Origin of the sequence: Novosphingobium sp. CF614, assembly GCF_900113255.1 — a bacterium.
Taxonomy (GTDB): domain Bacteria; phylum Pseudomonadota; class Alphaproteobacteria; order Sphingomonadales; family Sphingomonadaceae; genus Novosphingobium.
In genome coordinates this window covers 1-111,081 of record NZ_FOOR01000005.1, presented here as the reverse complement: position 1 = coordinate 111,081, position 111,081 = coordinate 1, and the positions used below count along the sequence as shown (strand labels likewise).

Sequence of the window (111,081 nt, the reverse complement as noted above, 5' to 3'; positions counted from 1 at the left end):
CCTACTCCGCTTCCAAGTGGGGCCTGCGCGGCATCACCAAGTCGGCCGCGATCGAAGCCGGGCCGCATAACGTCAACGTCAACATCGTTGCCCCCGGCATGGTGGACGGGCCCCGCTTCCGCACCAAAGTGATGCCCGGCATGGCGGAAGCCCGCGGGCTGACCGAAGAACAGGTGATCGCCGAGCACGCCGCCGAATACGCGCTGCGCCGCATCAGCACCGCCGCGGACGTGGCCAACGCCTGCCTGTTCCTGGCTTCCGACGTTTCGCGCCAGATAACCGGGATCGACCTGCCGGTCGACGGTGGCTGGGCCGCGCTCTGACAACCGCATCTCCACGGGACCGACCATGAAAGCCGACATCGTCATCAACGGCGCCACCCTCGTCACCGACAGCACCATGTTCCAGGCGTCGATCGCCATCAAGGACGGGGTCATTCTCGCGATCGGCGCGGCGGAGGCCATGCCGGAGGGCGCGGAAGTGCTCGACGCCGCCGGCAAGTACATCCTGCCCGGCGCCATCGACGCCCACGTCCACTTCCGCGATCCGGGCTATACCCACAAGGAAACCTGGGAAACCGGCACCGCCAGCGCGGCGATGGGCGGCGTCACCACCGTGTTCGAGATGCCCAACACCAACCCGCCCACCGGCACGGTCGAAGCGCTCGGCATCAAGCTGGAATCGGCCCGCAGCGCCTATGTCGATTTCGGCATCTACGGCCTGCTGGGGGAGGACAACCTCGACCAGCTCGAAGCCCTGATCGAAGGCGGCGTCGCCGGATTTAAGTGCTTCATGGGCAATACCTTCGGCAACCTGCCCTCGCCTCCGAGCGGCGCGATCCTGGAAGGGTTCGAGATCGTCGCCAGGCACGGCTACCGCATCGCCCTCCATGCCGAGAACGCCTCGATCATGGCCCGCCGGTCGAAGAAGCTGCGCGAGAACGACTGCTGCGATCCCCTCGCCCACCTGGACGCCCGGCCGCCGGTCGTCGCGGTGGAAGCGGTGGCGCGCGCCGCGATCCTGGCCGAATGGACCGGTGCGCGCATCCACGTCCTGCACGTCTCCTCGGGCGACGAACTGCGCCCCCTGCGCGAGGCGAAGGCGCGCGGCGTAGACATCACCGCTGAGACCTGCCCGCACTACCTGCTGCTGGACGAGCACGCCTATACCGAAAAGAAATCGCTCATCCGCGTCAATCCACCGGTGCGCGAGAAGGTCCACCAGGACCAGCTCTGGCAGGGCGTCGCCGACGGCACGATCGACATGATCGCCACCGACCATGCGCCCCACAGCCATGCGGAAAAGCACACCGACGACATCTGGAAGGCCGATTGCGGCTTCACCGGGGTGCAAACGCAGATGCCGCTGATGCTGACGCAAGTCGCCAACGGGCGCATGTCGCTGACGCAATACGTGCGGATGACCTCGCTGGCGCCGGCCAAGGCCTTTGGCCTCTATCCGCGCAAAGGGGCCCTGCTGCCCGGTTCGGACGCCGACATCGTGGTGGTGGACATGGACAAGGCGGTCACCGTCGATTCCGCCTTGCTCAAGTCCAAAGGCTCCTCGACCCCGTTCCAGGGCTACGAAACCACGGGCGCGCCGATCCACACGCTGGTGCGCGGCCGGTTCGTGATGCGCGACGGCGAACTGGTGAAGGACGCGAAGGGCCACGGCCGCAACGTTCGGCGCATCCAGCGGATGCCCGACCCCGCGCCGAGGAACACCCATACCACGACGCGGGCGATTCTGGAGCGGCGCGGCAAAGCCTACTGATACCAGGCTTCCCAGGGCGATCATCTATTCCCGTCGTCGCCGCGAGCCGGCCAGGCCGACGACGACGGAAAAGGAACAGGCGTTGCGTTCAATGAGCCCCGGCATCAATCGCCGAAGCGATACCTGATCCGGACGCCGTACATGCGCGGCTCGCCGAAGTACTTCGATACGAAGCCGCCGCTGCCCAGCAGGTCGTTCACCGCGGTATAGTACTTCTCTCCCGTCAGGTTCGTGCCGAACACGCTGAGGTCGATCGGCGTGCCGCCCACTTCGTTCCAGTTGAGGTTCGCGCTCAGCAGCCCGATTCCCTCGACCACGCCGAACGGCCCGGTCGAGTAAATGAAGCTCGACGCCTTCGAATAAGTCGCCGACACCGAAACCCGGCCGGCGTCGTCGGGCACGGGCAGCTGGTAAGTGCCGGTGAGGTTCCATTTCCACTTGGGCACCAGCGGCAGCCGGCTGCCGACTGTCGCGGTGGGCACGAACACGTCGTAGATGCCGCCCGGGACGTTCTCGACATCCAGCGATTTCACGACGGTGTGCAGGTATTCGAGATTGCCGTCGATGGTGAAGCCCTTGAACGGACGCAGCGAGCCGTCGATCTCGATGCCGGAAATCTCCGACTTGCCGGCGTTCAGAATCGCGCTGGTCGCCGTCGTCGCGTTGGTCGAGCTGGAAAGGCTGACGTTGATCTGCTGATCGCTGAGACTGTTGTAGAAACCAGCGATGTTGAACGTGCCCGAGACCACCCCCGAGAAGCTGGTCTTCGCGCCGATCTCGAACGTGTCGACCTTCTCGGGGCCGACGGTCTGGTATGGCGGCGGCACGTTGTAGCTGACGATGCCCTGACGATAGCCGCGCGAATATTTGCCGTAGAGCAGGACCTTGTCCACGGGATTGAAGTCGATCCCCAGCAGCCAGGTCGGCGCCTTCGATCGCTGCGTCGCGTCGGTGCGGCAATTGGCGTCGGCGAATGCCCCCAGGGTGCAGCTCACCACCGGCACCGTCAGGGGGACGCCGGTGGGCGAGATGAAGCGATAGGCGCGCAGTTCGCCTTTGCCGCGGGTCTTGTCCCAGGTGTAGCGCAAGCCGCCGGTCAGCTTCAGGTTGTCGAGCACGGCATAAGTCGCCTGCCCGTAGACCGCCCGGTTGAGGAACGAGACTTCGCCCTTCTGGTTGCCGAGGAAGCCGATCGAACGCGGGCGAAACGCCGGCGGTATGTTGCCGAATAGCAGCCCGATCGTGTCGCTGCACACGAAGTGGTCCGAATCGCTGCAATCGATCAGGTTCGGGGCCTGCGTGCCCGTCGGCCGTCGCGGCGTGCTGTGTTCGAAATAGACGCCGCCCTGCCAGTTGAGCCGCCCGTCGCCGGACTTGCCCTGCAGCCGGAATTCCTCGACGAAGTTCTGCTGATCGGCGCTGTTGAAACCCGGCGCGCGGGTCGCCTCCGCGAAGCCGAGCGCCCGCCCGGCCAGCGCCCCGGTGTTGATGGTCAGCGTGGGGCTGACCGTCATCGTGGCGGGGATGACGTAGTTGGCGCCAAGCACGTCGGTGACGTTGTTCAGCCGGATTTGCGAGTAGCTGACGATGTTCTTGAGCGTCAGGTTATCGTTCACCGTCCATGTGGTGTGGTTGATCACCTGCCACTGGGTAAGCCGGCTGTGCGGATCGGGGAGCGAACCTTCGACGGTGTAGAAGCCCGCGCCCGCCCCGCGTTCGATCTGCTGGCAGGCGAGTTGCCCGAACGGAAAGGTTCCGTTCGGGAGAGTCGCGCTGGTGGCGCAGTTGGTCACTTTCGACACGGTCCCGTTGTCGTGGGTATGGGCATAGCTCGCGACGGTGTAGTTCTCCACGTCCGGCGTCAGGTCGATAAGCAGGCTCGCCCGGGCGGCGACATAGGCCTGCTGGCCGTATTTGTCGGGCCCGATGCCGGAGATGTTGGTGATGAAACCGTCGCGGTCCTGATAATCGACGCCGGCGCGAAACCGGATGGTCCCGCTGATCGGGATGTTGACCACGCCTTGCAGGCGCTTGTTGTCGTAATTGCCGTAAGTGCCTTCGACATAGCCCTCGAACCGGTCGGTCGGGCGCTTGGGCACGAGGATGACGGCGCCGCCGGTGGTGTTGCGGCCGAACAGCGTGCCTTGCGGGCCGTTGAGCACCTGCACGTTCTCCAGGTCGAAGAAGGAGCCGGGCCCGGCGCCGTCGCCCGCCGGGTTGGTGCCGTTGCCGCCGCGCGGCGCGACCACGTCCGCGAAGTAGACGCCGACCGAGGAAGCGGTGCGCGACGCCTGCGAGAAGCCGCGCATCGAGAAGGTCGCGGCCTTCGCGCCGAAGCGGGCATTCACCGTGAGCGACGGCGCGAAAGTCGAAAGGTCGGAAATCGACTGGATGTTCTTGTCGTTGAGCCGCTGCTGGTTGAACACGACGATCGATGCCGGCACGTCCTGCAGCCGTTCCTCGACACGGCGCACGGTGACGATGATTTCGGTCGGATCGGCTTCCTTGTCCTGCGCCAGCGCCGGCGTGGACGCGATACCCGCAAGGGCCGACGTGAAGCACAATGCCATCTTGAGCGTGGTCATGGTCATTCCCCCTCCCATTTTTCTTCGTATTGCTTTTGACGCCGCGACTTCCAGAGCGGGGGGATACTCATCCCCGCGAAACACCGGAATCCTGCCAAGACGGTCCGAGCGCAGGATACCCTAGCCCGGGTTCCACGCCATGCCCCATGGTCATATTATATGGCTGGCTGCGAAGAACACCTTTCATTCGCCGGCCAGGTGACTTCAAGCTGTTCAGCTGGCCCTGGCCGGGCCAGCATCCCCCGCCCAGGGGAGCGCTATTTTCGCCACCGCGCCACGAAGAACCCGTCGAGCCCGCCGGCGTCGGCCAGCTGGCCCGGATCGGTGCGCAGGTGGCCCGCCGGCGTGGGAGCGATCCCTTGCGGCAACTCCCCCGCCGCGATCGGATCGGGCGTGAGCGTCAGCTTCTCCGCCTGCGCCTCGCCTTCCTCCGGTTCGAGCGAGCAGACGGCGTAGACCTGCCGTCCGCCGGGGGCCAGCCATCCGGCCGCGCGTTCCAGCAGCCGCGCCTGCAAGGTGGCCATTTCCGCGATCTGGCGCGCGCCGACGCGATGGAGCACGTCCGGGTTGCGTCGGCAGGTGCCGGTCGCGGTGCACGGCGCGTCGATCAGGATCGCATCGAACGGCGCCTCCGGCTCCCACGCGAGCGCGTCGGCCTGCACCGCCTGCGCTTCCAGCCCGGTGCGATCGAGGTTCGCGCGCAGGCGCTCCAGCCGGCGCTTCGAAAGGTCGAGCGCGGTCACCCGCCAGCCGGCCGCCGCGAGTTGCAGCGTCTTGCCGCCCGGGGCGGCGCACAAGTCCAGCACGCGGCGCCCCTCGCCGGCGCCGAGCAGGCGCGCGGGCAGGCTCGCGGCCAGGTCCTGCACCCACCAGGCGCCCTCGCGAAAACCCTCCAGGGTTTCCACCGCCGCGCCGCGCGGCAGGCGGAGGTGGCCGGGCATCAGCGAAACGCCGCCCAGCCGCTCGGCCCAGGCCCCGGTCGCCGCCGGATCGCGCAGCACCAGGTCCAGCGGCGGCGGCACGGCCAGGCCCGCCGCGATCGCTTCCGCCCGGGCGCCCCAGCGCAAGGCGGAGGCATCCGGCAATGTCGGCGCCTTTGGCAGCGCCGCGCCGCGCTTCAGGAGCGCCGAGAACACGCCGTGCGCCAGCCGCCGGGGACCACCCGTCAGCAGCGGCAGCCCGGTCGCGATCACCGCGTGCGCCGGGGTTTCCAGCCGGAGCACTTGCGCCAGCATCAGTTCCAGCACCGCGCGCGGCTTGGCATCGCCGGGCAGGACATCGCGCGTGGCGCTGTCGATCAATACGTCGAGGTCCTGCTTCCAGCGCAGCACCTCGCCGGCGATGGCCCGGGCGAGCGCCCGGTCGGCATCGCCATGCACGCGGGCCAGCGCGCCGCCGCCCGCCTGCTCCAGCGTTTCGCCCCGCCGCAGGACGGCATCGATAAGGTTGAGCGCGGCACGGCGCGCCGGAAGGCCGGGAATATCCATCGCCGCGCCCTATACCCGATTGCCTTTTCCCGCCACCCGCACCAAATGCAGTGCATGATCGAGCGCGCCACCACACGTCCGCAGGACTTCACCAAGCCCGCGCACTGGACCAATGACCCCGCGCCCCAGCCGCAACCGGCGAAGAACGGGCAGGCCGCTTCCGATCCGGACGGCGAGCTTTCGCCCACCCGCTACGGCGACTGGGTACGCAAGGGAATCGCCGTCGATTTCTGAGGCCCATCCTCCCCGGCACGGGGAGGGGGACCGCGACGCGCAGCGGCGTGGTGGAGGGGGTTTGCCTTCAAGCGCCGCGTTTGCCGAGAGTCCCCTCCACCATGCTTCGCATGGTCCCCCTCCCCGTGCCGGGGAGGAGCTGGAAAACCATTTTCCTACATCGGCGACTCGCGTCATAATCGCGGCCGGCCTCACCCGCCCGCTCTTTCGCATCGTTAAATTTCACGTGCGCCGAAGCGATGCGCCCTATGCGACGATCTCGATCGGCGTCCCGTCGGGCACGGCTTCCCACAGCATCTCGATCTCGGCATTGGAAACGGCGATGCAGCCGTCGGTCCAGTCGCCGGGGATGCGGCCGGCGGGCAGCCAGCCGGGCTGGCCGTGGATCATTATCATCCCGCCCGGCGAGCGCCCCGCCCCGGCCGCGTAGGCGCGGTCCCGGCCGTTGGGGTAGGAGATGTGGAGCGAGAGGTGATAGGCGCTGTCGGGATTGCTCCAGTCGATCGCGTAGAGCCCCTCGGGCGTGCGCTGGTCCCCCTCGAAGCGCTTGGGCCCCACCGGCGCGCCGCCGAGCTGGATGTGGTCTATCCGGCGGACCAGCCGCCCGCCGGCATAGAGGTCCATCCGGCGCTCGGACTTGTCGACGCGGATCAGGTCGATGTCGGACTCGATTTCGGACGGAGGCTCGGACGAGGGCTCGGACGAGGGCTCGGACGAGGGCTCGGACGAGGGCTCGGACGAGGGCTCGGACAGGGGCTCGCCCGCCGCCGCGCGGCCGGTCGCCAGCAGGAGCAGCAGCGGGGCGAACTGGCGCCGGCCCCGCATGGCTTCAATCGGCGAAGGGATCGCGCACGAGGATGGTATCCTCGCGCTCGGGGCTGGTGGAGACCAGCGCGACCGGGGTTTCGATCAGTTCCTGGACCCGCTGGATGTACTTGATCGCCTGCGCCGGCAGGTCGGCCCAGGACCGGGCGCCGGCGGTGGTGCCCTGCCAGCCGTCCATTTCCTCGTAGATCGGCTCGACGCCCGCCTGGTCGGCGGCGTGGCTGGGGAAATAGTCCAGCACTTTGCCCCCCAGCCGATAACCGGTGCAGATCCGCACCTTCTCGAAGCCGTCGAGCACGTCGAGCTTGGTGAGCGCGATGCCGGTCACGCCCGAGATCGCGCAGGATTGGCGCACCAGCACCGCGTCGAACCAGCCGCAGCGGCGCTTGCGGCCGGTGACGGTGCCGAATTCGTAGCCGCGCTCGCCCAGGCGCTGGCCGGTCTCGTCCTCCAGCTCGGTCGGGAACGGGCCCGAACCGACGCGGGTGGTATAGGCCTTGACGATGCCGAGCACGAAGCCGGTGGCCGAAGGACCCAGGCCCGAGCCGCTGGCGGCGGTGCCGGAGACGGTGTTGGAACTGGTGACGAACGGATAAGTGCCGTGATCGACGTCTAGCAGCACGCCCTGCGCGCCTTCGAACAGGATGCGCGCGCCGGCCTTCTTGACCTTGCCCAGCCGCTTCCACACCGGCTGCGCGAACTGCAGCACGAAAGGAGCGATCTCGGCCAGCTCCGCCAGCAGCGCCGCGCGGTCGACCGGCGGCCGGCCGAAGCCGGCGCGCAGCGCGTCGTGGTGGGCGCAAAGCCGGTCGAGCTGCGGGTCCAGCGAATCGAGATGCGCCAGGTCGCACACGCGGATCGCGCGGCGGCCGACCTTGTCCTCGTAGGCCGGGCCGATGCCGCGCCCGGTGGTGCCGATCTTGCCCGCGCCCGCCGCCGCCTCGCGCAGGCCGTCAAGCTCGCGGTGGACCGGCAGGATCAGCGGGCAGTTGTCGGCGATCGCGAAGTTCTCGTCGTTGATTTCGACGCCCTGCCCGGTCAGCTTCTCCACTTCGGCCTTGAGCGCCCAGGGATCGAGCACCACGCCGTTGCCGATGATCGAAAGCGTGCCGGTGACGATGCCGGAGGGCAGCAGCGAGAGCTTGTAGACCTGCTCGCCGACCACGAGCGTATGGCCCGCGTTGTGGCCGCCCTGGAAACGCACGACGGCGTCGGCCCGGCTTGCCAGCCAGTCCACGATCTTGCCCTTGCCCTCATCGCCCCACTGGGCGCCGATCACGGTTACGTTGGCCAACGTTGCGCTTTCACTGCTGTATTGAAGTCCGCCGCGCGCCCTAGGGGAGTCGCGCCGCAAGGGCAAGGCGCGCATGACGATATGTGGCAGGGGAATTGCACTGAAACGGTTTGTCACAGCTTCCGCATTGCCCGCGGCGCGCGCCGGGCCGATCCTGTGGCAGCCCCGGCCGAAGCAGCCGCCCGAAACTCCTGCGACATGGATCGAGGACAACCGACGTGAAGAGATTGCCGACGTGAAGAGATTGCCGACATGAAGAGATTGCTCGCGGCCGCCCTGGCGACCTCGCTGACGATGATCGGCGCCACGCTGTCTCCCCTGGCCGCCGCGCCGGGGGCGGAGACCCTGGCCTATGGCACCGATCGCCTCCAGAACCTGGACTTCACCCCCGCGAGCAGGGTCGCCGGGCCGGCGCCGCTGATCCTCTTCGTCCACGGCGGCGGCTGGAAGCGCGGCGACAAGGACAATGCGACGGGGCGCTGGAAAGCGCCGCACTTCGTGGGCGAGGGGTACGCCTTCGCCTCGATCAACTACCGCCTGGTGCCCCAGGCGACGGTCGAGCAGCAGGCGCAGGACGTCGCCGACGCGCTGGCGGCGCTGCTGGCCCGCTCCCGGCAGCTCGGCATCGCGCGCGGCAAGGTGGTGCTGATGGGTCATAGCGCCGGCGCCCAGCTGGTCGCCCTGGTCGGCACCGATCCGCGATACTTGCGCAAGGCCGGCCTCTCGTTCGCGGACATCGCCGGCGTGGTCCCGATCGACGGCGCCGCCTACGACGTGCCGGCGCAGATGGCCGACGGCCCGCGCATCATGCAGGCCACCTACCGCGAAGCCTTCGGCGACGATCCCGCCCGGCAGCACGCGCTCTCGCCCACGGCGCAGGCGCAGGCGCCCAACGCGCCCGCGTTCCTGCTGCTCCACGTGCAGCGTCCGGACGGCGTGCGCCAGGCGCAGGCGCTGGAGGCGGCCCTGCACAAGGCCGGCACGCCCGTCGAGCGCGGCGCCTTCGAAGGCCAGGGCCTGCGCGGCCACATGGAGATCAACCGCGACCTCGGCGATCCGGACTATCCGGCGACGGCGGTGGTGGATCGATGGCTGAAGCAGGTGCTCGGGTAGCGGGCCGATCGCTCTTATGGCGAATCTCATCGATCGGAACTCTTGCTCCGCTTTGCTTGCGAAGCGCCGCAAGGGAGAAGATGAAGTCTCGCTTCGAGAGACTTGATATTACAGCGAAATGGCCTCGCCGTTCTCCAGCCGGTGCGAGCAGCCGAGCGCGATCGGATCATCCGCCTCCGACAGTGCCGCCACCGTGGTCCAGCCGATCGCGCGCAGCCGAGCGGCAACCTTGCGGTCATGGCCCAACGGCAGGAACAGCACCTTGCGCCCGGGCATTTCGGCGGCCAGCGCCTCGATCAGCGGATCGGGATAGAGCGAGAAACCGGCGGCCGGCTCCCCCTGCTCGTCCCCGGCGCCGCCGAGGATCCGATAGGTGCCGCCCCGTCCCAGGCTCCCCGCCACACCCTCGGCGTAGATGGTGAAGCCGAACCAGGACTGATACTCGAAGCCGTGCCGCTCCGAAGGATCGAGCGTCAGCCGCGCGGCGCCGTTCACGCGCGCGGCAATCTCGCGCAGGCCGGCGATGCGGCCGGCAAGGACGCCGCCGGTGTCGAACGCGGCAAGGCGCTCGATCGCGGTCTCGAAGGGTCCCACCGCGTAGAGCAGGGGCAGATAGGCCGCCCCGCCGGCGTCGACCAGCCCGCCCGCGTCCTTGGCGTCGAGCATCTGGCGCACCGCAGCGATCTGCGTCTCGGCCAGCGGCAGCGCTTCGGCCGCGAGCGTGTCGACGAGGTCGGGCAGCGTGAAGTCGACGGAGATGCCATTGGCCCCGGCGACGCGCAGCGCCTCGATCGCGATCTCCACCAGTTCGGCGGCGGCGGCCACCGAATCGGTGCCGATCAGCTCCGCGCCCAGTTGCAGGCGCTCGCGCACCGGATCGAGCCCGTCGCCCTTGATGGTGACGACCTGGCCGGAATAGCACAGCCGCAGCGGCCGCGGCGCACCGGCAAGACCGGTCGCCGCGATCCGCGCGACCTGGGCGGTAATGTCCGAACGCAGCGCCAGCAGCCGCAGCGAGGTCGGATCGACGAAGCGGAACATGCGCCGCACCTGGACACCGGCCATGCGGCTGGCGAGCGACTTCTCGAACTCGAGCGTGGGCGTCTCGACGCGCTCGTAGCCATGGCTCGCCATGGCATCGAGCGCGGCGCGGCGCACGCGCTGCGAAGCCGCCGCCTGCTGCGGCAGCCGGTCGCCCAGCCCCTCGGGCAAGAGATCGCGGTCGGTATCCTGCATCATCCGCGCGCCCTTAGCGGCATGGGCGGGGAATGTCGAACGCGGTTTGACGGGACCTGGTCCGACGTGACGGGGCCGGATGGACGGCTCCGGTTTCGCGCGCGGCTCATGCCCCGTCTCTTGGGGCGAAACTCAATTTCTCTCTTCGTCGCCCGCGAGGTGGCGAAGCCGCAGAAGCGATCCAGGGCGACATCGAACCGCCCCTGGATTGCCGCGCCGCCTTCGGCGGCTCGCAAGAACGAAGGGGGGGAGACGAGTCCCGCTCAAAGAGACTGGGTATCAGGTCTCCTCGCCGGCCTCGGCGCTGGCGCGGGCTTCGAGAAATTCGAAGAGGTGGTCGAAACGCTTGTGCAACCGGATGATTTCCAGCTGCGTGCGCAAGTTGACCTCATAGTCGTGGCGGGCCGCGACGCGGTCGCGAGCGGCCTGCCGGTTCTGGCTCATCATGATGACCGGCGCCTGGATCGCCGCCAGCATCGAAAGGATCAGGTTCAGAAAGATGAACGGATAGGCGTCGAACGGATGCAGGCCGAAGCTGTCGAGAATGCGGCTGTTTACCAGCATCCAGGACAGCAGCACCACGCCGAACGCGATGATGAAGCCCCAGGAACCGCCGACCATCGCCACGCGATCGGCCAGCTTGTCCCCCACGCTGGCGTGAAGCGCCGCCTCCTCCTGCGCATCGAGCCCTTCGACGCTGCCCGCGGCGATGCGCTCGAGCACGCGCTGCTCTTCCGCGTCGACATCTTCGAACTTGCGGCCCAGCAATTCCTCGCAAAGCTGCTGCGCCGTCAGGGGTGTCTTGTACATCGCGCTATCCCCTCAGGTTATACCAAGTATCATTGCTCGGAACTCCCGTTCCCCTTCCCTTCGCCGTCTCGCAATTGTCTGTTCGAAATCGGGTATTGAGGGTCATTCCGAGTCGGAATGCGCAGGGCCGGGCGGCCGGGCATGATTTCGTGTGCTTCGCCCTTATGCCGCCTGCGCGAGGGCCTGCGCGATCAACTTGCGGGTTTCGGGAATGCCGTAAAGGGCAATGAAGCTGCCCATCCGCGGCCCCTGCGACGAACCGAGCAAGGTCTCGTAGAGCGCCTTGAACCAGTCGCGCAGATTCTCGAAGCCGTAGGCCTCGTCCTTGCCGATCTCGTAGACGGCGTGCTGCAGTTCCTCGGCGCTGGTCTTGGGCTCGGCGTTGGCGAGTTCGGCATCCAGCGCCTTGAGCGCCGCCGCCTCGTTGGCGGTGGGCGCCCGGCGCAGCAGCGTGGGCGCGATGAAATCGCGGTTGGTGGCGAGCGCGGCGCGCACCAGTTCGCCCAGATCGGGATGCGCCTCCGGCTTGGCATCGGCCACGTAGTTGCCCAGGTAGGACCAGACCTGCTCCGCCGTCGCCTCCGCGCCGAGCACGCCGACGAGATTGAGCAGCAGCGAGAACGTCACCGGCAGGGTATCGCCCGCACCCTTGGCAGCCTTGTCGGCGCCCGGGGCGTTCACGCGCAGCAGGTGCCAGACCGGATTGCCCAGCTGCTTGTCGAGCGGCTGGCCGGCCAGGTTTCCCCGGAACTGCCAGTATTCGTCGACCGCCTTGGGAATCACGCCGACGTGCAACTGCTTGGCGCTCTTCGGCTCGCGGAACAGGTAGAAGCCAAGCGATTCCTCGGTGCCGTAAGTCAACCACTGCTCGATGGTGAGGCCGTTGCCCTTGGACTTGGAGATCTTCTCGCCGTTCTCGTCAAGGAACAGCTCGTAGATCAGCCCCTCGGGCCGCCGGCCGCCCAGGATCTGCGCGATCTTGCCCGACTGCGTGACCGAATCGGTCAGATCCTTGCCGCACATTTCATAATCGACGCCCAGGTCCACCCAGCGCATCGCCCAGTCGACCTTCCACTGCAGCTTGGCCTGGCCGCCGAACACCGATTGTTCGACCACCGTGCCATCCTCGTCGGCAAAGCGGATCACGCCGGCGACGGGATCGAGCACTTCGATGGGAACCTGAAGGACCACGCCGGACGTCGGTGAGACCGGCAGCACCGGCGAATAAGTCTTGCGGCGCTCCTCGCGCAGCGTCGGCAGCATCACGCCCATGATCGCGTCATAGTGCGACAGGACATTGCCGAGCGCCTTGTCGAACGCGCCGGCATTGTACCGGTCGCTCGCCGAAACGAATTCGTAGTCGAAGCCGAAGCGGTCCAGGAATTCGCGCAGCATCGCGTTGTTGTGATGCGCGAAGCTTTCGAACTTGCCGAAGGGATCGGGAATGCGGCTCAGCGGCTTGCCCAGGTTGGCCGCGAGAAGGCCGGGATTGGGCACGTTGTCCGGCACCTTGCGCAGCCCGTCCATGTCGTCCGAAAAGGCGACGAGGCGCGTCGGCGCTCCGCCGGTGATCGTTTCGTAGGCGCGGCGCACCAGGGTCGTGCGCAGGACTTCCTGGAAAGTGCCGATATGGGGCAGGCCCGAAGGGCCGTAGCCGGTCTCGAACAGCACCGGCGCCGCGCCCGGCTTGCCGTCCGGATAGCGCTTCAGCAGCTTCAGCGCCTCCTGGAACGGCCAGGCCTTGGACACGCGGGCGGCTTCGATCAGGGCGCTATCGGTCGATACGTCGGTCATGGCCGCGCTCATTGGCGAATTGCGCGGGTTTCGCAAGGGCGAAGCGGGACGATGCCATCGATCCCGCCCGGAAAGCGCCGCCACCGGCCAGCCGCATCCGTCCCCGAACAAAGTGCCCGTGCCGGCTGGACCATGCAGCGCTTTACGCGGCGGCTCGGGATCCTCCCGCCGCCGCGTCGACATTCACCCCTCGATCCTTTCGATCCTGCGGGTGGCCTCGTCTATCGCATCGGCGATTTGCAGCACCAGTTCGCGATCCACGCCCTCGCGCGCGAGACGGTCGAAGACCGCGGTCTTGAGCGCGTGCATGGCCCGCCGCACCGGGGCCGGATCGACTCGGTCGCGCGCTTCCGCCAGCACCGTCAGCCGCGCCTTGAGCGAGGCCGCCTTCTCGGCATCGGCCTGGGCCTGCTTGTGGCCTTCCGGCGTGGCTTGGTAGGATTTGCGGGCCCCCTCTTCCGCGACGATCGCGATCAGCCCCGATTCCTCCATATATGTCAGCGCCGGGTAGACCACCCCGGGACTGGGCGCATAGTCACCGCCCGAAATCGCCTCGATCTCGCGGATCAGGTCATAGCCGTGGCGCGGCGCCTCCACGATCAGCGCAAGCAGCAGCGCCTGCAATTCCGCCTGATCGAACAGGCGTTTGCGGCGGGCACCGCGCATGAACCTGCCGCGGCCGCCGCCGAAGGGGCCGCCCGGCGCGCCGGGGCCCATGCCCCAGTCGCCCGCGAACTCACCCCCGAAGCCGCCCCGGCCGGGCCCCGAAGGGCCGCGCGCCATGCCGCGCCAAGGGCGGCCGCCGTGCATCGCGCGAAATTCGTCGGCCTGGAAATCCTCCGCTTCGGCAGAGCGGCAGCGGCGGCCTCGGCCGCGAATATGGTTGAACATGTCTTCCATCATTTTCGTTCTCGTCTGTTTCATGATGCGTCTAAGATATATCTAGAACAGTCCAATGCAAGAGCCAAATTTGTATCATCCCGGGTTTTTCCCGTGAGCGCATGTCCTGCCGCCGTTTCCAAATTCCGCCCCGCTCCCTAAGACGGTCCCATGGCCGCCCTGCCCCTCCCCGCCCTCCATGCCAGCCACAGCGGTTGCTGGCTGCGCGATGCGGAGGCGACGCGCACCGTTTCCAAGGGCGAAGCGGTGATGGCGGCGGCGGACACACCGCTGCTGATCCTCAACGCCCCGATGCTGGCGACGCGGCTGGGTTATCCCGACCTCTCGGGCCTGGACCTGCTGGAGCTGTTCGCCTTCGTGCATCCGGCCCGCTTCGTGGTGCCCACGCCAAAGGGGCTCGCGCATGCGCTCGGCCTCGCCGAGCCCGAGGGTGACGCGCAAGTGCCGCGCCTGCTCCAGGCGGCCGCCGGCGCCCTGCTGGAGACATGCGAAAGCGCCGACTGGGCGGAGCGCGAGGGTGCGTGGACGGCGCTGCAATCGCTCGTCCGGATGCGCTGGCCCTGGGCGACGGTGCTGTCCGCGCGCATCGCCAGGCCGCAGCGCGCCGAACGCTGGCTGTTCTCGCGCCTGCCCGAATGGGAGGAAAGCGCCGACCTGCCGCAGCCGCGCCAGGTCGTGCTGGAAGAAGCGGACGTGCTGGGCCGGCTGGAGGCCCTGACCGGTCTCGGCGCCGAACAGCGTCCCGGCCAGCGCGCCTATGCGGCCGAGGCGGCCTTCGCGTTCGAACCGCGCGAGAAATCCGGCCAGCCCCGCGTCCTGCTGGCACAGGCCGGCACCGGCATCGGCAAGACCCTGGGCTATCTCGCCCCCGCCTCGCTGTGGAGCGGCCTGGCCGGCGGCACCGTCTGGGTCTCGACATATACCAAGGCGCTGCAACGGCAATTGCGGCAGGAGAGCCGCCGCGCCTGGCCCGAACGGCGCGTGGACGGAAGCCGGCCGGTGGTGGTGCGCAAGGGGCGCGAGAACTACTTGTGCCTGCTCAACCTGGAGGACGCGCTGCAAGGCGGTTTCGCCGGCCGCGCGGCGATCCTGGCGCAGCTCGTCGCTCGCTGGGCCGCCTATTCGCGCGACGGCGACATGATCGGCGGCGACCTGCCCGGCTGGCTGGGCACGCTGTTCCGGCAGCGCGGCATCACCGCGCTGACCGACCGGCGCGGCGAATGCGTCTATGCCGGCTGCCCGCACTACCGCAAGTGCTTCATCGAACGCGCCGCCCGTGCCAGCGTCGGGGCCGATCTCGTCATCGCCAACCATGCCCTCGTCATGGTCAATGCCGCGCGTGGACGGGATGTGGCCGCGCGTCCCACCCGGATCGTGTTCGATGAGGGCCACCACGTATTCGACGCCGCCGATTCGACGTTCGCCGCCGCGCTCACCGGCGCGGAAACCATCGAGCTGCGCCGCTGGGTGATCGGCCCCGAGAAGGCGGCGCGCGGGCGCCGCCGGGGCCTTGCCGCCCGCCTGGCCGACATCGCCAGCTACGACGAGGCCGGCGGCAAGGCGATCGCCGCCGCCTGCGCCGCGGCGCAGGCCCTGCCCGGCGACGGCTGGATGCAGCGCCTGGCCGAAGGCGCGCCCTGGGGCCCGCTCGAAGAGCTGCTCGCCGCCGTGCGCGCCGCCGTCTACGCGCGCGACGAAAGCGGCGGACAGGAAGCGGGCTATGGCCTGGAGACCGAGGCGGCCGGACTCGACGGTGCCTTCGTGGAAGTCGCCCAGGCCGCGCGTGAGGCGTTGTCGGACTTGCGCCGGCCGCTGATCCGCCTCGGCATGCGGCTGGAAGCATCGCTGGAAGACCCGCCCGACTGGCTCGACGGCCCGGGCCGCGCCCGTATCGAGGGCGCGCGTCATTCGCTCGCATGGCGCATCGACCTGCTCGCCGCCTGGGAAGCCCTGCTTGAACGGCTCGGCGGCCCCGCCGATCCCGAATTCGTCGACTGGCTGGCGGTGGAGCGTTCCGAGGCGCGCGAGTTCGATATCGGCATCCATCGCCGCTGGCTCGACCCGATGAAGCCATTCGCCAAGGTCGTGCTCGAACCGGCGCACGGAGTGGTCATAACCTCGGCAACGCTGCGCGACGGTGCGGACTGGGGCCAGGCCCTGGCCCACTCCGGCGTCGAGCACATCGGCGTCACGCCGCGCTTCTCGGCCCACGAGAGCCCGTTCGACTACGCCGCCCAAGCCGAAGTGCTGATCGTCACCGATGTTCCGCGCGGAGACATCCCCGCCCTTGCGGCCGCCTACGCCCGGCTGATCGAGGCATCGGGCGGCGGCGTGCTGGGCCTGTTCACCGCGATCCGCCGCCTGCGCGCGGTCCATGGCCGGATCGCCGATCGTCTCGCGCGCGCGGGCCTGCCGCTCTATGCCCAGCACATCGATCCGATCGACACCGGCACCCTGGTGGATATCTTCCGCGACGATCCCGCCGCCTCGCTGCTGGGCACCGACGCGCTGCGCGACGGGGTGGACGTGCCCGGCCACTCGCTGCGGCTGGTGGTGATGGAGCAGGTCCCCTGGCCGCGCCCCTCGATCCTGCACCGGGCGCGGCGGCTCGCGAACGGCGGCGCGGCCTACGACGATTCGCTCATCCGCGCCCGCTTGGCGCAGGCCTTCGGGCGGCTGATCCGCAGCCGCGACGACCGGGGCTGCTTCGTGGTCCTGTCCCCGGCCTTTCCCTCCCGCCTGCTCCGCGCCTTTCCGGAAGGAACGCCGGTCCGGCGCATTTCGCTGGAGCAGGCTTTACAGCATATCGCCGGCCATGCTTCAGGGAAGGCGGTGGAAGCGGACCGAAACGCGCGTTCGCCATCCTGAGTTCGCGTCAAGAACCCTTCGCCGAAAGTCGCCTGCCCGCATGAAGACCCTGGGAATCTTCCGCCACGCCAAATCGGACTGGAACGATGCGCGCCTGCGCGATTTCGATCGTCCGCTGAACAAGCGTGGCCGCAAGGGCGCGGCGGTCATGGGCAAACATATCCGCGATCACGCGGTCGGCTGGAAGCGCGTGCTGGCCTCCCCGGCGGTAAGGGTGACGCAGACCATCGAACTGGCCGGAGAGGCCGCCGGAGAAACTCCGCCGATCACCTGGGACAGGCGCATCTATCTCGCCAATTCGGCAACCCTGATGGATGTCCTGCGCGAGCAGGAGGGCGATCCCCCCTCGATCATCCTGGTCGGGCACAATCCCGGACTGGAGGACCTCATCTTCGACCTGGTGCCGGACGACGGCTCCAGCCCCTTGCGCGACATCGTGGAAGACAAGTTCCCCACTGCCGCCTACGCGGTGCTAGAGCTGGATATCGAACGATGGGCGGACCTGGAGGAAGGCTGCGGGCACCTGCTACACCTAACCCGCCCGCGCGACCTCGACCCGGCCCTGGGGCCCGGCGCAGCGGATTAGGGGCATCGTGTTCAAAATCTACTCCATCCCCGCTCGCCCTGAGCCTGTCGAAGGGTATCAAGTTCAGCACCGCGCCAGCGTCCTGCGACAGGCTCAGGCGGACGGGTCGAACGATCGGCCGGGGAGATTGCCTCCGCCTGCCCTTCCCGGCTAAACCCCGTCCATGCCCCTTGCCCCCATTCTCGTCGTCACCACCGGCGGCACCATCGACAAGCAGTATTTCGACGCGCTCAGCGAATATCAGATCGCCGAAAGCGTGATCGAGAAGCTGCTCAGGGTCTCGCGCGTCGCCCATCCGTTCCGCGTCGTCGAACTGATGCGCAAGGACAGCCTCGAACTCACCGGCGAGGACCGCGCCCTCATCAAGGCGGCGATCGCCGCCGCGCCGGAAACGCGCGTGGTCGTCACCCACGGCACCGACACCATGACCGAGACCGCCAAAGTGCTCGCGGCGATACCTGGCAAGACCATCGTCCTGGTCGGCGCGCTCGCCCCGGCGCGATTCGCCGAGAGCGATGCGCCGTTCAACCTGGGCATGGCCTTCGCCTGCTGCCAGGCCGCGTCGCCCGGCGTGTGGATCACCATGAACGGATCGGTTTTCGACGGCCTGAAGGTCAGGAAAGACCGTGAAGCGGGCAAGTTTGCAGAAATTTAACCCTGCAATCGTTGCGAAGAGGTCGCAGCTAGGTAAACTTTCGGAAACCTTTCTTCGTTAAGAGCAAACACCGCTGCTGTATCTCTCGCAGTGACAGGTAGCGGCGCGTTGCCCCCCGTTCCCCCCGTAGCGTCGCTACCTGTCTGCCGCCAGGCGTTGGCCCTTCCAGGGCCCCGCCGCCGCGAAGGGAGATCCGGTGACACTCGCGACCCAACCCGCAGTCGATATCCACGCCGCGCTCGAACGCGCGCCGATCGGGGCGATGATCGTCGACCCGGCCGGCGTGGTATCCTGGGCCAATGGCGCGGCGGCCGACATCCTGGGCGAATCCGATCCGGCCGCGCTGCGCCACTCGCTGCTCTACATCTGGCTGAACGAGGACGATGCCGAAATCCTGCGCCAGTTGCTCGACGTGCATTTCACCACGCCGGCCGATGCGCGCGCGGGCTGGACGCGGCAGTTCGGGTTGATCGCGGCCGATGGTTCGTACCAGACGGCCGAACTGACCTTCACGCCGATCGCGGGCGAGTTCGAGCGTCGCGCGATTCTCTACATCCAGAGCCTCACCCGCCAGGTCACCGCCGAAAGGCGCTTCACCCAGATTTTCGACAACCTGCCGCTCGGCCTGATCGTCGTCGACGGCCGGCAGCGCATCGTCCAGGTCAACGCCTCGCTCACCGCCATCTTCGGCTACGCGATCGACGAGCTTATCGGCCAACCGCTGGAGATGCTGCTGCCGGATCGTTACCGCGAGGCGCATGGCCGCCACTTCACCGGCTATTCCGCCGCTCCCAGTTCGCGCATGATGGGATCGGGGCGCGACCTGACCGGGTTGCACCGGTCGGGCCAGGAAATTCCGGTCGAAATCGCGCTCACCGGGCTCGAGAATATCAGCCAGCCGCTGTTCCTGGCCATCGTCACCGACATATCCGGCCGCAAGCGCTCCGAAAACGCGCTGCAGCAGACCAATGCGCAGCTCGAGGAATTCTCCTACGTCGCCAGTCACGACCTGCGCAGCCCGCTGCGCGGGATCGGCGACCTCGTCAGCTGGATTCGTGAGGATCTTGGCGAGGACAACCTGAAAGAGGATGTTCGCCACAATTTCGATCGCATCGCCCTGCGCATCAGCCGCTGCGAGCAGATGATCGACGATCTCCTGCGCTATGCCCGCGCCGGCGTGCGCGATCCGCACATGGAACGCATCGACCCGCGCGACCTGGTCGACGAGGCGATGTCCATGGCGATGATCCCGGAAAGCTTCACGGTGGAGATCGACATCGCCGGTGACACGCTCACCGCGCCGCGCGCGCCGCTCTCCACCTCGCTGCGCAACCTGGTCGCCAATGCCGTAAAGCACCACGGCGGGCGCGGTGGACACATCCGCATCTCGATGCGCGAGGAGGGGCGCTTCTCGGTCTTCATCGTCGAGGACGACGGCAAGGGCATTGCGGCGGGTAACGAGGAGCGCGTCTTCAAGCTGTTCCACCGTGCTTCCCCCGGAACCGAGGGTGACGGCGTGGGCCTGGCCTTCTCCCGGCGCATGATAAACGCGCACGGCGGCATGATAACCGTGCAGGGAAAAGGGCCGCTCGGCGGCGCCCGCTTCGAGATCCACTGGCCGCGCATCCTGCTGCGGGAGTTCGACGATGAATGAGGCGGCCGGCAACCAGCTCGACTGCACGGTGCTGCTGGTCGACGACGACGATGTCGCGGTCGAGGGCGTGCTGCGCAGCTTTCGCAAGCACGAAGTGCCTTGCCGCACGCTGACCGCCGGCGACGGTGCCGAGGCGCTGGCGATCCTGCGCGGCCAGCATCCGGAAAAGCGCCTCGACACCCCGGTGATCGTCCTGCTCGATATCAACATGCCGGGGATGGACGGTTTCCAGTTCCTCGAAGTGGCGCGCGGGGACGATCGGCTCAAGCGCACCGTCGTCTTCATCCTCAGCACTTCGGCGCGCGATCAGGATCGCACCCGCGCCTATGACGAGCATGTCGCCGGCTACATGGTCAAGTCGGCGGTCGGCCCGCAGTTCTCGCTGCTGGCGGACTTCATCCGCAAATACGCCCATACCCAGAAACTGCCTTAGGAAGCCCCCATGGAATACCGGCGGAACGGCAATACCGAAATCCTGGCCCTGATCGTCGACGACGACGATGTCGATCGCGAACGCCTGGCCCGCATGCTGGAGCGCTGTTCGCGCCCCATCCAGGTGGTCGAGGCTTCCTCCCAGGCCGAAGCCCTGGAGATCATTCGCCGGCCCGCGTCGCATTTCGACATCGTTTTCCTGGATTTCGGGTTGGAAGACGGCGACGGGCGCGATCTGGTGCCCACCATCCACGGCGAAGTCGATCCCGACTGCCCGATCGTCGCGGTCACCGGCTTCACGGACGAACTGGTCGCGGCGGCATCGATCAAGTCGGGCATGACCGAGTTCCTCACCAAGCGCTCGCTTTCCCCGGAACGCGTCGCCGCCTCGGTGGAAGAAGGGATCGCCTGGCGCAGATACCGGGAGGAACTGCGCCGCGCCGAGGAGGAATTGACTCACCGCAGCCTGCACGACCCGCTCACCGACTTGCCCAACCGCACCTTGTTCCTGGACCGGCTTGGCCAGGCCTGCGCCCGGGCCAGGCGCAGCGGCGATCCCTTCGCGGTGGTGATGATCGATCTGGACCGCTTCAAGGAGATCAACGACAGCTTCGGCCATGCCGCCGGCGACGCCGTGCTCACCACCATCGCGCGGCGGCTGCGCGCGCAGCTGCGTGAAGTCGATACCGTCGCCCGCCTGGGCGGGGATGAATTCGCGGTGCTGCTGCAGAACATTTCCGGCAGCGAGGCGGCGATGACGATGGCATCGAAACTGGTCGGGCTGGTCGAACAGCCGATCGCGCATGACGGCCGGGTGCTCCACGTCGGCGCGTCGCTGGGCGTGGCGCAATGCCCCCTGCTCGGCTTTTCCCCGGCCGGCCTGCTCTCGGCCGCGGACGACGCCATGTACGAAGCCAAGCGCGGCATCGGCAAGGCGGTGGTCGCGCGCAGCAGCGGGCAGCGGCATTCGACACCGTTCGATCGCACCGGCATGCTGGTGGAACTTGAGGAAGCGCTGGAAGATCGGACCTTGCGATGGCACTGGCAGCCCAAGGTCGACATGCGCGACGGCCGGGTGCTCGGTTTCGAGGCCCTGGTGCGCTGGTGCGATCCGCGCGGCAACGCCATCCCCGCCGACCATCTCATCAAGGCCGTCGAGCAATCGCCGCTGCTGGAAGCGTTCACCTATCACAGCATCGATACCGTGCTCGGCCAATTCTCGCGCATCCAGGACGAGCTTGGCAACGCCGCGGTCTGCATCAACATTTCGGCCCGCATGCTCGAACGCTCGGGATTCGTCGACAAGGTCGTCGCGCTGGTCGAGCGCCACGGAGTCGATCCCGCGCGCGTCACGCTGGAATTGACCGAGACCGCGCTCATCGCCAATCCTGGCCAGGCCCGGCGCGTGATCGAGCAGCTCCATGACCGGCGCGTGGGCCTCTCGATCGACGATTTCGGCGCCGGCTTCACCTCGTTCGGCTACTTGCGTGAATTCGCGGTGAGCGAGATCAAGATCGACCGCTCCTATATCCGCCGCTTCGCCGAAAACCGGTTCGACCAGTCGCTGGTCAATTCGCTGGTGGTGCTCTGCGAAAGCCTGGGCATTCCGCTGGTGGCCGAAGGCGTGGAGGATGCCAGGACGCGGGAAATGCTGGTCTCGCTGGGCTGCCACGCGGGCCAGGGCTACGGCATCTGCCGGCCGATGCCCTATGAGGACGTGCGCCCCTGGGTGGAAGGCTGGAATCGCGACCACATCCGCAGCGCCGCCTGAACGCGGCGCGACGGCGGGGGAGCGGCCTTCACCACGCAGCCAGCGCTCCCCCGCCGGACACCGTTTCCACCCGCCCCGCGATCCAGACGTCGCCGTCCGCCTCCCGCGTGCAGTACACCAGCCCGTCGGCGCCGACCTTGCGCCCTTGCCCGGCGACATAGGCGTCTTGCGCCAGCCCGGCGCCGAACAGGTACTGCGCCACCGCCGCGTTGAGGCTGCCGGTGACCGGATCCTCGACGAGCTTGCCGGCCGGATCGGCGAAGAAGGCGCGCACTTCCCACTGGGCGCTCCCCTGAGGGACCAACGGCTGAGGCCCCCATGGACCCAGCAGCGCGACATCCGTCCCCACCGGTGCGCGCGCCACCGGCTCGGCGGCCAGGACCTGCTCGGCGTCGGACAAGTGCAACAGCTTCCAGCCCGGCCCGTTGCTGGCATGGACGGCGGCCAGGACCTGTTCGCCGCGCACCCCGGTGAGCCGCATGACTTCCGCGCGCTCCGCCTCGTCAAGCGGCCCGGACTTGCGCAGCGGCGGCGCGCGAAAGGCCAGCCGCTCGCCGTCCCGCCGCACTTCGACCAGGCCGATGCCGCATTCCTGCACGATCCGCCCCGGCGTCTTGGGCACCCCGCCCGCCGCCAGCCAGGCATGCGCGCTGCCCAGCGTCGGATGCCCGGCGAAAGGCAGCTCGCCCGCCGGGAAGAATATCCGCACCCGGTAGTCCGCCGAAGGATCGGTCGGCGGCAGCAGGAATGTGGTCTCGGAAAAGCCAAGCCACTGCGTCAGGCGCAGCATGGCGGCATCGTCCAAGTCCTCGCCGCCGCGCACCACCGCCAGCGGATTGCCGCTGAGCGGCCCCGAACCGAACACATCCACCAGATCGAGCAACATGCGTGCATCCTTCCTGCTTCGTCGTGCGTTTCATCGCAGGATCGTCTCGGCCTGTCTCCCCTGGATTGCCGCGGGAACCCATTCGTCGGCGATTGCGAGAACGGGCAGCACGATCGCGCGACAAGTTCACCACATGCTTTCCGCAGGAGGACAAGACGATGAAAAAGACAATGCTGGCCCTGGCGCTCGCCGTCGCCGGCCTATCGGCCGCGCCGGTTGCCGCCGATCCCCCGCCATGGGCGCCCGCGCATGGCGCGCGCGGTCATGATCGGCACCACCCATCACGCATCTACGATTCGCGCGGACGCTATGTCGAGCCGCGCCGAATCACGCGCAATTCCCATGTCTGGCGCGGACGCGACGGGCGCTATTACTGCCGCCGCGACAACGGCACCACCGGCCTTATCATCGGCGCCGGCGTGGGCGCGCTGGCCGGGCACCAGCTGGCGGGCGACGGCGACAGGACCCTCGGCGCGATCCTGGGCGGCGTGCTCGGCGGAGCGCTCGGCCGCGAGATCGACAAGGGTGACCTGCAATGCCGCTAGCATGGCCGAAACGAAGCCGCGGCTTGCGCCAGGACCTTTGCCGCACGCGGCGATCGCCCCGATAGCGGGCAACGGTGTGTCGCGCCAAGGCTTGACTTGCACCTTGCCGCGATGAAACGGCGGTCATCTCGGCCTTGCATTTCCCGCGCGATCCGCTATGCGCGCCCCTTCCCCGCCGCCCCGAACGGCTTCGGGGAAGCGAAAGAAAGCCGGAGGGGCCCCGCAATCCCGCGGATCAGCCAGCGATCGGTTAGACAGATGAAGGAAGCCGCCGTGCCGCTTTACGAGCACGTTTTCCTGGCGCGCCAGGATCTCAGCCAGGCGCAGGTCGATGCCCTGGCCGCCACCGCCACCGAGATTGTCGAGGGCCACGCGGGCAAGGTCACCAAGACCGAGACCTGGGGTCTCAAGAACCTCGCCTACAAGATCAAGCGCAACCGCAAGGCGCACTTCGTGATGCTGAACATCGAGGCTTCGGGCGACACCGTCGCCGAGCTCGAGCGTCAGACCTCGATCAACGAAGACGTGATCCGCTACATGACCATCCGCGTCGATGAACTCGAAGGCGGCCCCTCGGTCATGATGCGCAAGAGCGACCGCGAGCGCACGCGCCGCCGCGAACGTGAAGGAGCCTGATCCATGGCACGTGCATTCTTCCGCCGCCGCAAGTCCTGCCCCTTCTCGGGCAAGAACGCGCCGAAGATCGATTACAAGGACGTCCGTCTGCTGCAGGGCTTCATGTCCGAGCGCGGCAAGATCGTCCCCAGCCGCATCACCGCGGTTTCCGCCAAGAAGCAGCGCGAGCTGAGCCAGGCCATCAAGCGCGCCCGGCACATCGGCCTGCTGCCCTACATCGTCAAGTAAGGAGGACTTTTCCCATGGACATCATCCTCCTGGAACGCGTCGAAAAGCTCGGCGGCATCGGTGACGTGGTCTCGGTCAAGGACGGCTACGCCCGTAACTACCTGCTGCCGAACCGCAAGGCACTGCGCGCCAACGAAGCCAACAAGAAGGTCTTCGACGCCAACCGCGCCAAGATCGAGGCGGAGAACGCATCGCGCCGTTTGGACGCCGAGAAGCATTCCTCGAACGTCGAAGGCAAGCAGGTGGTGCTGATCCGCGCCTCCTCGAACTCGGGCCAGCTCTACGGCTCGGTCTCGGTGCGCGACATCGTCGATGCCCTCAACGCGGACGGCGCCGGCATCGCCAAGCAGATGATCGTGCTCGAACGCCCGATCAAGACCATCGGCGTGTTCGACGTGCGCGTGAACTTGCACCCCGAAGTCTCGGTCACCGTCAAGGTCAACGTCGCCCGCTCGCCCGACGAGGCGGACCTGCAATCGCAGGGTGTCGACGTCATGGCCGCGATGTTCGAACAGGATGTCTCGGGCTTCACCGAAGCCTACGATCCCAATGCCGAACCCGGCGAGATCGTGGTCGAGGAAGATGCCGAAACGGGCGAAAAGGAAGCCTGAGCTTCCTTCTTCCCGAAACGGAATTCGAAGGCTCCCGCGCTTCATGGTGCGGGGGCCTTTTTCCTGCGAAGATGAAAACAACGCCGTGACGATAGAGCCCGTCACCCTTGCCGACTACCGCTCCGACGCGCGGCTGCGCGAAAGCCTGCTGGCGCTCAACAATGCGCACGCCGTCGAACTGTCGTTCGCCGACGAAGCCCACATGGCGATGCTGGTGGAGCGGGCATTCCTCGCCGTGCGTGTCGGCCATGTCGATGCCCTGCTCCTTGCCTTCGACCAGGATGCCGCATACGACAGCCCCAACTTCCGGTGGTTCCGCGAGCGCTACGCCCGCTTCATCTATGTCGACCGTGTGGTGACGGCGCCCGCCGCCCGCGGCCGGGGTCTCGCCCGCGGGCTCTATGCCCAGCTGTTCGAGGCGATGCGCGCCGCCGGACACTCGCGCGTGGTCTGCGAGGTCAATCGCGATCCTCCCAACCCCGCTTCCGAAGCGTTCCACCATGCACTGGGCTTCGCGCCGGTGGGCCAGGCCCTGCTTGGCAACGGCAAGACAGTGACCTACCTGCAATGCATTGCTGCGCCCTCGACGTGATCCGCGCGCCGGTGCGCCCTATTGCACTGCAACATCAATTGCGTAATAGGTGACCATGCAAATGATGAAAAAAACCCTCGCGGAACTGGTCCGCGTCTATGATGCCGCCGTCGCCTGCCTGAAGAGTGACATTGCCGCTTTCGTCGCGCACGGCACCCTTCCCCCCCACGATCGGCGGGCCAACAGGCTCTGGACTTATCCCGAGCTGCGCATCACCTACCGCGGAAGGGAACGCGCCGCGATCGCCACGCGTGCTTTCGGCAGGCTGGAAAGCGCGGGAACCTATGTCACCACGGTGACCCGGCCGACGCTGTTCTCGGACTACCTCGCGGAGCAGTTGACCCTGCTCGAGGCGGAGTACGAAGTCGAATTCGAAGTCGCGCCTTCGGCCCAGGAAATTCCCTTCCCCTACGTGCTGGAAGGCGTCTCGGTCGGCGCCGTGACGCCGCAGGAACTGGCGGCGCATTTCCCGAGCACCGACCTTGCCATGATCGGCGACGAGATCGCGGACGGCGTGCATATGTTCGCCGAGGACGATCCATTGCCGCTCGCCCTGTTCGACGCCTTGCGCACCGATTTCAGCCTGGCGCGCCTGGCCCACTACACCGGCGCCAGCCCGGAGCACTGCCAGCGCTTCGTCCTGTTCACCAACTATCACCGCTATGTCGATGAATTCGTGGACTGGGCTGGCCGGCAGATCGGTTCGGACGGCTATGTCGCGCTGTCGGGCGCGGGCGGTCTCTACCTTGACGCACCGATCGACAACGCCCGCGCGCGGCTGTCGGACACGGCATGGCGGCGGCACCAGATGCCCGCCTACCACCTGATACGGGAAGACCGCTCGGGCGTTACCCTGGTCAACATCGGTGTCGGCCCGTCAAACGCCAAGACGATCACCGATCACTTGGCGGTGCTGCGCCCGGAGGCCTGGCTGATGATCGGCCATTGCGGCGGCCTGCGCGAAAGCCAGCGGATCGGCGACTATGTGCTCGCCCATGCCTATTTGCGCGACGATCACGTGCTCGATCCCGTCCTGCCGCCGGAGATTCCGCTACCCGCCATCGCCGAAGTGCAACAGGCGCTGGCGCAGGCGGCGGAGATGGTGAGCGGGGGCGGCGGCGCCAACCTCAAGAAGCGGATGCGCACCGGCACGATCGTCACCACCGACGACCGCAACTGGGAACTGCGCTACACCGCCTCGGCGAAGCGCTTCAGCCTCAGCCGCGCGATCGGCATCGACATGGAAAGCGCGACGATCAGCGCGCAAGGCTATCGCTTCCGCGTGCCCTACGGAACGCTGCTGTGCGTTTCCGACAAGCCCCTGCACGGGGAACTGAAGCTTCCCGGCCAGGCCAATCGCTTCTACGAGGAAGCCATCGCCAGCCATCTCAAGATCGGCCTGATAACCTGCGATCTCCTGCGGGCCGCAGGCGACCGGCTGCACAGCCGCAAGCTGCGCGCGTTCAACGAGCCGCCATTCAGGTGATAAATTCGTCTCCCTTGGTCATTGCGAAGCGCCGAAGGCGGTAGGCCGCAAGAGTTCCGATCAACGGACTTGGGCTCGGGCCTTTACTCCGACGCGTGCGGAAGAACGAACGAGAGCGAAGAGCGGTACTCCACCCGGTCGTACTTCGCCGGCCGGTCGGAGGGGCTGACATAGATGCCCATCAGGACATTGAGCCCCTGGTTGCGCAGAGTGATCGTGGCCGTGCCGTCGGCACCCGTCCTGACCGGGATTTCGTCCGGATCATTGATGTAGTCGGTCATGACCTGCACGCCCTCCATGGACTTGCCGTTGAACGAGGCCCGCACGGTGAGCGGCTTTCCCTTTTCCAGCGGTATCGGACCGACCGGAACGAGCTGAAGCACCAGCCCTTCGAGCAGTGGAACCTCCTTGGCCGGCAGCTTCTCGAAATGAAGGGCGTACTTCCAGGTATGCTCCGACACGGCGGCATTGGCGACTTCATCCTTGCCCTTGTTATGCCACCTGCCGCTCTTGTCCTTGGTCCAGTCGCCATAGTCCATGACCGCGGTGATCGCCGCTACCGGCTTGTCGCTGTCGACCACCGGGATCGCGCCCGCCGCACGCAGGGAGGTCTTGACCGGCCGCCAATCCTGATCGTAGCCCTTCACCAGGGTGACGAATTTCAGCCGGCTCACCGCATCGAGATCATCGGCGCCGACACCGAAGATCAGGGCCAGTTGCCTGGCGCGCTGGGCGAACCAGATCGCGTGCGCGCTGGCGGGAGCAATGGCTGTGAGGCCGACCATCAGAGCGGCGGCGGCAGCGGAGGCGAGCAGGAACGGCGAACGACGCGGCATATGTCTTCTCCTGGCGTTTTACCTGGTCGCAGCATGGGGCAAGGTTGCGCTAGATTTGCCCTTTCGAACATGTCTCGCCGGAAGAATGTCGCGAATAGCCGTCCGGGACGGCAGCAATGCGGCGCTGCGGCTGTCATCGACCAATCGCAAACCGATCGCCACCAAAGCAAAAGGCGGCGCTCGATGAGCGCCGCCTTCGCCTGGTCGATGGTCAGGGCAGGATCAGACCGTGGCGACCGCCTCGACCTTCTGAGTCGAACCCCGGTAGATCTCGTCGCTCGCTTCGCCGAGCGCCGCGTTGAATTCATCCTCGCTCATCTGCGCGCGCAGGTCTTCGAGGAGCGCACGGCTGAAACTGGCGATGATACCCTTGTTCTTGGCCAGTTCCACGCAGGCTTCGGGGCGCTTGTAGCCGCCCGACAGCGCCACCACGCGCAGCACCTTGGGGTGCGAGACAAGCGGGTCGAACGTGCCCGGCACGACCGGCAGCGAGAGCTTGAGCATGACCTGCTTGCCCTCGGGCAATTCATCGAGGTTCTTGAGGATCTCGGCCAGCAGGATCTTGTCGCACGCGGCGCGGGTCTCGCTCTTGATGTTCACTTCGGGCTCGATGATCGGCATCATGCCGTGGCCGAGCACTTGCAGGCCGACTTCGAACTGCTGCTTGACGACGGCGGCGATTCCCTCGGCATTGGCCGAGTTGATTACCGAACGTTCCTTGGTGCCGAACACGCCCAGCGCCTTCGAACGCTCCAGCAGGGCATCGAGGGTCGGCATCGGCTTCATCAGCTGCACGCCGTTGACCTCGTCCTCAAGGCCCTTGTCGATCTTGATGAAGGGAACCACGCCCTTGGCGATCAGCGCGGCGGGAGTCGGCACGCCGTCCACCTCGCCGTCCATCGTGCGCTCAAACAGGATCGCGCCAATGATCTTGTCACCGGTGAACGCAGGCGAAGAAATAATGCGGGCACGCATCTCGTGGATCAGGCCGAACATCTCCTCCTCGGTCGACCACGCCCCTTCCTCGATGCCGTAACCCTTGAGCGCCTTGGGGGTCGATCCTCCGCTCTGGTCCAGCGCGGCGATGAAGCCGTTACCTTCGGCCATCTTTGCCGTCATGTCCGAATACTGCATGGTTCTCCTCCTCGTTCGTTCGAAAACTTGATTCCGATGTTATCCACCGATTGCCGATTTCGCAACCGCAGCATGGCTCAATTCGCCAGGCTCCGATCGCGCGGCGCGAGGGCGCCGTTCGTTCTTGCCTGAAAGCCAGGCCCGCACGGGAACGTCGATCCAGCGCATGCAAAGCCACGCCAGCGCGATACAGCAGCCGAGATAGGCAAAAGCCATGAGCACGGGGTTGAACCCCAGATCATCCTTGAAATAGCGAAGCGGCTCCATCAGCGCCCAATGAACCGCATAGAGCGCATAGGACACCTCGCCGAGAAACCATGCGACCGGTGCCAGGAACCGAGGCGGCTCGCAGCGCGCACCGATCCATACCAGCAGCGGCGCAAGCACCATGGCGCAGACGAGATCGTAGTGCGCGGGCGGGATGGCGGGCAGGTCGAGCAGCAGCATCGCCGCGATCGCGGCCAGGCATGCGACGCCCAGCCAACCCGCCGGCCGCGAAGCCGGTTGCGGCAGGCGCGCGATGAGAACACCAGCGGTGAAGGAGAACGTCGTGCGCACCATCGAGGTATCCAGCTGGTGCCACACGGCGCCGAGATTGCCGCCCTCGTTCTCAAGCACGACCGGCGCGTACCACCAGCCCGCCGCCAGGCAAAGGGCCAGCAGGGCCAGCCTCGGCAGTCGGAACAGTACCAGGACCAGCCCCAGGTTCGCGATCAGTTCGAAGAACAGCGACCAGGCCGGGACATTGAACGGAAACAGCGTGTTCGTCACCGGCGAGGGCAGCATCAGCAGGTTGAACGGCAGGCTCGTGGCAATCTTTTCATAGCTGTAGATGTCGCCCTTGCCGGTATAGCGGTTGGAAACGGCCGAGAGCGTCGTGACCAGCAGGCCGACCAGGAACAGCGGGTAAAGGCGGATCACCCGCTGCTTCAGGAAGGCCCAGGTGCCCATTCCGTCTTGCCAGCGCGGCAGGTAGGCCCGGCAAAGCACGAAGCCGGAAAGCGCGAAGAAGAAGTCCACCGCGACATAGCCGTGCGGCGCCTGCGAGATGTTGTAATGAAACAGCGCGACGGCAAGCGCCGCGATCCCACGCATGCCGTCGAGCGTCACATAACGCCTTTGCCATGGTGGAATCGAGGCTTGACCTGGCACGCTGTATGTCCTCCCACCGCCGGCTGGGTTCGAGCGCCCGTCGCGGCTCAGGCGGAAAGCGCCGCTACGCCGGGCAGTTCCTTGCCTTCCATCCATTCAAGGAAGGCCCCGCCCGCAGTGGAGATATAAGAGAAATCTCCCGCGACTCCAGCATGGTTCAGCGCGGCGACGGTATCGCCCCCGCCCGCGACCGAAATCAAGGAACCTTCCACGGTGAGCGCGGCGGCGGTCTTGGCCAGCGCCACGGTCGCCGCATCGAACGGCACCGTCTCGAACGCTCCCAGCGGTCCGTTCCAGACGAGCGTGCGGCAGGTCTTGAGCACATCCGCGAGCGCCTCCACCGCCGAGGGGCCGACATCGAGGATCATCTCGTCAGCAGCGACTTCGTGGACGTTGCAGGTGCGCAAGCTGGGCGGATTGGCCGCGAATTCCTTGGAAACGACGACCTCGTAGGGCAAATGCACGGTGCAGCCCGACTTCTCGGCGGTCTCCAGGATTTCCGTCGCGGTGCCGGCCAGGTCATGCTCGCACAGCGACTTGCCGACATCGACTCCCTTGGCGGCAAGGAACGTGTTGGCCATGCCGCCGCCGATGATGAGATGATCGACCTGGGTTACGAGGTGCTTGAGTACGTCGAGCTTCGAAGAGACCTTGGCGCCGCCGACGATCGCCGCGACCGGCTTCTCGGGCTTGCCCAGCGCCTTGTCGAGCGCTTCGAGTTCGGCCTGCATCGAGCGCCCGGCATAGGCGGGCAGCACGTGCGCGAGGCCCTCGGTAGTGGCATGGGCCCGATGCGCGGCCGAGAATGCGTCGTTGACATAGAAATCGCCGTTGGCGGCGATCGCCTTCACCAGTTCGGGATCGTTCTTTTCCTCGCCCTTCCAGAAGCGCGTGTTCTCCAGGATGGCGATATCGCCCGCGCGCAGGATGCCGACCGCCTGGGCGACGATGTCCCCGGCGATCTCCGGCACGAACATCACTTCCTTCCCCAGCACCTTCTCGACCGCTCCGACCACCATCGACAGCGACTGGGTGGACCAACGTTCACCCTTGGGCCGGCCGAAGTGCGCGAGGAGCAGGACCTTTGCGCCTTTTTCGGCGAGTTCGAGAATGGTCGGCGCGGCGGCGCGGATGCGAGTCTCGTCGGTGACCGCGCCGTCCTGCATCGGCAGGTTCAGGTCCACGCGCACCAGCGCGACTTTGCCGGTCACGTCGCCAAGGTCATCCAGGGTCTTGAAAGCGCTCATCTCTCGATCCTTAATTCGTCGTCGTCGGCAATCCTGCCGTGGTTCGGAAGCTCAACCGGGCCTTGCTCGGACCTGCCTGCTGTTCGCGTCGAGCGAAGTCGAGGCACCCGCGCGCCGCGCCGACGTGTTTCGACTGCACTCGACACGAACGGGGAAAGGAATGCTTCAACCGCATCGCAACGACTTGGCGAGCGACCCCGTGGCCCTGACATACGACGCCGTGAAAGTCGCCTTCGACTTTCGCGGCGTCAATGACGGCGACGGGCTGCAAGTCCTTCATGACCGTGCCCGTCGCCGCGTTCACCTTCAGAGGAACTTCGCCATCACGCCCGCGGTATCGAGCATGCGGTTCGAGAAACCCCACTCGTTGTCGTACCAGGAAACGACGCGCACGAACTTGCCTTCCATAACCGTGGTTTCAAGGCTGTCGACGGTCGAGCTGGCCGGATAGTGATTGAAGTCCGAGGAGACCAGCGGCTGGTCGGTGTAAGCGAGAATGCCCTTGAGCGCGCCTTCCGAAGCCGCCTTGAGCGCGGCGTTGATCTCTTCCCTGGTGGTGTCGCGACCCGGCACGAAGCAGAGGTCGACCAGGCTGACATTCGGGGTCGGCACGCGGACCGACGAACCGTCCAGCTTGCCCTTCAGTTCCGGCAGCACCAGGCCGACCGCGCGCGCGGCGCCGGTGGTGGTGGGGATCATGTTGACGGCACCGGCGCGGGCGCGGCGCAAATCCGAGTGGATCTGGTCGAGCATGCGCTGGTCGTTGGTGTAGCTGTGGATCGTGGTCATGAAGCCGCGCTCGATGCCGACGGTGTCGTGGCAGACCTTGGCGAGCGGCGCGAGGCAGTTGGTGGTGCACGACGCGTTCGAGACGACGATGTGGTCGGCCGTGAGCGTCTCGTGATTGACGCCGTAGACGATCGTGTTGTCGACACCGTTGGCGGGGGCCGAGATCAGCACGCGCTTGGCGCCAGCGGTGAGGTGCGGTGCCGAGGCTTCCTTCGACTGGAAGAAGCCAGTGCATTCCAGCACGATGTCGATGCCCAGATCCTTGTGCGGCAGCTTGCCCGGATCCCGCTCGGCAGTGACGATGATGTCCTGGCCGTTGACGGTGATCTTGCCCTCACCCGCCTCGACGGTGCCGGGGAAACGGCCATGGGTGCTGTCATAGGCAAAGAGGAGCGCGTTCGACTTGGTATCGGCAAGGTCGTTGATCGAAACCAGTTCGAGGCCGCAATCGGGCCGCTCGAGAATGGCGCGGGCGACAAGCCGCCCGATACGTCCGAAACCGTTGATCGCAACCTTGGTCGCCATGTGAAATTCTCCTCCTTAGGCGCTGAGTTTATCCAGAATCCTGGGAACGATGGAATCGGCGGTGAAGCCGAAACGCGCGAACAGATCCTTGGCCGGGGCCGACGCGCCGAAGCGGTCCAGGCCGATATTGAGGCCACCGTCGCGGCTGACAGCGGTGTAGCGTTCCCAGCCCATGGTCGATCCCGCCTCGATCGAAACGCGCAGGATCGCGGGATCGTGCGGCAGGACTTCGTGCTTGTAGGCCTGGTCCTGGGCTTCGAACAGCTCCATGCACGGCATCGAGACGACATCGGCGCCGATGCCCTGGGTTTCCAGCGCATCGCGCACCTTGCAGGCGAGTTCCACCTCGGAACCGGTGGCGATGAGGATGACCTTGCGGTCCGCCTCGGCGCGGCGCAGCACATAGGCCCCGCGCGCCGAAAGCATCTCGCCCGACTTGCGCAGCTGCGGCAGGTTCTGGCGGGTCAGCGCCAGGACCGAAGGGGTATCCCGCGATTGCAGCGCCAGGTTCCAGCACTCGGCAGTCTCGATCACGTCGCATGGACGGAAGACGTTGAGGTTCGGGATCAGGCGCAGGCTCATGACCTGTTCGATTGGCTGATGCGTCGGGCCGTCTTCGCCAAGACCGATGGAATCGTGCGTGAAAACGTAGATCGCACGGGTTTGCTGCAAGGCAGAAAGGCGCACGGCGTTGCGGCAGTAGTCCGAGAAGATCAGGAAAGTGCCGCCATAGGGAATGACACCGCCGTGCAGCGCCATGCCGTTCATTGCCGCGGCCATGCCGAATTCGCGAATGCCGTAATAGACGTAGCGGCCCGAATAGTCGGCAGCCGTGAACGGCGCCTGGCACTTGGCCTTGGTGTTGTTGGAGCCGGTGAGGTCGGCCGAGCCGCCCACCATCTCCGGCACCAGCGGCGCCAGCACGTTGAGCACGTTTTCCGAGGCCTTGCGGGTGGCGACGGTGGAGTCCCCCTCAAGCCAGCCCTGGAAGGTCTTGCCGGCTTCCTCGCCGTCCGGCAGGTCGCCAGCCATGCGGCGGCTGAATTCGGCGCCTTGCCCGTTCGCGGCATGACGCGCTTCCCACGCGGCGCGGGCGCTGGCGCCCACTTCGCCCAGCGAGCGCCAGTCGGCGAGAATCTCCGCCGGAATCTCGAAGGGAGCCGAGCTCCAGCCCAGGTATTCGCGTGCGGCGGCGATCTCGTCGGCCCCCAGCGGCGAGCCATGGACGTCGTGGCTGCCCTGCTTGCCGGGCGCCCCTTTGCCGATCACCGTTCGGCAGGCGACCAGGCTCGGCTTGTCGGAGGCGGCGGCTTCGCCCAGCGCGCGCTCGATATCGGCGAAGTCATGCCCGTCGCACGAGAACACGTCCCATCCCACCGCGCGGTAACGCGCGGGGATATCCTCGCTGGTCGAAAGCGAGGTATCCCCGTCGATGGTGATCTTGTTGTCGTCCCACAGGACCTTGAGGCGGCCCAGCTTGAGGTTGCCGGCAAGGCCGATCGCCTCATGATTGATGCCTTCCATCAGACATCCGTCACCGGCGATCACCCAGGTCCGGTGATCGACGAGTCCATCACCGAAGGCGGCATTGAGATGACGCTCCGCCATCGCCATGCCGACCGCCATCGCCAGGCCCTGTCCCAGCGGGCCGGTGGTGCATTCGACGCCGGGAATCAGGAAATTCTCCGGATGCCCCGCGCAGACCGAGCCGAGCTGGCGGAAATTGCGGATGTCATCCAGCGTCGGGCTTTCATACCCGGTCAGATACAGCAGCGAATAGATCAGCATCGAACCGTGGCCGGCGGACAGCACGAAGCGGTCGCGATCGGGCCACTGCGGCGCGGCGGGATCGAACTTGAGGAACTTGGAGAAGAGAACCGTGGCGACATCGGCCATGCCCATCGGCATGCCGGGATGGCCGCTATTGGCTGCCTGAACCGCGTCCATCGACAGCGCCCGGATGGCATTGGCCATCGGCGCGAGACGGTCGGGGGCAAGGATCATCGGGTGGCTCCGGATACGGAAATTTTCGGGAACGATTCGGAATTTGCGACCCCCTTTAGGGAGAGGCGGCCTCCCGTCAAGTTCAGCGCCGGATTTCACGCTTGCCACCAGGTTCATCGCCGCGCCGGCCACAATGCGGCGCGCTGCCGGGCCATCAGCCGGGCCGCAAGTTCGCAGGACTGTGAACAACCCGTGTCAAATACTTGCATCGGGAGGATAATACGATAGCCATGACGGGATGGAAGAGGCATCGATCGTGCACGCGGTTGAAAGGATCGAAGCCGCCCTTGCGCGGATCGAGACGCATGCCGCGATCACCTCCCGGAAATCGGCGGACCTGCAAGGCCGGCACGAACAGCTCAAGGCCTGCGTCGCCCGATCCCTGGAAGAACTGGACGGCCTGATCGCCGGCCCGCCCGCATGAGCAACGTCACGCTTTCGATCGGTGGCCGCAGCTTCACCGTCGCCTGCGCGGATGGAGAGGAAGCGCATGTCAGCAAGCTGGGCCGGTTGATCGACGAAAAGGTCGTGGCGGCGGGCAACGCCGGCCAGACCGAAACGCGCATGCTTCTGTTCGCCTCGCTGCTGCTTGCCGACCAAATCCACGACCTGCAGGGCGATGCCGCCTCTACCGCGCTGCCCGCCGGGATCGCCGAACGCCTGGGGCAGATTGCCGGACGGATCGAAAATCTTGCGGCACGGCTTGAGAGCGGCACTGCGAGCGCCTAGATAGGAAATGACGGGTTCTGCCCGGCACGAGCCGTTCGAACATCCCTGAGGCTATAAGCAATCCAAGGGGGCTGTCCCTGGTTGGACCCTGGTCCGGCACATATGGTCCCCACCTGACGTTGAGGCGTCAGAGGATTTCTAGGAAAACGACCCACGGTGGACCCGTCACCCCCCCTTTCCGCCGTCGATGAGAAAGCCGTGCTGCGCCCGGCCTATCGCAAGGCCCGCGCGGCTCACGTCGCCGGCCTGCCCGAAGGGCTGCGCGCGCTGGTGCTCAACCGCCCGCCGGCGCCGATCGCCGCGATGATACCCGAAGGCGCGACGATCGGCCTGTATCACCCGACCGGGACGGAAGCCCCCGCCACAGGCTGGGCGCGCTGGTTCGCCGAACATGGCCGCGGGATCGCCCTGCCCTGGTTCGCGGCGCGCGATGCCGCCATGGAATTCCGGACCTGGGACAATCCCTGGGACGAAGAACAGCTCGCGCCTGGCCCCTGGCACGCGCTACAGCCGCCCGAAGGTGACGGACCGGTCGTCCCCGAAGTGGTGGTGGTGCCGCTGCTGGCCTTCACCGCCGCCGGACACCGGCTCGGCCAGGGCGGTGGCCACTACGACCGCTGGCTGGCCGCGCATCCTCGGGTGCCCGCGATCGGGCTTGCGTGGGACTGCCAGATAGCCGAGGGACTGCCGCTGGAACCGCACGACCGGCCATTGGTCGCGGTGGTGACGCCGACGCGAATCTACGAAGGACAACCGTGACATGCGCGAAGCCCCGACATGGCGGATACCGATCGGCGTCCTCGCCCTGGTCCTGGTCCTGGCGCTCTACGGGATCGCCATCGCCAGCTTGCTGCCGCCGCTGATCGGCGCGTGGAATGCCCTGGCGCAGACCCCGGTCTATGTCGTGCTCGGCGTGGTCTGGATACTGCCCTTGCGGCGCTTCCTGATCTGGATGGAAACCGGACGCTGGGGATGACGAGGAAAAGGCGCGAGGCCACTTCCTGAGAAGTGGCGCGAGTGACGGGGCTCGAACCCGCGACCTCCGGCGTGACAGGCCGGCACTCTAACCAACTGAGCTACACCCGCGCGGCAATGAAAAAGGCCGGGAAAACCCGACCTCTTCTGACACCGGTTTCCCGGAAAATTCCCAAGTGGCGCGAGTGACGGGGCTCGAACCCGCGACCTCCGGCGTGACAGGCCGGCACTCTAACCAACTGAGCTACACCCGCGTACTTTGCGGTGCGTCCGCTTGGGAGCCGCGCCACTAAGCCAGCCTCGGGGGCCTGTCAACCGCCTTGCCGGGACTGATCCGAAATTTTGCCGCCACCGATACCGGGTCGAGCGCGGTCAACGGGCGTTAACCATATCTTGGCGACTGAAAGCATAGGAACCCGTCCGTCCACGGAGGACTTTCGGGAGAATATCGTTGCAATCGCGCCGCCAGATCCTTTCCATCGCCGCGTTTCTGGGCACCGTTCTCACCGCCCCCGCCCAGGCGTGGGGAGCCCCTGCCGTCGCGACCGACAGCGCCGTCTACGTCGAGCGGATCGCGTCCGATGCCAGCCACCGTCTCGAGCCGGCCAGCCAGCTCCTGCGCGGAGACCGCGTGGTCACGGTCGTCAGATGGTACGCCATCGGTGGCGAGCGCGGCTTCGTGATCGTCAATCCGCTTCCCGCCGCGCTCGCCTACCAGGAAAGCGCCAGCGACACGCAGGAAGTCTCGGTCGATGGCGGCCGCTCCTGGGGATGCCTGGAAGACTTGCGCATCGGCAATCGCCGCGCCGCGCCCGAAGACGTGACTCACGTGCGCTGGAGAATTCCCGCCGCCAGCGCCGCGCGCGGCCGAGGCCAGATCGCCTACAGCGGGATCGTGCGCTAAGCGGGGCGGGACCGCCAGAGCCGACACACCAAGGGCGTTCAGGCCGCCGCCAGCGCCTCGGCAAGTTGCCGGCGAATGTCCACAAGCTTGCGGCGAATATCTTCGCCGACCCCCACGGCTTTCGCCGACGGATGCCCGGCTTCGTTCACCGTGGACACCGGCTCGTCCTTGACGGCTTTCTCCGCGATGGCCTTGCGGGCCCCGCGCAGCGTATAACCTTCGCGGTGCACCAGCTGGTCGATCTCGACGATCAGCGCAATGTCCCGCGCGCGGTAGTATCGGCGGCCGCCGCTGCGCTTGACGGGCCGCAGCGCGGGGAATTGTTCTTCCCAATAGCGCAGGACGTGCTGACGGATATCGAGCGCGCGGCTCACTTCGCCGATCGTGCGCAAGGCTTCGGGATCCTTCCCGTCATCGAAGCCGGCGTCACCGAAACCGGTGCTATCGAAACCGATGCCATCAATTCCGGGAATGATACGCGGTCCTTCCATCGTGCCTCCAGCTTTCAGTTTCTGGCGATGCGATCCTTGAGCATGTGGCTGGCACGGAAGGTCAGGACGCGGCGCGGCGTGATCGGCACTTCCACCCCGGTCTTGGGATTACGGCCGATCCGCTCTCCCTTGTCACGCAGCAGGAAGGTGCCGAAGCCCGAAATCTTGACGTTTTCGCCATTGGCCAGGGCCGCGCACATGTGCTGGAGGATCGCCTCCACCATGGCTAGCGACTCCGTCCGCGACACCCCCAGTTTCCTGTGGATAGCCTCGGCGATTTCCGCCCTCGTCAATGTGTCCGTGGAGCGCATCAAGCCCGCATTCCCCTTCGTGCGCCAACCCTAGCGCGATCATATGAAAAAGCAGGGAAAAAGCAATGCTGCGTGCGATAATACACGCAATCGATCACGGTGGCAGCGAATCAGACCCGAATCAGGCACGCACCCCAGGTGAAGCCGCCGCCCATCGCTTCCAGCATGACAAGATCGCCCTGGACTATCCGTCCGTCGCGAACCGCCTGATCCAGCGCCAGCGGAACCGATGCCGCCGAGGTATTGGCGTGCTGGCCAACGGTCATCACGACCTTTTCCGTGGGCAGGCCGAGTTTCTTCGCGGTCGCATCCAGGATCCGGGCATTCGCCTGATGCGGCACCAGCCAGTCTATGTCGCTGGTGGATAGTCCTGTTTCCTCAAGGACTTCCTTGAGAACCTCGGCCAGATTGACAACCGCGTGGCGGAAGACTTCGGGGCCCTTCATGCGCAGCTTGCCGACCGTGCCGGTGGTCGAAGGACCACCGTCCACATAGAGCAGCTGGTTATGCGCCCCATCGGCATGGAGGCGGGTGGCCAGGATGCCGCGCGGCTTTTCCCCGTCCTCTTCCCGCGCCTCGACGACGACCGCTCCAGCCCCGTCGCCGAACAGCACGCAAGTGGTGCGGTCGTCCCAATCCAGGATGCGGCTGAAGGTCTCCGAACCGATCACCAGCGCGCGCCGTGCCATGCCGGTGCGCAGCATCGAATCGGCAATGCCCAGCGCATAGAGAAACCCCGAGCAGACCGCCGCGACGTCGAAGGCGATTCCGCCCCGGCAACCCAGGTTGTTCTGGACGATGGTGGCGGTGGCAGGAAAGGTCTGGTCCGGCGTAGCGGTGGCGAGCACGATCAGGTCGATCGACGCGGCCTCTATGCCCGCCGCCTCGATCGCCTTCCACGCGGCCTCGGTGGCAAGGCTCGCCGTCGTTTCATCGGGCGCGGCGATATAGCGGTTGGAAATGCCGGTACGTCCGACGATCCACTCGTCGCTGGTGTCGACGCGCTCGGCAAGCTCGGCATTGCTCACGGCCTGGCGCGGAAGCGCGGAACCGGTGCCAATCAGGACCGAACGAAGCATCAGGCGCGCTCTTCCTGCGTTCGCGGCATGCGCCAGGTTTCCCCGCCCACCCGGGCGAGGTCGGCAGAGATGCGCTCGGTCACGTTTTCCTCCAGAAGCCGCGCGGTCACCGCCACGGCATTGGCCACGCCCGCCGCGCTGGCGCCGCCGTGGCTCTTCACGACAATCCCGTTGAGGCCCAGAAAGACCGCGCCGTTGTGATTGTTGGGATCGAGATGATGCCTGAGCAGCTCGGTCGCCGGCTTCGAGATCAGGAAACCGATCTTGGAGCGCAGCGAACTCTGGAAGCCCCGGCGCAGCAGGTCGGCAACGAAGCGAGCGGTCCCTTCGACCGCCTTGAGCGCGATATTGCCCGAAAAGCCGTCGGTCACGACAACGTCGATATCGCCGCGACAGACTTTGTCCGCCTCGGTGAAGCCATCGAACGAGATTGACAGGTCGCCGGAGGCCGCCTTCAGCGTCGCCGCCGCGTCGCGCAGCAGATCGGTGCCCTTGATCTCCTCGGTGCCGATGTTGAGCAGCCGCACGCGCGGCCGATCGCGCCCGGTCGCCACCCGCGCATAAGCCGCGCCCATGATCGCGAACTGGACCAGGTTGCGGCTGTCGCACTCGGTATTGGCGCCAAGGTCGAGCATGATGACGTCGTTGTCGCCCAGCGTCGGCAGCAGCGCGGCGAGCGCCGGCCGGTCGATGCCCGGCATGGTGCGCAGCGTCAGCTTGGCGATCGCCATGAGCGCGCCGGTATTGCCCGCGCTCACGGCAGCGCCGGCATCGCCTTTCTTGACCGCCTCGATCGCCCTGCCCATCGAGGTGCCCTTGGCCCGGCGCAGGGCCTGGCTCGGCTTTTCCTCGCCGCTGATGACATCGTTGGTATGCAGGATTTCGGAGGAGGCCCGCAGGTTCGGGTGATTCTCCAGCGCCGCCTTGATGCGCGCCTCATCGCCCACCAACAGGAATTTGAAGCGGTCATGCCGACGGCGCGCCAGCGCGGCGCCCTCGATCATGACGCGCACGCCCTCGTCGCCGCCCATCGCGTCAACGGCGATACGCGGCAAGCTCATGGGCTTTCTCCGAAACTTGTCTGAGGTCTCAGATTTCGACCGCGACAATCTCGCGACCGTTGTAATGGCCGCAAGCGTTGCAGAGGTTATGCGGGCGCTTCAGTTCACCACAGTTCGGGCACTCGTGGAACGCTTCAACCTTGAGCGCATCATGGCTGCGGCGCATGCCCCGGCGGGACGGGCTCGTTTTTCTCTTAGGGACAGCCATTTCGGCACCTGTTCCTGGAAATGCGTTTATGTCAAAAACGCCGCCGATGACCGGACGGACACGGCGGCTTGCGAAGGCGCGCCTATACCCGATTTCTGACGAGTTGCAACCCGTTCCTCCCTGCCCCAATGAACACCCTCACCACAGCAGGGAACGACGCGATGATTCTGCAAACGACACTGAGCCTTGCCGCCGCCGCCGGGATAATCAACCTCTGGCTTGCGATCCGGACGGGCAGGATACGGTACATCGCGAAAGTCCCGCATGGCGACGGCGGCAACGCACTGCTGTTGCAGCGCATGCGCGCGCAGGCCAATTTCGTCGAGAACACGCCCTTCGTGCTGATCCTGATCGCCGCGATCGAAATGACCGGCAAGGGCGGGACATGGCTGGCACTGGTCGGCTCGGTCTATATGCTGGCGCGCGTGAGCCATGCCTTCGGGATGGACAAACCGGAAGCGAATCCCCCGCGTGCGATCGGCTTCATGGTGACCGCGCTGACCCTGCTGGGGCTTTCGACGATTGCCGTGCTGATCGCGCTGGGGCGATTCTAAAGCATCGAGCCCCAAATCTCCTCCGTACCCCCGCCCATCCCGAGCCAGTCGAAGGACGAGCGAAGCTTGATTCGGATTTCGGGTTCTTCGCCCTAATAGGGCAGGCCCTGGCTGAGCGCCGCGTCGCTGACGAAAGGATTGCTGCGGCGCTCATCCCCGAACGTGCTGATCGGGCCGTGGCCCGGCGCGAACGTCACGTCATCGCCCAGCGGCCAGAGCTTCGTGGTGATCGAATTCACCAGATCCTCCAGATTTCCGCGCGGAAAGTCCCAGCGACCGATACCGCCCTGGAACAGCACGTCGCCCACCATCGCGAACCTGCTGGGGGCATGATGGAACACGACGTGTCCGGGCGTGTGACCGGGACAGTGCAGGACGTCGATCTCAAGCTCCCCGACAGTCACCTTGTCGCCTTCCTCCAGCCAGCGGTCGGGCTCGAACCTGTGCGCTTCCATGTTCCAGCGCGGGCCATCGTCGTCGAGCTGGGCAATCCAGAAGCGGTCCTCTTCCTGCGGTCCCTCGATCGGCACGCCCATGTCCTTGGCCAAGACGCCGGCCAGCCCGCAGTGATCGAGGTGGCCGTGCGTGACCAGAATCTTCTCCAGCGTCACGCCGGTCTTCGCCAGCGCCTGCTTCAACTTGGGCAGATCGCCGCCGGGGTCCACCAAGGCGCCCCGCATGGTCCGGGTGCACCATAGCAGCGAGCAATTCTGCTGGAGCGGCGTGACAGGAATGATGCCGACGCGCATCGGCTGGATTTCTTCGGTCATGTTCCGCGAAATGGCGGCACTACGCCGCGAATGCAACCGCCTCCCGCCAGGGTACGGGCCGCCTCAGATTCGGCCGCCCTTCCAGACCACCCGGCCGATCACCCGCACGTCCTCGGGCCGGCACTCGATGGGCCGATAGGCGGGATTGTCGCTCAGCAGGACGACCAGTCCGGGCCGGCTGGTGTCGATCCGCTTGACCAGCAGGTTGTCCTCCAGACTCACCACGTGGATTCCGTCCCGCAAGGCGCGGGGCGTGCGATCCACCAGGATCTCGTCTCCATCGCGCAAGGTCGGCTCCATCGAATCGCCGGTCACGGCGATGGCCGAGAGCATATCCGCCTGCAGCCCCATGGCGCGCAGCCAGCGCGCCGAGAACCGGATCGTGCCCAGCACTTCCTCCCCGCCGGGCGAGGCGCCGGAGCCGGCCGAAGCACCGATCGTCAGGCGCGGAACATCGAACCATTCGGATAGGACAGCGAGAACCGAATCGTTAAGGTAATTTTCCTTTACCTTTCCAAGCTCGCATTCCTCGACGCCGAAGAACCGGGCCAGCATGCCGCGGTCCTCCTCTTCCAGCTTGCGAGGGCTTCCCTTGCGAACGAACTGCTGGAGATAGCTGGCATTCTTGCCGATCATGCGAGACAGCGCGGCAAGGCTCACGCGGCGCTCGTCAGCCAGGACGAGCAATCGCTGTCGAACATCGGCGGTTTCCATATTGTAATCCATATACGAAGGAAATTTCCTAGACAAGTTGGATTTCCGTTGGAACATAAAGTGAACATATTCCGCAATCCAACGGAGGACCAGCAAAGATGCTCCTGCGCCACATCGAGCGCTTCCTGCGCCAGACCAACATGCCCTGGACCAAGTTCGGCCGCCTCGCCGCGCGCGATCCGCGATTCGTCGCCGACTTGCGCAACGGCCGCACCCCGCGTGCCGGCACGGCCAAGCGAGTCGAAGCCTTCATGAACGCCTATCTGGCCAGCGAATCGGAGAACAGCCATGCACATTGACCACCCGATGATCCGCCGCACCGAGCGGCGCGACCCATGGCCGCGGTTGCTGTCCGAAGTGCTGACCCTCGCCGGGCCGCGAGCCGAACTCGTGCGCCACACCGAACGCGCGTGGTCGAGCGTGACGTTCTCCGGCACGCGCCACACTATCGCGCTGGCATTCGCCGAGGTCGAGGCAATCGCGCAAGGCGAAGCCTATCTGGCCGCCCTGCCCGAGCACGAATTCACGATCCCCGCCCACCTCGTCGCCGATGCCGCCGTGGTCGCCGTCGAGCATGAGACCATCCCCTGCCCGCGCATGATCGTCGAGGCCGAGTTGTTGCTGCTCGATGGGGCCTAATAACCCCGATCGAGATCGACTCGATGCTCGAGCGGTTCGCCGGCCGCGTACCGGCGCAGGTTGCCCAGGAAGCGGGCCGATCCCCGCGCGAACAGGGCATCCTGCGCACGGCCGGAGAGATGCATGGAAATATGCACGTTCTCGCGTGCCCACAGCGGATGGCCGGCCGGCAGCGGTTCGGGATCGGTCACGTCCAGAAACGCCCCGCCCAGATGCCCGGAATCGATCGCGGCCAGCAGGGCATCCTGATCGAGCACGCTCCCGCGCGCGAAGTTCATCACGTTCGCCCCGGGCTTCATCGCCGCGAACTCGGCCTCGCCGAACATGCGTGCCGTCTCGGATGTCGAAGGAACAACGATGATGACCCAATCGAAGCGGCCGAGCACGGCGCGCCAATCGTCCCGGCCGAGGTCACCCGGCCCCGGATGCCGCCGCACGCCCGTGACCTCGGCCCCAAACACCTGCAGGAACCGCGCGATTCGTCCGCCGATCTCACCGGCACCCACCACCAACACCCGCGCGCCGAGCAGTTCGCGCTTTCCCGGCGACTCCATGAGCCATTCGCGGCGATCCTGCGCGCGCACCACCGCGCGCCAGCCCTTGGCCATCGTCAGCATGCCCATCACCGCGTATTCCGCCACGGCCTGGGCGTGCATGCCGGAGCCGTTGGTAAGCATGACACCGCGCCTGCGGAACAGGTCCAGCGGCAGCCAGTCCACCCCGGCGGACATCGTATTGTACCATCGGAGCCCCGCCATCCGCGCGATGGCTTCGGCGGCCAGCGGCGGCTCGATCATGTCGAGCCAGGCGATCTCCGCGCGCGGGGCCAGTGCCAGCAACTGTTCCCGGCCGGAAAACCACAGCGGCTCGATCGCATTCGGCAGTTCGGCCTTGAGACAGGGCTTGGCCTGCTCGTTGATGAGGGCAGGGATCAGGGCGAGGCTCCGTATGCTTGATCGCGTGCAACGCGGCGTTGCAAGGGCGCGTGATTCCAGTGCTAGCGGCTCACCCGTGATCGCCCAAATTCTTCGCGAGATAGCGCGTCGCCATCGGCGGTTCGTGCAGACATTCGGAGAAACGAAAGCCGCGTACCGTCAAGGGGGCAACGCCTGCCGCGCCCCGGTGGCAAGGATTCATCAAAACCACATCCGCCTCCGGCAGCACGCGCGAACGGACGCTGGCAAGCAGCGAATAGCCCGACAGAAGCCAGTCCGCCAGGAACCGTCGGGCAAGCTCCTCGTCATCGGGCGCACGTTCGGGCACGGCCTCCACATCGGTCCAGCCGAGTACGAGATCATCGGGTTCCGATCTGTCGAGCGGACGGTAGCGCAATGCGACAAGCACAGCGAGCCCTGCCTCACTGGCCAGGCTGACCACCGGATGTCCGGGCGGCGTGTAGCGTGTGCCGTGCGTGATCGCGCCGCGTCCATCCAACGCGACGAACGGCATCCGGGTAAGCCGCCAAAGCTTCACCCCAGCTTCCATTCCCAGCGCAGCGGATCGCCGTCCATCACTTCCACGCCTTTCCCGGCGAGTTCGTCGCGCAGGGCGTCGGAAGCAGCGAAGTCCTTTTCGGCGCGGGCCTGTACGCGGCGGGCGAGGACTTCCTCGATCTCGGCATCGGTGATCGTCGCGGACTTGGGACGGATGCGCAGGTCGGCGCGAACCAGGGCGAAAAGGTTCAGTCCAAGCACCGCATCCATCTGCGCGAGGACGGCGAGCTTTTCGCGGGGATCGACTTTCTTGGCCGCCACCACCTCCTCCATCACCGTCAGAGCGACGGGCGTGTTGAGATCCTCGGAAATGGCCCTGTCGAAGCGTTCAAGAAATGACCCAAGCTTTCCGCCGGGGGCACGCTGACCTTGGCCCAATCCGTCGGCCTGCCGGCTCAACTCGGCATCCACGCCGTCATGGGCCTTCAGGTTTTCCGTAGCCATCACCAGCCGCTTCAATCGCACCAGCGCCGCACCCAGGCCCTCCCAGGAGAACTCCAGCTCGCTGCGATAATGCGCCTGCAGGCACATCATGCGGTAGGCGAGCGGGTGGTAGCCCTTGTCGACAAGCAGTTGCAGCCGCAGGAACTCTCCGGACGACTTGCTCATCTTGCCAGAGCGTTCGACCAGGAAATTGTTGTGCATCCAGACCTTGGCACCCGAATTTGCGGGTACGTCGAGGCCGTTGGTGCAGCAGAAGGCCTGATTCTGCGCGATCTCGTTGGGATGGTGGATCTCGCGGTGATCGATGCCGCCGGTATGGATGTCGAACGGGAAGCCCAGCAGGTCCCCGGACATGACCGAGCATTCCAGATGCCAACCCGGCGCGCCCCGGCCCCAGGGCGAATCCCATTCCATCTGCCGCTTCTCGCCCGGCGGAGTCTTGCGCCAGATGGCGAAGTCGGCGGCATTGCGTTTGCCTTCCACCGCTTCGATGCGACCTTCCCCGTCCTCCGTCACGGCCCTGGCCAGCCGGCCATAGTCCGCGACGGTCGACACGTCGAAATAGAGGCCGCCGTCGAGTTCGTAGCAATGCTTGCCGGCGATTGCCTTCGCAAATTCGATCATCTGCGGCACGTACTTTGTCGCCACCGACCATTCGGCCGGCTGGCGGATATTGAGCGCCGCGATGTCCGCCCAGTAAGCCTGGGTATAGTGCTGCGCGATATCCCAGATGGACTGCGCCTGCGCCTGCGCCATCTTCTCCATCTTGTCCTCGCCCGCGTCGGCATCGTCGGTCAGGTGGCCGACATCGGTGATGTTGATGACGTGGGTAAGCCGATAGCCCTTGAAGCTCAGCGTGCGCCCCAGCACATCGGCAAAGACATAAGCGCGCATATTGCCGATGTGCGGATAATTGTAGACCGTAGGCCCGCAAGTATAGACCCGCGCCTCGCCGGGATGGACAGGCTGGAACGGCTCAAGCCGGCGAGTGAGGCTGTTGAACAGGGTAAGAGGATGCGCGTCGGTCATGGGCACGCGGCATTAGGCGCGGCGGGGCAAAGGTCAAGCTGAGGGCAGTAGGAAACATCCCGATACCCTCAGCAATAAGATCAATGCGGGATTGCCGCCGCATCGACCGTAGCAGCGGCAGCGCTTGAAACGGGCGTTGTCCCAGGAGTGGATGCATTCATTGCCTGCCTAACGAAAATTTCCTTTTCGATAAGCTCAAACGCATCCTTATATACGGTCGGATCGTTAACCGGTGTCTCATCGCTGTACGACTTGCGGCTCTTCGCCGCAGACATCACGAAACTTAGACGAACTCTTCCAATAGTCGGCCCTCGTTGCTCGACGAAAGCCGATACCATAGGCACGTTCTTCTTCTGACCCAAACCCCAAAAAATGTTGTACGTCAGCTTGCCTTTTGCTGACCCAACGCCAGAAATAAATCCTGAGACCTTGTCAGCCTCGGTGATACGGTAACCCGAATCCTGCAGAACCGAGACTATCGCTGGAAACAGCACATCCATGGTAGCTTCGTAATCGCGCGCCTGAATCTGCTGCAATGCCAGTCCTGTCGGCGCCTCTTCCTTGGCTTGGATCGGTGCAGCGCCAAAACTCGCCAAGACAAGGCTCAGCGCTATCAGTTTCATCTTCATGTGCCCCCACTGCCGCAATGCGGTCGTCTAGAAAGAACTGCTCCGGCTCTTGAAATCACTGACACGCTTGTCCGGATTAAATTTGATTATGAGAGTCATACTGCGCTGGGTCTGGGAAGACCGGCTCTTTGACGAACCGAACCCAAACCCTCCACCACCTCCCACGCCGTCGCCCCCCGCGCCCAGCAGCATGCCAATTGAAAATCCACTGGAACCGTTGGAGGAAACGGTAGCCTGCCGATCGTAAACCCAGACTTCCTGTCCCTGCGCATCCAAGGTCGTGATGTTCGGAGCCCCGAACGCTTCAAGCACTTCCGTCTGAGTAGTAGTGCCGACGCGCAGGGTCATCTGCACCATCCCCTGCGTCAGCGTGTTGGGCTGATCGGCCTCCTGGCTCTTCGCGGAAAGGGAACTAGCGCACGCCAGCGTGACCAGAAACGCTATTCTCCTCATACACCCCCACCCTTCGACAACAATTCCATATAAATAGCGTTCCGCAAAGTCGGTCAAGTCCGGACAATCAGTTAAAATATTGAAATGCCGGAACTGTAAAAAAGAGCATCTTACGGCAGCCTTACTCCTCCTCGAACAACCCCGCCAGCTGCTCGATCATCGTCCCGCCCAGTTGTTCGACATCCATGATCGTCACTGCCCGCCGGTAGTAGCGGGTCACGTCGTGGCCGATGCCGATGGCGACGAGCTGGATCGGAGACTTCGTCTCGATCCACTCGATCACCTTGCGCAAGTGCGCCTCCAGATAGCCGGCGGAGTTCACCGAGAGCGTCGAATCGTCGACCGGGGCGCCGTCGGAGATGACCATCAGGACGCGCCGGTCCTCCGGCCGCGCGAGCAGGCGGCTGTGCGCCCAGAGCAGCGCCTCGCCGTCGATGTTTTCCTTCAGCAGGCCCTCGCGCATCATCAGGCCCAGGTTCTTGCGCGCGCGGCGCCAGGGCTCGTCGGCCTTCTTGTAGATGATGTGGCGCAAGTCGTTGAGGCGCCCCGGGTGCGAGGGCTTGCCGTTCGCCAGCCAGGCATCGCGGCTGAGCCCGCCCTTCCACGCGCGGGTGGTGAAGCCCAGGATCTCGACCTTGACCCCGCAGCGCTCCAGCGTGCGTGCGAGCACGTCCGCGCTGATCGCGGCGATCGAGATCGGCCGCCCACGCATCGAGCCCGAATTGTCGAGCAGCAGGGTGACCACGGTGTCCTTGAACTCGACGTCGCGCTCCACTTTGTAGGACAACGACTGGCCGGGCGAAACCACCACGCGCGCCAGCCTGGCGGCGTCGAGCAGGCCTTCCTCCTGGTCGAAGTCCCACGAGCGGTTCTGCTGTGCCATGAGCCGGCGCTGGAGGCGGTTGGCGAGCCGGGTGACGATGCCTTGCAGGCCCTTCAGCTGCGCGTCGAGATAGGCGCGCAGGCGGGTCAGCTCCTCCTCGTCGCACAGATCGGCGGCGGCTGTCACTTCGTCGAAAGCCTCGGTGAAGATCTTGTAGTCGAAGCCTTCGGGGATGTCGGTCCAGGGCCGGTTGGGGCGGACCGGCAGCATGCCCTCGTCGCCGTCCTCGCCTTCCTGGCCCTCCTGCATGTCATCCGAGGTCTCGCCCTCGGCCTCGCTTTCGCCCTCGTCCTCGCCTTGCGAGGGTTCGGCGGCCATTTCCGAAGGCTGCTGGTCCTGCCCCGATTCGTCGCCGTCCTGCTCCTCCTCGGTCTGCTCCTCGCCGTCCATCTCCTCGGCATCGTCGGGAGGAAGCTCGGCATCCTCGGCCCGGGTCAGTTCCAGGTGCGCGAGCATCTCGAGCGAGCGCGACTGGAAGGCCCGCTGGTCCTGGAGCGAAGCGGCCAGCGCCTCGAAATCGGCGCTTGCCTTTTCCTCGATCCAGTCGCGAACCATATCGACACCGGCGCGCGCGATCTGGGGGACCGGCTGGCCGGTAAGCCGTTCACGCAGAAGCAGCGCAAGCGCGGCCTGTACCGGCACGGTCTCGGGCGTTTCCGCACGGGTGATCGGGTCGGACCCCATGCGTGCCAGCAATGCCGCATCCAGATTGCCGCGCATGCCGGGATAGGCGTTGGATCCCAGCGCCTCGTAGCGCACCATCTCCACCGCGTCGTAACAGGCCCGCGCCGCCGGCTCCGACGGCGCATGGCGGATATGGATCCGGTCGTCATGGTGGCGCAGCCGAAGCGCGAAGCTGTCCGCGAACCCGCGCGCCTGCATCGCCGCTTCGCGCGGCAGGCTGCGGCCGGGCATGGGCAAGCGGAAAGTGCCGCCGGTCGCGCTGGGTGCGTCGGCCGTCCAGTTGACCTCGATCTCCTTCTCATGCGCGATGGCGCGGCTGGCGCCAGCGAGGACGGATTTGAAGCGGTCTGCGGGAGATTCGTCGGACATGGCTTTCCCGCTAGCGCATGACGGCCCAGGCCTCAAATACGGCGATACAGAAAAGCGCGCAGGGCGATGCGCCGGGGAATGGGGCTTGACGGTTTCCGGCGCGCCTCAGTGCACTCCACCGGCCATCCCCGCGCGTTCCATGCGGCGGTACATCGTCGCCCGGCCGATACCCAGCAGGCGCGCGGCGGCGGCAACGTTGCCGTTCGAGCGGGCCAGCGCCTGGCGCAGCACCGTGCGCTCGCCGTCCTCGAAGCGCGAGGCCGGGCCGGTGCCCAGCACTTCGGCCAGCGGGCGGGAGGTCAGCCTGGCCTCGGTGCCCAGCCCCAGGTGGCGACGCGCCATGCGGGTGGCGCCGATGACCAGGTCGTCCCGGTCCACCGCCAGCAGCGAGGGACCGCCGGTGCGGCTCTCCCCCGCCAGCACGATCCGTGCTTCGGCAAAGCGGCGGCAGAAATAGTCGCGCTCGATCGCGCGCGCGGCGTCCTGCACCAACGCGGCGATCATCGCCGCCATCGCCTCGCCATGTTCGGGGCGGGCGCTGGAGACGTCGAGCGCGGCGACGAGGCATCCATCGGGATCGAAGATCGGCGCGTCCATGCAGGAAACACCGATGTTGCGGCTGGCGAAGTGCTCGCCGCGCAGGATCGTGACCGGGCGCTGCTCGACCAGGCAAGTGCCGATGCCGTTGGTGCCCTCGGCCGCTTCGCTCCACTGGGCCGCCGGGGCAAGGCCGATGGCATCGAACAGCCCCGCCTCGGCAGCGCTGGAGCGCGCCTCCAGCACGATGCCATCGATATCCGAAAGAATCACGCAGGCCCCGGTGCGCCCCACCGAGCCGAACAGGCCGTCCAGCACCGGGGTCGCCGCCGCCAGCAATTCGCCATTGGCCTCTCGCAACATGCCGAATTCCGCTTTGCCGAGACGCTCGCCCTGCCGCCCCGCCGAAGGATCGAGTCCATGGCGCAGCGCCGATCGGCACCACGATGCCGCCACTGCCGAAAGCGCGGCCGCGTTGCCCGATTGCACGGTATCGAGAACCTTGTCGCTGTGCCTGTTGCCGCAATTGGGCCATTCGCTCGCCATGGCATGCCTCTCCTCACCGCCCCACCGGCATGCGCGCCGGCATGTTCTCGTAACGGTCCAGCGCTGCATATCGTCCGGTCCATGCCGGCTGCCTTGATCTATCGCAAAGACCGTTCGCAGGAACGATATCGCCGAGTGTCCCGGGAATGAGACACCCCGCGCGGCGCATCCTATCGCAAAAGGGTGCGGCTGGCGATCCGGATAGGGACAGACCCGGCGGTAAACCCTCGGCTGACTACACGCTCGCCCATTGTGCGCGGCGGCGGCATGCCATACCGGCGCCAGGATGAGCCGGCTCGATTCCTTCCTGGAAACCGCCCTCGCCCGGATGGAGCGCGCCGGGCAGCGGCGGACCTTGCACGCGAGCACGCTGACACAGGGCGGACGGGTACTGCGCGGCGACCGCGAGCTGATCGATTTCTCCAGCAACGACTACCTCGGCCTGGCCCGCCACCCGCTGCTCATCGAGCGCGCGCGCGAATGGGCCGCGCGCGGCGGCACCGGATCGGGCGCCTCGCGGCTGGTGACGGGGACCAGCGAAGCGCACCTGGCGCTCGAAGCGCGGATCGCCGCGTTCAAGGGAACCGAGGCCGCGCTGCTCTTCGCCACCGGCTGGCAGGCCAACGCGGCGGTGATCCCGGCGCTGCTGGCCGCGATCCCGGGCGCAGCGGTGTTCACCGACCGGTTGATCCACGCCAGCATGCACGCCGGGATCGCCGTGGCCGGCGCACGCCAGCACCGCTTCCGTCACAACGATCTCGATCACCTGGAAACGCTGCTGGCGCAGAAGGGCGCGGCGGCCCCGGCGCGCCTGATCCTGACCGAGAGCGTGTTCTCGATGGACGGAGACCGCGCCGACCTCGCTCGCCTCGCCGCGATCGCGCGAGCCCACGATGCCGCGCTGTTCGTGGACGAAGCGCATGCCACCGGCGTGCTCGGTCCCCAGGGCCGGGGCCTGAGCGCGGAAGTGGACGGCCTCGACCTTGTCATGGGCACCTTCAGCAAGGCTCTGGGTGGTTTCGGTGCCTATGTCGCGGGTTCACGGATCACCATCGACTACCTCGTCAACGCCGCGAGCGGGTTCGTCTTCACCACCGCGCCGCCGCCCGCCGTGCTGGGCGCGATCGACGCGGCGCTCGATCTGGTGCCGGCAATGGACGCCGAGCGCGCGCATCTGGCCGCGCTGGGTGAGCGGCTGCGCGCCGGGCTTGCCGGGCTGGGGCTCGACCACGGTGCGTCCAGCACCCAGATCGTGCCCGCCGTGATCGGGCCGGAGGAAACCACCCTGGCGCTTTCCCGGCGGCTGGAAGCGGCCGGCTTCCTCGCCTCGGCGATCCGCCCACCGACGGTGCCACCAGGCACCAGCCGCCTGCGCCTCGCCCTGCGCGCAAGCCATGCCGAGGCCGACATCGACGCGCTGCTGGCGGCGCTGGAGGCCGCGTTGTGATACCGGATTTCGTCCGTCACGGCGGGTTCACGGGAAGCACCGATCGGCGAAGCCCGGCATGAAGCTGCTCTTCGCCCATGGTTGGGGCTTCGACCGGGATTTCTGGCGCCCCCTCGCCGAACTGCTGCCCGAGTGGCCCCACGCAATCGACGATCGCGGCTATTTCGGCGCTGCTCATGCTCCCGAGGTGGCGGAGCCGTGCCTGGCGGTGACTCACAGCTTCGGCACCATGCGCGTGCTGGCCGCGCCGCCGCCGGGCCTTGTCGGCATCGTCGCGATCAATGGCTTCGAACGCTTCACCGCCCTGCCCGGCAAGCCCGGGGTGGGCGCGCGCGTGGTCGATCGCATGCTTCGCCGCTTCAAGGCCGACCCGCGCGCCGTGCTGACCGAATTCCGCCGGACTTGCGGCTGCGCGGAACCCTTCGGCGAGATCGACCCGGAACCACTGCGCGCCGATCTGCTGCGCCTACGCGATGCCCAGCCGCCGCTCCCGCGGGTATCCGTGCTGGCCTTGAACGGCGGGCGCGATCCGCTGCTGCCGACGGACATGCGCGCGGCAGTCTTCGCCGGTTGCCGCGTGCGACGGCTGAGCCATGAAACCGGCGGCCACCTCCTGCCGCTCGAAGATCCGGACTTCTGCGCGCGAGCGGTGCGCGAAGCGGTCGGCGCCCTGCCATGAACGGGCGGCGCGCGCGGATCGCCCGGGCCTTTGCCGGGGCCCGGGACTACGACAGGCAGGCGCGCATCCAGCGCAAGGTCGCGCAAGGCCTTGCCACGCGCGCGATCGCGCTCGACCTGCCGGAGAACCCCCGCGTAATGGAAATCGGCTGCGGCACCGGATTCCTGACGCAGGCACTGGTCGAGGCCGGCGTCGGCGGCCAATGGCTGGTCACGGACGTGGCGCCGGAAATGATCGCACGCTGCCGCGCGCGGCTGGGCGAGGCTCCCTCGCGTAGGTTCGCGCTGCTCGACGGCGAACGCGGCACGCCCGACGGCGGCCCTTTCGACCTCATCTGCTCCAGCCTGGCCTTGCAGTGGTTCGAAGACGCCCCCGCCGCGCTTGCCCGCATGGCCGCATGGCTGGCGCCCGGCGGACATTGCCTCGTCACCACCCTGGGCCCGAACAGTTTCGCCGAATGGCGCGCGGCGCACACGGCGGAAGGTCTCGTTTCCGGGACGCCCTCGTTTCCTTCCATGGAGGCTTTTGCCGCGATCGGCCCCGAGGACCTCCGTGTGGAAAACCTGATCGAGCGCCATGTCGATGCGCGCTCTTTCCTCCGCGCGCTGAAGGCGATCGGCGCGGGAACCGCCAGGGCTGGCCACCGTCCCCTGCCCCCAGGGGCCCTGCGCCGCGTCATGGCGCGATTTGACCGAAATGGACGCGAAGTCACATACGAAATCGTGACCTGCCACCTGCGCCGCGCTAGGTGACGAGCCATGGAGGGGGCGCAATGACAGCGATCATCGTCACCGGCACGGATACCGGCATCGGCAAGACCGTCTTCGCCGCCGCGCTCGCCGGCACGCTGGGCGCGCGATACTGGAAGCCGGTGCAGGCGGGGATCGACGGAGACGGCACCGATGCCGAACGCGTCGCCTATCTTTCGGGCCTGCCACGCACGCGGATCCTGCCCGAGGCCTACCGCCTCGCCACGCCCTGCTCTCCTCACCTGGCGGCCGAGATCGACCGGGTTGCGATCGACCCTGCCCGGCTCGCGCTGCCCCGGGGCGACGGACCGCTGGTGGTGGAAGGCGCGGGCGGCGTGCTGGTGCCGCTCAGCCGGGGCGAGACTTATGCCGATCAGTTCGTCCGCTGGGGGGCGCCCGTGGTGCTGGTCGCGCGCACGGCGCTCGGCACCATCAACCATGCGCTGCTCTCGATCGAGGCGCTGCGCGCGCGCGGCATCGCCGTGCTGGGCGCGGCCTTCGTCGGCGACGCGCAGGAGGACAGCGAGGCGACGATCTGCGCCATGGGCCAGGTCCGCCGACTGGGCCGCCTGCCGCTGCTCGACCCACTGACGCCCGAGACCCTGCGCGCCGCCTTCGCGGACAATTTCCGGATTGAGGACTTCACGCCATGAACGCGCCCGATCCCGCCTCTCCCATCTGGCATCCCTTCACCCAGCACGGCCTCGCCGAACCGATCCCACTCGTCACCCATGCGGCGGGCGCACTGCTGCACACCGCCGATGGCGGTACGGTGATCGACGCGATATCATCCTGGTGGGTCACGACGCACGGACACTGCCACCCCCGGATCATGACCGCTATCGCCGAACAGGCAGGCAAGCTCGACCAGATCATCTTCGCGGGCTGGACGCACCAGCCGGCCGAGGAACTGGCGGCCGGCCTGCGCGCGATGATGCCGGCAAGCCTTACGCGCGTGTTCTTCTCCGATTCCGGTTCGACCAGCGTCGAAGTCGCGCTGAAGATGGCGCTGGGCTATTGGCATGCCCGGGGCGAGCCGCGCCACCGCATCGTGGTGATGGAGCATTCCTATCACGGCGACACCATCGGCGCGATGTCCGTGGGCGCGCGCGGCGTGTTCAACCGGCCTTACGAGCCGCTGCTGTTCGATGTGGCGCGCATTCCCTTCCCCGCACCCGGCACTGGGCAGGACACGCTCGATGCGCTCGAAGCGTTCTGCAAAACGCCGGACACCGCCGCCCTGATCGTCGAGCCGTTGGTGCTCGGCGCCGGCGGAATGCTGGTCTATGGCGCCGATACGCTTGCGGTGATGCGCGATATCTGCGCGCGCCACGGCGTGCTGTTCATCGCCGATGAAGTCATGACCGGATGGGGGCGCACCGGCACCCTGCTCGCCTGCGAACAGGCCGGCGTGGTGCCCGACATCCTGTGCCTTTCCAAGGGCCTTACCGGCGGCGCCGTGCCGCTTGCCGTCACCATGGCGAGCGAGCCCGTGTTCCAGGCCCACTGGTCCGGCGAGCGCGCGCGCATGTTCTTCCATTCCTCCAGCTACACCGCCAACCCGATCGCCTGCGCAGCAGCCAACGCCAACCTGGCGATCTGGCGCGAGGAGCCGGTGCTGCAAGTCGTCACCGATCTCGCGCGGCGGCAGGCTGCGTGGGTGGAAAAGCTGGGCCGCTTCTGCCACTTCGACAACCCGCGCACCCTTGGCACGATCGCCGCGCTCGATCTCAGGACCCAGGGCGAAGGCGGCTATCTCGACAGCCTCGCCCCGCGCCTGATGGCCTTCTTCCGCGAACGCGGCGTGCTGCTGCGCCCGCTTGGCAATACCGTCTATGTGATGCCGCCCTATTGCATCAGCGATGAGCAACTCGGCCAGATCTGGGACGCGATCGGCGAGGCGGTGATATCGTTCTGAGGCGGGCGGAGCATCATCCGCCGGCCGAAAGGATCGCCGCGGTATAGCACTCGACGACGTAGGCAAGCGGTTCGCCGTCGGGCAGGTAGAGCATTGCCAGGTGCGTCGAGATCGTCGCGGCGGGGCAACGTTCCGCCGGGCCCGCTATGGTGGCGATCGCCTTGCGCCTGAAACCCAGCGGCGCGGCGACTTTGCCGAACGGCGTGTCGGAGCGGCCCAGCGCTTCGTTCATCGCCGGCGTCAACCTTGCGGGAACGTACCAGTTCCAGGCCACGGAAAGCACGATCCCGCCGCATGACAGGGCGACGTTGCGCATTCCCAGCGGATCATCCGGGCCAACTCCCAGCCGGCGGCGCATGCCTGCCGGCGGATCGTTGCCGGCGGTACTGACGATCTTGGCGTGAACGACCGGAGGATCGGCAATCCGGCGCGCGGCGCACCATTGCTCCAGCGCCCTGGTCGCGCTGTCGTGGCTCGCAAGTACGGCTTCGAACTGGTCGAGGGTGGCGGGCGTCCCCGCCTGCGCCGTGACTGCGGCCAGCGCCAAGGGCAGTTCAAATGCCACCGGCGATCGCCGGCTTGTCCAACGCGGCAAGGCCTTCGACCAGAGCGCGGGTGCAAGCGGCCAGGTCATCGGCGCTGACCGAGCGAATCACGAAGTTCGCTCCGCCCCTGCCTTCCGCCCAGAACGGATAGGAGCCGATCTGGCAGGTTGCGAAGGCCTGTTCAGTCTCGCGCAGCAGGTCCGCCACATCGCTTTCGCCGACCCAGCAGCCAACCGTTTCCGACAGCAGCGGCGCGCCGCCTTCGAGCTGGCCCGACAGTGCATCGAGCATGCCTGCGGCGATGCTCGGCACGCCAGCCATGATGAACACGTTGCCGGCGCGGATGCCCGGCGCGCCGGTGTAGCGATTGGGGATGAGGCTTGCGCCCTCCGGAGTGCGCGCCATGCGCAGGCGGGCTTCGTTAAGGCCGCCGCGCGTCTCGTAATACCCCTCCAGGATCGCACGCGCCTGGGGGTGGACGATCACCGGCACGCCCAGCGCCTCGGCAATGGCATCGACCGTGATGTCGTCGTGAGTCGGGCCGATGCCGCCGGTGGTGAACAGATAGTCGTGGCGAGCGCGCAGCGTGTTCACCGCCTCCACGATCGCCGGGGTATCGTCCGGCACGACGCGCACTTCCTTGAGACGGATGCCTTGCACTTGCAGCCAGGTAGCGACTTGCGCGATGTTCTTGTCCTGCGTGCGGCCCGAAAGAATCTCGTCACCGATCACGACGAGGGCGGCTGAATAGATTCGCGACGAACTGGGCATGACGACTGGCTAGGACAATTGCGCCGCCAGGGCCAGAGGCCGACTGCCGTGCAAATCCGCACCCGGCGGTGCGAACCGTGCAAAAAAGAAGGGCCGGTCCGAAGACCAGCCCTATGGAAGTTTTTGGGAGAGGATGCCTAAAAGGCCCGTCCCCTATGCATCGGGCCGGTGCGCGCGACAAACGCGAAAAGAGCGAACTCAGTTGCATGATTTGCAACTGAGTGAAAGCGGCAGGGTTTTCAATCACAACCCGCTATACTCATCGCCGCATGGACGCACGCGCGTCCCACATCGGTTGCTGTGACACGGTGATGGCCCCTGACCGAGGCCTGTCGAGGTCGAGAATCAGGGTTATCGCCATGGTCAGCAGCAGAAACAGGATCACGGTGACAGTCCGATGGCGCCGGCCCGTCACGCCCATGACATATCCGACGATACCGGCCGCCATGATCGTATAGGCCGCCAGCACGATCAGCACTTCGCCCGGAATGCGCGCCGCCCGCTCCGCCTTCCTGGACGATGCGGCGTCGAACATTTCGTTGACGGCGGCAATCGTACCGGCGCTGACGGGCGAACGATCGGCCGCGATCACTTCTTTCAGCCTGGCCCAGACGACCTGCTGCTCCCGGTTCGTTGCCGCCTCCACCCGGTCGGCTGGTTCCGATCGCGACAAGCCGAGCCGCACATCGGTATAACGGGCTATGGCCGCTTGCAGCGCCGACCCCGCCTTGTCGTCGCTCAGGCCCGCGCGCAGCCAGGCGGTGCCGATCGCATTGGCTTCGCTGACGACCAGTTCACGCCGGGAATCGTAGCGCGAGACCGCGAGCGAGAACGTAAAGGCGATCAGCAGGCCAAGCAGCGCCAGCGCGGCGGAAAGCAGGTAACCTTCTCCGGCATCGTTCCCGGAATCGGATCGCCATGTCCGCGCCCGGTTTCCCGCCCAGGCGGCGGCGAGCATGGCGAGGAACAGCATGAGGCTCATCACCGGCAGGCTTGTCGCGTTGATGAGCGTTTCCATCGATACCCCCCTGCCGTGCCCCAGACTAGCGGGAACGGGGGCGACGTCCAAACCGTTTCAGTTCGGCGCGTCTCGGGGCAAGCCTGGACCGCCAAAAAGAAAGGGCCGGTCCGAAGACCAGCCCTATGGAAGTTTTTTGGGAGAGGATGCCTAAAAGGCCCCTTCCCTATGCATTGAGCGGAATATTGCTGCAAATGCGAAAACATCGAAGAATGTTGCATGTTTTGCAATCATGCCGCCCGATGCGGATGAAGCTCAGCCTTGGTTCAACACCCCGAAAAGGTCGTGATCGTCCGCATCTTCCACAAGAACATCAACGATATCACCAGCTTGCAGGCCATTTTCGACATCGCGCAGGAAGACATTGCCGTCGATTTCCGGGGCATCGGCCTGCGATCGGCCGGTTGCGCCAATGTCGCCGTCTTCATCCGGTTCGCCCACCTCATCGATGATGACGGGCAGGATCCGGCCGATCTTGGCGGCAAGCTTGGCGGCGCTGATAGCAGCGGTCTTTTCCATGATCCGGGCATAGCGCTCTTCCTTGACTGCCTCGGGCACCGCGCCCGGCAAGTCATTGGCGGCCGCGCCCGCGACAGGTTCGAAACGGAACGCGCCGACGCGGTCGAGCTGCGCTTCCTCCAGCCAGTCGAGCAAGTACTGGAAGTCCGCCTCGGTCTCCCCGGGAAAGCCGACGACGAAGCTGGAGCGGATGGCGATATCGGGACAGACCGCGCGCCACGCCCGCAGGCGTTCGAGCACCTTGGCCTCATTGGCCGGACGCTTCATCGCCTTGAGCACCGAGGGCGCGGCATGCTGGAAGGGAATGTCGAGGTAGGGCGTGAGCAATCCCTCCGCCATCAGCGGGATCACCGCGTCGACGTGCGGGTAAGGATAGACGTAGTGCAGCCGCACCCAGGGCTTGCGACCTTGCGCGTCGCTCAGCCGGCCAAGCTCGCGAGCAAGGTCGGTCATGTGCGTGCGTACCTGGCGATCCTTCCAGGCGCGTTCCTCGTGGCGCACGTCGACGCCGTAGGCCGAGGTGTCCTGGCTGATGACCAATAGCTCGCGGGTGCCGGCCGCGACGAGTTTTTCCGCCTCGCGCAGGACCGCGTCGACGCGCCGGCTCTCCAGCTTCCCGCGCAGCTGCGGAATGATGCAGAAGGCGCAGGAATGATTGCAGCCTTCGGAAATCTTCAGGTAGCCATAGTGACGCGGCGTCAGCTTGACCCCGGCCTCGTCATAGGCCTGCGGGATCAGGTCGAGGTACGGGCCAAGGTCCGGCGGCGCGGCCTCATGCACGGCTTCGACCACAGCCTCATACTGGTGCGCGCCGGTCACGGCGAGGACATCGGGAAACCTGGCGCGGATCGCCTCCGCTTCGTTGCCCATGCATCCGGTGACGATGACCCGGCCATTCTCCGCCATGGCCTCGCCGATCGCGGCGAGGCTTTCCTCCTTGGCTGAATCGAGGAAGCCGCAAGTGTTGACCAGCACGACGTCGGCGCCGGCATAGTCCGCGCTCATCGTGTAGCCGTCCGCCCGCAGGCGTGTGAGGATGCGCTCTGAATCGACGAGCGCCTTCGGGCAGCCGAGGCTGACCATGCCGACCTTGGGCGGGGTGGGAAGTTCTATGGCCATGGGAATCCGGGCCCGATACGCCGAATGCCGCGGCAAGTCACGAATTGAATGATCCGGGGCTGCCCATCGACCGATCGCGCGCTTGCACTCACGGCAATCGCCTGCGACACATGCCACATACGGCATGGTGGCGGCCGGCGCGAAAAGGGGAATTGTATGGGTCCGGTGAACTGGCTGGCGGTATTCCTCGCGGCGGCACTGGCATTGGTCATCGCGATGGTCTGGCACGGACGGCTATTCCCCGCCGCCCGCCAACTGTTCCCCGGCAATTCGGAGCGCACCGGCTATTATGTGCTGGTCGGACTCGTATTCCTTATCAGCGCGGTGATGCTCGGCCACAATTTCGCGCGGATTGGCGCCGAGACGCTGGACGCCAAGCCCTGGCTCTATTTCATGCAGACCGGCGGCATCGCGATCGCCTTCGTAATCCCGGCGGTCTGGCTGACGTACTTGCGCAACCGGACCGAGCCGATGCGGCGCGTGATCGACTGCGCGTTCTGGCTGATCGCCTACCTGGCGATCGGCCTGGTGTTCTGGGCGCTGGGCTAGGCGGCGTGGACAAATTTGAGCCAGTATCTGGCGGTGGCGAGATGGACCATTCCGAAGAAGCTGTTGGCCAGTTGATCGTATCGGGTGGCGATGGCGCGGTTGATCTTGAGCTGTCCGAACATGCGCTCGATGCGATTGCGCTGCTTGTAGAGCGCCCGATTATGCTCGATTTTCACGCAGCGGTTTGACCGGCCAGGAATGACGGCCTCTATCTTCCGCTGGGCTCGTCAATCATTTCGGCTTCCCCGTCAGCCCTGTTTCCCGATAGGTTCGCAAAACCCGGAGCATCGACACATGTATCGCATCACTTTGGAATGCCATGATGTTCCCGCTGCGGCGGGAGACGAAGCGGCGCGCGACATCACCGAAGCGTTTTGGCTTCACTATCCGCACGAACACAATGTCAGTTGCACCTTTGTGGACGGCAAGCTCAGGTTGGTCGCCGAGAACGACTATGACCCCGAAGGGCTCAATCTGATGGACGAGTTCTCGTACAACATCTGCGCATATGTCGAGCCCTTCGACGGCGACCTCAAGCTGGTGAGCGTAGAACCGCTTCACTGAATTTGTCCACGCCGCCTAGGGCCTTTTCCAGGGAGACGATCGCGGATCCCACCTGGTATAAAGTGTATTGAACTTCACGGCGCCTTGGGCAGTTCGTCCAGTGGATCGACCGGCTTGCCGTCGCGGCGCACCTCGAAATGCAGTTCGTTGCCTTTGGCGAGGCCCGTATCACCGACCAGGCCGACGCGCTCGCCCGCCGCCACTTTGGCGCCTTCCTTCACCGTGACGCGACTGAGAAAGCCGTAGGCGGTGAACCAGCCGTCACCATGATCGATGACGACAAGATTGCCGAACTGGTCCTTTTCCTTGCCCGCGAACTTCACTGTGCCGGGGGCGGCGGCGCGGACCATCGTGCCCTTGGGCGCGACGATATCCACCCCGTCATGATAGTCGCTGCCGGCCGCGTACCCACGCCGGACCGTGCCGCTGACCGGCCAACCGAAGCGCGCCGACTTCGCGGGCGCGGGGGTTGGGGCGGCGCTGGCGGCAGCGGGCGCCGGATCCAACTTCGAGATACCGGTCGGTGGTGGATTGAGCAGCGTCGGGATCAGCAGGGTCTGCCCGGCCTTGATCGGTGATTGGGGATCGATGCTGTTGGCAAGCGCGATCTGTTCCCACGGCACGCCATACTTCATGGACACCGAAAATCCGGTGTCGCCCGCCGCGACGGGGTGATGGCGCGTGCGCGGGATCTGCAGCTTCTGGCCGACCCTGACATTGAAAGGCGCCTGCAGACCGTTGGCCTCCGCGATCAGCACGCGCGGCACTTTGGCGCGCGCGGCTATGCCGCCCAGTGTTTCCCCCGGCTGAACGATATGAAGGCTCTCCCGCTCGGGCGAAACTCCAGCGGCCGGTGATGCAGCAGGCGTTGCCGACTTGCGTGAGGCGATCACTCGCGCGGCCGTCTTCACAGCCGCCTTCCGGGGAATGTCGAGCTTCTGGCCAGCCTTGACCACGTAGGGTGGTTCAAGCCCGTTGGCCTTGACGATCGCGCCGGGTGAAACGCCGGCGCGGTTGGCGATGCCGTTGAGCGTTTCGCCGGGCCCGACGACGTGCACCGTCTCTTCGGCGGGCGAGGTCGCGCGGGCCGGCGCGGCGATGGCCGGGATCGCAAGCACGGCCATCGCCGCGCCCAACAAGTGCGCACGCTTCATGTCAGGTAGCGATCCGCCAGCGAGGCAAGAGACCCCTCGTGCGTAAGATCGATCTGTAGTGGTGTCACCGAAACAAAGCCCCCCGCAATCGCTTCGAGATCTGTATTGTTACCTAACGTATGCTCTATCCCATGTAGCCCGAACCAGTAATAAGGAAAACCCCGTGGATCGGTTCCTTCCACAACTGATCCGCGTGCGTAGTCGTGAAATCCCTGCCGCGCGACGCGGATACCCTTGACCTCCCCAGCCGCGACCGGCGGGAAATTGACGTTGACCAGCGTGCGCGGCGCGAAAGGCGTGTCGAGCAACGGTTTCAGCACCTTTGCGCCCCATTCCTCCGCCGCGGAAAAGTCCACCGCGTTGCCGACCCCTTCCCGGGAATAAACCTGACTGAGCGCGATCGAGCGCACGCCCGCCAGCGCCCCTTCGAGCGCCGCCGAGACGGTGCCCGAATATGTCACGTCGTCGCCCAGATTGGCGCCGCGATTGACGCCCGAAAGGATCAGGTCCGGCGGTTCGGGCATGATCTTCTTGAGCGCCATCGTGACGGAATCGGTAGGCGTGCCGGAGACCGAGAAGCGGCGCTCGGCATGCTGGCGCAGGCGCACCGGCCGCGTCAGCGTCAGCGAGTGGCCCGCACCCGACTGCTCCTCGCTCGGCGCGCAGATCCAGATGTCGTCCGAAAGCTGCGCGGCGATCTTTTCGAGAATGTAGAGGCCCGGCGCGTTGATGCCGTCGTCATTGGTGAGGAGGATGCGCATTGGCTTGGATCCTGATGAATTTGCAAAGACCCGTTCGTATCGAACGAAAACAGGTTTCTCAGAGCGACGGCTCCAGCCGCTCGACCCCGCCCATCCACGGCTTGAGCACCTCGGGCACCAGAACCGAACCGTCTTCCTGCTGGTAGTTCTCCAGCACCGCGACGAGCGTGCGGCCCACCGCCAGGCCGGAACCGTTGAGCGTGTGCACGAACTCGGTCTTCTTCGAACCTTCCGGCTTGAAGCGCGCGTTCATGCGGCGGGCCTGGAAATCGCCGCAGTTGGAGATCGAGCTGATCTCGCGGTAAGCGCCCTGCCCCGGCAGCCAGACTTCGAGATCGAAGGTCTTGCGCGCCGTCGCCCCCATGTCGCCGGCGCAGAGCAGGACCTTGCGGTAAGGCAAATCGAGCGCCCGCAGGATCGCTTCGGCAGCCGCGACCATGCGTTCGTGCTCAGCCTCGCTTTCCTCGGGTTTGCTGATGGTGACCAGTTCCACTTTCTCGAACTGGTGCTGACGGATGAACCCGCGCGTATCCCGCCCCGCCGCGCCGGCCTCCGAGCGGAAGCAGGGGGTGAGCGCGGTCATCCGCAAGGGCAGCGCCCGGGGATCGAGGATTTGTTCGCGCACCGCGTTGGTAAGGCTGACTTCGGCGGTAGGGATCAGCCAACGCCCGTCAGTAGTCTGGAACAGATCCTCGGCGAACTTTGGCAACTGCCCGGTGCCGAACGCCGCATCGTCCTTCACCAGCAGCGGCACGTTGCATTCCAGGTAGCCGTTGATCGCCGTCTGCGTATCGAGCATGAACTGCGCCAGCGCCCGGTGCAGGCGCGCCATCGAGCCCTTCAGGAACGTGAAACGCGCGCCCGAAAGCAGCGCCCCGGTCTCGAAGTCGAGGCCGAGCGCGGGGCCGATGTCCGCGTGCTCCTTCGGCGCGAAGGCGAATTCGCGCGGCGTGCCCCACTTGGCCACTTCGACGTTATGCGCCTCGTCCTCGCCGTCCGGCACTTCGGGAACGGGAATGTTGGGCAGCCGCGCCAGTTCGTCCTGCAGCCTGGCCGAAAGCGCCTTCTCCTCCACCTCGAGCGCCGGCAGCGTGTCCTTGAGCTGCGCCACTTCGGCCTTGAGCGCGTCGGCGGTGACGGTGTCGCCCTGCCCCATCGCCTTGCCGATCGCCTTCGAAGCCTCGTTGCGGCGGCTTTGCCCCTCCTGCATGCGCGTGGAGACAAGACGGCGCTGCTCGTCGAGCATGAGGATGGCCTGGGCGACGGGCTCCACCCCCCGGCGGGCAAGTCCGGCGTCGAAGGCGGCCGGGTCTTCGCGGATCAGACGAATATCGTGCATGGCGCGGGGCTATGCCGTGCGGACCGGCCCCGCGCAAGCGGCAGCTTTACCGAAGCTTGCAGGTGCTGATTCCCAGCAGGCTGTAGAGCGGGCAAGTCCGGAACAGGCCGGTTACCAGCGGCACCACGCCGATAAAACCCCAAGGGGTTCTCGGCCCCACCATGACCAGCGCCAGCAGCACGATCCCGACGACGATGCGCAGCAGGCGGTCGATTCCCCCCACGTTGACCTTGAACATTTTCGTATCCCCAGTGTTGAAGGACCGAAAATGCACCTTGCGACAGGGCAGCCACATTGACCGGGATCAATCCGGCCCGTGGCACGCGATTTTCGCGGGGCATGTCATGCTCAAGGAGAAACCGCCATCCCGGAAGGATGGTGGGCGCGGCAGGGATTGAACCTGCGACCCCACCCGTGTGAAGGGTGTGCTCTACCGCTGAGCTACGCGCCCGCAACCAGTTGCGGAAGCGCGCCCGTAGACAACTCGGGCCAAGTTGACAAGCCGCGATCTGACTCTAAAGCGCGGTGCCATGACCGAAGAGACCAGCACGCCCGTTGAGGCCGGCCCCGACGTGCCGCCCGATCGCCTCGCGATCCATCCGAGGAGCCCGTTCTTCGACGCGGAGAAGCTGCGCCGCGGCATCGGCATCCGTTTCAAGGACACCGTGCGCAACAACGTCGAGGAATACTGCGTGTCCGAAGGCTGGGTGCGTGTGCAGGCGGGCAAGACCATGGACCGCCACGGCAATCCGCTGACCATCAAGCTGACCGGCCCGGTGGAGGCCTGGTACGAGGATCTCGGAGAAAATCCTCCGGTCGCGAAGAAGGACTGAATTTTCGCCGCGACCGCCCGTACTTAATACGTGCCGGCGATGATCTCGCCGATCGGATCGCGGCGGCGCTGCTGGCGTTTGGTCCCAGCCTTGGTCGGCGCGGAGATTTGCGCGAGGCGATTGCCGCCCAGGTCAGGCCCGAGGTCCCGCAGAGTGCCCGGCCTGGCATTGTAGATGAAGCCCGCGACCGGCCAGTGGGTGGTTCCCAGGTTCCGGTTGGGGCCATACCAGATGCGCACCTCGCTCCAGTCGTTGCCTGGGGAAACGTCGAGCGCGGTGACATTGCGCTCGATCTGGCCGCGATAGGACCAGTTGGCGTGGCTGAGCAGGATCGTGCGCGAATCGACGATCCGGCTGACGGTCGCGACATGACCGAGGCGCGAATTGTTGTGCGGCTCCACCGCCATGACCGCGCCGACCCTGGGCATATGGCCGCGCGCGTACCGGCCCTTGGCCTGGCTCCACCAGGTATGGGCGTCGCCATAGATATGGATGCCGGAGAGCTGGCGTGCGTAGGGAACGCATTCCAGAACGCCAGATGCCCTGCCTGTCCCGGAAACGCCTGTTCCAGGATTCCATCCGCCTGGAACGGTGTCCGAAGCGATCCTGCCGATGGCGGAACTGGCCGCCACCGACGGCACCAACACCGCGCAAACCCCTAGGATGATTGCTTTTCTGATCCGCTGCATGAGACCAGCAATATGCCGGCTGGGTTAGGGCTATCCTGCAAAGCACGGTTAACAAAGCGGCAAGGATATTCCGGTCGCTTGCCGGACTTTGGGCCGGACATGTGCCGAATGCTTGCCAAACCCGCGCGAAATCCCCAAGCGGTTCTCCATCATGCTCCCCCAAGTCATCATCATCGGCCGGCCCAACGTCGGCAAGTCCACGCTGTTCAACCGGCTGGTCGGCAAGAAACTGGCCCTGGTCGACGACCAGCCCGGCGTCACGCGCGACCGGCGCTTCGGCGATGCGCACCTGCTCGGCCTCGATTTCACCATCGTCGACACCGCCGGCTGGGAGGATGACGATGTCGCGACCCTGCCCGGCCGCATGCGCCAGCAGACCGAGGCTTCGCTGGAAACGGCCGACGTCGCGCTGTTCGTGATCGACGCGCGCGCCGGCCTCACCCCCCTGGACGAGGAAATCGCGCAGTGGCTGCGCGCTTCGCCGGTGCCGGTGATCCTGCTTGCCAACAAGGCCGAGGGGCGTGCCGGCGAAGGCGGATTGCTGGAGTCCTATTCGCTCGGGCTGGGCGACCCGGTGGCGATCTCGGCCGAGCATGGCGAGGGCATGGGGGACTTGTTCGAAGCGCTGCTGCCGCACCTCGAACCGCTCCAGCCCGAGGATGACGACCTGGCCGAGGAAGAGGACGAGGAAGCGCTGCTGCGCGCTCCGCTCAAGCTCGCGATCGTCGGCCGCCCGAACGCAGGCAAGTCCACGCTCATCAACAAGCTGCTGGGAGAGGACCGCCTGCTGACCGGGCCGGAAGCCGGGATCACCCGCGATTCGATCGCCATCGACTGGGTCTGGACCGATCCCGGAACCGGCGAGGCGCGCGAGGTCCGGCTGATCGACACGGCCGGCATGCGCAAGAAAGCACAGATTACCGAGAAGCTGGAAAAACTCTCGGTCGCCGACGCCCGCCGGGCGATCGACTTCGCCGAAGTGGTGGTGCTGCTGCTCGATGCCACGCGCGGGCTGGAGCACCAGGACCTCAAGATCGCCTCGATGGTGATCGAGGAAGGCCGCGCGCTGATGATCGCGATCAACAAGTGGGACGTCGCGGAGGACGCCAGCAAGCTGTTCAACGGCATTCGCGGCGCGCTCGACGACGGCCTTGCGCAAGTGCGCGGGCTGCCGCTGCTGGCGGTCTCGGGACGTACCGGCAAGGGGCTGGACGAGCTTGTCGCCGCGGCCTTTTCGATCCGCGAGGCGTGGAGCCGGCGCGTGCCGACCTCGGCCCTCAACCGCTGGTTCGACGATGCCCTGGGCGCCAATCCGCCACCGGCGCCGGGGGGCAAGCGCATCAAGCTGCGCTACATCACCCAGGCCAAGACGCGTCCGCCGGGCTTCGTGCTGTTCGGCACGCGCCTGGACATGCTGCCTGAAAGCTACAAACGCTACCTTATCAACGGCATCCGGCGCGAGCTGGGTTTCCAGGCGGTGCCGATCCGGCTCCACCTGCGCAGTGCCAAGAATCCGTTCAGCAAGAATTGACGCGCCTCATTCGTGGGCACGACGGGAAACCGGGCGCCTGCACAAGCGCGCCGGGCGTTCGAGCAAGATGAAACACGCGCGGGCTGGGCCGGATCGCCACAGACTTGAGGTCAGGTCTTCGTCCCCACGCCATGCCCGACCATGGCCATGGCTTCGCCGCGCGGCAGGCCGCGCAATTGGCGCCATCGTTCGGTCCATCCGCCGATGCAATGGATCGGCTCGCGGCCCAGGTATTCGAACCCCTGCCGTACGACATCGTCGGGTTCGGACATCACCAGCCCTGCAGCCATCTCAAACTTGAAGCCGGTACGGGCGAGGTTCGGCGTGTTGGTCAGGCCCAGGATCAGTCCGAGAACGTGGACATCGTGCGGCCTGAGTTCCGCCCAGAGGCCTTCGGCGAAATTGAACTGATAGGCCTTCGCGGCGGAATAGACGACTTGCCGCGGCGCCCCGGCATGGCAGGAATTCGAACCGACAATGATGATCCCGCCGCGCCGGCGCTCGCGCATCCCACTACCGAAGTGATAGGCAAGCTGGGTGGGCACGGTGACGTTCAGCGCGATCATCATTTCGGCCCGGCCCGGCTTGCGGTCGAGGAACGGGCTCAACGAATTTTCGGCGCCGGCATTGCAGATCAGCATGCCGATCTCGATGTCCCGCGTTGCGACCTCGACCTGACGCAGCATGTCGACGGCACACAGGTTGATCGGCAATTCGCGCACCTCGACACCGAATGCCTGCCGCAGTTCAGCGGCGAGCGCCTGGATCGCCTCGCGCTTGCGCGCGGCGATTACCAGGTTGATTCCGCCCGCCGCCAGGCTGCGCGCGAAAGACGCGCCCACCCCTTCAGAACCACCGGCAATGAAGGCCCACGGCCCATATCGGGAAAGGTCCAACCTGTTCTCCCGTCAATCGGCGACAGGCCGCAACTATTGCGCCGGGGCTTTCGACGTCAGCTTCAGTCCCGGAAAGTCGCCCGATTCCCGCCACTCGCGCAGGATTTCCCTGAACTCCAGGATCGAGCCGCCGAAGTTGCCGTTGCGAAGAATGGACTTGTCATGCGTCCCCTCGTTATTGAAATAGCTTGGGGTGCAATCGCGCCAGACCTGCAACATGCGTTGCGATTTCTCTTCATGGAAGCGCACCCATTCGCTCTCCGCATCCGCGGTCACTTCGACTTCGTCAAGGCCGCGATCCATGGCCTCGCGGATGATGTGAGCGATGTGGGTTGCCACGATTTCCTGGGAGAACGGGAAATTGTTGTCCCATGAGGCCTGCCGCGTGCTCGAGAGCATGAAGTTGGGGAAACCGTGGACATGCATGCCGTGCATCGTCGTGGCGCCATCCCGCCACTTGTCGGACAGTGTCGCGCCTCCCCGGCCGATCACCGGTATCGGCGATCCCTGTTCGAAGGGCGACAGTTCGAAGCCGGTCGCGTAGATCAGGCAATCGAGTTTGAACTCCTTGCCGTTCGCGAAGACCGCGTCTTCCGAAATACGCTCGACGCCTCGGCCCTCCGTATCGACCAGGGTCACATTCGGCCGGTTGAAGGCATCAAGGTATTCGTCGTGATAGCACGGCCGCTTGCACAGCCAGTCGTACCACGGCTTCAAGGCCTCGGCGGTCGCGGGATCTTTCACGACCGCACCGGTGCGCGCCCTCACATCCTCCATTATCATGTAATTGACCGTCTGGAAGACTTCCTCGAATTCGGCCGGCGTCATGTCCGGCTTGCTGAGGTCCCTCACAAGCGTGTTGAACTTGGTCCAGCCGTCCTGGATCAGGTCTTCTTCCGCAAGGCCCCTGGTGGCCAGGACGAAATTAATCATCCGTTCCTCATGCCAGCCCGGCTTGAGGGACTTGAACCATTCCGGATCGGTGGGACGATTGGCGCGAACGTCCACCGAGGATGGCGTGCGCTGGAACACGTAGAGGTGCTTCGCCCATTTCGCCAGGTGCGGGACGCACTGAATCGCGGTGGCCCCGGTGCCGATGATCCCGACGACCTTGTCCTTCAGGTTGACCATGGGGCTGTAGGGATCGCCGCCCGTATAGTCATAGTCCCAGCGGCTGGTGTGGAAGCTGTGCTTCTTGAAGGTCTCGATGCCGGGGATACCCGGAAGTTTCGGTTCCCGGTAGTGACCGGAAGCGAGAATGACGAATCTGGTGCGGATCTGGTCGCCGCGATTGCTGGTTATGGTCCACCGCGAATTCGCCTCGTCGAAGCGCGCCTCCTCGATCCGGGTCTGCAGATAGGCGCGCGAGTACAGATCGTACTTCTTCGCGATGTTTTGCGAGTGTTCCAGAATTTCCGGTGCGAAAATATATTTCGCGCTGGGCATCGTGCCCATCTCTTCCAGAAGCGGCAGGTAGATATAGGATTCGACGTCGCACGCGGCGCCCGGATACCTGTTCCAGTACCACGTGCCGCCGAAATCGCCGCCGCGCTCGATAATGCGGATGTTGTCGATTCCCTGCTGGATCAGCCGGACGGCGGCGAGCATGCCGGCAAATCCACCGCCGATGACGACAACGTCGACATCCTCGGACTTCGGATCGCGTTCCTCGAACTTGGTGTAGGGATCGTCGGCATAATGCTCGAACTGGCCCTTCGTCTTGATGAACTGGGCGAGGCCCTCGGGGCGCAACTTCAGTCGCTTGTCACGCTCCTCGTCGTACTTCTTCCGCAGAGCGACCGGATCGAAATTCAATCCCTTTGAAATTTCAGACATGTATTCTCTCTCCTGGTGTTCGATTGCAGATTGGTTCCGCTTATGGGCATCCCGGTTGGAAAATATTATACTGGGCGTCGGCCTTCATCAGCCCCGGCACATGCGCTGGAGCATCTCGAAACCCTGGTCGATCAGGGCCCCGAAGTCCTCCTTGGCCTCGCTCGAAACCCACTGCTCCGTGGCGCCGCCAAAAACGCCCAGCGCGGTACGCGCGATCAACAGACATTCTTCGAGCGCATCCGGATCGCCGCGCCGTTCGACCAGCGCGGCAGCCACCGCATCCATCCAGCCACGGCCAATGTTGTAGGCTACTCCGCACAGGAAGGCCGACCGGGCCACGGCCCGTTCCGTCCTGATGGTGCGAACCGGATCGACATAGGGCACCCAAGTCGCCTGCAGGGCCCTGCGCACTGCCTCCAAATCCCGGATCTCCAGCGGCTGGTCCCGGACGGCGGCGCACAGTTGCCCAAGCTGCGAATCGTAATCGTTGAGGATAATATCCGCCTTCGAACCGAAGTAGCGGAAGAAAGTCGACGCGGAGACATCGGCGCGGAGCGCGATCTGCTCGACCGTAGTCTCATCGTAGCCTTGGTCGGCGAAAAGATCGAGCGCGGCATCCTGAATCGCAAGGCGCGTCCGCGCTTTCTTGCGGCTCCGCATGTCGGAATAGGATCCCGGCGCGACCTGATGGAAGGTGACTTGCAATGACATCATAATGCTAATAGGTATACATGTGTCAGTTGATAGTCAACTGTCAATTTGATGGGCGCGATTAAGATGCAGGGAGCGGGAAGCGACGGCAAATCCGCGATTCAATCGCCAGTTGATGCACGTTTCTGAGCAGGATGCGGTGTTGGCGGTGTGGATGGGCCAATGCTGATGAAGCCCGGGGCGAAAGCGGCCGCCGCGGACACCGGCATGGTCGTCACTGACGCAGGCGCGTTGCGCCGCACGCCCTGGCCGACGAAACTCGATCGATTTGGGAAGGGCACGATATGAAGGAATTACGGTTCGACGGGCAGACCGCCATCGTCACCGGCGGGGGGCGAGGACTCGGTAGGCTTTACGCCATGGAACTCGCCCGTCGCGGCGCCAGGGTTTTGGTCAACGACCTCGGCGGATCGAGCCGCGGCGACGGTGCCGACGCCTCGATCGCCGATCAGGTCGTCGCGCAGATCAAAGCAGCCGGAGGTATCGCGGCAGCGTCGAGCGACAGCGTCTCGACCCCGGAAGGCGGGCAAGCGATCGTCGACGCCGCGCTCGACACATTCGGCCGCGTCGACATCGTCGTCAACAATGCCGGCATCATCAATTTCACGCCTTTCGACCAAGTGACGCCCGACGAATGGCGCAAGACGCTGAACGTCCATCTCGATGGAAGCTTCCATGTCAGCCAGCCGGCGTTTCGCGCAATGAAGAAGCAGGGCTATGGACGCTTCGTGTTCATATCCTCGACATTCGGCGCGTTCGGCCAGATGGCTACCGCGAGCTATGCGACCGCCAAGGCGGGCCTGCTCGGACTGTCGAACGTGGTGGCACTGGAGGGGGCGGCCCATGGTATTCGATCCAACGCGGTGCTGCCGGTCGGCTTTTCCCGCATGGTTACGGATCAGGAATCGGGTGGCCCGATTCCGCCGGGGCGACAGGCCTACTATGATGCGATCCGGCCGGAACTCATCACTCCGCTTGTCATCTACCTGGCCAGCCGTGATTGCGTCCTGAACCATCGGGCGATCGCCGCCTGCGCGGGGCGCTATTCGCGGGTGTTCGCCGGCTATGGCGATGGATGGCTCGCGGATGCGGGCAGCACCCCCAGTGCTGAGGATCTGGCCGAACGGGTTACCCGGATAGACGGCACCGATGGCTTCTTCGTACCCGAATCCTCCGTGGACGAGACTATCGCGGTATGCCGCCAGCGCGGCATCGATCTCAGTCAGATGTAGCGACATGGTCCCGTCGATCGGTCGCGCGGCATTCCGTCATACCCGCCCCACCTCAGGAGCTTCTACACCCGGATCAAGGAACGGTGCGGCGCTGGCAAGGCGATCATCGCCACTGCCCGCAAGCTCCTCACCATCATTTACGACACCCTGAAAAACGGATGGGTGTTCAATGACTTCACACAGTTCCAGCACCGCACAAATCCAATCCCGCTGGACAAACATCATAGGAGAGTGACGATGCAATTCGAGATCAAACATGTGCTGGACATCAAGGCGGAGCTGGCGGAATCACCGTCCTGGTCGGTCGAGCAGCAGGCGCTCTACTGGGTCGATATCGAGAACAAGACTTTCAACCGGTTCGATCCGGGCACGGGCCGTAACGAACGCTGGCCTGTACCCGCCACTCCCGGCTGTTTCAATTTCCGCGAGGGCGGAGGCGCCGTCCTCGCCACGAACGAAGGATTCTTCGATTTCGACTTCACCACGAACCGGTTCGAGAAGATCTGCGACGCCCCATTCGATTCGGCCGAATTCCGGTTCAACGACGGCAAGGCCGATCGTCAGGGGCGGCTGTGGGCCGGCACCATTCGCCTCGCCTTCAAGATCGACGGCCCGCCGGAAGGAACCTTCTATCGCTACGAGGCGGGCAAGGTGGTGCCGGTCATCCCCGACGTGATGGTGCCGAACGGGACTGCGTTCAGCCCCGATGGCAGGACGATGTACCGTTCCGACTGGCGTCCGGAGGGGCGGATTGTTCTGCAATACGATTACGACGCGGCCACCGGCACACCCTCGAACGAACGGCTGTTCGCCACCATGCCCGAGGGATTCGGCATCCCCGACGGCGCGACGGTCGACACCGATGGCTTCTATTGGGCCGCCATTCCCTATGGCGACAAGGGCCGCGTAGCCCGGTTCGCGCCTGACGGAAGGCTGGACCTGCACTTCGAAATGCCCGTCCTCGGGCCGACCATGGTAGCATTCGGCGGCAAGGACATGTCCACGCTGTTCATTACATCATGCCGGCTCGAATCCCATATGGGCCTTCCGGTATCACCGCTCGGCGGCGACATCTTCGCTGTCGAGACGCATGTACGGGGAATAGCCGAGACCTTGTCCGCCAAGGCTTGATCCTCGCGGCGTACTCATTGCCGACGCGGTACAAATTGAGCGATTGAAGCTCCATTTGTACCGCAGTTTCCGGGATGTTTGAGCCGCACACGGCCGATCCAAAATCCCGCGGAACGGGATTTTGGCTGGGGCGGCAGGATTCGAACCTGCGAATGCCGGTACCAAAAACCGGTGCCTTACCACTTGGCGACGCCCCAGCGGGGACTGCGCGCTTAGCGGCTATTGCCCGGGCTGAAAAGAGGGCTTTCGCGTTGTTTCAGGTGATCCATGATCGGTTTCAAGGCGCTTCTCCGGCGCGGCGGCGGAAACGGACGAGGGCGGCCTTGACTTCACCCCCGTCCGGTTTTGACCTTTACCCGATCTTGCTGATCCAGCCGTGGGTGTCGGGCGTATCGCCGCGCTGTATGGCAACCAGGCGGTTCTTGAGCTTTTGGGTCAATTGCCCGGGGCCGCCGCCGCCGATGGTGAATTCACCATCGCGCCCCGCCACTTTGCCGACCGGGGTGACAACCGCGGCCGTGCCGCAGGCGAAAGTCTCCACCAGCTTGCCCGAGGCGGCATCCTCGCGCCATTGCTCGAGGCTGTAGCGCCCTTCCACGACTTTGAGGCCTTCTTCACGGGCAAGCGTAAGCAGGCTGTCACGTGTAATGCCGGGCAGGATCGTGCCAGTCAGCGCCGGGGTCAGCAGCGTGCCGTCCTCGAACGCGAAGTAGAGGTTCATGCCGCCCAGTTCCTCGATCCACTTGTGCTCGGCGGCGTCGAGGAAAACGACCTGGTCGTGACCACGCGCGATCGCCTCGGCCTGGGGCACCAGGCTGGCCGCGTAGTTGCCGCCGCACTTGGCCGCGCCGGTGCCGCCCGGCGCGGCCCGGGTATAGTCACTCACCCAGATCGAGACGGCCGGGGCGCCGGACTTGAAGTAGTTGCCCGCGGGGCTGGCGATGACGATGAACTTGTATTGCTTGGCCGGGCGCACCCCAAGGAAGGCCTCGGTCGCGATCATGAACGGGCGCAAGTATAGCGAGCTGCCTTCGCCGGAGGGAATCCATGCACGGTCGGTCTGCACCAGCCGCGTCACCGCTTCGATGAACAGCGCTTCCGGCAGCTCGGGCATGGCAAGCCGCCGGGCCGACTGATTGAAGCGTGCCGCGTTCGCTTCGGGACGGAACAGCGCGATACTGCCGTCGGTCTGGACATAGGCCTTGAGCCCTTCGAAGATTTCCTGGGCATAATGCAGCACGGCGGCAGCCGGATCGAGCGCGATCGGCAGGCGTGGGCCGATCACCGCGTCGTGCCAGCCCCGCGGCTCGGTCCACTCTATCGTCACCATGTGATCGGTGAAGCGGGTGCCGAAGCCAGGGTTGGCGAGCACGGCCGCACGGGCTTCCACGCTGGTAGGAGCGGGATGGGGCCGGGAAGCGAAGGTCAGGTCGGCATCGGCGAGAGTCGCCATCGAACGAAAGTCCCCTATCTTTGATAACGCCGCGCCATTTGTATGAAAATTACACTCAACGCAACAAAAAAGTAATATTACGTCCAATCCTTAGTATATTAACACGAAACCCGCCTGAGGCAAATCGCCTCGGGCCGCTTCCGGAATGGTCGCGTCTTTCGCGTTGGCCGCATGTGCAGCATTCCGCGAACTGAAAGTTCGCATGGACGGCCCCCAACTCGAACATGTCACTGCGGCGCATTAGAAGCACCCGGGTGTCTGTTTCAAGCAAGCACGCGCCCGGCAACCGACTATTTCGCCCTGCCCTCGCCTCACGGCTGCCTCCACGGCCCGAGCCCGCCACAATCTCGCCGCATCCGGCCAGCATCTTCCCGGAGAACAAGCGGGGTGCGACGACATGCTTTTCCTTCGGATCATCGCCCTGATCCTTGGCATCCTCTCCATCGCCATGGGGTTGCTGTGGGTCGGACAGGGCACCGGCGTGGTCATGTGGCCGCCCGAAAGTTTCATGCTCGCGGATCGGGCATGGGCGGTGCGCGGGGCGATATTGGCCGTCGTGGGCGGGATCATCGTCTGGCTGGCGCGACGCGGCAACGACCGGGACTGATTCGGCCTTCCCGGCCTCAACCTTCCGGGTCGGCCGGCACTTCCAGGATGAAGCGAGCCCCCTGCCCCGGCGCGCTTTCCACCAAGAGATCCCCGCCCATGGCACGCGCGATGCTGCGCGAAATGTAGAGGCCCAGGCCCGAACCGCCATCGCCGCTGCGGCCCAGACGCTCGAATTTTTCGAACACCCGCGCCTGCTGCTCATCGGAAAGTCCCGGCCCCTGGTCCGCGACGATCACGCGGGCACGCTCGCCCAACGCCTCCAGCCGGATCCAGATGCGCGAGTTTTCGGGGGAATAGCGGATGGCATTGCCGATCAGGTTGAGCAGCACTTGCAGCACGCGGCGAAACTCGGCGATCGCGGGCAGGCGTTCGGAAGGTTGCGGCGGCTCGATGACGATATTCTTCTCCCGCGCGCGGACGTTCAGGATACCGGCGGCCTGACGGGCCAGCTCGGACAAGTCGACGCGGTCGGGCGCGGTGCTGAAACCTTCGGATTCGACGACTTCCAGATCGGTCAGATCCTCCAGCAGTTCGAGCAGCAGCTTGCCCGCGCTGGCGATTTCGCCGGCATAATCGGCATAAGCATCGGGCAAGGGGCCGGCCAGGCGGGTGCGGATGGTCTCGGCATTGGCGACGATGCGCGAGATCGGCTGCCTAAGCACGGGCGCGAGGTCCTTGCCGACCAGCCTGCGGCCGATGGGAAGGGTGGGAACGGTCGGCGCCGCGGTTTGTCGCGGCTCCGGCTCGTCGGACAGCAACAGCAGTTCGAAACCGGCGGGGTCGAAACCGGGTTGCATGTAGGGGATCAGCGCAACCCTCCAGGCCCGCCCGGAACCGGGGACCCGCACGCGCGCGCCGTCGAGCAGGCGCCAGTGCAGCGGCTGCTGATGCGCGGCATTCTCATGCGGGAGAAAATCGGTCCAGGGCCGGCCGAGTCCAGCCTCCATGGCGGCGACCACTTCGGCAAGCTCCGGGGCGTCGGACACGACTGCCAGTACGCGTTGCCCGGCGTCGAGCCGCGCGGAAAGCTCGGCAAGGTGGCGATCGGTCAAGGCGCGGCGGAATTCGGCGGTGGCCGGGTCCTCGGCCGGGATCGGCGAGGATCGCCAGTTACGCACCCGGATATCGCAGCCTTCGCCTTCGCCGCGCGGTTCGACTTCGATCCAGGCCCGCACCGTGTCCGCACCGTCCTGTGCCGACACCGCGCGGGCGAGTCGGAAACGATAACGGCGCGCCTTGCGCACCAGTTCGAGCAGCTCTGGAATGGCGATCGTGCCCGGCAGGTCCCCCCCACACCGCAATTGCAGGCCGGCGAGCGGCTCGTCGGCGCTGAGCAGGCGATCCTCGGCGTCGCTGACGGCGCGCGCCAATATGGTCCCGTCGTCGATCATCATGCGCCGTAGCGTCCCGCCGGAGGCCCGGACGAGAGAATCGCGGCGGCAAGGTCAGGGCCCACCCGGTCGAAACCGGCAGGAAGAGTCACTTCGGGATGCAGCGCCAGGAATTGCTTCTCGACGTCGCCGGGCTCGAGCCCGGCCGAACGCAGGGCGAGCGCCAGACGGGCGAGCTGCGCCTCATGAGTGGACAGGACCACGGTGTCGCGGGCCTGCCCGGATCCCAGCGCCAGTGCCGTGAGGAACAGCGGCACACCGGCATGGGCAACGGAAAGCGCGGCCTGCGCTTCTCCCCCCAGGCTCGTAATCATCCGCGCGGCCAGTCCAAGCCGGCTCGCCCCCTCGTCGTAGGACTGGCGGATGCCCGCTTCCATCCGCGCCGTGCGCTCGGTCATTTCCGGGGCGCCGCCCACCAGGGCGCGCACGGTCAGCAATAGGCCGTGAAGCAGGTCTCCAGGCAGTTCGCGCGGCGGCAGCGTCATCCGTCGCTGGGCCTGGCACCAGCGCGCCTGCGCAGCCAGGTAGGTCATGGCCAGACCCTGCGTCGTCCCATCGGCCGATGAAATCATGGCCTGCACCAGCGGCGAGACCACCGGATCGAGCGCCAGGCGCAGCTGCAGTCGCTCGGTCAACTGCCATTCCAGCGCCAGCGCGTGAAGGTGCGAAAGCAGGGCCGGATTGTCGATCAAGGCGCGCACCAGCAGTTCGGCCTCGCCGGTGACGTGTCCGCCGCGCTGGCCGGTGCCTCCGGCCAGCGCATCCAGCAGGCCATTGGCGAGATCGGCCAGCATGCCGCGAATGCGCGCAAGGATCTCGTCGCTGAAAACGGAGCTGTCCTCGGCCGCGATCAGGTGGCGCAGGATCGGCAGCACGGTTTCCGCCATGGCGTCACCCCGCGCCAGTTCCTCGCGCAGTACCGCCTCGACGTTCTCGCCGCTTGCCGAAGGGACAGCTCGGTCGATCATCCGTTCCGTGTATCCCGCGTTTGGTTAAATCCAGGTTAGTCCTGCGATCGCAGGGGAAACAGCAATCCCGCCACGATCAGGCCGACCGATATGATCTGCACGACCGGCAGAAGCTGGCCGGCAGCAGAGCCGACCGCTAAGGCGAGGCCGAGCAACAGGCGGTCCCCGATCCAGCTGACGGCGGCGCCCCGCACTACCCGTGGCAGCAAAGCCAGCAGCAACAGCAGCACAACGGGGGTGGAAAGCCATGACAGCACGGGTTCACCCGCGAACCTGGGCGTATCAGCCAGGATCAGCGCCCCGAAGGCAAGATCGATCAGCCAGAGCAATGCGTCCGCACGCGGAATCGCGGGCGGCAACTGGCCCAGCGCGTGGCGTTCGGCCGATCTCAGCAGCCGGCTCGCCTCCACCAGCACCCAGGCGAGAGCCACGAAGGCGAACCCGCCCCAGACGAGGCTGAACCAGCCAAGACCAGCGGCAATCGCCAGCAGAACCACGACCCCGATCGACAATACGTTGCTGGCATTCCCAGCGTGCAGCAGCGAGGCACCGAAGCTGACCACCCCCAGGCGCGCCACCGCCCGGCCGGCGGATGCCGCGCCCTCCGCAAAGCGCGCCCGCAGCCATTCGTTCTCCAGCGCGAACGCCTCGGCCTCGGTGCGGATCATGCGCCAGTCGGAGCCGACGCGCGATGCGGCAGGAACCTCTCGCATCTGCACGCCCGATTGCAGGGCAATCCGGGTCAGCGCCGAGACGATGTCGCAATCGACCGGCAATTCGTGCAGCCGCTCGACGAGATGGCCGGGAACGCGCATCAACCCGGCGTTCGCGCGATTGATGTCGATCCGCTCATAACCCGCCGCGAGCGCGCCCTCGACCGGTTGCACCAGTACTACCGGTCCCCGGCCATCGAACAGCGGGACCACGTTGGCCGGATCGACGAACAGGCCCTCGCTCACGACCAGCAGTTCGTCGCCAGCGGTGACCAGGCCGGCCAGCTGGCGCGTGCCGGTGACGATCGCGAACTGCAGCCCCGCGTCTTCGGCCATATGCTGAAGGGCGATGACCTCCGGCGAGGTTCCGCGCGCCATGCAGATCACGCGCTGACAGTCGAGCGCCAGCGCCAATCCAAGCTGATGCTGTGCAAGGCTTGCCCCGGCAATACGCAGAAATGCCCGCGGGAACGGTTGCCCCGCCCCCGCGGGCTCCGTCATGGTCAGCAAAGCTATCCGCAAATCCTACCTCCAGCGCCCGGGCAGCGCCCGGGCCCGATGTAGACTTGCGGGCACCAAGTGCCAAGCAGGACCGATCAATCAGGTAACGGAAAACTCCGCCACATAGGCCTTGAGGCGCCGCACTACCCTGGGCTCGCCCGGCGCCGCGTCCAGCGCCTCTTCGGCCAGCGCGAGCAAGGCGGACGAATGGAAACTGGCGGCAAGGCCCTTGAGCCGCATCGCCGCGACGTGCCAGTTGCCGTCGCAGCGTGATCGTTCGAGCAGATCCACCTGCCTTGCAACGCTTTCCACATAGGACGCGCGCAGTTCCGCGAACAAGACGGCATCACCGCCCGCCGCCGCCGCGAGAGTCGCTTCCAGGGCACCTGCTTCATAAACCATTTCCCCAGGATAGTGCCCAAAGCGTTAAACCGGGGTTTATTGCCGCCCAGCACGTGTTATTCTGCCCGAATGGCTGGGGAAAACAGGATCATCGCGTTCGGCGCGGGCGGCAACGAAGGCGGTGCCGGTGAACAGGGCACCGCGGCAGAGGCGCCCATGCCTGCTGACGGCGAAGCCGACGCACGGGAAAACTGGGACGAAGCCTGGGTCGCCGGGGGCGAAACAGGCACCTCGGAGCCCCCGCGCGGCTGGGTTTTCCCGACCCTGGCCGGGCTCGCGATCGCTGGCTGGAGCGCACTGTTCATCACCGCGCATCTGCCTGAACTGCGGGCGGGCATCACACTGGCCGCAGTGCCGGAACTGATTACGCAGTGGTGCGTACCGATCCTGCTCGTCGGCCTCGTCTGGCTGCTGGGGCTGCGCCACAGCACGCGCGAGGGCAAGCGCTTCGGCGATGTCGCGCGCGCGCTCTCGACCGAATCCGCCCTGCTCGAACGGCGCCTGACCGCGGTCAACCGCGAACTCAGCCTGGCGCGCGAGTTCCTCGCCGCGCAATCGCGCGATCTGGAAGCGCTCGGCCGCATCGCCGCCGAGCGTCTGTCGCAGAATGCCGAACGGTTGCAGGACCTTGTGCGGGACAATGGCGCGCGCGTCGATTCGATCAGCACGGTCAGCAGCGCCGCGCTGGAAAACATGGAGAAGCTGCGCGGCCAGCTGCCGGTGATCGCCAGCTCGGCCAAGGACGTGACCAACAACATCGCCAATGCCGGCCGTGCCGCCCACGCCCAGCTTGAGGACATGATCCAGGGCTTCAACCGGCTCAATGACTTCGGCACGGCCAGCGAGCGGCAGGTTGAATCGCTGCGGGCCCGCGTCTCGGCCACGCTCGCCGAATTCAGTCATGAGTGCGAACAGCTGGAGACGATCGCCGATTCCCGCTTCGCGGCCCTGACGGAGCGCGGCGAGGAATTCCGCACCCAGCTCGACAAGCACGAGGTGGACGTGCTGGCGGCGATCCGTACCCGCGCCGCCGCGCTGGCGGGGGAAATCGATGCGACGCGCCACCAGCTGGACCAGCACGAAGCCGATAGCCTCACGTCGCTGCGCGCGCGCCTCGGCGCCCTGCGTGACGAGAGCGAGGTCGTCTCACGCGCGCTGCACGAGGCCGAGGAACGCGCCGCCGAGACGCTGAAGGCCTCGCTCGAAACCATGCGCTACGAACAGTCCTCGGCGGCCGAAAGCATCTCCCTTGCCCAGCAGTCCGCCATCGATACGCTCGCCGGACGCCTCGCGATGCTGGCGGCCGAGGCCGAGCGCATGGACCGCGCGCTGATGGAGCGCGGCGAAAAGCTGGCGATCGAGGCGGAAGAACGCCAGGCGCGGCAGGTCGAGCAGGAACGGCACGCCATCGCTCGTATCGAACACATGCTGGCCGAACTCGACGGGACGATCGCGGAACGGCTTGAACGCCATCGCCAGCAGGCGGCGGCACTGAGCGAGCGTGCCGGCACGGTCACTGCGGAACTGGACCAGTTCGAAGCCCGCCTGGCCCGGATTGCAGCGCAGAGCGGCGAATCCGAAACCCGGCTGACCAGGAGTCTCCAGACCCTTACCGAACGCCTCACCGCCGCCCGCACCACCCTGGCCGCCACCGACAGCGACGTCGAGAAGCTCACTGACGACAGCGTCCGGCTGCTCGAACTGATCCAGGCCAGCTCCAAGCATACCCACACCGCCCTGCCCGAGGCGCTCGCGATCTCCGAAGATCGCCTGGGACGGCTGGAAAACGGCGTCACCGCCCTGCTCGCCGTCCTGCGCCAGTCGGCCGAAGGCAGCGAAAGCCTGGCTTCCGGAATCGCGGATTCCGGCACCAATCTCGAAACACTGGTGGCAAGGCTGGCGGATGCCCAATCGGCCGTGGTTCAACGCGGCGAGGACCATGCCGCGCAGCTTGTCCGACTGGCGGCATCGGTTGCGGAAATCGACGATGCGACCGAACGCGCCGCCGGCAAGGCCCGCGATGAACTGACGGGCGCCATCGCCGCGCTCCGCACGGCGCTGACCGAAGCGGTCGAAGCGATCGAGCATGACAGCGCGGAACGGATCGCCCATGTCGCGCGGAATCTCGGCGAGGAGAGTGCGCAGGCCATCGACAAGGCCATGCGCACCAAGGCCGCCGAAGTCTCCGGCCAGCTCGAACAGGCGGTCGCCCATGCCGCCGGGGTCACGCGCGAAGCGACGATCCAGCTGCGCGACCAGCTCGCCAAGATCGACGAACTGGTCGGCAATCTCGAAAACCGCGTCACCCACGCCCGCCACCGCGCCGAAGAGGAGGTCGATAACGACTTCACCCGCCGAGTCGCGCTGATTACCGAATCGCTCAATTCGAACGCGATCGACATCGCCGGCGCGCTCTCCACCGATGTGGCCGATACCGCATGGGCCGCCTACCTGCGCGGCGACCGGGGCATCTTCACCCGCCGCGCGGTCAGCCTGCTGGAAGCTGGTGAAGCCAAGGCGATCCAGCAGCTCTTCGAACGCGACGACGCGTTCCGCGAACACGTCAGCCGCTACATCCACGATTTCGAGGCGGTACTGCGCCAGATCCTGTCCACCCGTGATGGCAACGCGCTGGGCGTAACGCTGCTTTCCTCGGACATGGGCAAGCTCTACGTCGTGCTCGCGCAGGGTATCGAACGCCTCCGGAACTGAGCAGGGGGCGGTTCATCCCGGCCGGAAACGTTTGCATTGAGCAAGCCGGCCATCACCGAAAAGAAGGCCCCCGTCCCGAGGGACAGGGGCCGTGCAAGGTTCACATGGAAGGTGTGGAGCGAGCCGTCCGGTCCTAGCGGCTCGCCAGCATCTGGTTGCCGCTGCCGTCCTTGGCGGGCAGCGCACCGGGCAAGGCATGGCCCTCGGCATAAGCGAAACAGGCGCCGCCGCGCTGCTTGACGGTGGAGCACAGCGCCTTGGCGGAACCCCGGTCGAAGCCCTCGGCGGCGACACGGAAATAGCGGCGACCGTGCACATTGGCCTCGGTGATCCGCATGGCGTGGTCCTTCAGCGCCGGATTGCGGGCGACGAAGATACCCCAGGCACGCCTGGCGCCTTCGAGGGTGCGGAACGAGCCGAGCTGGACGAGCTGCGCCGAACCTTTGCCCGCGAAGCTTTCCGCGATGGCGCTCCTGGTCGCGGAAGCCGGCTGGACCATCGGCTGCGAGACGAACTTGGCGCTCGCCGGCTGCGGCGCGTCGACGGAATTGGTGGCAAGCGCGGCCGGCAGTTCGGCGACGTCCCGAGAAGGCGCCGCCTCGCCGATAGCCTGGCCGGCTTCGACCGGTGGCAGTTCTGCGATCGGCGCCGACGCGTCGGCGCTTGCCATCCGCACCGCCTGTTCGGCGCCGTTCAGCGCCAAGGCGGCGGGCTGGCCGGGGTCCGTGCGCACGGGCGCCGCCAGCAGGCCGGCGATACGCGACTGGTACTGGTCGGGCCGGACGCGGCTGGCCCATTCGCCCATGCGCGCGTCAAGCTGGTCGGCGGGCACGTCCTGCGAGGCGACCACGCGCGCTTCGGCCCAGCGCCCATCGAGCGCGTAGGCATAGGCGAGGTTCTGGCGGATCTTGGCACTGTCGTCGCCCCCACGCAAGGCGTCCGAAAGCAGGGCCACGCCCTGCGCCGGTTGACCCGCAAGGGCGACGGCAAGACCGAGGTCGCTGGCGGGGATCTGGTTGCGCCAGCGGGTCAGCACCGTCAGCGCCTCGGCATTGCGGCCCGAACCGATGTAGGCAAGCGCGAGACCCAGGCCGCTGCGCGGACTTTCGTCGCCAAGGCTGGCGGCATCCTCGAAAGTCGTCGCCGCCGATTCGAAACGCCCGGCGGCAAGATAGGCTTGCGCAAGATCGACGCGGGCGGAAGCGCTGCGCGGAGACTTGGCGACACGGCCTTCGGCCTTGACGACATCCGTTTCCGACTGGGCCGCAGACTGGGCGTCGGCAAGGTCCCCCGATGGCGCCGGCTTGCCGGAACTGGCTAGCGGCGCATGGCCCGAACAACCCGCGAGCAGTGCGGCGGCCATCGCGGAACAGACCGCAAGGCCGGCGGTCCTGGCGTGGAAGGTAATGCGTTCCATCGGACTTTATCCCCCTTGGATCTCTTTTTCGGCGCCTGATGTCAGCACTGCTTGCTCGCGGTGCTGTCGAACTGCGCGACTTGCGGAATCTCTGACAGGTATTTGTCGAGCGCTTCTGTCACGAGGACCTGGGCGCTGCGGTTAAGAACCACGCCCGCCATTCTGAGGCGGAAATGCCGCTCCGCATCGAGGCGCAGCGTGAAAGCGGTGCGGCGGCTTTCGGGCGAGGCGACAGCAGCCGGAGCCATCACCCGGTTGATACGCCAGGCGATCTGCTCGATCTGCCGCAGGACTTCGGGCATCCCCTGCTCCGGCAAGTCCGAGGCGGACGGTGCAACGCGGCCCTGCCCATGGCCCCAATCGTCCCAGCCAAGATCCTCGGCTTGCGTCGGCAAAACGCTGTCGGCGAACTTGACGGTATCCTGCGGGCGCATCGCGGGCTTGGCCGAGCCCTTGCGGGCCAGGAGCCTCGGCGAGAGCGAGGCGAAAGCATGGTGCTCGCTCATCGCGCCAGCCCCGCTCAGGAGCCGGCGACGCGGCGACCGAAGCCGCCGACGGGGCGCACAGCGCCCTGCAGCATCGGCTGGCCGGCCACTGGCGCGGAGAACACCGTGCGGCGGAAATTCCGCTCCAGGCGATCGGCGATATAGTTCCACAAGGCGGCGACTTCCTGCGCTGAGCGGCCATTGGGATCGACTTCCATCACGGTGCGCCCATCGATCATCGACGCCGCGAAATCCGTGCGCTGATGCAGCGTGATCGGCGCCACGGTGCCATGCTGGGAAAGCGCGACGGCGGCCTCAGCCGTGATGCGCGCCTTGGGAGTGGCGGCGTTGACCACGAACAGCAGCGGCTTGCCCGAACGCTCGCACAAGTCGACGGTGGCACCCACCGCGCGCAGATCGTGCGGGCTGGGGCGCGTCGGGACGACGATCAGTTCGGCAACCGAGATCACGCTCTGGATCGCCATCGTTATCGCCGGCGGGGTATCGATCACCGCAAGCCGGAAACCTTGCTGGCGCAGGACTTGCAGATCGTTGGCGAGGCGCGCGACGGTGGTCTGCGCGAAGGCGGGCAATTCCGCCTCGCGCTCGTTCCACCAGTCGGACAGCGAGCCCTGAGGATCGATATCGATGAGCACGACGGGACCGGCGCCGGCGCGCTGCGCCTGAACGGCGAGATGGCCCGACAGGGTCGTCTTCCCCGAACCACCTTTCTGCGATGCCAATGCAAGTACGCGCAAACCTTGTCCCCCAAGAAATACGGCAGGCAAAACGAAGCTCTCGGTAAAGCTCTTGGGCGTGAAGTTCGCAGATCGTTCCTAAATTTAGGTTAATCGTCCCCGACCTAAAAAAGCCCGTTCAAAGGCGCCCTGGCGCGCACCGCCGCATGCGCGCTAAGTCCGTGTTCACTATTTTCGATAACAGGTAATATGACCCAAGCGCGAATGCCGGCCCGCTTTCCACTGGCGTGGACTACCTATTTTTGCTTACCATGCCGTCAATCAAGGGGCACAACGGGGCATGATCGACGTGAGGAAATTTCTGGCTCTTCTCTGTTCGGGTACTCTGGCGACCGCGAGTTGCCTGCTGCCCGCCACAAGTGCCTGGGCCGACGTCAAGGCCGGTGTAGACGCCTGGTCGGCCGGCAACTACGACGCCGCCGTGAAGGAATGGCAGGCCCCCGCCGATCGGGGCGACGCCGATGCCCAGTTCAACCTCGCGCAGGCCTACAAGTTCGGCCGGGGCGTGCCGCTGGACCTGGCAAAGGCCGAGGATCTCTATTGCAAGGCGGCGGCGCGCGGGCACGTGCAAGCCGCCGACACCTGCGGCCTGCTGCTGTTCCAGCGCGGCGAGCGGGAAAAGGCCATGCCCTATATCCAGGCCTCCTCGGCGCGCGGTGATCCGCGCGCGCAGTACATCCTTGGCGTCGCCTACTTCAATGGTGATCTGGTAGCGAAAGACTGGGTGCGCGCCTATGCGCTGGTCAGCCTGGCCCGCCAGTCCGGGCTGCCGCAGGCGGCCAACGCGCTGGCGCAGATGGACCAGCACATCCCGCTGGCCGATCGCCAGAAAAGCGTGATCCTGTCCACCCAGATCGCCGCCGAGACCGACGCCGCGCGCGCGCGCCTCGCCGCCTCGACGGAACTCGGCTCGCCGCCGCCCCGGACGGCAGCCGCGCCCTATCCGGCGCCGGAGATCGCTTCGGCCGAAAACGCCGTTGCCTCGGCGATCCGCACGGCCGGAAGCGACAGCCCCGCCACCGCCGGCGCCGACTACACGCTCAGCCCGCCGCCGCCGATGGCAAGCCGGCCGACGCCTCCCCCACCATCATCGCGGCCATCGCCCGCACCTGCGCCCGCCCCGCCCAAAGTCGCCGCCAAGCCCAAACCCGCGCCGCCGGTAGCCAAGCCCGCGGCCGCAAAACCGGCGTCCGGTCCCTGGCGCGTGCAGCTCGGGGCCTTCGGCGTCGCCGGCAACGCCGATGCGCTCTGGTCGAAAGTCCGGGGCCGGCCGGAACTCGCCGGCCATGGCAAGTTGCTGGTTCCCGCCGGCAAGCTGACCAAGCTGCAGGCCGGCGGCTTCGCCTCGAAGGCAGACGCCGATGCCGCGTGCTCGCGCCTTTCGGCAAGCGGCGTCACCTGCCTGGCCGTGCGGGACTGATCGGGGGCCGGCCCTTGCCTGACGCGGCGCGCCGGGCGGAAACCCTCGCAGGCGAACCCCAACGGCTCGCGACGCTGGACCTGATCCGGGGTGTCGCCGTGCTTGGTATCCTGGCGATCAACATCGCCACATTCGCCGGGCCGATGGTCTCTTCCATTTCACCCAACCTGCTCCGGCCGATGAGCCGCGCCGACGAAGCCGCCTTCGCGCTGGGCTTCCTGTTCTTCGAAGGCAAGATGCGGGCGCTGTTCTCGCTGCTGTTCGGCGCGGGCCTGGTGCTGTTCTGGGAACGTGCCGAAGCGGCGGGACACAACGGCGACGTGGTGCAAGTGCGGCGGCTGTGCTGGCTGCTGCTGCTGGGCGCGGCGCACTACCTGCTGCTATGGTGGGGCGACATCCTGTTCCTCTACGCCGTCTGCGGGCTGGGCGCGCTGATGCTGCGCCCGCTTGGCGACCGGGCGCTGCTGGGGATAGCCATCGGCCTCTACTATGCTTGGCACTTGTGGGGCCTGTTCGATTCGGCCGCGGCGATCCATGCCGAAACGGCCGTCCGCCACGGCACCGCCACCCGGGCGCAGATCCATCTCCTGGCCGAATGGTTCGAGCCAGTGCGCAGTTGGGCGGCGCAGGAACTGCGCGAAAGCCGGCTCGGATTCGCGCAGCTGTTCCTGGTCAAGCTGGTCGAGCGCCCGTTCTGGCAAGTGCAGATGCTCTCCGGCAACTTCTCGGAAACGCTGCCACTGATGCTGGTGGGCATGGTGATCTATCGTCGCGGCCTCTTCACCGGCACGGTGCCCCGCCGCCGGCTGGTCGCGACGGGCGTGGCCGGCACGGCCGCCGGGCTTGCCCTGACCGCCATGTTCCTTGCGTGGGCCTGGCCGCGACATTTCCCCCCGGTCACCATGCACGCGGCGCTGGTCTGGGGCCTTGCCATGCCGCACCTGCTGTGCGGCTGCGGCTATGCGGCGCTGCTGGTGATGGCCGCCCCGCGGCTGGCGCCCACCGCGCTGGGCCGGCGACTGATCGCCGCCGGGCGCATGGCCTTCAGCAATTACATCCTCACCAGCCTGGTCATGACGTTCATGTTCTACGGCTGGGGTCTTGGCCTGTTCGGCACTGTCGCCCCGGCCCGGCAATGGCTGTTCGTGATGGCCGGCTGGGCGCTGATGCTGGCCTGGAGCGAACCCTGGCTGCGTCGCTATCGGCGCGGCCCGCTGGAATGGCTCTGGCGCTCCCTGACCGAGATGAAAGTGCTGGCGAACCGCGTGTGATAATCATTCGCAAAAGCTATTGCGATCTGTTCGCAGTTGGCTATAGTGAGTCGCAAGAGGATTCGCCCATGTACATTTGTATTTGCAATGCCATTCGCGAAACGGACCTTCGCACTGCCGCGCGCTGCTGCGGGGGCGATGCCGAAGCGGTTTACGCGGCCCTGGGCCGCACCCCACAATGTCGCCAATGCCTGGACGAAGCGGAGGAAATCATATCGGAAGAGGCAAATGCCGGTGGAATGAGTTTGTCCGCGGCCGCCTGATTGGGGTTGCCCGATTGCAGAGCTGACCGGCCTTTCGTGCCGAGCCCGGATCGGGCCTTTTGAGGTAGCTGGGCCGCGCAAGGCTTGGCGCGCCAACAGTTTAGCACCTTGGCATAACTTGCCGGGGTTGTTTTGGCTGCCCGTTGAACGCATACTGCGCGCTCCGAGTCACAGGAGTTGTGCACGATGCAAGGCGACCAGCAGGTCATCGATTTTCTCAACAAGGCCCTGCTCAACGAGCTGACCGCGATCAACCAGTACTGGCTGCACTACCGCATGCTGGACAACTGGGGGATCAAGAAGCTCGCCGAGTATGAGCGCCACGAATCGATCGACGAGATGAAGCATGCCGATGCGCTGGCCGATCGCATCCTGTTCCTGGAAGGCCTTCCCAATTTCCAGGCCCTCGGCAAGCTCAAGATCGGCGAGGGCGTCGAGGAAATCCTCAAGTGCGACCTGGCGCTGGAACTCGAGGCGATGCCCCTGCTCAAGGAAGCGATCGCCCACTGCGAGGCGGTGCGCGACTATGTCAGCCGCGAAATCTTCGAACGCATCCTCGAGGGCGAGGAAGAGCATGTCGATTTCATCGAGAAGCAGTTCGACATGATCCAGCGGATGGGCCTCCCGAACTACTGCCAGTTGCAGAGCAAGCCCGCCGAGGACTGAGCCCGGCGGCACGGAACCGGCGATGGATCTCGCCGCGCGCCTGGGACTGTCCGTCCCCCTGATCCAGGCACCGATGGCGGGCACTTCGACGCCCGCGCTGGCCGCTTCCGTCAGCAATGCCGGTGCGCTCGGCTCGATCGCGGTGGGCACCTTGACGCCGGAAGCCGCCGTGCGGGACATCGCGCAAGTGCGGGCGGCGACGGACCGGGCGTTCAACGTCAATCTTTTCGTCCATGCCCGCTGCCAGCCCGATCCCCCACGCGAAGCGGCATGGATCGGTGCCCTGGCCCCGCTCTTCGCCGAGTTCGACGCCCTGCCCCCGGCGACACTCGAAACCATCTATCCGACATTCGCCGGCAATGCGGAAATGCTGGCCCTGCTGGTGGACCTGGCCCCGCCGGTGGTGAGCTTTCATTTCGGCCTGCCCGATGCCGGGGCGATCGCCGCGCTCAAGTCCGCCGGATGCCTCCTGCTGGCCACCGCGACATCGCTGGACGAGGCACGCGCGGCCGGTGATGCCGGGATCGACGCCGTGGTCGCGCAAGGCTGGGAAGCGGGCGGACACCGGGGCATGTTCGATCCCGCCGCCCCCGACGACCGGCTCGGCACCATGGCCCTGACACGGCTGCTGGCCGCGCGATCGCGGCTGCCGGTGATCGCGGCGGGCGGCATCATGGACGGCCACGGCATCCGCGCCGCGCTCGATCTCGGGGCGGTCGCGGCACAGCTCGGCACGGCTTTCGTCGCCTGCCCGGAAACCGCTGCCGACCAGGCCTATCGCGCCGCGCTGGCCAGCGATGCGGCGCACCATACCGCGATGGTCCATGCCATCTCCGGCCGTCCGGCACGGTGCCTGGCCAATCGCTTCACGGCCTTCGCCGAAACTCCGAACCTGCCGCCGGTCGCCCCCTACCCCCGCGCCTATCACGCGGGAAAAGCGCTCAACGCGGCGGCCAAGGCGGCCGGTGAAGACGGTTTCGGCGCGCAGTGGGCGGGACAAGGTGCGCCCCTCTCCCGCCCGATGCCCGCGGCCGAACTCGTGGCCCTGCTCGCCGAGGAATTCGCGGCCATTCGCTAAAGCAAGGAACCAGCGATCCGGATCAAGACCCGTTCATCCCGGGCTTCGTCGAAGGGTGCTGGCGCGGTGCCGGATCCGACTTCCTTCGACAAGCTCGGAGCGCGCCGCTCCCCGCGCGGTTCGTCCAAAAAAGTCCGTCCCGCGCGACCAGCCCCGCACGAAGTGACTGGCAATGCCGAAAATAATGCTAAAGATCATGCCATGGAAACACCCCGCAAGCGCACTTTTGACATCGAAGACGCCGGCTTCGCCGCTCTCGTCGTCCTCATCACCCTTGCCTTCGCCTACCTGCTGGCGCCGTACTTCGGCGCGGTGCTGTGGGGCGTTGTCGCGGCGATCATGTTCCAGCCGCTTACGGCCAGGCTGGCGGTGAAGCTGGGCGGGCGAATCAACCTGGCGACTTCGCTGGTGCTGCTGGCCCTGGTGGCGGTCTTCGTGGTGCCCTCCATCATGCTCGGCATCAGCCTGGTGAACGAAGCGAGCAGTCTTTACGGCAAGATCACCAGCGGTCAGATCGATATCGGGCGGATGCTGCATGACCTGCAGGCCGCCCTGCCCTCCACCGTGCGCCGCTTCATCGCGCGATACGGGCTGACCGATCTCGAAGTCCTGCGCCGGGAGTTCGGTTCCAGCATCACCAGCGGCCTGCAGACCGTGGCCGGACGGCTGCTGACCGTCGGCCAGGGCGCGCTCAGCTTCATCGCCGCGCTGGGCGTGATGCTCTACCTCAGTTATTTCCTGCTGCGCGATGGACAGCGTTACGGCGATCTCATTCGCGATGCGCTGCCGCTCCATCCCAACGCGCGCGATTCCCTGATCGCCCACTTCCTGCTGGTCGTGCGCGCTACGATGCGCGGCACGGTGGTGGTGGCGATCGTCCAGGGCGTGCTCGGCGGGGTGCTGTTTTCCCTGCTGGGAATCGAAGGTGCGCTGATCTGGGGCGTGCTGATGGGCTTCTTCTCGCTGCTGCCGGCGGTCGGCACCGGCATCATCTGGGTTCCGGTCGCGATCTACCTGTTCGCCACCGGGGAGATGGCCAAGGCCGCGATCGTGACGTTCTGCGGCCTGTTCATCATCGGCATGGTCGACAACGTATTGCGCCCGATCCTGGTCGGCCGCGATACCCGGATGCCGGACTTCGTGGTGCTGATCGCGACCCTGTCCGGCCTGGAGCTGTTCGGCCTCAACGGTTTCATCATCGGTCCGGTCATCGCGGCGCTGTTCATCGCGGTGTGGAACCAGCAGCGCGACCGCAAGGTGGCGGCATCAGGCACCCTCCGGGAAGAGGGCGCGGTCGAAGCGACCGAGGAAGCCGCCGCGCATCCCTCGTGACCATGGCGATGTGAGGGCGACCCCAGTTACACCGCCAGGCGCAGCACCGCGCGGAACCGGCCGTCGCGCTTGTCAAAGGCGAGCGTGCCCGCGTGCGCGGCGGCCACGCGTTCGGCGATCGCCAGGCCCAGGCCGGCACCGTCACCGCTGCGTGCACTGTTGCCGCGCGCGAAAGGCCGGGTGAGCTGCGCCGCGGCCTGGGCGTCGAAGCCCGCGCCCGCGTCGCTGACGACGATTTCCAGCATCGCGCCATCCCGGCGCGCCGTGACCACGACCGGCGGAATGCCATGGCGCAAGGCATTGCCGATGAGATTGCCGACCGCGCGGCTGACCGCCCTGACGCGCAAGGGCGCGCGCAGGCCCGCTGGCACCTCTACCGTGATCGCTCCTTCCGGATCGTGATCGCGCACGAGCGAGACCAGCATTTCCGCCACGTCGCAAGGCACCACATGCTCGTCCTCGAAACCGCGCGCGAAATCGAGGAACTGCTCCAGCATCGCTTCGATCCGGTCGACCTGCCGCACGGCGATGGCCTCCAGTTCCGCATCCGCGCCCCGCATCATCTCCAGGCAGAGGCGCAGGCGGGTGAGCGGGGTACGCAAGTCGTGGCTGACTCCGCCCAGCATCAGCGAGCGTTCCGCCTCTTCGCGCGCGAGACGCTCGGCCATCCGGTTGAAGGCGCTGGCGACGGCGGCGACTTCGTCGGGCCCGGAAGTGTCGAGCGGCGCCGCCGCACCGCCCACGGGCCCGTGCAGCCCGTAAGCATCGACTTGCGCGGCCAGCTTGCGCAAGGGCGCATCGAGGCGGCGCTGGAGCAGCAGCCCGCAGGCCAGTGAAACGATGATGGCCGCGATCGAGGCATAGACCATGCTGGCCAGCGCGCCGCGCCGGGTAGGCGGAGTCACGCTGATCCAGTAGCTTCGCCCGCCCAGCTTCAGGCGGAACCACAGCCGGTTGCCGTCGCCGGTCCGCCAGGACAGTTCTTCGTGCGCGGCCAGCCGTTCGGTCAGCGAGCGGATGAACTGGCGTTCGATGAAGTTGGGAAAACGGGCCCGCCCGGTCGGCGCCGCGTCGCCCTCGCGGATGGCAAGGTCGCCGCCCGCCTCGATCTGCCGGATCAGCGCGGTGCGGCGCTCGGCGGGCATGTCGGCCATGACTTGCGAAAGACCGGCGATCATGTCGGCGGTGACATTGGCGACGCGATCGATCTGCGGGCGCATGACGAATGTCATGACCAGCAATCCCGCGATCATCTGCCCGGCCAGCACGACGCCGATCATCAACGCGACATTGCGGTGCAGGAGGCTCTTCAACACCGGCTCAGCCGTCCTGTCCGGCGGCAAGGACATAGCCGACGCCCCAGACGGTGCGGATGAAGCGTGGATCGGCGGCATCGTCGCCGATCGCCTTGCGCAGCCGGGCGACCTGCACGTCGATGGCGCGGTCGGTCACTTCGGCATCGCGGCCCAGGGCGCGGTCGATCAGCTGCGCGCGGCTGAGCGGCCGGCCGGGACTGCGGGCGAAGGCCGCGAACAGCGCGAACTCGCGCGATGAGAGCGTGAGCGCCTGCCCCTCGCGGCTGACCGTCATCGCCGAAAAGTTGATCGCGAAAGGGCCGATCCGCGCGGTCTCGTCGTTCGATACCGCGCGTTCCGGCCCGATCCGCCGCAGCAGCGCGGCGATCCGGGCCACCAGTTCGCGCGGCAGGAAGGGTTTGCCGAGATAATCGTCGGCGCCCATCTCCAGCCCCAGCACGCGGTCCACCGGATCGCCGCGCGCGGTGAGCATGATGACCGGGGCCTGTTCGCCCGCCCCGCGCAGCCGGCGCAGGATCGCCAGGCCGTCCTCGCCTGGCATCATCAGGTCGAGCACGATCACGTCGGCCGGCTCGCGCTGGAGCGCCAGGTCCATGGCCTTGCCGCCGTCCACCGCGCGCACCGCGTAGCCGTGCTCGGACAGGAAGCGCTGCAGCAAGCCCCTCAATTCGGGATCGTCGTCGACCACCAGGATTCGCGCCGGTTTCTCGCTCATGAACCCCTCACTGCCACTGGACCGCCCCTCCTGCCAGAACCCAAGCTGTGACAAACCGTGACACTGCCGCTTCCCCGTCGCGTTCTGCCACGAAATCCGCTTTTCGCGACATCATCCTGAGGCATCCGGGCGCCAGAACCAACTCGTCCACAAGGCAATTTCCAGGAGAAGACATCATGACCAGGTTTCACACCGCCCTCACCGCAACCGCCGCGCTGGCCGCGCTGATGCTTTCGACCACCGCCGAAGCCCGCGGCGCCGCGCATGTGCGAGGGCGCAGCGGCGGTGGCAGCGTGGTTGCCGGACAGAAGGGCATCGCCGCCCGCGCCCATGGCACCGTCACCAGCGAGGATGGCACCACGACCCACGCCAGCGGCGGCGTCTTTGCCGGAGCCCAGGGTTCGCGCGGCTTTCGCGCCTCCCAGACCTCGGTCTCGCCCGACGGCACCCTCTCGCACCAGGGCGCGGCCGCGGCGAGCGGGGCGCGGGGCAGTTTCGCGAGCGAGGGCGGGATGACCCGCAGCGCCGATGGCACCTGGTCTGGCGCCCGCACGACCAGCGCCACCAATGCATTGACTGGAAACAGTTATTCCGGATCGACCACGGCTGCGAACGGACAAGTCAGCCATAGCGGCACCTGCACCAATGCCGCCGGCGAGACGATTCCCTGCCGCAACTGAAACGGATCCCGGAGGGACACCAAGCACCCCAAGACCCCACCCCACCCCCCTCCCAGCACCCCCGAAGACACGGCCGGGAAGGCCTTCACCCCCGCCCCCTTCCCGGCCGTGTCGACCGCCAAGGAGCACCAGTCCCATGCCTAGCAACCACCGCCCTACCCGTTCGAAGACGGCCCGCGCGAAGACGCCCCGCGCGATCGCCCTCGCCGCCTGCCTTTCGATCGGCGGCTTCGCGATCGGCACCTTCTCCGCCGCCGCCCTTGCCGCGACCGCCGGCGCCGCGATGCCGGCCGAAGCCATCGAGCGCATGCGCCAGGCCGACACCAACCGTGACGGCGCCGTCAGCCGCACCGAATTGCTCGCCCGCCGCCAGGACGAATGGCAGCGCTTCGATCGCAACGGCGACGGCTATTTCAGCCAGGACGACCTGCCCGGTTTCCTGCGCGAGCGCTGGAATGGCGAGCGGCTGGCGCGGATGCGCGAGGGCTTCGATGCCGACCATGACGGCCGCATCAGCCGGGCCGAGTTCACGTCCGGGCCGACCCTGGGCTTCGACATGGCCGACGCCGACCACGACGGGCGCGTAACCGAGGCCGAGCTGGCTGCCGCCACCGCCGCGGTCAAGGCCGCGCGCCGCTGATTTTCCGGAGACTGCCGCGATGCGCCTTGCGTTTCAACACCCCTGGATCCTCGCCGTGATGCTCGTGCTCGTCGCGGCGGAACTGGTCTGGCGCCGCCGCCACGGACGCGGCTACGACGGCCGGGCCGCCGCCGCCAGCCTCGGCGTCGCGCTGGGCCAGGCGGTGTTCCGCCCACTGACGGGGATCGTCCTGGGCGCGATCTTCCTGGCCCTGGCGGAGATTTCGCCGCTGCCCCTGCCCGCCGACGACTGGCGGACCTGGGCGGCGGGCTTCGTCGCGGTGGAGTTCGCCTATTACTGGTTCCACCGTTTCAGCCACACCGTGCGCTGGATGTGGGCGAGTCACGCGGTGCACCATTCCTCGCGCGAGTTCGTACTGCCCAGCGCCATCCGCCTGGGCTGGACCGAGTTCTTCTCGCTGGGCTGGCTATTCTTCGGCGCGCTGGTGCTGGCCGGCTTCCCGCCGCTGGTGGTGGTGACGCTGCTGGGCGCCAACCTGATCTACCAGTTCCCGCTGCACACCGAGGCGGTAGGCCGGCTGGGCCCGCTCGAATGGATATTCAACACCCCGTGCCACCACCGCACCCACCACGGCAGCGAGCCCGATGTGCTCGACTGCAATTTCGGCGGCGTGCTGATCGTGTGGGACCGGCTGTTCGGCACCTTCCGCGAAGCGCCGCGAGGCAGGCAGCTACGCTACGGCCTTGTCCATGACCTCGATTCCCGCAACCCGGTGAAGATCGCGCTGCACGAATGGGGCCGGATGCTCGCCGACATGCGCCGCGCCAAGGGCCCCGGCGCGAAACTGCGGATCGCGCTGGGGCGCCCCTGAGGCGCGCCGAATGCCTGCTGGGGTTTTTCGCTCTTTCATGTATCCGCAGCCGTCCCGAGGGTGAGTCCGGGACGGCGCCAGGAAGGAAACCGATCAGAAGCCGATCGTGAACGAGCCCATCACGCGGGCGCGGCTCAGGCGGTTCTTGGAACGGTCGGTGTCGTAATAGCCCACGGTGGCCGTCGCGCCGGGCAGCACCTTGTAGGACAGGCCAGCGTTCCAGGTGGTATAGTCGCTGGAGGCGTCGCTGATCTGCTGGTGACCTACCGCGCCGTTGATGCCAAGCTTGTCGGTCAGCGGATAGCTGCCGGAAAGCACGGTATAGAGCGCGGAGTTGCTCGATCCAAAATAATTGCCGGTGTAATAGCCGGCGGCGGTGAGCGATCCCTTGCCGACCGGCACGGTCAGCGCCAGCTTGCCCTCCAGCGTGTCGATGTCGACCGGCGCATCGACGTAGCCGTAGCGCACCATGCCCGCATCGATCTTCACCGCGCCCAGGTCCAGCGCATAGCCGGCCCACAAGTCATATTCCTGGTTGATGCCCAGGAAGTCGACGTTCTCGGTGCCGGCGCCGGCGTAGAAACCCTTGTAGCCCACGTTGACCGCGGCGAACACCGCCGCGTGGTTGTCGGTCTGGCTGACACCGCGCCACACGTAGTCGGTGGCACCGGTCAGGCTGGCGCTGATGTCGATGCCGGAGCCGCCGGCATCGTCGGCCATCGCGGCGGCGGGCAGCAGGGCGCAGGCGGCGGCGGCCGCCATGATAAGCGTCTTCATTTCAGGTAATCCTTCCCTGTTCGCGCGGGGCATACGCGGCCTCGCGCATTGTGGTGTTGTTCAGGTGATTGGATGGATCGCCCGGCGCGGGCCTGTAAGGGAGAGAGGAATACCCGCGCCGGACGCAAGTGCCCTTAGAAGAAACCGAGCTTCTTCGGGCTGTAGCTGACCAGCAGGTTCTTGGTCTGCTGATAGTGATCGAGCATCATCTTGTGCGTCTCGCGCCCGATGCCGGACTGCTTGTAGCCGCCGAAGGCCGCGTGGGCCGGATAGGCGTGATAGCAGTTGGTCCACACGCGCCCGGCCTGGATCGCGCGGCCGAAGCGGTAGCAGGTGTTGATGTCGCGGCTCCACACCCCGGCGCCGAGGCCGAAGGCGGTATCGTTGGCGATGGCCAGCGCCTCGTCGGCGTCCTTGAAGGTGGTGGTGGAAACCACCGGCCCGAAGATCTCCTCCTGGAAGATCCGCATCTTGTTGTGACCCTTGAACACGGTGGGCTGGATGTAATAGCCGCCCGCGAGGTCCCCGGTCATCTGCGCGGCATGGCCGCCGATCAGCACTTCGGCGCCTTCGTTGCGGCCGATGTCGAGATAGCGCAGGATCTTGTCCTGCTGTTCGGCGCTGGCCTGTGCGCCGATCATCGTTTCCATGTCGAGCGGGCTGCCCTGCTTGATCGCGGCAACCCGCTTCAGGGCCTTCTCCATGAACCGGTCGTAGATCGATTCCTGGATCAGCGCGCGGCTGGGGCAAGTGCAGACCTCGCCCTGGTTGAGCGCGAACATCACGAAGCCCTCGATCGCCTTGTCCAGGAAATCGTCGTCCTCGTTGCAGACATCGGCGAAGAAGATGTTGGGGCTCTTGCCGCCCAGTTCCAGCGTCACCGGGATCAGGTTCTCGCTGGCGTACTGCATGATGAGCTTGCCGGTGGTGGTCTCGCCGGTGAAGGCGATCTTGGCGATGCGCTTCGACGAGGCCAGCGGCTTGCCCGCCTCCAGGCCGAAGCCGTTCACCACGTTGAGCACGCCGGCGGGCAGCAGGTCGGCGATCAGTTCCATCAGCACCATGATCGAAGCCGGGGTCTGCTCGGCCGGCTTGAGCACCACGCAGTTGCCGGCGGCGATCGCGGGGGCGAGCTTCCAGGCGGCCATCAGGATCGGGAAGTTCCACGGGATGATCTGGCCGACGACGCCCAGCGGCTCATGGATGTGATAGGCCATGGTGTCCTGGTCGATCTCGCCGATCGAGCCTTCCTGCGCGCGGATGCAGCCCGCGAAGTAGCGGAAGTGGTCGATCGCCAGCGGGATGTCGGCGGCGGTGGTCTCGCGGAGCGGCTTGCCGTTGTCCCAGGTCTCGGCCAGCGCCAGCTTCGCCAGGTTCTGCTCCATGCGATCGGCGATCCGGTTGAGGATCACCGATCGTTCGGCCGGCGCGGTGCGGCCCCAGCCGTCCTTGGCGGCATGCGCGGCGTCGAGCGCCAGTTCGATGTCGTCGGCGTCCGAGCGCGCGACCTGGCAGACCGGCTTGCCGGTGATCGGCGAAACGTTGTCGAAATAGCGGCCCGCGCGGGGGGCCACCCAGCGACCGCCGATGAAGTTGTCATAGCTCTTGGCGAAGGGCGTCCGCAGGGTGCTGGCGCGTTCGGCTACCATCTGGTCCATGTGCCTTGATCCTCTCATGTCGGAGCGGGCATCCGTGCCCGACCTTCCGTGAGCATGGCATGCGCGATTCGCGCAGGGCGAGGGAGGGGGGCAGACGGCAAGCGGGACCGATGTGTCTCGGGGCTGAGACAGAACGACGGGGAACACCCGCCGCCAGGAGCCGGACGCGGCTTGCGCCGGGCCTCATCCCAGGATGCCGGGCAGATCCAGGCCTTTCTCGCGCGCGCAGTCGATCGCGATCTCGTAGCCCGCGTCGGCGTGGCGCATGACGCCGGTGGCGGGATCGTTCCACAGCACCCGCCCCAGCCGCGCGGCGGCTTCGGGCGTGCCATCGGCGACGATCACCATGCCCGCATGCTGCGAATAGCCCATGCCGACGCCGCCGCCGTGGTGCAGCGACACCCAGGTCGCGCCGCTGGCGGTGTTGAGCAGCGCGTTGAGCAGCGGCCAGTCGGACACCGCATCCGATCCGTCCCGCATCGCCTCGGTCTCGCGGTTGGGGCTGGCGACCGACCCGGAATCGAGATGGTCGCGCCCGATCACGACCGGCGCTTTCAGTTCGCCCTTCGCAACCATCTCGTTGAAGGCCAGGCCCAGACGGTGGCGGTCGCCAAGGCCGACCCAGCAGATCCGGGCCGGCAGGCCCTGGAAGCGAATCCTCCCGCGCGCCATGTCGAGCCAGCGGTGCAGGTTGAGGTCATCCGGCATCAGTTCCTTTACCTTGGCGTCGGTCCGGTAGATGTCCTCGGGATCGCCCGAAAGCGCCGCCCAGCGGAACGGCCCCACGCCCCGGCAGAACAACGGGCGAATATAGGCCGGTACGAAGCCGGGGAACGCGAAGGCATCGGCGACGCCTTCGTCGAAGGCCATCTGCCGGATGTTGTTGCCATAGTCGGTGGTCGGTACGCCCAACTTGTGGAAATCGAGCATGGCCCGCACGTGCACGGCCATGCTGGCCCTGGCCGCCCGGGCCACCACCTCGGGCTCGCGTTCGCGCCGTTCCGCCCATTCGGCCAGGCTCCACCCAAGCGGCAGATAGCCGTTCACCGGATCGTGCGCGCTGGTCTGGTCGGTCAGCAGGTCGGGACGGATGCCGCGCCTCACCATCTCCGGCAGGATCTCCGCGGCATTGCCGAGCAGTCCGACGGAGATCGCCTTCCTCGCCGCGCAGGCCTCTGCGATCATCGCCATCGCTTCATCGAGAGTCTCGGCCGCGTGGTCGAGATAGCCGGTGCGCAGGCGCATCTCGATCCGGCTGCGCTGGCATTCGATCGCCAGGCAGCTCGCCCCGGCCATGACGCTGGCCAGCGGCTGGGCTCCGCCCATGCCCCCAAGCCCCGCCGTCAACAGCCACTTGCCCGACAGATCCCCGCCATAATGCTGGCGGCCCATCTCGACGAAAGTCTCGTAAGTCCCCTGAACGATGCCCTGCGAGCCGATATAGATCCAGCTTCCGGCCGTCATCTGGCCGTACATCGCGAGCCCCTTGCGATCGAGTTCGTTGAAATGCTCCCAGTTCGCCCACTTCGGCACCAGGTTCGAATTGGCGATCAGCACGCGCGGTGCCTCGGCATGGGTGCGGAACACGCCGACAGGCTTGCCGGACTGCACCAGCAAGGTCTGGTCCGCCTCGAGCCGCCGCAGCACTTCGACGATCTTGTCGTAGCTGGCCCAGTCGCGCGCGGCGCGGCCGATGCCGCCATAGACGACCAGTTCCTCCGGCCGTTCCGCCACGTCCGGGTGCAGATTGTTCATCAGCATCCGCAAGGGCGCCTCGGTCAGCCAGCTCCTGGCGGAAAGCGTGGTGCCGGTGGCCGGACGGATGACCCGGCTGTTGTCGAGACGAAGGTTCCGGATCGTGTTCATGGCTGTCCCCTGGATTGTTCCGCTGGGCCGCCCTCCGCGAAAGCAAGGCAGGCGTCGAGAATGTGGGCGAGGATCGCTTGCAGCGGCGCGGCGAATTCCGGATCGAAAGTGGGCGGCCAGCCGTTTTCGTCCGGCGCCTCGGGCTCGGGCAGGTAGCCGCGAATCGCCAGCTCCATCTGGATGGCATGGATGCCGGCGCCGGGCCGGCCGTGGTGGCGGGTGGTCCAGCCGCCCTTGAAGCGGCCGTTGACCACGTGGCCAAGGCCGGAGGCGGCGCAGACGGCCTCCACCGCCGTTTCCAGCGCGGCGGCACAGCTCGCCCCGCCATTGGTGCCGATGTTGAACTGCGGCAATTCGCCCTCGAACAGGCGCGGGATACGGCTGCGGATCGAATGGGCGTCATAGAGCACGACTCGCGGATGCGACGCGCGCAGCCGCGCAAGCTCGGCCGCGAGTGCTGCGTGATAGGGATCGAACCAGGTCGACCGGCGCCGCGCGATCTCCGCCGGACCAGGCCCCGCGCCCGCATGGAGCGGCTGGCCGTCGAAAGTCTCCAGCGGGCACAGGCCGGTCGTCGCCTGTCCCGGATAGAGCGAGGCGCCCGAAGGATCGCGGTTCACGTCGATCACGCTGCGCGAAATGCCGGTGCGCACCGTCGTCGCTCCCAGCGCATGGGCAAAGCCGTAGAGCTCGTCCACCCACCAGTCGGTATCGCGCCACGCCAGCCAGGACGACTGGAAGCCCGCTTCCAGCCCGGCAAGATCGGTGCCCGCATGCGGGAAGGCGACGATCAGCGGCGCATCGCCGCGCGTGACCTGAAGCCAGCTCACGCCGTCACGCCCGGCAGGGGCAATCCCGCCGCCTCGACGATGGCTCCGGAGCGGACGAGCGCGTTGGCCTTTTCCATGTCGGGATGGAAGTGCCGGTCCTCCTCCAGATGCGGAACTTGCGCGCGCAGCCTGGCGCGAACCGCGTCCAGCGGCCCGGACGAAGTCAGCGGCGCGTGGAAATCGCATCCCTGCGCGCCGGCGAGCAACTCTATGCCGATGACCGCCATCGCATTGCCCGCCATGTCGAGCAGCCGGCGCGCGCCGTGCGCGGCCATCGACACGTGATCCTCCTGGTTGGCGGAAGTCGGGATGGAATCGACGCTGGCGGGATAGGCGCGCTGCTTGTTCTCGCTCACCAGCGCCGCCGCCGTCACCTGCGGGATCATGAAGCCCGAGTTGAGCCCCGGCCGGGGCGTCAGGAAAGCGGGCAGGCCGGACAAGGCGGGATCGACCAGCATGGCGATCCGCCGCTCCGCGATCGAGCCGATCTCGCAGATCGCCATGGCGATCATGTCGGCGGCGAAGGCAACGGGCTCGGCATGGAAATTGCCGCCCGACAGGGCTTCGTCGCTGTCGGGGAAGATCAGCGGATTGTCGGAAACCCCGTTGGCCTCGGTCTCCAGGGTGCCGGCGGCCTGTCGCAGCAGGTCCAGCACGGCCCCCATCACCTGCGGCTGGCAGCGCAGGCAGTAGGGGTCCTGAATGCGCGTATCGTTCTCGACATGGCTGGCGCGAATGGCGGAACCGGCCATCAGCGCACGCAGCGTCGTGGCCGTTTCGATCTGCCCCCGATGGCGGCGCAGCGCATGGATGCGCGGATCGAACGGCGTATCGGAACCCTTGGCCGCCTCGGTGGAAAGCGCGCCCGTCACCAGCGCGGAGCGGAACACCAACTCCGCCTCGAACAGCCCGGCGAGCGCGAGGCCGCAGGAGAACTGCGTGCCGTTCAGCAGCGCCAGGCCTTCCTTCGGGCCCAGCTCGACCGGGGCCAGGCCCGAGCGGACGAGCGCCTCGGCAGCCGGCAGGCGCGCGCCCTCCAGCCAGATCTCGCCCACCCCGATCATCGCCGCGGCCATGTGGGCGAGCGGAGCGAGATCGCCGCTCGCACCCACCGAACCCTGGCACGGCACCACCGGGGCAAGGCCGCGCGCCAGCATCGCCTCCAGCAGGGCGACGGTTTCGGGCCGCACGCCCGAAGCACCCTGGGCCAGGCTGGCGAGCTTCAAGGCCATCATCAGCCGCACAACCGGCACGGGCGCGGGCTGGCCGGTGCCCGCCGCATGGCTGAGCACGATATTGCGCTGCAATGCCGCAAGCTGGCCGTCCTCGATACGCACGCCGGCAAGCTTTCCGAAGCCGGTGTTGATGCCGTAGACCGGCGCGCCGCGCGCGATGATCCGCTCCACCGCCGCAGCGCTCCCGGCGATGCGCGGGGCGCTGCCCGGATCGAGCCGGCACGAACCGCCGCGATAGACCGCGCGCCACGCGTCAAGGCCCACATGGCCGGCTTCCAGCACGATCACGGTCACTCTCCCCTCCAGACACGGGCATGGAGTGGATTGAACCCCATGCGATAGATCAGTTCAGCGGGATGCTCGACGTTCCAGATGGCCAGGTCACAGGCCTTGCCCACCTCCAGCGTGCCGGTCTCCTGCTCCAGCCCCAAAGCGCGCGCGGCGTTGCGCGTCACCCCCGCCAGGCACTCGCTTACGGTCAGGCGAAACAGGGTCGCGGCCATGTTCATTGCCAGCAGCACGGAGGTAAGCGGGCTGGTGCCGGGGTTGCAATCGGTGGCCAGCGCGATGGGCACGCCGGCGGCGCGCAGCCCGGCAATCGGCGGCAGCCTGGTTTCGCGGCAGAAATAATAGGCGCCCGGCAGGAGCGTCGCCACCGTGCCGGCGCCGGCCATGGCCGCGATCCCCGCCTCGTCCAGGTATTCCAGATGATCGGCCGAAAGCGCGCCGTGCCGCGCCGCCAGCGCCGCGCCGTGAAGATTGGAAAGCTGCTCGGCATGGAGCTTGACCGGCAGGCCGTGCGCCTGCGCGGCGCGGAAGACACGCTCGACTTGCGCCGGGGAAAAGCCGATCCCCTCGCAGAACGCGTCGACCGCGTCCGCCAGCCCTTCGGCGGCAATGGCAGGCAGCATTTCGTTGCAGACGGCATCGATATAGCGGTCGGCACCGCCGGGCCCCGAATATTCAGGCGGCAGCGCATGCGCGCCCAGGAAAGTGGTGCGCACGCGGACCGGCCGGATCTCGCCGAGTTTGCGGGCCGCGCGCAGCATGCGCAGCTCGGCTTCCCGCTCAAGGCCGTAGCCCGACTTGATCTCGACGGTGGTGACACCCTCCGCCAGCAGTGCATCGAGCCGGGGCAAGGCCGCCGCCACCATGTCCTCCACGCTGCCGGCACGGGTCGCGCGCATGGTCGAGACGATGCCGCCGCCGGCCCGCGCGATCTCCTCGTAACCGGCGCCATCGAGCCGCATCTCGAACTCGCGGGCGCGGTTGCCGAGATGGACGAGGTGCGTGTGGCAATCGATCAGGCCAGGGGTAATCCAGCGCCCTTCGCAGGCAATGACTTCGCCCGCGTCGAAACCCGGCGCATCGGCCGCCGGACCGACATGGATTATCGCGCCGTCGCGCGCCGCGATCACGCCATGCTCGACCGGTCCGCTCGCGGCCGCCATGGTCAGCAACCTGGCCCCGGTCCATACGGTGTCACAACGCACGGCACGTTCGCTCGTCATGGCCTCATCATTGCACCGATCGGCAATTATGTATAGACATTATTTCGCCACGCTCGCTCGCCAAGGACCTCGCCATGCCCCTTGATCCCGCGCCCTTGTACTTCCGCACCGCACTGCTTGCCGAAGGCTGGGCGCGCCACGTGCGGATCGAAACACACGGCGGGCTGGTTGCGCGGATCGAGACCGGCGTGCCGCCCGCCCCCGGCGACGAAGTTCATGCGATCGCGCTGCCGGGCCTGCCGAACCTGCACAGCCATGCCTTCCAGCGCGGCATGGCGGGCCTGGCCGAACGTCGCGGCGCGGGCGACGACAGCTTCTGGACATGGCGCGAGGTGATGTACCGCTTCCTGGACCGGCTGGGGCCGGAGGACATGCAGGGGATCGCGGCGCTCGCCTACATGGAAATGCTGGAGACCGGCTTTACCCGCGTCGGCGAATTCCACTATCTGCACCATGCGCCCGACGGCCGCCCTTATGCCGACCCGGCCGAGATGGCGGCGGCGATCGCGGCGGCGGCGGCCGAGACCGGCATCGCCCTCACCCTGCTCCCGGTGTTCTACGCCCATTCCGGCTTCGGCGGACTGCCTCCCGGCGAGGGCCAGCGTCGCTTCATCTGCGACCTGGACCAGTTCGCCCGTCTGCGCGAGGGCTGCCGGACCGTCCTGGCAGCACTGCCGGACACGGTGCTGGGCGTGGCGCCGCATTCGCTGCGCGCGGTGACTTCCGGGGAACTGGCGCAACTGCTTGAACTGGCGATGGATGGCCCGGTCCACATCCACATCGCCGAGCAGACGCGCGAAGTGGAGGACTGCCTGGCATGGAGCGGGCAGCGCCCGGTGCAGTACCTGCTGGACCGCGCCGATGTGGACGATCGCTGGTGCGCCGTCCACGCCACCCACCTGACGACCGAGGAATGCGTCCGGCTAGCGGCGAGCGGCGCGGTCGCCGGCCTGTGCCCGATCACCGAAGCCAACCTGGGCGACGGGCTGTTCCCGGCCCCGGCCTTCCTCGCAGCGGGCGGACGCTTTGGCATCGGCAGCGATTCGAACGTCCTGATCGATCCGTCCGAGGAATTGCGGCTGCTCGAATATGGCCAGCGCCTGCATGCGCGCCGGCGCAATATTCTGGCCGACGCGGACCACACGGGCAACGGGGCGGGCAACAGGACGAGCAGCGGGGCGACCCTGTTCGGCGCGGCGCTGGCCGGCGGCGCCCGCGCGCTCGGCGTGGCGGCGGGGATCGGCCAAGGCCGCGCCGCCGATATCGTCAGCCTCGATGCGAACCACCCTTCCCTGATCGGCCGCACCGAGGACGGACTTCTCGACGGCTGGATCTTCGCCGCCGGGCGCGGCGGCATCGATTGCGTCTGGCGGCGCGGCCGAAGGGTCGTTAGCAGGGGCCGGCACCAAGCGCGCGAGGCGATCGCGGCGCGCTATGCCGGGATGATTTCAAGGTTGCTTTGATGGCCTCGACGGCGCTGCACGAACGTATCCGAACCGATATCGAATCGCGGATTCTTTCAGGCGTGCTCAAGCCGGGAGACAAGATTCCCTCGGAACTGGAACTGATGGGCCTCTACGGCTGCTCACGCATGACGGTGAACAAGGCGCTGTCGGCGCTCAATTCGGCGGGCTTGCTGGAACGGCGCAAGCGCGCGGGCTCGTGCGTCGCCCGGCCCCGTACCGTGGCCATGATGCTCGACGTGCCCGACCTGCCCGCGGAAGTGGCCAAACGCGGCCAGGCCTATCGGTTCGACTTGCTGAAGCGCGAAATTTCCGACACCCGCCATCATCGCTCGATCGCCGAAAAGATCGGCTGCGAAGGCCGCGTGCTGGTGACGCACGGCGTCCACCGCGCCGACGCGGTTCCGATCGCCTACGAAGAGCGCCTCGTCAGCCTGTCGGCAGTGCCGGATATCGAGACCCAGGATTTCGCGGACGAGCCGCCGGGTTCCTGGCTCCTGCGCCACATTCCCTGGACCGAAGCGGAAAACCGCATCGGCGCCGCCGGTGCCGGCAGCGAGGCGGCCCGGGCACTGAACGTCAATGTCGGCGCTCCCTGCCTGAGCGTCGAGCGCCGCACCTGGCAGGCGGCCCAATGCATCACCTTCGTGCGGCAGCTGTATGTCGCGGGCTCCTACGAACTGATCGCGCGGTTCGGACCGGCGCAGAAGGGCCCGGTGCAGAACGGCCCGGTGTAGAACGGATATTGCCAAGTTCCATCGACCGGGACTTGTGCTCCCCTCGCCCCAGGAAACTTGGTATTGAAGCGAGCAACCCGAAATCCGGGATAAATCGCATCGCCCTCAGCCGGCGGCCTTGACGATTTCCGCCCAGGCCGCCTCGTCGATCACCTCGATCCCGAGTTCGGCCGCCTTCTTGAGCTTCGAGCCGGCGCCGGGCCCGGCGACCACGAGGTCGGTCTTGGGCGAGACCGATCCCGCCGCCTTGGCGCCGAGGCGTTCGGCCTGGGCCTTCGCCTCGTCGCGGCTCATCGTCTCGAGCTTACCGGTGAAGACCACCGTCTTGCCGGCGACGGCGCTGTCCTTGGTCTCGATCACGTAGGGCGGCGGATCGACGAGGCCATCACCCGGTTTCGCGCCCAGCAGTTCGCGCCACACCGCCATGTTGTGAGCCTCGTGGAAGAAATCGGCGAGCGCATAGCCCACCGCGGTGCCGATGCCATCCGTCTGGACGTTGAGAATCGCCTTGATCGCGCCGGTCATCCGTTCCCGGAACTTGCCTTCGGATTCGGATTCCTCGCGCGGGTTGGCCTCTCGATAATCGTAAAGCTCGCGTGCCATTTCCGGCAAGCGCCGGATCTCGATCACGCCTTTCATCAGATCACGCGCCGTAACCGCGCCGACGTGGCGGATGCCCAGGCCGAACAGCAGTCGCCCCGCGTCCGGCTCTCGCTTGTTTTCCACCGCCGTCAACAGGTTATCAACAGACTTGTCCTTCCATCCCTCAAGCGCGAGGATCTCCGCCTTGCGCTCCCTCAGGCGGAAGATGTCGGCCGGGCTTTCCAGCCAGCCCTTGACGAAGAATTCATCGATGGTCTTCTCGCCCAGGCCCTCGATGTCGAGCGCGGCGCGGCTGACGAAGTGCTTGAGCCGTTCGGTGCGCTGGGCCGGGCAGATCAGCCCGCCGGTGCAGCGCACGTCCACCTCGCCTTCCTCGGCGACCGCTTCCGAGCCGCACTCGGGACAGTGATCGGGGAATGGATAGGCGGGGCGCTCCTGCTCGCGGGTGAGGTTGTCGACCACTTGCGGGATCACGTCCCCGGCCCGCTGCAGCACCACCCGGTCGCCCAGCCGCACGCCCAGCCGCGCGATCTCGTCGCGGTTGTGCAGGGTGACATTGGTGACGGTGACGCCGCCCACCAGCACCGGTCGCAACCGCCCCACCGGCGTCAGCTTGCCGGTGCGCCCCACCTGGATATCGATCGCCTCCAGCACGGTTTCGGCACGCTCGGCCGGAAACTTGTGCGCCAGCCCCCAGCGCGGCGCTTTCGCGACGAAGCCGAGGCGCCGCTGCCAGTCGATCCGGTCCACCTTGTAGACGACGCCGTCGATCTCGAACGGCAGGCCGGGCCGCCCGTCGCGGATCGCGCGATAGGCCGCGAGCATCTCTTCCAGCGAGCGGCACAGGCGGAACTGCGGCGAGACCGGCAGGCCCCAGGATTCGATACGGCGGATCACCTCGTGCTGCGTTTCGCCCGGCACGTGGCTTGCCGCGCCCCAGCCATGCGCCCAGAAGCGCAAGGGGCGCTTCGCGGTGACGCCCGCGTCCTTCTGGCGCAGCGAACCGGCGGCGGCGTTGCGCGGATTGGCGAACTGGCGGACCTTGCCTTCCTCGAAAGCCTCGCCCTTTGCCTCGGCGGCCGCGCGGGCCTCGTCCATCAGCGCCGCGTTGAGCGCGAGGAAGGCGGCCTTCTCCATATAGACCTCGCCGCGCACCTCGAAGATCGCGGGCACGTCATCGCCCCGCAGTTCCTGCACGATATCGGCGATATGCGCGACATTGGCGGTGACATCCTCGCCCACCTGCCCGTCGCCGCGCGTGGCGGCGCGCACCAGGCGGCCGTTCTCGTAACGCAGCGAGCAGGACAGGCCGTCGATCTTGTCCTCGGCGGTCATCACCACCTCGGCGTCTTCCGGCAGCGCCAGGAACCGCCGCACCCGCGCCGCGAATTCGGCCACTTCCTCGTCGCTGAAGGCATTGTCGAGGCTCATCATGCGAACCTCGTGCGTCACTTTGCCGAGCGGCGAGGCGGCGATCGCGTGCCCGACCTTGCGGCTGGGGCTGTCCTCGCGAACCAGATGCGGAAACGCCGCCTCCAGTTCGGCATTGCGCCGCACCAGCGCATCATAGGCCGCGTCCGAAATCTCGGGCTCGTCCTCGGCGTGATAGAGCCGGTCGTGATGCGCGATCTGCCGCGCCAGGCGCATCAGTTCATTGGCCGCCTGGGCCTCGGTCATCGAGCTTGAGATATTCGCGGATGGCATCCCTGCAGGCCTCTTCACGCTTTCGCTTGCCGACGGCCCGGGTCGGAATCACCGGGGAATCACCAACGCGCCGTCCCGCACCTGATAGAGCTTCGAACCGAAAATGCGAGCCACCCCGCCCACCCTGAACCCATCGAAGCGCGGCGGTCGGTTCCACCCACTTCGGCAAGCTGTGAGGTAAGCGGATCCCGATCCTGGCTTCGGATTGCTGGCTTGAGATGAGACGACGTTCGGAGAAACCCTGGCGGCCCCAACATCGGAGCGGACGAAACCAGCGATGGTGCGCGGACGCTCCAAAATCGGCAGGCCAAAATCGGCAGAGCTGTGAAAAGGCTGCCTGACGGAACTTGCGGCCGATGTTCCGTTCTTCGCCACGGAGTCTCCCGCGCGAATGCATCCATAGCACGATTTTGTGAGCCAAGTCATGCCGATCCGGAACAGCCACGCCGCGCGCGGGTTTCGGGCACTTGCGAACGCGAATGAACGGCAAACGGCGCCGGGCGGTTGAAACTCGGCGCCGGGGCCATACGATAGGGCATCATGGCTGAATGGATTGAACAATTTACCGGACGCCTTCCGGTCTGGGGCGAGCAGCTCGTCATCGCCGCGGTCGCCGCTGGGGTCGGTATCGCGGTGGCCCTCCTCGCCCATGCCGCGCTGTTTCATGTGCTGCGGCGGATCGCGCAGGCCAGCGAAAGCGAGACCGACGATATCCTGGTACAGCGGCTGGCGCGGCCCGCGCGCTATGCCTTCGTCGCGCTCGGCATCGCCTATGCCGCGCGCGAAACGCCGGCGCTCGACGCAGGATGGGCCAAAGTGGCGGGCTTCGTCATGCCCTTCCTGCTGGGCTGGATCGCGTTCGCACTGCTGCACGGCTTCGTCGAGGCGATGGTCCTGCGCACCGACATCACCGTGGAGGACAACCGCAATGCGCGGCGGCGGCGCACCCGGCTGGCGATCTTCAGCCGCATCGGCACTTTCGTCATCGTCTTCGTCACCATCGCGCTGGCGCTTTTCGCGATACCCGGGGTGCGGCAGATCGGCATCACCCTGATGGCCTCCGCCGGGCTGGCCGCGCTGGCGGTCGGCGCGGCGGCGCAGCCGGCGCTGAAAGCGCTGATCGGCGGCTTCCAGATGGCCCTGACCGAGCCGATCTCGATCGACGACGTCGTCATCATCGACGGCGAATGGGGACGGATCGAGGAGATCCGCACGACTTACGTGGTGGTGCGGATCTGGGACGACCGGCGGCTCGTGGTGCCGACCACGCGTTTCCTCGAGGAAACATTCCAGAACTGGACCAAGAACGCCTCGCAGTTGACCGGCACGGTCATGCTCTACCTGGATCACGCCGCCCGGATCGAACCGATCCGCGTGGAATTCGCCCGGCAGGTCAAGGCCGACGCCCGGTGGGACCGGCGCGCGCAGGGCGTGCAAGTCACCAGCATGTCCGACGATTCGATGGAGGTTCGCCTGCTGATGACCGCCAAGGACGCCGGCAACCTGTTCGACCTGCGCTGCGCGATCCGCGAAGGCATGCTCGACTGGATCCGCCGCGAAATGCCCGAAGCCCTGGTAAGCCGCCGCACCCAGCCAGCGCCGGTGGTCGAACCGGCGGGCGATGGTAGGGGGAATTCTACCAAGTCTCATTGACAGGAACGCGTGTTCCCGGACCTGATCCGGGAAGACGACTCGATCGAACGGGCTGCCGGTATCACTCCGCCGGATCGGCGGCTGCCTCGACCGGCAGGTAAATCTCGTTGCCCTTGTCCTTGTAGACTTCGGCCATCCTGGCCATGCCGGCTTCGACGTCGCCGGGCGCGGCATGCTCCGTGTCCTCGGCGGCGATGAAACCCGTGCTTGGCTGGTTCTGCCTGGCCGCGAAGTCGCGCACTTCCTGCGTAATCTTCATCGAACAGAACTTGGGCCCGCACATCGAACAGAAATGCGCGGTCTTGGCGCCTTCCGCCGGAAGCGTCTGGTCGTGGTACTGCTCGGCGGTATCGGGATCGAGCGAGAGGTTGAACTGGTCGCGCCAGCGGAACTCGAAGCGGGCGCGGGAAAGCGCGTCGTCGCGGACCTTGGCGGCGGGATGGCCCTTGGCGAGGTCCGCAGCATGGGCGGCGAGCTTGTACGTGACCACCCCCACCTTCACGTCGTCGCGGTCGGGCAGGCCGAGGTGCTCCTTGGGCGTGACGTAGCAGAGCATCGCGGTGCCGTACCAACCGATCATCGCCGCGCCGATGCCGCTGGTGATATGGTCGTAGCCGGGCGCGATATCGGTGACCAGCGGCCCGAGCGTGTAGAACGGCGCCTCGCCGCATGCGGCGAGCTGCTTGTCCATGTTCTCCTTGATCTTGTGCATCGGCACGTGGCCCGGCCCCTCGATCATCACTTGCACGTCCTGCTCCCAGGCGCGCTTCGTCAGTTCGCCCAGGGTATAGAGTTCGGCGAACTGGGCCTCGTCGTTGGCATCGGCGATCGAACCGGGGCGCAGGCCGTCGCCCAGCGAATAGGCGATGTCATAAGCCTTCATGATCTCGGTGATATCGTCGAAGTGATCGTAGAGGAACGATTCCCGATGATGGGCGAGGCACCACTTGGCCATGATCGAGCCGCCCCGGCTGACGATGCCGGTGACGCGCTTGGCGGTGAGGGGGATATAGGGCAGCCGCACGCCGGCATGGATGGTGAAGTAGTCGACCCCCTGCTCGGCCTGCTCGATCAGGGTATCGCGGAAGATTTCCCAGGTCAGGTCCTCGGCGATGCCGCCGACTTTCTCCAGCGCCTGATAGATCGGCACGGTGCCGATCGGAACGGGTGCGTTGCGGATGATCCATTCGCGCGTATCGTGGATATTGCGGCCGGTGGAGAGGTCCATCACGGTGTCCGCGCCCCAGCGGATCGACCAGACCATCTTGTCGACTTCGGCGGCGACGTTGGAGGCCACGGCCGAGTTGCCGATATTGGCATTGATCTTGACCAGGAAATTGCGGCCGATCGCCATCGGTTCGCTTTCCGGGTGGTTGATGTTGCTGGGAATGATCGCCCTGCCGCGCGCCACTTCATCGCGCACGAATTCGGGGGTCACGTAATCGGGGATGGCCGCGCCCCAGTCCTGCCCGTCGCGGACATGGTCCCTAAGCATCGCGCGGCCGAGATTCTCGCGCTCGGCGACATATTCCATCTCCGGCGTGATGATCCCGCGCCGGGCGTAATGCATCTGCGAGACGTTCATCCCCCCACGCGCGCGCAACGGGCGCCGGATCACCTTGGGAAAGGCGGGAACCCCGCCCGAACGATCCGGCCCGAGCTGGCCGTTGTCTTCCGGCTTCACGCCGCGCGCGTCATATTCCTCGACATCGCCGCGCGCCACGATCCATTCGCGGCGCTTGGGGGCAAGGCCGGCACGGATGTCGATGGTCACGTCCGGATCGGTATAGGGCCCGGAGGTATCGTAGACACGCACCGGTGGCTCGCCGCAGGAGGGTTCCAGCGAAATCTCGCGCATGGCCACGCCCAGCCTGCCGACGTGGACTTTCCTGGAGCCGCGGATGGGCCCGGTGGTGACGCCGATTTCGAGCTTGCTGTTGATGTCGGCCATGCGCGCTTCTCTCCAAGGCGGACAGGAAAGCGGATGCACCAGGGGCGGCAATCCACTCCCTCCGCCCGTGCTAACGGGTTCAGGTTCGACGGGTCGTGCGGAGCATACCCGCACCTCTCAGCCACTTGCTGGCTCCCCGGGGCTGGCGCGATGATAGACGCCCGCAAGCGAGCCGTCTAGGGCGGGCTGACGATGACGATGCTCTATCGCCTGGATGCCGCCGCCCTTGCGGTGGGCCGTACCTTCGGCGCACGCGTGGGCGACGATCCCTGGGCCGGCGGCCACGTGGCGCCCGGGCAGTTCGCACCGGTCGTCACGGCCGGGCGCGAGTTCGTGGCCGGCCCGCGCCCAGCCGGGCGCCGGCTGGAAACGCGGATGATCCCGCGCCTGTGGGGCGTGCCGCCGCCGCCATCGGCGCACGATGCCGGTCGAAGCGTGTTGACCGTGCGCAATCTCGAAAGTCCGTTCTGGATCGGCAACTTGCGCAACAGCGAGTTCCGCTGCCTTGTCCCCGCCACCATGTTCATGGAGTGGGGCAGGCCCTCACCCATCGACGGCAAGCACCGGCAGCTCTGGTTCGCCTGCGCCGACCAGGAAATTTTCGCGATGGCCGCGGTGTGGAAGGACAGCGAAATCCCCGGTTTCGCCCTCCTCGCCTGCAAGGCCAACGCCGCGCTCAGGGCCGAGGGGCGCGAGACGATGCCGGTGATCCTGCCGCCCGATCCGGCCGCGTGGGACCTCTGGCTCCAAGGCGGCTGGGACCGGGCGCAGGCGCTGGTCCTGCCTTATTCGTCCTCGCTGATGGAGATGCGCCAGGCGGGGGCTTCGCCAGGCCCAGCCTGAGCGGAGACAATTCGCTCCTGTCGAGACATCGGAAATGCAGCGCGCGCGCCGCGATCAGCGCGAGGCCGACGGAGGCGCGGTGCGGACAGCGTGGCGGTGAACGCGGGCCTCGTCACCAGCTTCGACAAGGGCGGCAAGGCCTGCCGGCCGCGTGGGCTTTACCGTCGGCTGGCAGCACCCCGCTTCGTGCGCCGCGCCTTGCATGCACGCCGGCGCGCGGCCATCTCGCGGGCGTGTCCGATGCTCTCGATGCCTTGCTGGCCGAAATCCGCGCCTGCCGCCTCTGCGCGGACATGCTACCCCACGCCCCGCGCCCGGTGGTGCAGGCGGGCGAAAGCGCGCGAATCCTCATCTCGACTTTGTACGTTTAGGTAGCGAAGCACAGTGCCTGCGCCATACGTATGACGCGATTTGTCGGAATATATTGCGGTTCGCGGTGCGGCGGGG

112 protein-coding genes, 4 tRNA genes, 1 pseudogene and 1 riboswitch (1 of these 118 only partly in view) are annotated in these 111,081 nt (G+C 66.6%); of the genes and pseudogenes, 53 read left to right on the top strand and 64 right to left on the bottom strand.

Annotation, left to right across the window (positions count from 1 at the left end; all coding sequences use genetic code 11):
- On the top strand, positions 1–323 hold the 3' portion of the coding sequence (locus BM052_RS07960; protein WP_091145281.1) for an SDR family NAD(P)-dependent oxidoreductase. It extends 466 nt beyond the left edge of the window; 323 of the gene's 789 nt are visible here — the last part of the coding sequence; its start codon lies beyond the left edge, outside the window; the stop codon is at positions 321–323.
- Between the two features lie 25 nt (positions 324–348).
- Positions 349–1,773: an allantoinase AllB gene (gene allB, locus BM052_RS07955; RefSeq protein WP_091145279.1), complete on the top strand. Its 1,425-nt coding sequence runs from the start codon at positions 349–351 to the stop codon at positions 1,771–1,773.
- 104 nt (positions 1,774–1,877) lie between these two features.
- On the opposite strand, the gene BM052_RS07950 is transcribed toward allB, so the two are convergent.
- Positions 1,878–4,364 carry a TonB-dependent receptor gene (locus BM052_RS07950; RefSeq protein ID WP_177198378.1) on the bottom strand — a complete coding sequence of 829 codons (2,487 nt, stop codon included), beginning with the start codon at positions 4,362–4,364 and terminating at the stop codon, positions 1,878–1,880.
- Between the two features lie 251 nt (positions 4,365–4,615).
- On the bottom strand, positions 4,616–5,845 hold the full coding sequence (locus BM052_RS07945; protein ID WP_091145273.1) for an RsmB/NOP family class I SAM-dependent RNA methyltransferase: 1,230 nt from the start codon (positions 5,843–5,845) through the stop codon (positions 4,616–4,618).
- A 54-nt stretch (positions 5,846–5,899) separates the two neighbouring features.
- Here BM052_RS07945 and BM052_RS07940 point away from each other — a divergent pair, with 54 nt between their 5' ends.
- On the top strand, positions 5,900–6,079 hold the full coding sequence (locus BM052_RS07940; RefSeq protein ID WP_143084776.1) for a DUF1674 domain-containing protein: 180 nt from the start codon (positions 5,900–5,902) through the stop codon (positions 6,077–6,079).
- A 246-nt stretch (positions 6,080–6,325) separates the two neighbouring features.
- Here BM052_RS07940 and BM052_RS07935 read toward each other — a convergent pair whose 3' ends face one another.
- Together BM052_RS07935 and BM052_RS07930 are read right to left on the bottom strand one after the other, a co-directional pair.
- Positions 6,326–6,904, bottom strand: a complete 579-nt coding sequence (locus BM052_RS07935; RefSeq protein ID WP_091145269.1) for a L,D-transpeptidase family protein — start codon at positions 6,902–6,904, stop codon at positions 6,326–6,328.
- A gap of 4 nt (positions 6,905–6,908) precedes the next feature.
- Positions 6,909–8,198 carry an adenylosuccinate synthase gene (locus BM052_RS07930; RefSeq protein WP_091145267.1) on the bottom strand — a complete coding sequence of 430 codons (1,290 nt, stop codon included), beginning with the start codon at positions 8,196–8,198 and terminating at the stop codon, positions 6,909–6,911.
- Positions 8,199–8,450: 252 nt separating this feature from the next.
- Here BM052_RS07930 and BM052_RS07925 point away from each other — a divergent pair, with 252 nt between their 5' ends.
- The gene (locus BM052_RS07925; protein WP_091145264.1) at positions 8,451–9,311 is read left to right on the top strand and encodes an alpha/beta hydrolase; all 861 of its coding nucleotides are present in this window, start codon (positions 8,451–8,453) and stop codon (positions 9,309–9,311) included.
- Between the two features lie 108 nt (positions 9,312–9,419).
- Here the strand turns inward: BM052_RS07925 and BM052_RS07920 are convergent, their stop codons facing one another.
- From BM052_RS07920 to BM052_RS07905, 4 genes are all read right to left on the bottom strand, one after another.
- Entirely contained in the window at positions 9,420–10,547 is a 1,128-nt protein-coding gene (locus BM052_RS07920; protein WP_091145589.1) for an ATP phosphoribosyltransferase regulatory subunit, read from the bottom strand.
- Positions 10,548–10,826: 279 nt separating this feature from the next.
- Positions 10,827–11,357 carry a DUF1003 domain-containing protein gene (locus tag BM052_RS07915; protein ID WP_091145262.1) on the bottom strand — a complete coding sequence of 177 codons (531 nt, stop codon included), beginning with the start codon at positions 11,355–11,357 and terminating at the stop codon, positions 10,827–10,829.
- Between the two features lie 162 nt (positions 11,358–11,519).
- Positions 11,520–13,151: a lysine--tRNA ligase gene (locus BM052_RS07910; protein ID WP_091145586.1), complete on the bottom strand. Its 1,632-nt coding sequence runs from the start codon at positions 13,149–13,151 to the stop codon at positions 11,520–11,522.
- Between the two features lie 183 nt (positions 13,152–13,334).
- A complete protein-coding gene (locus tag BM052_RS07905) occupies positions 13,335–14,051 on the bottom strand; it encodes a PadR family transcriptional regulator (RefSeq protein ID WP_091145583.1) in 717 nt (238 codons plus the stop codon).
- A 150-nt stretch (positions 14,052–14,201) separates the two neighbouring features.
- On the opposite strand from BM052_RS07905, the gene BM052_RS07900 reads away from it, so the two are divergent.
- The 6 genes from BM052_RS07900 (at position 14,202) to BM052_RS07875 (ending at position 22,017) form a co-directional block, all read left to right on the top strand.
- A complete protein-coding gene (locus BM052_RS07900) occupies positions 14,202–16,919 on the top strand; it encodes an ATP-dependent DNA helicase (RefSeq protein ID WP_091145259.1) in 2,718 nt (905 codons plus the stop codon).
- 40 nt (positions 16,920–16,959) lie between these two features.
- Positions 16,960–17,505, top strand: a complete 546-nt coding sequence (locus BM052_RS07895; RefSeq protein WP_091145258.1) for a SixA phosphatase family protein — start codon at positions 16,960–16,962, stop codon at positions 17,503–17,505.
- A gap of 163 nt (positions 17,506–17,668) precedes the next feature.
- On the top strand, positions 17,669–18,160 hold the full coding sequence (locus tag BM052_RS07890; RefSeq protein ID WP_091145255.1) for an asparaginase domain-containing protein: 492 nt from the start codon (positions 17,669–17,671) through the stop codon (positions 18,158–18,160).
- 196 nt (positions 18,161–18,356) lie between these two features.
- Positions 18,357–19,814 carry a sensor histidine kinase gene (locus tag BM052_RS07885; RefSeq protein WP_255406026.1) on the top strand — a complete coding sequence of 486 codons (1,458 nt, stop codon included), beginning with the start codon at positions 18,357–18,359 and terminating at the stop codon, positions 19,812–19,814.
- Entirely contained in the window at positions 19,807–20,247 is a 441-nt protein-coding gene (locus BM052_RS07880) for a response regulator (RefSeq protein ID WP_091145252.1), read from the top strand. Before BM052_RS07885 ends, BM052_RS07880 begins: the two co-directional genes overlap by 8 nt.
- 9 nt (positions 20,248–20,256) lie before the next feature.
- Positions 20,257–22,017, top strand: coding sequence for a putative bifunctional diguanylate cyclase/phosphodiesterase (locus tag BM052_RS07875; RefSeq protein ID WP_091145249.1), 1,761 nt, complete (start codon positions 20,257–20,259; stop codon positions 22,015–22,017).
- A 28-nt stretch (positions 22,018–22,045) separates the two neighbouring features.
- On the opposite strand, the gene BM052_RS07870 is transcribed toward BM052_RS07875, so the two are convergent.
- Positions 22,046–22,903: a PhzF family phenazine biosynthesis protein gene (locus tag BM052_RS07870; RefSeq protein ID WP_091145247.1), complete on the bottom strand. Its 858-nt coding sequence runs from the start codon at positions 22,901–22,903 to the stop codon at positions 22,046–22,048.
- Between the two features lie 158 nt (positions 22,904–23,061).
- On the opposite strand from BM052_RS07870, the gene BM052_RS07865 reads away from it, so the two are divergent.
- The 6 genes from BM052_RS07865 to BM052_RS07840 all read left to right on the top strand — a co-directional run bounded on the left by BM052_RS07865 (position 23,062) and on the right by BM052_RS07840 (position 27,001).
- Positions 23,062–23,448 (top strand): glycine zipper 2TM domain-containing protein, encoded by a 387-nt coding sequence (locus BM052_RS07865; RefSeq protein WP_091145244.1) that lies wholly within the window; start codon positions 23,062–23,064, stop codon positions 23,446–23,448.
- Between the two features lie 273 nt (positions 23,449–23,721).
- Positions 23,722–24,084 carry a 30S ribosomal protein S6 gene (rpsF, locus tag BM052_RS07860; protein ID WP_091145579.1) on the top strand — a complete coding sequence of 121 codons (363 nt, stop codon included), beginning with the start codon at positions 23,722–23,724 and terminating at the stop codon, positions 24,082–24,084.
- Between the two features lie 3 nt (positions 24,085–24,087).
- Positions 24,088–24,312, top strand: coding sequence for a 30S ribosomal protein S18 (gene rpsR / locus BM052_RS07855; RefSeq protein WP_091145241.1), 225 nt, complete (start codon positions 24,088–24,090; stop codon positions 24,310–24,312).
- A 14-nt stretch (positions 24,313–24,326) separates the two neighbouring features.
- The gene (gene rplI / locus BM052_RS07850; RefSeq protein ID WP_091145239.1) at positions 24,327–24,923 is read left to right on the top strand and encodes a 50S ribosomal protein L9; all 597 of its coding nucleotides are present in this window, start codon (positions 24,327–24,329) and stop codon (positions 24,921–24,923) included.
- 85 nt (positions 24,924–25,008) lie between these two features.
- Positions 25,009–25,515 carry a GNAT family N-acetyltransferase gene (locus tag BM052_RS07845; protein WP_255406025.1) on the top strand — a complete coding sequence of 169 codons (507 nt, stop codon included), beginning with the start codon at positions 25,009–25,011 and terminating at the stop codon, positions 25,513–25,515.
- A gap of 55 nt (positions 25,516–25,570) precedes the next feature.
- On the top strand, positions 25,571–27,001 hold the full coding sequence (locus BM052_RS07840; protein WP_091145234.1) for an AMP nucleosidase: 1,431 nt from the start codon (positions 25,571–25,573) through the stop codon (positions 26,999–27,001).
- 83 nt (positions 27,002–27,084) lie between these two features.
- On the opposite strand, the gene BM052_RS07835 is transcribed toward BM052_RS07840, so the two are convergent.
- The 6 genes from BM052_RS07835 to tkt all read right to left on the bottom strand — a co-directional run bounded on the left by BM052_RS07835 (position 27,085) and on the right by tkt (position 34,688).
- Entirely contained in the window at positions 27,085–27,837 is a 753-nt protein-coding gene (locus tag BM052_RS07835) for a DUF4198 domain-containing protein (protein ID WP_091145232.1), read from the bottom strand.
- Between the two features lie 222 nt (positions 27,838–28,059).
- The gene (locus tag BM052_RS07830; protein ID WP_091145230.1) at positions 28,060–28,971 is read right to left on the bottom strand and encodes a fructose bisphosphate aldolase; all 912 of its coding nucleotides are present in this window, start codon (positions 28,969–28,971) and stop codon (positions 28,060–28,062) included.
- Between the two features lie 39 nt (positions 28,972–29,010).
- Entirely contained in the window at positions 29,011–30,123 is a 1,113-nt protein-coding gene (locus BM052_RS07825; protein WP_255406024.1) for an acyltransferase family protein, read from the bottom strand.
- Between the two features lie 47 nt (positions 30,124–30,170).
- A complete protein-coding gene (gene pgk / locus BM052_RS07820) occupies positions 30,171–31,370 on the bottom strand; it encodes a phosphoglycerate kinase (protein ID WP_091145227.1) in 1,200 nt (399 codons plus the stop codon).
- A 306-nt stretch (positions 31,371–31,676) separates the two neighbouring features.
- Positions 31,677–32,684, bottom strand: coding sequence for a type I glyceraldehyde-3-phosphate dehydrogenase (gap, locus tag BM052_RS07810; RefSeq protein ID WP_091145223.1), 1,008 nt, complete (start codon positions 32,682–32,684; stop codon positions 31,677–31,679).
- Positions 32,685–32,699: 15 nt separating this feature from the next.
- The gene (tkt, locus tag BM052_RS07805; protein ID WP_091145221.1) at positions 32,700–34,688 is read right to left on the bottom strand and encodes a transketolase; all 1,989 of its coding nucleotides are present in this window, start codon (positions 34,686–34,688) and stop codon (positions 32,700–32,702) included.
- Between the two features lie 256 nt (positions 34,689–34,944).
- Between tkt and BM052_RS07800 the strand changes: the two genes are divergently transcribed.
- From BM052_RS07800 to BM052_RS07785, 4 genes are all read left to right on the top strand, one after another.
- On the top strand, positions 34,945–35,112 hold the full coding sequence (locus BM052_RS07800; protein WP_177198377.1) for a hypothetical protein: 168 nt from the start codon (positions 34,945–34,947) through the stop codon (positions 35,110–35,112).
- Positions 35,109–35,417 (top strand): cell division protein ZapA, encoded by a 309-nt coding sequence (locus tag BM052_RS07795; RefSeq protein WP_091145217.1) that lies wholly within the window; start codon positions 35,109–35,111, stop codon positions 35,415–35,417. Before BM052_RS07800 ends, BM052_RS07795 begins: the two co-directional genes overlap by 4 nt.
- A 156-nt stretch (positions 35,418–35,573) precedes the next feature.
- Positions 35,574–36,176: a 5-formyltetrahydrofolate cyclo-ligase gene (locus tag BM052_RS07790; RefSeq protein ID WP_255406023.1), complete on the top strand. Its 603-nt coding sequence runs from the start codon at positions 35,574–35,576 to the stop codon at positions 36,174–36,176.
- A gap of 1 nt (position 36,177) precedes the next feature.
- Entirely contained in the window at positions 36,178–36,393 is a 216-nt protein-coding gene (locus BM052_RS07785) for a DUF2842 domain-containing protein (protein ID WP_091145214.1), read from the top strand.
- 33 nt (positions 36,394–36,426) lie between these two features.
- Here the strand turns inward: BM052_RS07785 and BM052_RS07780 are convergent.
- Both BM052_RS07780 and BM052_RS07775 read right to left on the bottom strand, forming a co-directional pair.
- A tRNA-Asp gene (locus BM052_RS07780) sits at positions 36,427–36,503 on the bottom strand.
- A 66-nt stretch (positions 36,504–36,569) separates the two neighbouring features.
- Positions 36,570–36,646, bottom strand: a tRNA-Asp gene (locus tag BM052_RS07775).
- Between the two features lie 197 nt (positions 36,647–36,843).
- On the opposite strand from BM052_RS07775, the gene BM052_RS07770 reads away from it, so the two are divergent.
- Positions 36,844–37,296 (top strand): hypothetical protein, encoded by a 453-nt coding sequence (locus BM052_RS07770; RefSeq protein WP_255406022.1) that lies wholly within the window; start codon positions 36,844–36,846, stop codon positions 37,294–37,296.
- A gap of 38 nt (positions 37,297–37,334) precedes the next feature.
- Here BM052_RS07770 and BM052_RS07765 read toward each other — a convergent pair whose 3' ends face one another.
- Both BM052_RS07765 and BM052_RS07760 read right to left on the bottom strand, forming a co-directional pair.
- Positions 37,335–37,787, bottom strand: a complete 453-nt coding sequence (locus BM052_RS07765; protein WP_091145212.1) for a MerR family transcriptional regulator — start codon at positions 37,785–37,787, stop codon at positions 37,335–37,337.
- Between the two features lie 14 nt (positions 37,788–37,801).
- A complete protein-coding gene (locus tag BM052_RS07760; RefSeq protein WP_255406021.1) occupies positions 37,802–38,035 on the bottom strand; it encodes an integration host factor subunit alpha in 234 nt (77 codons plus the stop codon).
- Here BM052_RS07760 and BM052_RS20235 point away from each other — a divergent pair.
- Positions 38,010–38,132 carry a hypothetical protein gene (locus BM052_RS20235; RefSeq protein WP_255406039.1) on the top strand — a complete coding sequence of 41 codons (123 nt, stop codon included), beginning with the start codon at positions 38,010–38,012 and terminating at the stop codon, positions 38,130–38,132. The genes BM052_RS07760 and BM052_RS20235 overlap by 26 nt on opposite strands.
- 76 nt (positions 38,133–38,208) lie before the next feature.
- On the opposite strand, the gene BM052_RS07755 is transcribed toward BM052_RS20235, so the two are convergent.
- From BM052_RS07755 to rpmF, 3 genes are read right to left on the bottom strand one after another with little or no spacing between them, the layout of a single operon-like run.
- The gene (locus BM052_RS07755) at positions 38,209–39,177 is read right to left on the bottom strand and encodes a beta-ketoacyl-ACP synthase III (protein WP_177198376.1); all 969 of its coding nucleotides are present in this window, start codon (positions 39,175–39,177) and stop codon (positions 38,209–38,211) included.
- Complete coding sequence (plsX, locus tag BM052_RS07750; protein ID WP_091145210.1) at positions 39,177–40,238, bottom strand: phosphate acyltransferase PlsX; 1,062 nt, start codon at positions 40,236–40,238, stop codon at positions 39,177–39,179. Before plsX ends, BM052_RS07755 begins: the two co-directional genes overlap by 1 nt.
- 28 nt (positions 40,239–40,266) lie before the next feature.
- On the bottom strand, positions 40,267–40,446 hold the full coding sequence (gene rpmF, locus BM052_RS07745; RefSeq protein ID WP_091145207.1) for a 50S ribosomal protein L32: 180 nt from the start codon (positions 40,444–40,446) through the stop codon (positions 40,267–40,269).
- A 161-nt stretch (positions 40,447–40,607) separates the two neighbouring features.
- On the opposite strand from rpmF, the gene BM052_RS07740 reads away from it, so the two are divergent.
- Positions 40,608–41,000: an MAPEG family protein gene (locus BM052_RS07740; protein ID WP_091145565.1), complete on the top strand. Its 393-nt coding sequence runs from the start codon at positions 40,608–40,610 to the stop codon at positions 40,998–41,000.
- Positions 41,001–41,092: 92 nt separating this feature from the next.
- Here the strand turns inward: BM052_RS07740 and BM052_RS07735 are convergent, their stop codons facing one another.
- Together BM052_RS07735 and BM052_RS07730 are read right to left on the bottom strand one after the other, a co-directional pair.
- Positions 41,093–41,770: an MBL fold metallo-hydrolase gene (locus BM052_RS07735; protein WP_091145205.1), complete on the bottom strand. Its 678-nt coding sequence runs from the start codon at positions 41,768–41,770 to the stop codon at positions 41,093–41,095.
- A gap of 63 nt (positions 41,771–41,833) precedes the next feature.
- Positions 41,834–42,484, bottom strand: coding sequence for a S24 family peptidase (locus tag BM052_RS07730; protein ID WP_091145564.1), 651 nt, complete (start codon positions 42,482–42,484; stop codon positions 41,834–41,836).
- A 98-nt stretch (positions 42,485–42,582) separates the two neighbouring features.
- On the opposite strand from BM052_RS07730, the gene BM052_RS07725 reads away from it, so the two are divergent.
- Positions 42,583–42,783 (top strand): hypothetical protein, encoded by a 201-nt coding sequence (locus tag BM052_RS07725; RefSeq protein ID WP_091145202.1) that lies wholly within the window; start codon positions 42,583–42,585, stop codon positions 42,781–42,783.
- Positions 42,773–43,123, top strand: a complete 351-nt coding sequence (locus tag BM052_RS07720) for a hypothetical protein (protein WP_255406020.1) — start codon at positions 42,773–42,775, stop codon at positions 43,121–43,123. The genes BM052_RS07725 and BM052_RS07720 overlap by 11 nt, the downstream gene beginning before the upstream one ends.
- Here BM052_RS07720 and BM052_RS07715 read toward each other — a convergent pair.
- The 7 genes from BM052_RS07715 to BM052_RS07685 form a co-directional block, all read right to left on the bottom strand.
- Positions 43,120–43,986 carry a D-2-hydroxyacid dehydrogenase gene (locus BM052_RS07715; RefSeq protein WP_369821511.1) on the bottom strand — a complete coding sequence of 289 codons (867 nt, stop codon included), beginning with the start codon at positions 43,984–43,986 and terminating at the stop codon, positions 43,120–43,122. The genes BM052_RS07720 and BM052_RS07715 overlap by 4 nt on opposite strands.
- Positions 43,987–44,128: 142 nt before the next feature.
- Positions 44,129–44,596 carry an RES family NAD+ phosphorylase gene (locus BM052_RS07710; RefSeq protein WP_143084775.1) on the bottom strand — a complete coding sequence of 156 codons (468 nt, stop codon included), beginning with the start codon at positions 44,594–44,596 and terminating at the stop codon, positions 44,129–44,131.
- Positions 44,593–46,089 carry a cysteine--tRNA ligase gene (gene cysS / locus BM052_RS07705; protein ID WP_091145195.1) on the bottom strand — a complete coding sequence of 499 codons (1,497 nt, stop codon included), beginning with the start codon at positions 46,087–46,089 and terminating at the stop codon, positions 44,593–44,595. The genes BM052_RS07710 and cysS overlap by 4 nt, the downstream gene beginning before the upstream one ends.
- Before the next feature lie 80 nt (positions 46,090–46,169).
- A complete protein-coding gene (locus tag BM052_RS07700; protein ID WP_091145193.1) occupies positions 46,170–46,718 on the bottom strand; it encodes a hypothetical protein in 549 nt (182 codons plus the stop codon).
- A 27-nt stretch (positions 46,719–46,745) separates the two neighbouring features.
- Positions 46,746–47,228 carry a hypothetical protein gene (locus BM052_RS07695; RefSeq protein ID WP_255406019.1) on the bottom strand — a complete coding sequence of 161 codons (483 nt, stop codon included), beginning with the start codon at positions 47,226–47,228 and terminating at the stop codon, positions 46,746–46,748.
- Positions 47,229–47,292: 64 nt separating this feature from the next.
- Positions 47,293–49,107, bottom strand: coding sequence for a cobaltochelatase subunit CobT (gene cobT / locus BM052_RS07690; RefSeq protein ID WP_091145190.1), 1,815 nt, complete (start codon positions 49,105–49,107; stop codon positions 47,293–47,295).
- A 105-nt stretch (positions 49,108–49,212) separates the two neighbouring features.
- Positions 49,213–50,190: a helix-turn-helix domain-containing protein gene (locus BM052_RS07685; RefSeq protein WP_091145187.1), complete on the bottom strand. Its 978-nt coding sequence runs from the start codon at positions 50,188–50,190 to the stop codon at positions 49,213–49,215.
- A gap of 286 nt (positions 50,191–50,476) precedes the next feature.
- Between BM052_RS07685 and BM052_RS07680 the strand changes: the two genes are divergently transcribed.
- Genes BM052_RS07680 through BM052_RS07660 form a run of 5 tightly spaced genes read left to right on the top strand, consistent with a single transcriptional unit; the run spans position 50,477 to position 54,983 of the window.
- A complete protein-coding gene (locus BM052_RS07680) occupies positions 50,477–51,637 on the top strand; it encodes an aminotransferase class I/II-fold pyridoxal phosphate-dependent enzyme (RefSeq protein ID WP_091145185.1) in 1,161 nt (386 codons plus the stop codon).
- 58 nt (positions 51,638–51,695) lie between these two features.
- Positions 51,696–52,316, top strand: coding sequence for an alpha/beta fold hydrolase (locus tag BM052_RS07675; RefSeq protein ID WP_091145183.1), 621 nt, complete (start codon positions 51,696–51,698; stop codon positions 52,314–52,316).
- Positions 52,313–53,068: a methyltransferase gene (locus tag BM052_RS07670; RefSeq protein ID WP_091145181.1), complete on the top strand. Its 756-nt coding sequence runs from the start codon at positions 52,313–52,315 to the stop codon at positions 53,066–53,068. The genes BM052_RS07675 and BM052_RS07670 overlap by 4 nt, the downstream gene beginning before the upstream one ends.
- A gap of 20 nt (positions 53,069–53,088) precedes the next feature.
- The gene (bioD, locus tag BM052_RS07665) at positions 53,089–53,718 is read left to right on the top strand and encodes a dethiobiotin synthase (protein ID WP_091145178.1); all 630 of its coding nucleotides are present in this window, start codon (positions 53,089–53,091) and stop codon (positions 53,716–53,718) included.
- The gene (locus tag BM052_RS07660; protein WP_091145175.1) at positions 53,715–54,983 is read left to right on the top strand and encodes an adenosylmethionine--8-amino-7-oxononanoate transaminase; all 1,269 of its coding nucleotides are present in this window, start codon (positions 53,715–53,717) and stop codon (positions 54,981–54,983) included. The genes bioD and BM052_RS07660 overlap by 4 nt, the downstream gene beginning before the upstream one ends.
- Positions 54,984–54,996: 13 nt before the next feature.
- Here BM052_RS07660 and BM052_RS07655 read toward each other — a convergent pair whose 3' ends face one another.
- The 4 genes from BM052_RS07655 to rimO all read right to left on the bottom strand — a co-directional run bounded on the left by BM052_RS07655 (position 54,997) and on the right by rimO (position 58,955).
- The gene (locus tag BM052_RS07655) at positions 54,997–55,548 is read right to left on the bottom strand and encodes a hypothetical protein (RefSeq protein WP_091145172.1); all 552 of its coding nucleotides are present in this window, start codon (positions 55,546–55,548) and stop codon (positions 54,997–54,999) included.
- Positions 55,538–56,299: a competence/damage-inducible protein A gene (locus tag BM052_RS07650; protein WP_091145171.1), complete on the bottom strand. Its 762-nt coding sequence runs from the start codon at positions 56,297–56,299 to the stop codon at positions 55,538–55,540. Before BM052_RS07650 ends, BM052_RS07655 begins: the two co-directional genes overlap by 11 nt.
- Before the next feature lie 259 nt (positions 56,300–56,558).
- Entirely contained in the window at positions 56,559–57,317 is a 759-nt protein-coding gene (locus BM052_RS07645) for a bestrophin-like domain (protein WP_091145168.1), read from the bottom strand.
- A gap of 255 nt (positions 57,318–57,572) precedes the next feature.
- The gene (rimO, locus tag BM052_RS07640) at positions 57,573–58,955 is read right to left on the bottom strand and encodes a 30S ribosomal protein S12 methylthiotransferase RimO (protein ID WP_091145165.1); all 1,383 of its coding nucleotides are present in this window, start codon (positions 58,953–58,955) and stop codon (positions 57,573–57,575) included.
- Positions 58,956–59,111: 156 nt separating this feature from the next.
- Between rimO and BM052_RS07635 the strand changes: the two genes are divergently transcribed.
- Entirely contained in the window at positions 59,112–59,504 is a 393-nt protein-coding gene (locus tag BM052_RS07635) for a DUF1761 domain-containing protein (RefSeq protein ID WP_091145163.1), read from the top strand.
- Here BM052_RS07635 and BM052_RS07630 read toward each other — a convergent pair.
- Positions 59,501–59,716 carry a transposase gene (locus BM052_RS07630; RefSeq protein ID WP_218151536.1) on the bottom strand — a complete coding sequence of 72 codons (216 nt, stop codon included), beginning with the start codon at positions 59,714–59,716 and terminating at the stop codon, positions 59,501–59,503. The genes BM052_RS07635 and BM052_RS07630 overlap by 4 nt on opposite strands.
- A gap of 82 nt (positions 59,717–59,798) precedes the next feature.
- Here BM052_RS07630 and BM052_RS07625 point away from each other — a divergent pair, with 82 nt between their 5' ends.
- On the top strand, positions 59,799–60,068 hold the full coding sequence (locus BM052_RS07625; protein ID WP_091145161.1) for a hypothetical protein: 270 nt from the start codon (positions 59,799–59,801) through the stop codon (positions 60,066–60,068).
- 74 nt (positions 60,069–60,142) lie between these two features.
- Here the strand turns inward: BM052_RS07625 and BM052_RS07620 are convergent, their stop codons facing one another.
- The 5 genes from BM052_RS07620 to BM052_RS07600 form a co-directional block, all read right to left on the bottom strand.
- Complete coding sequence (locus BM052_RS07620; RefSeq protein WP_091145159.1) at positions 60,143–61,222, bottom strand: LysM peptidoglycan-binding domain-containing M23 family metallopeptidase; 1,080 nt, start codon at positions 61,220–61,222, stop codon at positions 60,143–60,145.
- Positions 61,219–61,983, bottom strand: a complete 765-nt coding sequence (gene surE, locus BM052_RS07615) for a 5'/3'-nucleotidase SurE (RefSeq protein ID WP_091145157.1) — start codon at positions 61,981–61,983, stop codon at positions 61,219–61,221. Before surE ends, BM052_RS07620 begins: the two co-directional genes overlap by 4 nt.
- Positions 61,984–62,041: 58 nt before the next feature.
- Positions 62,042–63,322, bottom strand: a complete 1,281-nt coding sequence (gene serS, locus BM052_RS07610) for a serine--tRNA ligase (RefSeq protein WP_091145155.1) — start codon at positions 63,320–63,322, stop codon at positions 62,042–62,044.
- A gap of 46 nt (positions 63,323–63,368) precedes the next feature.
- The gene (locus BM052_RS07605; protein ID WP_091145153.1) at positions 63,369–63,560 is read right to left on the bottom strand and encodes a YgaP family membrane protein; all 192 of its coding nucleotides are present in this window, start codon (positions 63,558–63,560) and stop codon (positions 63,369–63,371) included.
- A 138-nt stretch (positions 63,561–63,698) separates the two neighbouring features.
- Positions 63,699–63,773, bottom strand: a tRNA-Val gene (locus BM052_RS07600).
- Positions 63,774–63,852: 79 nt separating this feature from the next.
- Between BM052_RS07600 and BM052_RS07595 the strand changes: the two genes are divergently transcribed.
- Positions 63,853–64,155, top strand: a complete 303-nt coding sequence (locus tag BM052_RS07595; protein ID WP_091145151.1) for a DUF3297 family protein — start codon at positions 63,853–63,855, stop codon at positions 64,153–64,155.
- A gap of 23 nt (positions 64,156–64,178) precedes the next feature.
- Here BM052_RS07595 and BM052_RS07590 read toward each other — a convergent pair whose 3' ends face one another.
- The gene (locus BM052_RS07590; protein WP_255406018.1) at positions 64,179–64,802 is read right to left on the bottom strand and encodes a CHAP domain-containing protein; all 624 of its coding nucleotides are present in this window, start codon (positions 64,800–64,802) and stop codon (positions 64,179–64,181) included.
- 193 nt (positions 64,803–64,995) lie between these two features.
- On the opposite strand from BM052_RS07590, the gene der reads away from it, so the two are divergent.
- Positions 64,996–66,375, top strand: coding sequence for a ribosome biogenesis GTPase Der (gene der, locus BM052_RS07585; RefSeq protein WP_091145147.1), 1,380 nt, complete (start codon positions 64,996–64,998; stop codon positions 66,373–66,375).
- 110 nt (positions 66,376–66,485) lie between these two features.
- Here the strand turns inward: der and BM052_RS07580 are convergent, their stop codons facing one another.
- From BM052_RS07580 to BM052_RS07570, 3 genes are all read right to left on the bottom strand, one after another.
- Positions 66,486–67,271, bottom strand: a complete 786-nt coding sequence (locus tag BM052_RS07580) for an SDR family NAD(P)-dependent oxidoreductase (protein ID WP_091145145.1) — start codon at positions 67,269–67,271, stop codon at positions 66,486–66,488.
- A 33-nt stretch (positions 67,272–67,304) separates the two neighbouring features.
- Positions 67,305–69,107 (bottom strand): flavin-containing monooxygenase, encoded by a 1,803-nt coding sequence (locus BM052_RS07575; RefSeq protein ID WP_091145143.1) that lies wholly within the window; start codon positions 69,105–69,107, stop codon positions 67,305–67,307.
- An 87-nt stretch (positions 69,108–69,194) separates the two neighbouring features.
- Positions 69,195–69,818 carry a TetR family transcriptional regulator gene (locus tag BM052_RS07570; RefSeq protein WP_177198375.1) on the bottom strand — a complete coding sequence of 208 codons (624 nt, stop codon included), beginning with the start codon at positions 69,816–69,818 and terminating at the stop codon, positions 69,195–69,197.
- A 162-nt stretch (positions 69,819–69,980) separates the two neighbouring features.
- On the opposite strand from BM052_RS07570, the gene BM052_RS20230 reads away from it, so the two are divergent.
- From BM052_RS20230 to BM052_RS07560, 4 genes and pseudogenes are all read left to right on the top strand, one after another.
- Positions 69,981–70,106 carry a hypothetical protein gene (locus BM052_RS20230; protein ID WP_255406017.1) on the top strand — a complete coding sequence of 42 codons (126 nt, stop codon included), beginning with the start codon at positions 69,981–69,983 and terminating at the stop codon, positions 70,104–70,106.
- The gene (locus BM052_RS07565) at positions 70,103–71,050 is read left to right on the top strand and encodes an SDR family NAD(P)-dependent oxidoreductase (RefSeq protein WP_091145137.1); all 948 of its coding nucleotides are present in this window, start codon (positions 70,103–70,105) and stop codon (positions 71,048–71,050) included. The genes BM052_RS20230 and BM052_RS07565 overlap by 4 nt, the downstream gene beginning before the upstream one ends.
- Positions 71,051–71,089: 39 nt before the next feature.
- Positions 71,090–71,239 (top strand): annotated as a pseudogene (locus BM052_RS20225) (IS110 family transposase); the annotation flags it as partial.
- Between the two features lie 48 nt (positions 71,240–71,287).
- Positions 71,288–72,181, top strand: a complete 894-nt coding sequence (locus BM052_RS07560; RefSeq protein WP_091145135.1) for an SMP-30/gluconolactonase/LRE family protein — start codon at positions 71,288–71,290, stop codon at positions 72,179–72,181.
- A gap of 122 nt (positions 72,182–72,303) precedes the next feature.
- Here BM052_RS07560 and BM052_RS07555 read toward each other — a convergent pair.
- Positions 72,304–72,378 (bottom strand) — tRNA-Gln (locus BM052_RS07555).
- 155 nt (positions 72,379–72,533) lie between these two features.
- Positions 72,534–73,634 carry a branched-chain amino acid aminotransferase gene (locus tag BM052_RS07550; RefSeq protein ID WP_091145132.1) on the bottom strand — a complete coding sequence of 367 codons (1,101 nt, stop codon included), beginning with the start codon at positions 73,632–73,634 and terminating at the stop codon, positions 72,534–72,536.
- A 397-nt stretch (positions 73,635–74,031) separates the two neighbouring features.
- On the opposite strand from BM052_RS07550, the gene BM052_RS07545 reads away from it, so the two are divergent.
- On the top strand, positions 74,032–74,241 hold the full coding sequence (locus BM052_RS07545; protein ID WP_091145126.1) for a hypothetical protein: 210 nt from the start codon (positions 74,032–74,034) through the stop codon (positions 74,239–74,241).
- Positions 74,242–74,257: 16 nt separating this feature from the next.
- On the opposite strand, the gene BM052_RS07540 is transcribed toward BM052_RS07545, so the two are convergent.
- From BM052_RS07540 to BM052_RS07525, 4 genes are all read right to left on the bottom strand, one after another.
- Positions 74,258–75,637: a sensor histidine kinase gene (locus BM052_RS07540; RefSeq protein WP_369821504.1), complete on the bottom strand. Its 1,380-nt coding sequence runs from the start codon at positions 75,635–75,637 to the stop codon at positions 74,258–74,260.
- The gene (locus BM052_RS07535) at positions 75,634–76,602 is read right to left on the bottom strand and encodes a hypothetical protein (RefSeq protein ID WP_091145124.1); all 969 of its coding nucleotides are present in this window, start codon (positions 76,600–76,602) and stop codon (positions 75,634–75,636) included. The genes BM052_RS07540 and BM052_RS07535 overlap by 4 nt, the downstream gene beginning before the upstream one ends.
- Positions 76,603–76,637: 35 nt before the next feature.
- On the bottom strand, positions 76,638–77,816 hold the full coding sequence (locus tag BM052_RS07530; protein ID WP_091145560.1) for a hypothetical protein: 1,179 nt from the start codon (positions 77,814–77,816) through the stop codon (positions 76,638–76,640).
- Positions 77,817–77,915: 99 nt separating this feature from the next.
- The gene (locus tag BM052_RS07525; protein WP_091145121.1) at positions 77,916–78,218 is read right to left on the bottom strand and encodes an Hpt domain-containing protein; all 303 of its coding nucleotides are present in this window, start codon (positions 78,216–78,218) and stop codon (positions 77,916–77,918) included.
- A 69-nt stretch (positions 78,219–78,287) separates the two neighbouring features.
- Between BM052_RS07525 and BM052_RS07520 the strand changes: the two genes are divergently transcribed.
- A complete protein-coding gene (locus tag BM052_RS07520; protein WP_091145120.1) occupies positions 78,288–80,930 on the top strand; it encodes an ATPase in 2,643 nt (880 codons plus the stop codon).
- 133 nt (positions 80,931–81,063) lie between these two features.
- On the opposite strand, the gene BM052_RS07515 is transcribed toward BM052_RS07520, so the two are convergent.
- From BM052_RS07515 to BM052_RS07505, 3 genes are read right to left on the bottom strand one after another with little or no spacing between them, the layout of a single operon-like run.
- The gene (locus BM052_RS07515; RefSeq protein WP_091145117.1) at positions 81,064–82,347 is read right to left on the bottom strand and encodes an SPOR domain-containing protein; all 1,284 of its coding nucleotides are present in this window, start codon (positions 82,345–82,347) and stop codon (positions 81,064–81,066) included.
- Positions 82,348–82,388: 41 nt separating this feature from the next.
- The gene (locus tag BM052_RS07510; protein WP_091145114.1) at positions 82,389–82,853 is read right to left on the bottom strand and encodes a hypothetical protein; all 465 of its coding nucleotides are present in this window, start codon (positions 82,851–82,853) and stop codon (positions 82,389–82,391) included.
- A gap of 14 nt (positions 82,854–82,867) precedes the next feature.
- Positions 82,868–83,590: a ParA family protein gene (locus BM052_RS07505; protein WP_091145113.1), complete on the bottom strand. Its 723-nt coding sequence runs from the start codon at positions 83,588–83,590 to the stop codon at positions 82,868–82,870.
- Positions 83,591–83,870: 280 nt separating this feature from the next.
- Here BM052_RS07505 and BM052_RS07500 point away from each other — a divergent pair, with 280 nt between their 5' ends.
- The 6 genes from BM052_RS07500 to BM052_RS07475 all read left to right on the top strand — a co-directional run bounded on the left by BM052_RS07500 (position 83,871) and on the right by BM052_RS07475 (position 89,620).
- A complete protein-coding gene (locus BM052_RS07500; RefSeq protein WP_091145111.1) occupies positions 83,871–85,010 on the top strand; it encodes an SPOR domain-containing protein in 1,140 nt (379 codons plus the stop codon).
- A gap of 14 nt (positions 85,011–85,024) precedes the next feature.
- Positions 85,025–86,281 (top strand): DUF418 domain-containing protein, encoded by a 1,257-nt coding sequence (locus BM052_RS07495; RefSeq protein WP_255406016.1) that lies wholly within the window; start codon positions 85,025–85,027, stop codon positions 86,279–86,281.
- A 68-nt stretch (positions 86,282–86,349) separates the two neighbouring features.
- Positions 86,350–86,544 (top strand): (2Fe-2S)-binding protein, encoded by a 195-nt coding sequence (locus BM052_RS20220; protein WP_091145556.1) that lies wholly within the window; start codon positions 86,350–86,352, stop codon positions 86,542–86,544.
- 186 nt (positions 86,545–86,730) lie between these two features.
- Positions 86,731–87,210: a bacterioferritin gene (gene bfr, locus BM052_RS07485; RefSeq protein WP_091145110.1), complete on the top strand. Its 480-nt coding sequence runs from the start codon at positions 86,731–86,733 to the stop codon at positions 87,208–87,210.
- A gap of 22 nt (positions 87,211–87,232) precedes the next feature.
- Complete coding sequence (locus BM052_RS07480) at positions 87,233–88,288, top strand: NAD(P)H-dependent flavin oxidoreductase (protein ID WP_091145108.1); 1,056 nt, start codon at positions 87,233–87,235, stop codon at positions 88,286–88,288.
- Positions 88,289–88,489: 201 nt separating this feature from the next.
- The gene (locus tag BM052_RS07475; RefSeq protein ID WP_091145106.1) at positions 88,490–89,620 is read left to right on the top strand and encodes an AI-2E family transporter; all 1,131 of its coding nucleotides are present in this window, start codon (positions 88,490–88,492) and stop codon (positions 89,618–89,620) included.
- A gap of 26 nt (positions 89,621–89,646) precedes the next feature.
- Here the strand turns inward: BM052_RS07475 and BM052_RS07470 are convergent, their stop codons facing one another.
- Together BM052_RS07470 and BM052_RS07465 are read right to left on the bottom strand one after the other, a co-directional pair.
- On the bottom strand, positions 89,647–90,936 hold the full coding sequence (locus tag BM052_RS07470) for an ATP-binding protein (protein WP_091145553.1): 1,290 nt from the start codon (positions 90,934–90,936) through the stop codon (positions 89,647–89,649).
- 4 nt (positions 90,937–90,940) lie between these two features.
- Positions 90,941–91,651 carry a response regulator gene (locus BM052_RS07465; RefSeq protein ID WP_091145105.1) on the bottom strand — a complete coding sequence of 237 codons (711 nt, stop codon included), beginning with the start codon at positions 91,649–91,651 and terminating at the stop codon, positions 90,941–90,943.
- Positions 91,652–91,827: 176 nt separating this feature from the next.
- On the opposite strand from BM052_RS07465, the gene BM052_RS07460 reads away from it, so the two are divergent.
- The 3 genes from BM052_RS07460 to BM052_RS07450 all read left to right on the top strand — a co-directional run bounded on the left by BM052_RS07460 (position 91,828) and on the right by BM052_RS07450 (position 93,803).
- Positions 91,828–92,331, top strand: coding sequence for a hypothetical protein (locus BM052_RS07460; protein WP_091145102.1), 504 nt, complete (start codon positions 91,828–91,830; stop codon positions 92,329–92,331).
- Between the two features lie 136 nt (positions 92,332–92,467).
- Positions 92,468–92,971: an EF-hand domain-containing protein gene (locus BM052_RS07455; RefSeq protein ID WP_143084773.1), complete on the top strand. Its 504-nt coding sequence runs from the start codon at positions 92,468–92,470 to the stop codon at positions 92,969–92,971.
- A 19-nt stretch (positions 92,972–92,990) separates the two neighbouring features.
- Positions 92,991–93,803, top strand: coding sequence for a sterol desaturase family protein (locus BM052_RS07450; protein ID WP_091145098.1), 813 nt, complete (start codon positions 92,991–92,993; stop codon positions 93,801–93,803).
- Between the two features lie 93 nt (positions 93,804–93,896).
- On the opposite strand, the gene BM052_RS07445 is transcribed toward BM052_RS07450, so the two are convergent.
- The 6 genes from BM052_RS07445 to hutI all read right to left on the bottom strand — a co-directional run bounded on the left by BM052_RS07445 (position 93,897) and on the right by hutI (position 101,662).
- Positions 93,897–94,580 (bottom strand): TorF family putative porin, encoded by a 684-nt coding sequence (locus BM052_RS07445; RefSeq protein ID WP_177198374.1) that lies wholly within the window; start codon positions 94,578–94,580, stop codon positions 93,897–93,899.
- A gap of 134 nt (positions 94,581–94,714) precedes the next feature.
- Positions 94,715–96,238 carry an aldehyde dehydrogenase gene (gene adh, locus BM052_RS07440; protein ID WP_091145093.1) on the bottom strand — a complete coding sequence of 508 codons (1,524 nt, stop codon included), beginning with the start codon at positions 96,236–96,238 and terminating at the stop codon, positions 94,715–94,717.
- A 183-nt stretch (positions 96,239–96,421) separates the two neighbouring features.
- Positions 96,422–98,104 (bottom strand): urocanate hydratase, encoded by a 1,683-nt coding sequence (gene hutU / locus BM052_RS07435; protein WP_091145091.1) that lies wholly within the window; start codon positions 98,102–98,104, stop codon positions 96,422–96,424.
- On the bottom strand, positions 98,101–98,934 hold the full coding sequence (gene hutG / locus BM052_RS07430; RefSeq protein ID WP_091145089.1) for an N-formylglutamate deformylase: 834 nt from the start codon (positions 98,932–98,934) through the stop codon (positions 98,101–98,103). Before hutG ends, hutU begins: the two co-directional genes overlap by 4 nt.
- Positions 98,931–100,463, bottom strand: coding sequence for a histidine ammonia-lyase (gene hutH / locus BM052_RS07425; protein WP_218151530.1), 1,533 nt, complete (start codon positions 100,461–100,463; stop codon positions 98,931–98,933). Before hutH ends, hutG begins: the two co-directional genes overlap by 4 nt.
- Positions 100,460–101,662 carry an imidazolonepropionase gene (gene hutI, locus BM052_RS07420; RefSeq protein ID WP_177198401.1) on the bottom strand — a complete coding sequence of 401 codons (1,203 nt, stop codon included), beginning with the start codon at positions 101,660–101,662 and terminating at the stop codon, positions 100,460–100,462. The genes hutH and hutI overlap by 4 nt, the downstream gene beginning before the upstream one ends.
- A gap of 92 nt (positions 101,663–101,754) precedes the next feature.
- Between hutI and BM052_RS07415 the strand changes: the two genes are divergently transcribed.
- A complete protein-coding gene (locus tag BM052_RS07415; protein WP_091145084.1) occupies positions 101,755–103,143 on the top strand; it encodes a formimidoylglutamate deiminase in 1,389 nt (462 codons plus the stop codon).
- Positions 103,143–103,880 carry a histidine utilization repressor gene (gene hutC, locus BM052_RS07410; RefSeq protein ID WP_091145082.1) on the top strand — a complete coding sequence of 246 codons (738 nt, stop codon included), beginning with the start codon at positions 103,143–103,145 and terminating at the stop codon, positions 103,878–103,880. The genes BM052_RS07415 and hutC overlap by 1 nt, the downstream gene beginning before the upstream one ends.
- A 105-nt stretch (positions 103,881–103,985) precedes the next feature.
- Here the strand turns inward: hutC and ligA are convergent, their stop codons facing one another.
- Entirely contained in the window at positions 103,986–106,187 is a 2,202-nt protein-coding gene (gene ligA / locus BM052_RS07405) for an NAD-dependent DNA ligase LigA (protein ID WP_091145080.1), read from the bottom strand.
- 540 nt (positions 106,188–106,727) lie between these two features.
- Here ligA and BM052_RS07400 point away from each other — a divergent pair.
- Positions 106,728–107,840 carry a mechanosensitive ion channel family protein gene (locus tag BM052_RS07400; protein ID WP_091145078.1) on the top strand — a complete coding sequence of 371 codons (1,113 nt, stop codon included), beginning with the start codon at positions 106,728–106,730 and terminating at the stop codon, positions 107,838–107,840.
- 61 nt (positions 107,841–107,901) lie between these two features.
- Here BM052_RS07400 and thiC read toward each other — a convergent pair whose 3' ends face one another.
- On the bottom strand, positions 107,902–109,791 hold the full coding sequence (thiC, locus tag BM052_RS07395; protein WP_091145075.1) for a phosphomethylpyrimidine synthase ThiC: 1,890 nt from the start codon (positions 109,789–109,791) through the stop codon (positions 107,902–107,904).
- 38 nt (positions 109,792–109,829) lie between these two features.
- Positions 109,830–109,940, bottom strand: a riboswitch (TPP riboswitch).
- 43 nt (positions 109,941–109,983) lie between these two features.
- Here thiC and BM052_RS07390 point away from each other — a divergent pair.
- Complete coding sequence (locus BM052_RS07390) at positions 109,984–110,634, top strand: SOS response-associated peptidase family protein (RefSeq protein ID WP_255406014.1); 651 nt, start codon at positions 109,984–109,986, stop codon at positions 110,632–110,634.
- The last annotated feature ends 447 nt before the right edge of the window (positions 110,635–111,081 follow it).

Coding starts and splice junctions, on each gene's coding strand:
- BM052_RS07865 (WP_091145244.1), top strand. CDS start 23,062: ATGAAAAAGACAATGCTGGCCCTGGCGCTCGCCGTCGCCGGCCTATCG.
- BM052_RS07450 (WP_091145098.1), top strand. CDS start 92,991: ATGCGCCTTGCGTTTCAACACCCCTGGATCCTCGCCGTGATGCTCGTG.
- BM052_RS07620 (WP_091145159.1), bottom strand. CDS start 61,222: ATGAAGCGTGCGCACTTGTTGGGCGCGGCGATGGCCGTGCTTGCGATC.
- BM052_RS07575 (WP_091145143.1), bottom strand. CDS start 69,107: ATGTCTGAAATTTCAAAGGGATTGAATTTCGATCCGGTCGCTCTGCGG.
- allB (WP_091145279.1), top strand. CDS start 349: ATGAAAGCCGACATCGTCATCAACGGCGCCACCCTCGTCACCGACAGC.
- BM052_RS07835 (WP_091145232.1), bottom strand. CDS start 27,837: ATGCCGCGTCGTTCGCCGTTCCTGCTCGCCTCCGCTGCCGCCGCCGCT.
- tkt (WP_091145221.1), bottom strand. CDS start 34,688: ATGATCCTTGCCCCCGACCGTCTCGCGCCGATGGCCAATGCCATCCGG.
- adh (WP_091145093.1), bottom strand. CDS start 96,238: ATGGACCAGATGGTAGCCGAACGCGCCAGCACCCTGCGGACGCCCTTC.
- BM052_RS07735 (WP_091145205.1), bottom strand. CDS start 41,770: ATGACCGAAGAAATCCAGCCGATGCGCGTCGGCATCATTCCTGTCACG.
- cobT (WP_091145190.1), bottom strand. CDS start 49,107: ATGTCCGACGAATCTCCCGCAGACCGCTTCAAATCCGTCCTCGCTGGC.
- BM052_RS07905 (WP_091145583.1), bottom strand. CDS start 14,051: ATGGAAGACATGTTCAACCATATTCGCGGCCGAGGCCGCCGCTGCCGC.
- hutU (WP_091145091.1), bottom strand. CDS start 98,104: ATGAACACGATCCGGAACCTTCGTCTCGACAACAGCCGGGTCATCCGT.
- BM052_RS07915 (WP_091145262.1), bottom strand. CDS start 11,357: ATGTACAAGACACCCCTGACGGCGCAGCAGCTTTGCGAGGAATTGCTG.
- BM052_RS07720 (WP_255406020.1), top strand. CDS start 42,773: ATGCACATTGACCACCCGATGATCCGCCGCACCGAGCGGCGCGACCCA.
- BM052_RS07795 (WP_091145217.1), top strand. CDS start 35,109: ATGAGCAACGTCACGCTTTCGATCGGTGGCCGCAGCTTCACCGTCGCC.
- BM052_RS07465 (WP_091145105.1), bottom strand. CDS start 91,651: ATGAGCGAGAAACCGGCGCGAATCCTGGTGGTCGACGACGATCCCGAA.
- BM052_RS07510 (WP_091145114.1), bottom strand. CDS start 82,853: ATGAGCGAGCACCATGCTTTCGCCTCGCTCTCGCCGAGGCTCCTGGCC.
- BM052_RS07635 (WP_091145163.1), top strand. CDS start 59,112: ATGGGTCCGGTGAACTGGCTGGCGGTATTCCTCGCGGCGGCACTGGCA.
- BM052_RS07565 (WP_091145137.1), top strand. CDS start 70,103: ATGAAGGAATTACGGTTCGACGGGCAGACCGCCATCGTCACCGGCGGG.
- BM052_RS07700 (WP_091145193.1), bottom strand. CDS start 46,718: ATGAAGATGAAACTGATAGCGCTGAGCCTTGTCTTGGCGAGTTTTGGC.
- BM052_RS07415 (WP_091145084.1), top strand. CDS start 101,755: ATGCCCCTTGATCCCGCGCCCTTGTACTTCCGCACCGCACTGCTTGCC.
- hutC (WP_091145082.1), top strand. CDS start 103,143: ATGGCCTCGACGGCGCTGCACGAACGTATCCGAACCGATATCGAATCG.
- BM052_RS07670 (WP_091145181.1), top strand. CDS start 52,313: ATGAACGGGCGGCGCGCGCGGATCGCCCGGGCCTTTGCCGGGGCCCGG.
- rplI (WP_091145239.1), top strand. CDS start 24,327: ATGGACATCATCCTCCTGGAACGCGTCGAAAAGCTCGGCGGCATCGGT.
- BM052_RS07550 (WP_091145132.1), bottom strand. CDS start 73,634: ATGGCGACTCTCGCCGATGCCGACCTGACCTTCGCTTCCCGGCCCCAT.
- gap (WP_091145223.1), bottom strand. CDS start 32,684: ATGGCGACCAAGGTTGCGATCAACGGTTTCGGACGTATCGGGCGGCTT.
- BM052_RS07920 (WP_091145589.1), bottom strand. CDS start 10,547: ATGCAGGATACCGACCGCGATCTCTTGCCCGAGGGGCTGGGCGACCGG.
- BM052_RS07500 (WP_091145111.1), top strand. CDS start 83,871: ATGATCGACGTGAGGAAATTTCTGGCTCTTCTCTGTTCGGGTACTCTG.
- BM052_RS07475 (WP_091145106.1), top strand. CDS start 88,490: ATGGAAACACCCCGCAAGCGCACTTTTGACATCGAAGACGCCGGCTTC.
- BM052_RS07765 (WP_091145212.1), bottom strand. CDS start 37,787: ATGGAAGGACCGCGTATCATTCCCGGAATTGATGGCATCGGTTTCGAT.
- ligA (WP_091145080.1), bottom strand. CDS start 106,187: ATGCCATCCGCGAATATCTCAAGCTCGATGACCGAGGCCCAGGCGGCC.
- BM052_RS07520 (WP_091145120.1), top strand. CDS start 78,288: ATGGCTGGGGAAAACAGGATCATCGCGTTCGGCGCGGGCGGCAACGAA.
- BM052_RS07680 (WP_091145185.1), top strand. CDS start 50,477: ATGAGCCGGCTCGATTCCTTCCTGGAAACCGCCCTCGCCCGGATGGAG.
- BM052_RS07875 (WP_091145249.1), top strand. CDS start 20,257: ATGGAATACCGGCGGAACGGCAATACCGAAATCCTGGCCCTGATCGTC.
- serS (WP_091145155.1), bottom strand. CDS start 63,322: ATGCACGATATTCGTCTGATCCGCGAAGACCCGGCCGCCTTCGACGCC.
- BM052_RS07940 (WP_143084776.1), top strand. CDS start 5,900: ATGATCGAGCGCGCCACCACACGTCCGCAGGACTTCACCAAGCCCGCG.
- BM052_RS07525 (WP_091145121.1), bottom strand. CDS start 78,218: ATGGTTTATGAAGCAGGTGCCCTGGAAGCGACTCTCGCGGCGGCGGCG.
- BM052_RS07880 (WP_091145252.1), top strand. CDS start 19,807: ATGAATGAGGCGGCCGGCAACCAGCTCGACTGCACGGTGCTGCTGGTC.
- BM052_RS07685 (WP_091145187.1), bottom strand. CDS start 50,190: ATGGCGAGCGAATGGCCCAATTGCGGCAACAGGCACAGCGACAAGGTT.
- BM052_RS07595 (WP_091145151.1), top strand. CDS start 63,853: ATGACCGAAGAGACCAGCACGCCCGTTGAGGCCGGCCCCGACGTGCCG.
- BM052_RS07445 (WP_177198374.1), bottom strand. CDS start 94,580: ATGAAGACGCTTATCATGGCGGCCGCCGCCGCCTGCGCCCTGCTGCCC.
- BM052_RS07910 (WP_091145586.1), bottom strand. CDS start 13,151: ATGACCGACGTATCGACCGATAGCGCCCTGATCGAAGCCGCCCGCGTG.
- BM052_RS07400 (WP_091145078.1), top strand. CDS start 106,728: ATGGCTGAATGGATTGAACAATTTACCGGACGCCTTCCGGTCTGGGGC.
- BM052_RS20235 (WP_255406039.1), top strand. CDS start 38,010: ATGGCTAGCGACTCCGTCCGCGACACCCCCAGTTTCCTGTGGATAGCC.
- rpmF (WP_091145207.1), bottom strand. CDS start 40,446: ATGGCTGTCCCTAAGAGAAAAACGAGCCCGTCCCGCCGGGGCATGCGC.
- BM052_RS07730 (WP_091145564.1), bottom strand. CDS start 42,484: ATGGAAACCGCCGATGTTCGACAGCGATTGCTCGTCCTGGCTGACGAG.
- BM052_RS07895 (WP_091145258.1), top strand. CDS start 16,960: ATGAAGACCCTGGGAATCTTCCGCCACGCCAAATCGGACTGGAACGAT.
- BM052_RS07945 (WP_091145273.1), bottom strand. CDS start 5,845: ATGGATATTCCCGGCCTTCCGGCGCGCCGTGCCGCGCTCAACCTTATC.
- BM052_RS07480 (WP_091145108.1), top strand. CDS start 87,233: ATGGATCTCGCCGCGCGCCTGGGACTGTCCGTCCCCCTGATCCAGGCA.
- BM052_RS07950 (WP_177198378.1), bottom strand. CDS start 4,364: ATGACCATGACCACGCTCAAGATGGCATTGTGCTTCACGTCGGCCCTT.
- BM052_RS07925 (WP_091145264.1), top strand. CDS start 8,451: ATGAAGAGATTGCTCGCGGCCGCCCTGGCGACCTCGCTGACGATGATC.
- BM052_RS07545 (WP_091145126.1), top strand. CDS start 74,032: ATGCTTTTCCTTCGGATCATCGCCCTGATCCTTGGCATCCTCTCCATC.
- bfr (WP_091145110.1), top strand. CDS start 86,731: ATGCAAGGCGACCAGCAGGTCATCGATTTTCTCAACAAGGCCCTGCTC.
- BM052_RS07725 (WP_091145202.1), top strand. CDS start 42,583: ATGCTCCTGCGCCACATCGAGCGCTTCCTGCGCCAGACCAACATGCCC.
- bioD (WP_091145178.1), top strand. CDS start 53,089: ATGACAGCGATCATCGTCACCGGCACGGATACCGGCATCGGCAAGACC.
- thiC (WP_091145075.1), bottom strand. CDS start 109,791: ATGGCCGACATCAACAGCAAGCTCGAAATCGGCGTCACCACCGGGCCC.
- BM052_RS07675 (WP_091145183.1), top strand. CDS start 51,696: ATGAAGCTGCTCTTCGCCCATGGTTGGGGCTTCGACCGGGATTTCTGG.
- BM052_RS20230 (WP_255406017.1), top strand. CDS start 69,981: ATGCTGATGAAGCCCGGGGCGAAAGCGGCCGCCGCGGACACCGGCATG.
- cysS (WP_091145195.1), bottom strand. CDS start 46,089: ATGACCGACGCGCATCCTCTTACCCTGTTCAACAGCCTCACTCGCCGG.
- BM052_RS07560 (WP_091145135.1), top strand. CDS start 71,288: ATGCAATTCGAGATCAAACATGTGCTGGACATCAAGGCGGAGCTGGCG.
- pgk (WP_091145227.1), bottom strand. CDS start 31,370: ATGAGCGCTTTCAAGACCCTGGATGACCTTGGCGACGTGACCGGCAAA.
- BM052_RS07570 (WP_177198375.1), bottom strand. CDS start 69,818: ATGTCATTGCAAGTCACCTTCCATCAGGTCGCGCCGGGATCCTATTCC.
- BM052_RS07840 (WP_091145234.1), top strand. CDS start 25,571: ATGCAAATGATGAAAAAAACCCTCGCGGAACTGGTCCGCGTCTATGAT.
- BM052_RS07530 (WP_091145560.1), bottom strand. CDS start 77,816: ATGACGGAGCCCGCGGGGGCGGGGCAACCGTTCCCGCGGGCATTTCTG.
- BM052_RS07870 (WP_091145247.1), bottom strand. CDS start 22,903: ATGTTGCTCGATCTGGTGGATGTGTTCGGTTCGGGGCCGCTCAGCGGC.
- BM052_RS07650 (WP_091145171.1), bottom strand. CDS start 56,299: ATGCCCAGTTCGTCGCGAATCTATTCAGCCGCCCTCGTCGTGATCGGT.
- plsX (WP_091145210.1), bottom strand. CDS start 40,238: ATGAGCTTGCCGCGTATCGCCGTTGACGCGATGGGCGGCGACGAGGGC.
- BM052_RS07645 (WP_091145168.1), bottom strand. CDS start 57,317: ATGGAAACGCTCATCAACGCGACAAGCCTGCCGGTGATGAGCCTCATG.
- BM052_RS07540 (WP_369821504.1), bottom strand. CDS start 75,637: ATGATGATCGACGACGGGACCATATTGGCGCGCGCCGTCAGCGACGCC.
- BM052_RS07455 (WP_143084773.1), top strand. CDS start 92,468: ATGCCTAGCAACCACCGCCCTACCCGTTCGAAGACGGCCCGCGCGAAG.
- BM052_RS07605 (WP_091145153.1), bottom strand. CDS start 63,560: ATGTTCAAGGTCAACGTGGGGGGAATCGACCGCCTGCTGCGCATCGTC.
- BM052_RS07390 (WP_255406014.1), top strand. CDS start 109,984: ATGACGATGCTCTATCGCCTGGATGCCGCCGCCCTTGCGGTGGGCCGT.
- BM052_RS07515 (WP_091145117.1), bottom strand. CDS start 82,347: ATGGAACGCATTACCTTCCACGCCAGGACCGCCGGCCTTGCGGTCTGT.
- rpsR (WP_091145241.1), top strand. CDS start 24,088: ATGGCACGTGCATTCTTCCGCCGCCGCAAGTCCTGCCCCTTCTCGGGC.
- BM052_RS07785 (WP_091145214.1), top strand. CDS start 36,178: ATGCGCGAAGCCCCGACATGGCGGATACCGATCGGCGTCCTCGCCCTG.
- BM052_RS07460 (WP_091145102.1), top strand. CDS start 91,828: ATGACCAGGTTTCACACCGCCCTCACCGCAACCGCCGCGCTGGCCGCG.
- BM052_RS07660 (WP_091145175.1), top strand. CDS start 53,715: ATGAACGCGCCCGATCCCGCCTCTCCCATCTGGCATCCCTTCACCCAG.
- BM052_RS07535 (WP_091145124.1), bottom strand. CDS start 76,602: ATGATCGACCGAGCTGTCCCTTCGGCAAGCGGCGAGAACGTCGAGGCG.
- BM052_RS07830 (WP_091145230.1), bottom strand. CDS start 28,971: ATGCAGTATTCGGACATGACGGCAAAGATGGCCGAAGGTAACGGCTTC.
- der (WP_091145147.1), top strand. CDS start 64,996: ATGCTCCCCCAAGTCATCATCATCGGCCGGCCCAACGTCGGCAAGTCC.
- surE (WP_091145157.1), bottom strand. CDS start 61,983: ATGCGCATCCTCCTCACCAATGACGACGGCATCAACGCGCCGGGCCTC.
- BM052_RS07890 (WP_091145255.1), top strand. CDS start 17,669: ATGCCCCTTGCCCCCATTCTCGTCGTCACCACCGGCGGCACCATCGAC.
- BM052_RS07900 (WP_091145259.1), top strand. CDS start 14,202: ATGGCCGCCCTGCCCCTCCCCGCCCTCCATGCCAGCCACAGCGGTTGC.
- BM052_RS07625 (WP_091145161.1), top strand. CDS start 59,799: ATGTATCGCATCACTTTGGAATGCCATGATGTTCCCGCTGCGGCGGGA.
- rimO (WP_091145165.1), bottom strand. CDS start 58,955: ATGGCCATAGAACTTCCCACCCCGCCCAAGGTCGGCATGGTCAGCCTC.
- BM052_RS07935 (WP_091145269.1), bottom strand. CDS start 6,904: ATGCGGGGCCGGCGCCAGTTCGCCCCGCTGCTGCTCCTGCTGGCGACC.
- BM052_RS07740 (WP_091145565.1), top strand. CDS start 40,608: ATGATTCTGCAAACGACACTGAGCCTTGCCGCCGCCGCCGGGATAATC.
- BM052_RS07755 (WP_177198376.1), bottom strand. CDS start 39,177: ATGCTTCGTTCGGTCCTGATTGGCACCGGTTCCGCGCTTCCGCGCCAG.
- BM052_RS20220 (WP_091145556.1), top strand. CDS start 86,350: ATGTACATTTGTATTTGCAATGCCATTCGCGAAACGGACCTTCGCACT.